Here is a 104792-nt window from a genome sequence, read left to right on the forward strand (position 1 = left end):
TCTCAATCAGGATGGTGAACGAGTTTTAAAAAAATATAATCTGTATAATAAAGTACAAGACGCAGGTCTGCTTTTAATGGAACGCATTGAATACTGGCAGCATGGACATGTAATAAAAACTGTTACACCGGCAGCTGAAGAAGAGCATGTCGGTATCCATGTCCCGCAGAGGAATCTGTTAAGTGTATTAATTCGCGAGTCAAAAACCTATCAGAATTACAAGCTTTTGATGGGGACAAAAGTGACTGAATTAAGCTTTAATAATAATGGGGATGTAACAGGTCTTAAAGCAACAAAGGGCGGCCAAGAAGTAACTATTAAAAGTAAAATCGTCGTTGGAGCTGATGGCCGTTTTTCAACAGTTAGAAGACTAGCGGAAATCCCCTTTTCGACCATTAGACATGGGTACGACTTACTTTGGGCAAAAATCCCAAGCCCAGAAGGATGGGAACCGACCATTAAAAATGCACTAATCGGCGGCAAGCAGCTAGCACTATTTACCCAGCAGGGCGGATTTATTCAGATTGGCTGGAATATTGAAGAGGATTCATACCCTGTATTGAAAAAGCAATCATTTGCACCATTTATTGAGCAAGTGATTGAGGCTTTTCCAGAGCTGACAGAAACTGTTCATCAGCACATTCAATCATGGAACGATTTTATCTTATTAAAAGTTCAAAGCAGTCAATCACCTGTATGGGCGAAGGACGGGGTAGTTATTATGGGGGATGCCGCTCATACGATGAGCCCTACAGGTGCCTTTGGGATTAATTGCGCTCTATTAGACGCTGATGCGCTAGCTGATATTATTGAGGAAGCACTGGACAAAAATGATCAGAGTGCTGCACAATTAAGAAAATTAGAAGACGCTAGGCGGGCTGATGCTGAGAAATTACAGATTCAGCAATTGATAAAAGAACAAACCTATCAAGATAATTTTAAAATTCCTGCACTGCCAACAGGCGTTTAGAAACCAATAAAAACATGGGATTGGGGAAATGATCATGGAACAAGTTCAATTAAAGGCGGATGTCCTTTCATTATTAGAGGATAAAATAAAATTGATTAAAAAAGGCGATGAGGCCATCTATCTGGTCGGTCCAATTAAGCTGCCAGTTAATTTATACGGGGAAACGATTGAATTTAAATGGTACAGCTGGTTGAAAACCGAGTATGTTACAGAAGATTTCCAACAAGTCATCCAGCACTTATCTTCTGCTAAATTAGCGGAATTTCAACAATCAAGTGTCCTTGTTTACGGAGATTTTGAATACGGAGATGATGCCTTGATACGGATGCACTCCATCTGCCACACTGGCGATATCTTTGGCAGCAAGCGCTGCGATTGCGGCTTCCAGCTTAGACAGTCGATGAAAATGATTATCGAGCATGGTACAGGGGCCTTATTCTACCTCGCTAATCACGAAGGCAGAGGAATTGGTTTATTTAGCAAGGCGATGGCCTACATTCTTCAAGAAAATGGATATGATACAGTTGAGGCGAATGAAGGGTTAGGTTTTGCTGATGATACTAGAAACTATGATGACGCAATTGAGGTATTAAAGGCACTACGCTCAAAGCCAGTTACACTGATAACCAACAATCCGAAAAAACTGAAAGCCTTGAAAAATGCCGGTGCCCCACTTTCAGGCAGAACTCCTTTATGGGGCGACGTTTCTGAGTACAACGAGAAATATTTAAAGACAAAAGTTAATAAATCTGGACATTTAGAGTAGCTGGATAAAGCTTGAGAAACAGGATGGTATGAATACCGTCCTAGTAGGAGGATATAGGTTTATGAATGATGAATTTTATATGCAATTGGCATTAAAAAATGCCCAAGCCATGAAAGGTCAGACTGACCCGAATCCGCTAGTTGGCGCAGTGATTGTGAATGGCAACCGTATTCTAGGGGTCGGGGCTCATATGAAAGCCGGCGAGCCGCATGCTGAAATCCATGCTCTTCGAATGGCAGGGGATCATGCCAAGGGAGCGACCATCTATGTAACACTTGAGCCTTGTTCCCACCATGGCAGAACAGGCCCTTGTGCGGTTGCACTTGTCGAGGCCGGAGTTAAAAAAGTGGTCATCGCGACGTTAGATCCAAATCCTGTTGTCGCAGGAAACGGTGTGAAAATCCTTAAAGATGCAGGAATTGAAGTCGTGATTGGGGTTCGTGAGGAAGAATCCCGCCAAATGAATGAAGTATTTAATAAATTCATCGTCGAGAAGAAACCATTTGTCACCTTAAAAGCAGCCACCACTCTCGATGGCAAAACCGCTACCTATACAGCTAACAGCAAGTGGATTACCGCTCCTGATGCACGCCGCGATGTACATCAGTTAAGAAGTGAAAATATGGCGATCCTTGTCGGGGTCAATACAGTGGTTGAAGACAATCCTGAACTAACCTCAAGAATTCCTAATGGACGGAACCCAATTCGGGTGATATTAGATTCAAAGCTCAGAATTCCTTTGTATGCTAAGGTGGTAACCGATCAGCAGGCAGATACTTGGGTTTTTACTAGTGAAAATTACGACAAAGAGAAACGAAACCAGTTAGAAGAACAAGGCATCTCCGTCTTTGTAACCAGCGGCTCAAGCCAAGTTGATCCGGAAGATGTGATGAAGACCCTCGGGGAAAAGCTTGTGTCTTCCGTGTTAATTGAAGCTGGTGGAACCATTAATGCTGCTCTTTTTGAAAAACAATTAATTGATAAAGTTGTCCTATACGTGGCTCCTAAGCTAGTCGGAGGACAGTCCGCCCCTACCTTCTTAGAAGGAATAGGTATTGCGGAGATGGGCAATGCTGTTGAGTTAGCCAATCTAAACGTTTCACCAATTGGGCGAGACTTTAAATTTACAGGATATCCGATATATTAAAAATGGACGGTGCTTGTCACCATCCATTTTTTTCTGAAAGAGGGGTTTACATGAGATTTGGTTTTGATATTGATGATACACTGATTAATCTAAGAGAACATGCTTTCCACATTTATAATAAAAAGTTAGGCCAGGAAATCGGACTCGAGGTTTTCAATGCGTTAAAAAAGGTCGAGATTCATGAACCATTTGGGATGACAGCAGAAGAAGGCTCACAGATGTGGAAAAGTTCATTAGAAGAAGTCTACTACACCAATTGTCCAGCCTTTCCAGGTGCTCTGGAACTGCTTCAGGAGCTTGATAGGCAAGGCCATGAAATTTTTTATATAACCGCGCGTTTTAAGGAGCATGGCGAGAGGACGAAAAAGTGGCTGCTAGAACATGGCTTCCCTGTTCATGATGAAAGGTTCTTCTGGGGAATGAAAGATCACGAAAAAGTGAACATTATTAAGCAATTACATTTGGATTTTTACTTTGATGATAAACCTGAAATTTTAAAGACTTTATCTGAAGAAGCTGTAAAAGTCTATCTGAAGGATCAATCTTATAACCAGGACGTAAATATGCCAAGGATTGTAAATTGGCCGGAGTATCAGGCATTTATAAAGCAGTTAGAGAAGTAAAACATGATGCCTGAACCGGTATCCACACCGGCAAAGAACCTTTAGCTCCATCACAAACCATTATGATATACTAGAAAAGGTTTGTTTTTCTGAAAGGAGTCTATTTAGTGGAGTTACAACATGAATCAACGGCACGCACGAAATCGACATATATTTTTTTATTAATTACTGGAATTGTACTTGTGGCGTTTAATCTGCGTCCTGCCATTACATCGGTAGGTCCTTTAGTGGGAATGATTCAAGAAGATGTAGGACTTGCCCATTGGAGCGCAGGTTTACTAATGAGCTTCCCATTACTTGTATTTGCGGTGATGTCCCCCATTGTTCCAAGGATAGCTAATCGCTTATCAAATGAGATGACGTTATTAGTTGGTCTGATTGCACTTGTTATTGGTATAGCAATTCGGTCCATCCCCATAACTTTCTTCCTTTTCACTGGGACTCTTTTAATTGGAGTGGGCATTGCCGTCGGAAATGTGCTGCTGCCCGCGGTAGTAAAAGATAAATTCCCCGATAAGTTCGGTCTCATGACAAGTGTTTATTCTACTTCAATGGGATTGGTTGCATCATTAGCATCGGGATTGAGTGTTCCTCTTGCCAAAGATATGAATCTTGGGTGGCAAGGAGCCCTTATCGTATGGGGAATACCGGCTGTAATAGCGATATTGTTGTGGATTTATCTGCTTAGGTTTAATCAGGGGGCGGAGCATGCAGGAATCAAAAAGGCTGCATCAAGCTCTAAGGAAATGTGGCTCTCACCTCTTGCATGGCAAATCGCTATATTTATGGGCTTTCAATCGTTTTTATTTTACGTGACGATTTCATGGTTACCTGAAATCTTACAGAGTCATGGGCTAAGTATAGGAACCGCTGGCTGGCTGCTGTCCATTACTCAACTATCAGGGATTCCCGCAAGTTTCTTCATCCCCGTCATTGCAGGACGGTACCGTTCTCAGTTATGGATCGCTTTCATTTTAGGGATATTGTCTATTATTGGTTATGTAGGATTATTGTTGGGTTCATCCTATCCCGTCTTAATCATAAGTATTATCTTTGTTGGGGTTGCATTGGGCGGTAATTTCCCGTTGGCGCTTAGCTATATTGGTCTTCGCTCGCGGAACGCTCAGCGCGCTGTAGAATTATCCGGTATGACTCAATCAACTGGGTATATTCTTGCCGCCATCGGCCCTTTGCTTATAGGCTACTTGTATGATCTGACCCATTTGTGGACGATTCCACTTATTGCTCTAACAGTCGTTTCTGTCGTTCTTACCGTATTTGGTATGTTGTCAGGACGGAATCGGTTTGTATAATAAGCCAACCGTCTTCCTATCGTAAAAATTTAGGTTTCATTAATATTTGGAATAAGAAACAATTGAAAAAGGCATCGCATTTTTGCGGTGCTTTTTGTATTGGTGAAAAAGGTCGCCTATTATCTGAGTTATTCAATATAATGACAGTATTTAATTTAGATAGAGAACCTGTTCAGTGAAATAGTCAGACTTATTGACGACTGTAATTCAAAAAAGTGAGGCCGCAGGGTCGACAATGGCCCTTATTGACGACCGTAATTCAAAAAAATGAGGCCGCAGGGTCGACAATAGCCCTTATTGACGACCGTAATTCAAAAAAATAAGGTAGCAAGGTCGACAATAGCCCTTATTGACGACCCTAATTCAAAAATATGAGATGGCACGGTAGACAATAAACAATAACTATTTCACATTTTTTTCGTCGACATATTTACCGGTGCCCCATACTCTTACTGCTGGCTCTTTTAAATTTAATTAAACGTTTGATTAATTTTTCTAACCCAAATGTACCATGGGATCCAAGGATTAAATGTTTGATTAGTTTGTTCAGTATAAAAAAACCTTGCCATATCAGCAAGGTTTCCCTATGTTTCTTAAATATGTGCCTTATCATCAATTTTAACGCTAGTACTATGCTCTATTTTTAAACCCAAAATGATGATCGCAAATTCAAACATAAAATCCTCCCAGCCACTTTAAACCGTTAGGGCTGCATCTTCACCTTTTTTGAATTCGGGAAGCCATTCCCCATGTGCCTCAATTAAATCATCGCATAGCGAAACAATATCATCGAGCGATAATTCTGCTGCCGTATGTGGGTCTAACATAGCGGCTTGATAAATATATTCGCGCTTCCGTGTAATCGCCGCCTCAATGGTTAACAGCTGCGTATTAATATTCGTACGATTTAAGGCAGCAAGCTGCTCCGGAAGATCCCCTACATAGGTTGGAGTGATGCCGCTTCGGTCGGCAATACACGGAACTTCCACACAGGCTTTTTCAGGAAGATTGCTAATTAATCTGCCCGTATTCAGAACATTGCCGCCGAATTTAAATGGAATGTTAGTCTCAATAGCTTCAATAATTCTGGAACCATATTCTTTAGAGCGGACATGATCTAATGCCTTGTTGTTAACTAAATCCTCTCTCATCGTTTCCCACCGTTGGATTTGTTCTTCACAGCGGCGCGGATATTCATCAAGCGGTATATTAAATCTTTCAATTAACTCCGGATATCTGGATTTAATAAAGTAAGGATGATACTCAGCATTATGTTCAGAGGATTCCGTTACATAGTAGCCAAACTTATCCATCAATTCAAACCGCACCATATCATGATGTTTCGTTTTTTGCTTTTCTCTTGCCCTTCTCTTAATCTCGGGATAAAGGTCTTCCCCATTTCTTTTCACTTCCAGCAGCCAAGCCATATGGTTGATGCCGGCAATCTTTTCTTGAATCCCTTCAGGATCCATTTCAAGCGACTTAAATAAATCTTTTGTACACACTTGAACACTATGACACAAGCCGACAGTTTTTATAGACGTAAAACGATTCATCACACCTGTTAAAACGGCCATCGGATTCGTGTAGTTTAAGAAAAGAGCATCGGGGCATACCTCTTCCATGTCCTTTGCAAAATCAAGCATCACTGGGATCGTTCTAAGATTACGGAAAATACCGCCAATACCGACCGTATCCGCTATCGTCTGGCGAAGCCCATATTTCTTAGGAATTTCAAAATCGATGACGGTACTTGGACGATAACCGCCGACTTGAATGGCATTAATGACGTATTTTGCCCCCCTTAAGGCATCCTTACGATTTAGATAAGCCTTAATCTCAATATTTTTATTTAAACTTTCCTTTAAATTTTGGAGCATATTCTCAGAATCTCTTAATCTTTGTTCGTCGATATCAAAAAGGGCAAACTCAAATCCTTCTAACGCAGGAACAAGCATGCAGTCCCCAAGAACATTTTTTGCAAATACCGTACTTCCCGCACCTAAAAATGTAATTTTTGACATGTTATTTCCTCCCTATCTTCTGTAATTTACTATTTTATTAGGATAAGCTTGTCAGTATGAAAATCTGCGAAGTATAGTCCCCCCATTGCAGGGACCCAGAAACAGCTTGATCCAGCTGAATACCAGCATTCATCAGTTCATCCCCATAAAAAGAGCCATGTAATCCTTCAATTTTATATTCCACATCATCACGAAGGCCTTTTAATAGGAGTCGTTCATAGCCTGAATTTGGTTTTCCGAGCACCTGATAACGCCCGGCGATGGCTTCCTTCTGATCCTCAGACACAACCATCCAGCTCGTCACATTGCCATCTTTTTCGGATGGACTAAGCAGGCGGTAAAAGGTGCCTGTCTGTAGCAGTTTACGGTTTTCCTTGTAAAAGTTGATTTGCTCTCTTACTTTCATTTGTTCTTCCTCTGACATTTTCGTTACATCCAGTTCATAGCCAAATGCACCAAAATAAGCAACATTCGCTCTTGTTTCAAGGCTTGTCACTCTGCCAACCTGGTGGTTTGGTACCGCAGATACATGGGCCCCCATCGAACTTAATGGATATACAAAGGAAGTACCGTACTGAATTTTCAAGCGCTCAACGGCATCGGTATCATCACTCGTCCAAGCCTGTGGAGCATAATAAAGAAGTCCCGGATCAAAGCGGCAGCCTCCGCTCGCACATGATTCAAAAAGGACATCAGGAAATTCAGTAGTCAGTCTTTCATATAAATCATAAACACCTAAAATATAACGGTGCGCCACTTCCCGCTGCCGATCAGCAGGAAGCACTGCTGATCCGATTTCCGTCATATACCGGTTCATATCCCATTTCACATAAGATATCGGAGCTTCACCCAAGACCTTTGCCATCATTCCATATATGTAATCCACGACATCCTTCCGGGAAAAGTCGAGAACATATTGGTTTCTTCCGTGCGACTGCCGTCTATTTGGCACGTGAAGAATCCAGTCTGGATGATTGCTGTACAACTCACTAATTTTCGACACCATTTCGGGTTCAAACCACAATCCAAACTGTAAGCCTAATTCATTGATTTTTTCCGCAAGGCCAGTGATTCCATTTGGAAGTTTTCGTTTATCAACAAACCAATCTCCAAGGGAGGTGGTGTCATCATCACGCTTACCAAACCAACCATCATCTAATACAAATAATTCAATCCCTAATTCTTTAGAGGCTTCCGCCATTTCTAGAATTTTCTGCTCATTGAAATCAAAATACGTACCTTCCCAGTTATTGATTAATACCGGTCTTTCCTGATCGCGCCATTTCCCCCTGGCAAGTCTGGACCTGTACAATGAATGATATGTTTGACTCATTCCATTTAATCCACTATCTGAGTAAACCATGACGACCTCCGGTGTTTGAAAACTTTCACCGCTTCGAAGCAGCCAATTGAAATCAAATGGATGGATTCCCATCGTGATTCGGGAAACATCGTAATAATCCACTTCAACCTGGGCAAGGAAATTACCGCTATAGACCAGACTAAAACCATACACTTCCCCTTGATGTTCATTGGTATCAGGGCGCTTTAACGCAAGGAATGGATTTTGCTGGCCGCTGCTGGTTCCTCTTAAACTGGAGATGCTTTGAATTCCAGACTCTAGCTTTCTCGTTTTTACATGGCGCTCTCTTGCCCATGCACCAGATAATTGGACCATCTCAAAATCAGCATCAAAGAAATCCACGCTCGCACTCATGGCTCTTGTGAGATTTAAATTTTCTTTTCCATGGTTCACAAATTTCACACTGCGGGTGATGGCACTGAACTGTTCAAAAATGCTATAGTACAAAATTAATTCAGCATCAATTAGATCATCATACAAGGAGATTTCCAATGTTGCTGCTTCATTTTCCTGCTCTACATAGGTAGCTGGAAGTCCTTGGAGCTTTGGTTTACCAGAGTATATTTTATGATCATTATAGACAAAATTGGTCACCCTGCTGCCATTCTCCTGCAAAACCTGAAAAGCAGGTTCACGAAAATCAGTCGTTCCATAAGCCGGATATTCCTGTTTTGAGGTATCTAACGAAAAGGACAAATCCCCTTCGAACACACAAGCAACATTCGCCTTTGCCTCACTTGTATAAAGGTGAGAAAAGGAGTCTCTATGCCGAAGCTTTTTCCCGAAATATAAATGTCCTAGTTGGTTGTTTTTTAAAATATTGAAGATATAACTCATTTTTTCAGACTGAAGGTGAAATTCCTTTGAGTCTTCATTGTAGTAAATGGGCATTTGTGTTATCCCTCCAAACTATTAACCTTTCACTGAACCGGCAGATAAACCTTGAATAAAGTGTTTTTGTAAGAATAAGAAGAGAACAGCCATTGGCAGTACAGCTAAAATTGCGGCTGCTGCTACCAGGTTCAGGTTGTTTGTATTCGATCCAAAGAATCCTGACAGTGCTACTGTTATGGTTTTCACTTCATCCGCCTGCAGGAAGAAAATCGCAAATTGATAGTCATTCCAAATATAAACGCAAGAAATAATTAAAATAGAGGCTGTTACCGGTTTTAACAATGGAAACACCACTTTAAAGAAGGTTCCGATTGTACTGGCCCCATCTATTTTAGCCGCTTCCTCCAATTCTTTTGGAATGGTAGAACGGATAAAACCTGCATATAAGAAAATCGTTAATGGCATAAAAGAAGCGACGTTATTCAAAATGGCGATAAGATGGGTATTCATCAGCCCCATGTCCACGACCAAATTATATAAAGGAACTAAAGCGGTTAATGGCGGGATGACCATCACAGAGATAAAAATCATATACATATATTTATTTAGTTTCGTTTGCCGTCTGGCAAGCGGGTAAGCAGCTAAAGATCCAAATACAATCAGCAAGAGCGCGGAAAAAAAAGTAATAATGACTGTATTGATAAACGCATTTCCTAAGTTCGCCATTTCCCATGCTTCGGAAAAGTTGGTAAATGACCATTGTTTAGGAAAAACCCACTTTGAGCTGAAATCCCCTCTTGCTTTAAACGCGGTTGTAATTAGTATATAAAAGGGTATTAAGTGAAATAAGGTAATGGCAAGAGCAATCAGTGTTAAAACAGTCTTATTTCGTTTATTCAGGTAATTCATTATGCCTCGACCTCCTTGCGTTTAAAGAAAATCAATGTGGCCAAGCTGATGATGAGGATGATGATTGCCATTAAAACACCCTCCGTTGCTGCATAGCCTGCATCCTGCCTATTAAAATATAAGTCATACATAAAGGTAGACATGGATTGCGAGGCATTCCCCGGTCCGCCTCCAGTTAGCGAAATAATCACATCAAATAATTTCAACCCGCCAATAATATTTAAAACCATATTGATTGTGATCGAAGGCATTAATAGTGGTAATGTAATATTTTTAAACTGCTGGAAGCTTGAAGCACCATCAATTTGAGCAGCTTCGTAATATTCCTTTGAAATACTCTGCAGACCTGCCAAATAAATAATCATTGCTACTCCGACAAATTGATAAGTATTAACAAAAACGATGATCCACTTATTCATATTCGGGTCGGCTAATGCATTTATTTTATCTAGGCCGATAAATTGCAATAGATCGTTTAGTGCGCCTCCTTGATAAGCAAAGAAGAAATACCAGATATAACCCATAATTAAAGGACTAATGATGACCGGCAGGTACACAATCGTCCGTGTGATTGCCCGCGCTTTAATACTCTGGTTCAGTAATAAAGCATAAAGCAGCCCTAAAATATTTTGAAAAATTGTACTGCCAATACCGAAAATTAATGTATTCCCGACAACAAGCCAGGTATCTGGGTCTTTTAGCAACCTCGTATACTGATTAAATCCAACATAATCATAGGTTTGAGAAAAACCATCCCAGTTGGTAAATGATATTTTTATCCCCATAAGGAATGGATAAACAATGAAAAAGCATATGACGGCAAGTGCCGGAAGATACATCCACCATAGGGAGGATTCTTTATGAACTTTTAGTTTAACTATCTTTTCCTTAGTCTTCGTGGGTGCAGATTTTTGAGTTTCCACTTCAATCATCAGTATTCAGCTCCTATAAAAGATCTTTTACAGTTGGAGGATAAAGAGGCAGCCTGCTTGTCTGCCCCTAAATCTCATACCAAGTTCTTCTACTTTTTCTGATCCTTTAGACGCATGAATTCCTCGCCCACTTTTTTCGATACTTCTTTCGGTGACATTTTACCGGATAATAATTCTTGTCCAGTCGCACCAAGAACATCCCACATACCGCTTGGTAAATAAATGCGGTCAAAATATGGCTGGACTTGAACATTTTTAAATGTTTCATAGTCGTCAGAGTAATAGTTTTTGGCATCTGTATTTGTCAAACCTGCTGGTAAGGATGTACCTTCTGCAATTTCTTTTACGATTTCCGGCTGTGAAATATACTCGAGAAACTTTTTAGCTTCTTTCTTGTGTTTTGAATCCTTCCATACTGCAAGTGTATGGCGTTCTCCGCCGATCCAAACCGGATCGTCGCCTTTATGAATGACAGGCATTGGGATAACCCCTAATTTCACTTCAGGATTTAACTCTTCTACAGATGGTCCTAACATCCCGCCGCCGATAATAAACCCAATTTTATTTTGAGCCATTAGTTCTGTCATTTGTTGATTTTGAGCGGTTAATACATCTTCGTTCAATAAGCCTTTATCCTTCATTTCCTTTAGTTTTTCAGGGAGGAAGGTGTAGTCGGACCAATTAATATTTCCTTCTAATAATTGTTTCTCGGAATCAGGATTCGATTTTGTAACGAATAATGGTGTCAAAAACTGGTCAAAGTATTGACCAAATGACGATTTATCCGAACCAGCGAACCACAATGGAGTGACTTCGCCTTTACTTTTCTTTTTAATCGTTTCTAGTGCAGTCATGAATTCATCAAAAGTGGTTGGTGGTTGAACTCCATACTTCTCTAGTAGTGATTTATTATATGTAATTCCGTCTTTCGCCTGATTTAATGGATAGGCATAGACTTTCCCTTTGTCATCTTTCAGGATGGGATCTAAGGCAGGATCAAGGTTCTTTACCCAATCCATATCGCTTAAATCTTCAACATAATTTCCGTAGCGCTTTTGGGCCCAGCCGTGGGTATCAAATAAATCCGGCATATCATTGGCCGCCATTTTTACACGCAACATACCTTCATAACCATCAGCAGGATAATTATATTTAATATCTATCTTAGGATTTTCCTTCTCAAATTTTTGGATGACATTTGTGAGTGTTTTCTGGTCAGCTTCATTTGTTACAGTTGAATATAGTGATAATGTTACTTTGCCGCCTTCACTTGATGAAGAACTTTTACTAGAGCAGCCTGCAATGATGGTGGTAAGAGAAGCAGCAATAGCTAAAACTTTTAATACTTTCCTCATATAAATACCCCCTGGATTTCCAAATGTGATGGATTTATTGCCGATTTGTTATCAAAAACTACTTTCAAAATAACAATAATTACTAGACAAGTTCACTTGAGCATAGGAAGGAGGCACTATATAATATAGATACTCCTTTTTCTGGAGGGAGTCTGGGGTTTATTCATCTGCGTAATATGTGATTGGCCGTCACAAATCAAAATCTATAAAACTCTAAAGTAGATTACGGATGAATAAGCCTCTTCCTATCTTTCTTTCATTTGTTTCATAGAACCATTTTTCAGGATATTTCGATTGTTTTTCTATCGCATCACCCCCTTTAAAAAGATATTTAAGCATGCAGACAGCCTATCTTACAGCACCGCAGCTTTGTCTAATTACCAATTCAGAAGGCAATATCACTTTTAATGGGAGTGTTCTTCCATTCAATCGATCCATTAATAGTTTTACTCCTGTTTGACCCATTTCTTTTGTATGGACTTTTATAGTAGTTAGCGGTGTACTTGTAAACTGAGCAATTTCGATATCATCAAAGCTTACAATGGCGACATCATTTGGAACGGACAGCTTAGCTTCCTGTAATGCTTTTAATGCACCAATCGCCATTGGATCACTCGCGATAAAGAATGCTTCCGGAAATTCTCCCAGTTTAAGCGCCTTCTTCATTAATTCGTAACCATGGGCCATTTGATACTCTCCGATAAATGTCCAACTTGGATTGTATAATCCTTCTCTCTTCATCAGCTTCTCGAAGGTTGTAAGACGTTCATCCTCAATCCTAACTTTCCCGCTATTCACGTGTTCCTTTTCTTCTCCGCCAATGTACCCAATCCGGTTGTAACCCACGTTCAATAAATGTTTCACTGCTATTTCTGTTGATTTAACAAAATCGATTACCACTGAGTCATAAAGGGTATCATCTGGAGAATGGTTAATATACACAACGTTTTGAATATGATCACTAACTTTTTTTAATGCTGTTTCACTAATTCTGCCAATTACAATCAACCCATCAAAATTATGGATTAGTTGATTAGAGCCTGTTTCATGCAGCCGAAACATACTGCTTGACGTAATTCCTTGCTTTAATAGTTCTTCTTCTACTCCTTGACGAATCGATAAGAAGTAAGGATCACTCATTTCTTCTTCTAATGTTTGGCATAGTAATATCCCAACATGGGGTGTTTTTTTAGCAGCTTCCAAATGTTTTTCGGCTTGTCGTTCGAGGATGGTTTTATAACCGAGTTCCTTTGCAGATTGTAATATGCGTTGTCGGGTCTCCTCTAAAACCGATATGGTCTGATCATTATTCAACACTCTTGAAACAGTTGTGGGAGATACATTTGTCATATTTGCTATATCTTTTATTGTCGCCATCTTAAACCTCTCCACTAATAATTTTACTTATCTTCCATAAAATATCACTAAATCATTTACCATGTTCTACCTTATGATAGCAACTTTTGAAAGGGTTTTCAATATTATTTTTAGAAAATTTAGTAAAACCATCACCACTATTACTAACGGGTCCTTGTTAAGTCAAACCCTGTTCTATGTAGTGCTTTTACTTCTCTACACTACCAGCAGGCATAGCTAAAAGTTTTCGCAGGATAGGGACAATTAGGATTTTTTAAGTAAAGACCACAAATAACTCACTAAAATATCAGTGATTTTTTTCCACTATTGCTTAAATCAATAATCAAAAAGGGGGTTGGTATAAAAAGAAAAAGGGGATGGCCCCTACTCGGCCAACCCCTAGATCTTCTTATCATCTGAAAAATTATATGTTTTTCCGCTCACACTAGAATAAACTTTATTTTTTGTCAAATAGTCAGGCAGTGGAATAGTGTGATAAAAACGCTTTAACAGTAATGCTAGTGCCAGAGTAGTTATAGACAAACCAATCCTTCCTGTAAGCATACTTAAAATCAACAAAACCACTGCCACAACAACAAAGGAGTACCATAACCATTTATTCATTTTCTCTGCCTCCTTTTTTCTTAATAAACAACATTAGAACAGTAGTAACGTAATTGCATTAAACTTGGTATTTAGGTATAATTAATATGGGCTCTGCCTCGCCAAAGTTAGAGCCCATTGGTTTTAAAATATATGATGATTTACCTTTGCTTGGGAGGATTGCCGTTTTGATTAGGCGATATTCCCAAGTTTTTCATTTTCTTGATCAATTTTTTTGTTTCGAACTTTCATCCCTTTATAGTACCAAACGAACAAACCGAGCCAGACAATCGCACCAGCAATACCGATGATTTCGCCGTTTGCTGCATGGGCAAACAGGTAACGGAAGTCAGGATACTCAATCGTGCTCCACGTAATCAATTGGCCACTAGGAACATCTACTGATTTTGTAGTTTTCGCTAAGTTCGTTACGATTGGTGCGAAACTTGTGGATAGATATAAGAAAACTGGTGTAGTGACAGCCCCTAAGATCACCATGCGGAGCAGGTTTCCACCGGTAACAATCATCGCTGGTACAGCCACAGAAAGATTGATAATGCCGGCGAATGGTAATACGTTGTTGCCTGGTAATAGAACTGCTAAACCTAACATAACTGGGATTAATAGAATCGTAGTTACCCAAATTTCATTACATCCAGCCATAATCGGCCAGTCAAGACCAATGTAGAACTCACGATCTTTGAAGCGTTTTTGCATAAATTCTGAGGTTGCATCAGAAATAGGTGACAACGCTTGCATGAATAGCTTCGATACCATTGGAAAAAGGGTTAGAGCCGCTGCCCCTTGCACACCTAGAGTTAAGGATTTTGCTACTCCCATCTGAGCAAAAACACCAATTAATACTGCAATAATGAAGCCCATGATATGGTTCTCAGCAAAAATGCCAAGCCTTTGTTTTAACCAGTTAGCATCAATTTGTTTATTCATTCCCGGAATGAAATCAAGTAACTTATTAAGTGGATATAAAAGAACACCAAATAAGTTCATACTGTGTGTAGTAGTTACACCTGGGATTTGGGTTAATTTTTGAATTTGCTTTTGGTTAACATCACTTATTTTAAGCTCCAGCACCATTTGTAGGGCTGCCACAACAAAGGCTAATACAACGCTGCCGGAAATGGCTGATACGATAACCGCCGTTAAAATTTTTCCCCATACATTCCATAAATCTACGTTTAACGTATTCGTCTGTTTAGTGGCTAACATGACTATATTGATGCCGATTTGCAAAGGAAACATTAAGAAGGCAAGGGGCCATGCCCATGCCAGCGCAGCTAATGCTGTCCAACCGCCGTCAATGGCATTTAACTCAATGCCTGTATTTTTAACAAATTGCTGGGCTGCAGGTCCAATAGAACCCATCATAAAGCCGATAATTAAGCTCATTCCTACGAAGGCAACGCCTAACGTAATACCTGATGAAAATGCATCTCTGAATTTCATTTTCACGATAAGGCCGACAATAATCATAATGATCGGAACAAAAACTGGCGCACCCATATCTAGTATATATTGGAAGATAGATTGAATAATATTCATTTATAACCCTCCTATTCTATTCTTAGTTTATCGAAGAGCATCAATTACTTTTTGTAATTCCTTATCCATACCAACACCCGTTAAGAAGGCAATACCATTACAGACTGGGATCGCGTATTCTTTTTCAGGCTTCGTAATCGCAATATATACAGAGGCATTTTTTACATACATGTCAAGAGATTTAATATCAACCGCATCGACTTGGGCTGGAACATTCTTTTCTTTTAACAATCTTTGCACCTTAGAAGCAACCGTTTGGGATGTAGCAACACCTGAACCACACGCAACAATAACTCGTTTCATTATAAATTCCTCCCCAATATTAAATAAGTTATAGTAATTTTTTCAGAAAACTCACAATACTAATTATAGATTCGACTTTTTTACTTGACCATAGCCTTTAAAACGATCGACCATCATTTCCATTTCCTCATCATCTAGAATCACTGGTTCCCCAATCGACTTTGCCTGCCAATATAACCGAGCACAGAATTCCAGCTGCTCTGTAATCGCAAAGGCTTCATCTAATGTTTTACCGACTACATTAATTCCATGATTTGCTAGAAGAACTGCTTTTCTGCCTTCCATTGCTTTTAATGCATTTTCAGCCAGTTCCGTCGTTCCGTAAGTAGCATACTCCGCACATTTAATATCTTTTCCCCCCGCATGGGCAACAAGATAATCGACTGCGGGTAAATTCCATCTCAAGCAGGAAATGGTTGTCGCATATAAGGCATGGGTATGAATCATCGCGGAAACATCATCACGGTTTCGATAGACAATCGCATGCATCTCATATTCACTAGAAGGCTTTAATGACCCGTCTATCACATTTCCGTCTAAATCCATAATAACGACATCCTCTGGAAGCATTTCTAAGTATTCAATGCCGCTCGGCTTGATCGCAAGTAACCCTCTTTCTTTATTAAAAATACTTAGATTCCCACCCGTTCCAGTTGTTAATCCACTGGTAATCAGTTTCTTTCCATATTGGACGATTGTCTCTCTTTCATCCTTCATTAGTAACAAAGTTTCAGCTGACAATAGTTTTGTCTCTCCCTTCATTAGATATTCCCATCCTATTCCTGCCTAGTATTTACCTCCCAAAGTTTTCAATCATTGTAAATATTAAACTTGTTCCGTATCTTAATCATAACTGATATTTTTGATTTTTTGAAAACGATTTCATCCCAAATTTTAAGCGAGTGATTGCGCAAACTTGTGATGAATTTAGAACAAAAACCCATTGAGCATTTCGGCAAATAATCCAGTCATTTAAGGATCTCTCTCGCTAATAAAAGAAAATTTAGCATCCGCCACAAATACTAACGAATGCTAATTACATTTTTCTAATCAAATAGAATCAGAGAAAAAGGTGCCGCCGATAGCAATACCCTCTTTTTCAATTACATCTTGCAGTGAAGCTAGTGCTCGCTCAGCATTTTTTCGAATTGCGAGGGCCAAAACACCTAAAATCGATTTTAAGTTTGCGGACCTATCATTATAGTGAATCTGGAAGGCAGACTTGAACTGGCTGGAAGTATGAACTAATACTGTTGCGGGGCGGGCATGGATCCCCGCCGCATCCGTTACTCTAAAGATACTTTCAGGCATTCAACATTTCTCCTATTCTTCCAAATTGTACGCAAATTCTTTTTCCACAGAATTAGGATTGTAAATGCCAAGTGCTTGAAATAGTTTGGCATGAATGTTGACATAAGCGTTATATTCAATACGCTCTAACATATCATAGGCTTTACGCAAAGTTGTATCGACCACTAAAATTCCGTGTTCACGTAACAAAGTAGCTACTGGCAGTGTATCCTTGCGTGTTTCCATATAGGATCTTACAGTCTCAGCTAGTTCCACACTTGTTGCTGGTGCAAATTTTAAAGTCTTAATTTCACCTAATTTACGAGTGGCTTCTGTCAAATGAGGGAGATCTAATCCCAGTGAGGCAAACACCATTGATTCCTTCGGGTGAGCATGAACAACGGCTCCCGCTTCAGGAATAGTATCAAATACAGCACAGTGCATGTTGAACTCGCGCGTCACTTTTCCGTTTCCTTCATAAACGTTTCCTTCCCTATCAATGACAAGAATATCTTCAGGAGTTAATCGACAAAACTTCGCCTGTGACATAAGAGTTGGGGTCATAATAAAATGCTTATCACTCACTTTAACACTAATATTTCCGCCAGCCGCATTCGTGTTAAAACGGTCAAACATCATTTTCGTTACTTCACATAGGTCCTTACGCTCTTCATAGTACAACATATTTATCACTCCCGATGATTTCAATTTTAACTTCTTTTTCTAGTTCTGCCGCCTGTTCTAAGGAAAAATCCGAACTACTTTGCTTAGTAGCCTTCGAAGCACCCAATGCAGTCGCAAATCTGAAGATTTCATCAAGCTTACTATTCTGGCTTAATTTAGCTGTCACGCCGCCAACAAACACATCACCACAGCCTGTATCATTAACCTCTTTCACCTCTGGCGGTGTAACTCGATAAATGGTTTTCTGATGGCCTACTAAACTACCTTTTTGGCCCAACGAAATAACAACATATTCAATACCGGAATTTAACAGTTTTTGAATTTCCAAAGCATAACTATCCAAAGTGGTTAATTTCTTTCCGACCAGCTCCTGAAATTCGAACTCATTCGGCTTAATCATCGTAGGCTTTAGTTCAACGGCTGCCTTTAAATAATCACCTGCCGCATCTACTATTATTTTTCCCTTTTGTGTTTGAACCGTTTCAAGAATAATCTTATACTTTTCAACATCAATACCCGCCGGCGGACTACCGGCAAAAACGACAATATCATTCTTTTTTACAGAGGTTTGCAATTTATAAATTAACTTTTCAAACGATTCATCCTTAATGGTAAAACCCTTGTCGGTAATCATGTAGCTCCCTTTGCCAGACTCATCAATTAATATAAGACTTTCCCTTGTAGAGCTGCCTTCCTGCTCAATAAACTCACAAGTGACGTCCTTTTTCTCCAATTGATTAATGAGGACACTTTTATTAGAAGCCCCGACGAACCCTGTCGCAATATTATTGATGGAAAGGCTTGATAGAACCACAGATACATGTGTGGCCTTCCCGCCAATATCATAAGAGATATCATTCATTTTATTATTATGCTTTCGAGTGAGTTCACCCTTAATATGCACGATTCGATCAATAGCCGTATTTAGCGTAACCGTATAAATCATCTAATATCCCGTCCCCGTTACAAGGATGTGAACACTTTCTTTAAAAACAGTTGTAAAAAAGTAAATCTTTTAATATGATAGAATTGAATTTTTATATTTTTTCTCTATTTTGGTAAGATTATTTCTTACCCTTTTTTATGCCACGCTAGTTTCCAGAATGGATAATATCTGCGTTTTCTCTGTTTCAATCAGCAGTTGATCCATGACGTCTTTGTTCATAAACATATCGATTAATTTTTGTAAAAGTGCTACCTGCGATCCCCCTTTCTTCAAACCTAAAACAAAAATTAATTGAGCTTGAACAGTTTGATCATCTGTCCCCATTTCAAAGAATTCAATTTTCTGCTCCGGCCGAATCATCGCAATAAAAGGTTTAATGATATTCTCCGGATCCGTATGTGGGATGGCAACATGATATGGTTCTGTTCTGAGCCCAGTAGGATATTTCTCCTCTCGGCTGATCAACGCTTCTTTAAAGTTAGCGGTCACATACCCTTTTTCATTAAGAAAAAGAGAAATGTCATCAAAAAACTCATACTTGGATGTACATTGTAAATTAGTCAAGATTAAATCTTGGTCAAATAGCTGCGAAAATAATTCCATAACTCTTCTCACCCCAAAATAATAAACTGAATTCAACTGACATGTAAGGTGCTGTAAATGTAGATGCTCTTACAAGCATCCCCCCTTTCAATTAAAACTATTTTCACTTTGAATACTCTTCAATAACGGAGAGTATATCACGTTTGCATTCAGCCTCTGTTATTTGTTGAATATTAGCTTCTTCTGCTAAGAGATCATTTAATTGCATGAGCGCTTTGAGATGGTTTTTTCGATCCACTGCGGCAATGATGATAAAGATCCGAACCGGGTATCCCTCTAAATCCACCTCTTCCTCCAACCTTAATAAACTCATCGAAATTCGGTTCACTCCATCTTCAGGTGCAGCATGAGGAATGGCCACCTTTGGTGCAATAACAATGTATGGCTCATTTTTTTGAATCATATTAATCATCGCATCCACGTATGCAGGTGTAATTGCCTTGGACTCTATCAATGGTGCTGAAGCCATGCGAACAGCCTCTTGCCAGCTGGTTGCCTTCTTCCCTAGTAAAATATGATTCTCCGGGATTACCTCACTTAACGAGGGCTTAAAATCTCCTTGCTCAGGAATCATCACATTGGATTGTTTTTCTAAAAAGAAGTCCTTGAGATGTCTTTTCAAAGTAGATTTATCCTGGATAATTGTATTTTGTTCAATTAAGTTGATAAGATCATCTATGTTGATATTAAGCGGGTTATAGCCATTTAGCTCTTGATAGACTCTAACTTTTAAACGATATTTTTCATCATTTGAAAGCAACGGCTTTACTAAAAATAATTTTTTATCAGTCTTTATAAAGGTAGTTGAGAAAACAAGGTCATAGTCTAGCTTATAGTCCTCAAAGTCACGAAGGGAAATATGATCCAGGAATAACATTTCCGGAAACAAACCTCTTAAGGATTCATATAACAGCTTTGATACTGAGATACCATTGGGGCATACAACAATGGCCATCTTTCTAGTCGAAATCTCGTCTCCCTGGCGGAGAAGCCATGATCCGAGCAACATGGTAATGTAGGCCGATTCGTTCTCAGGAATCCCAAATCCAAATACCTCTTCAAGCGGACTTAGCGTTTTCATTACGAGATGATGCAACTCCCCGTGCTCCTCTAAGACAGATTCAAGAAGTAGGTTTTCAACCGTTAATTGATATTTAATCCGGTAAAGAGCGGGTTTTAAATGTAAATATAATCGATTGACTAGGTCATCTCTATCATGGAAAATAACACAGGCTAATTTTTCAAAATTATTAACCATTTTCACTATCGCATCAATAAGCCCGTATCCTCCGGCTGATTCGTGATTTTCGACTGAAGATACACTCGATGTTAAAAGTTGCAGGGTTATAAATAATAACTCTTTTTCATCGAACTCATTATGATTAACTAGTAGTTCATCAACTGCCTTGTATTCCTCTGTATTCAGTAAATCCTGGTAGTAGGTTTCAACCATCTTTTGCTGCCTGATTCGGCGAATTATGAGGGCTAGAGTATATGGAAGTTCCTCCAGCTTCTCATCTGTAAAACGGATTTTTAGCCGCTGTTCAATTTTTTCAAGCCGCCCTCGCAACGTTTGGATTTCGTCCTCGGATAATCCTAATATCTCAACAAACCAAAGCTTGCCATTTGGTGTTTGGAGCATTTGATGTACAAGCTTGATTATGATTTGCCGCTTTTCTAATTCGTTACCTTCAATAAAATAGCCAGCTTTCCGGGTGTAAGTTACACTCAGCCTTGACTCCTCTACAATGGAAGCGACTCCTTTTAAATCGTTTAATACCGTGTTTCTGCTCACTTTTAAGGCAGAGGATAAATGAAACAAGGATAGTGGTTCCTCTCGGATTAAAAGCATTAAGACAATTAACTTTCTTCTTTCTATATCAGATATCACATAGTCATTTGGTTTAGATGTTTCCTTTACTAATTCAGGAAAGGTCTCTCGAACGGCCTCGTCAACGAAAATGCCAGCTTGACGTCCTTTTTGTAAGTTAGGCATTCGGTTACTTTTCAGCCAATCATCAATTTTTCCGAGACTGTAATTTACTTGGTATCGGGAGATGTTACATTTCTTTTGCAGGTCTGAAATCTTCACACCAGGCATGATCATGATTTCTTTTAGTAATATGAGTGATCTTTCATCGAGCTGCACCCTACTCACTTCCCTTCCTTACTATTGATTGTAAAACAAATAACGCTCTCATTGTACACGTTTTCATCCCGATTTTTCCTTATACTGTTGCACATCATTGTGACAAAGACCTGGTTACACCCAACTAACCGCATTGTTAAGAAAGATACTGCCTTATAATCGGGAGCTATAGTAATAATTCGGTGTTCAATCCATATATATAAAGGCCAACCAGAAATGCCTGGTTGGCCTTCAGATTTCATCTAATTTAGTTTTTAAGTACTCTATTTATAATTGATTCACCAGTTGATTCATTGAATTTAATTTAGAAGTAAGTTCAATGAACCACTCTTCATCCCCAGTTGATAAAGCCAAGTCGATTAAAAATTGAATTTGCGCCTTGTTTGACACGTTAGAAACAGGCAGTCTCTTCACTCGTTCACTTAACATTGAAACCTTTTTTCCAATGATTTCATTATTGTCACTTGTAATAACAGTTACCTTAACGATCCCTGAAGTATCAAATGATTCAATGTAACCCATGATTAATTCTCCATCCCGTAATGTTCCCTTAATCCAATCACCTGTTTGTAACAACATTCTTTTCACCTTCCTAAATATTTTAGTCTTTTTATGCCTGTTAGATTTAATCTGTAATTTTTTTTATTACAATTTATCTAAAAAGAAATCTGCGACCAAAAATCAGCTACAACGCTTATTCTTCTTGATTAACAAGGTCGATAATTTCTTTCAGTGTATAATCCTTTAAATATTCACCCAAATGTTCTTCAGCACCTAAGAAGATAGAAAATAAGACTCTTTGCATATTCGCACCTACAATACACCGTTCATTTGAATCTGGACACTTCGGCTGCAGAGCTCCTTCAGAGGTGATCTTATAAATATCCCAAAGATTAACTTCATTTAGATCTAGAGCAAACAAAAATCCGCCGCCAGGTCCCTCTTTTGATTTTATAAATCTATGTTTTTTTAACAAACTTAGCACTTTACGAATCCGCACAGGGTGTACACAGGCACTCGCTGAAATAGCATCACTTGTCGACATCCGGTCGGGCTGCAGCGCAAGAAAAGTTAAACTATGAATGGCTAGCGTAAAATCACTATTCATGGCCTGCCCTCCTAAGAAATAAAAACTGCAAATCACTTATTATTTCATTTATTTTTAGCTTTATAATACTATTTAGTAACGACTGTAATATTAAACGTTACAGATTAGCTTGTCAAATATTCGATATTTAAGCCAAACTATCTCCTTCAAGCAAGTATAAATTTAAACATTCCATTGTTTTTTAACTTGTTCTACTGCTATCATTTTAATTTTTTCCCATGGCAGTTCTTTTTTTACAAGAACATTTGTATGATAATTTCTTTCTTTATAATTAACTGTTACGAACACTTCAATCATTTCTTTTTTCTCCTTCATTATTTACTCTTTAATTGGCCATTCTTTGTAATTCGGTACTCAAGAATGTGCGAAGCTTACGGGGTAGAAAGCTGCGGATTTCCTCATCGTTATAGCCTACCTGTAATCTTTTTTCATCCATGATAATCGGCCGGCGTAACATTTTTGGGTTCTCCATGATTAATTGGTAAAAATCATTAAGCGGAAGAGATTCGATATTTACATTTAATTCCTGGAACGTCTTCGAATTAGTTGAAATAATTTCGCTAGTTCCCTCTTCAGTCAAGCGGAGAATCGATTTAATCTCATCGACTGTAAGGGGATTAGATAATATGTTTCTTTCGATATAGTCAATATGATGTTCCTCAAGCCACGCTTTTGCTTTTCGGCAAGAACCACAGCTTGGAGTCGAATAAAGAGTCACCATGCGCTAAACACTCCTTACATATAATTTGGTATACATTAAATATCAGTTAGGTAGTTACCCCAATGTGAGTTGGATTAAACATAGTGTTATTTTACAGAACCTATCTTTACACAACCTTAAATTGTAATAAAAAAAATTACAGTTTGGTTAAAAAAAACTACTTAACTCAATTGCTATTCCCTATACTGTAACTATAATATTTACAGTTAAAAATGTCAAATGGGAGGTGTTGGGGTTAATGTGAAATTTCACAACCCATTATGATGACCGGTAGGATTGAGGTCCTTGGGGCATTATTTAGTGGGCAAATTTATTTTTGCAGGAATTAAACTCAAATCTTAGGTTCATATATTCATTCACTAGTAGGCTTACTGTTCCGGGCAGTAAGCCTTTCTTATTGATTAGTATACGTACGGACCGTAAATCCTATTAATGAGGAGTGTCTTGACGCTGCCAGAATCGTCAACGCGTATTAGATGCTGCTCTTAGTCTCTTTCTACTCGATAGATTAGTAGCATGATGAATCAGATGTCCAAGGAAACTGGGATAAACCAACGATCCTCGTTTTACATTACATATTCATCATATCATGGCCAGCTGAAGAACCTGATACCAGGGAAGGATCAATCATTCCGAAGATCATTGCAATGTGCGCTACAATTAAGAAGATACTAACAAAAACTGCATGGATTTTCAGCTTTTCTTCTTCTGTTTTGTGTCTATAAATTAACCCTAAATCAAGTAATGCCATTCCTAAGAAAGGAACGATACCGAGCAGATAAAAAGTTACAGCAACAACGTCAATCCATCCTTTCCATTCACCGTTTACAGTGAGCGGAATATAGGCCGTTTTCATTAAGAAAATGAAAACACCTGTAAAATAGATCCCCGCAAAAATACCTGTTACTTTATTTAATTTTTTTAACGCACCGTCTAAATTTCTTGAGAATAAGATAGCAATTTCTGTAATCGCCAAAATCTCGGCACAAATAACCGGAACCGCCATAAAAATCAATAAATTCCAAGGCTGATTGTCTGCAAGTAAACCCATGTAATGCGTCATGTTCATGTCTAACTCTCCTCTATTTATCTGATACTCTTAATATAGGAAAAAAGTATGCAGAAATTTAGCAGAAACCTTGAAGAAAATGTGTAAATTGGCGAATAACATCTATAGATTTACAGTTTGGACAAAGCCTGTTTTATAAACTTTGAAATAAAAAAACTTTCGACTATCGGCTAACAAAAAAACCGTAACCTACAAGGATAACGGCTTTAACGATTACTTTAATTTTACTAATTAGAAAGTTCACTTTATGGTTAATGTCCTTTTACATTCATTTGCTCTTGATGAGAAGGATTAGAATCGGATCCGGCTATAGATACATTTATTCCCTAACCAACCATCACTATTAATAAATAAGCGATAGCTGGAAGTGCTCACTTTTCCACATAATGCTCACCTCTACAATTTTACTTTTTGTAAACGTAATGCATTGAGAACAACCGATACTGAACTGAATGCCATTGCTGCCCCTGCTAACCAAGGTGCCAGGAATCCAAGAGCAGCAACAGGAATACCAAGAGTATTATAGGCAAGGGCCCAGAACAAATTCTGCTTAATATTTCGAATGGTCTTTTTACTCATAAAAACCGCATCGGCAATACTATTTAAATCTCCACGAATGAGGGTGATATCAGCTGCTTCCATTGCAACATCGGTACCAGTACCAATAGCCATTCCGATATCTGCAACTGCAAGGGCTGGGGCATCATTGATTCCATCCCCAACCATCGCAACTTTCTTTCCTTCTGCCTGTAATTTCTTTATTTCATCGGCCTTTCCTTCAGGAAGAACTTCAGCAATAACCTTTTCTATACCTACTTGTGAGGCTATAGCTTTAGCTGTCTGTTTATTATCCCCAGTAATCATAATTACTTCTATTCCCATATCCTTTAAGCGACTGATAGCTGATTTGGATGTTTCTTTAATGGTATCCGCTACAGCTACCATCCCAGCATATTGGTTGTTAATCGCAACCAGCATGGCTGTTTTTCCAACCTTCTCCAATTCATTCATTTGACCATAAGCATTTTCTACAGCAACATTGTATTTACTCATTAATTTTCTAGTACCAACCAATAGTTCATTACCATCAACGGTTGCCTTTATACCAAAACCAGGAATCGCTTCGAATTCCGTAACATCCTTGAGAGGAATCCCTTTTTCTTTAGTACCTTGAACAATTGCTTGTGAAAGTGGATGTTCTGATGGTTTTTCAGCAGATCCAACTAATGATAAAAATTCATCTTCTACTTGAGATTGGGCTGTGAATACATCTGTTAAAGCTGGTGTTCCGTTTGTAACGGTACCTGTTTTATCTAATACAACGGATGAAATTTTATGGGTCATTTCCAAATGCTCGCCACCCTTAAACAGAATGCCATATTCCGCCGCACGGCCTGAACCGGCCATGATAGATGTTGGCGTTGCAAAACCCAATGCACAAGGACAAGCGATAACTAGAACTGCTATCAATTTTTCTAGTGCTTCCGCAAAATCCCCAGGAGACACCCAAACATACCAAACGATAAAAGCTACTACAGCTAGGGCAACAACAATCGGAACAAACACACCGGAAATTTTGTCCGCAAGACGTTGTATCGGTGCCTTAGAGCCCTGCGCTTCTTCTACTACTTTTATAATTTGGGCTAAAGCCGTATCTCTGCCTACTTTTGTTGCCTCAATTAATAAAAATCCGTTTTTATTTATAGTAGCTCCTATTACCTCATCATCAATGGTCTTATCAACCGGGACACTTTCACCCGTGAGCATTGATTCATCGATAGCGGAGCGACCTTCCAATATTTTTCCGTCGACCGGTATCTTATCACCAGGTTTAATATGAACAATATCGCCAACGATTACTTCTTCAATGGGGATTTCTTGTTCTGCACCATCTCTTTCAACAATGGCTGTCTTTGCTTGAAGACCCATCAGTTTTTTAATTGCTTCTGATGACCGTCCTTTCGCCTTTACTTCAAAAAGCTTTCCAAGAATAATCAGCGTAATGAGGATAGAACTGGTCTCATAGTATAGTTCTACTGAATGGACCATACTTCCGATTGACATCAATGACAAGTAGAAACTGTAAAAATAAGCCGCTGACGTACCTAAAGCTACGAGTACATCCATATTGGCACTTTTATTTTTTAATGCCTTAAAAGCTCCAGCATAAAACTGTTTACCAATAAAAAACTGAACCGGAGTAGCCAGGGCAAACTGCACCCATGGATTCATAAACATTTTCGGAACCCAGATAAAAGAGGTAAATGAAAAGTGCCCCATCATTGCCCACAACAGAGGAAATGAAAGGATTGCCGAAAAGATAAACTTCCCAGTTTGTTTTTCAATTTCCATTTGGCGATGGTCAATTGTTTCTTTAACATCTTCCTTTATATGGGCACCATACCCTAGGTTTTCCACCTTTTTAATGATTTCACCTGATGAGAGTACTGCACTGTTGTACTCTACCGTTGCTTTTTCAAGTGCCAAATTCACATTTGCTTTCACTATTCCATCTAACTTATTTAATCCTTTTTCGATTCGAGTCGCACAGGCTGCACAGGTCATACCGGTTATGTCAAACTCCGATTTCTCATTAACAACATCATAACCAAGATCTTTAATCTTTTTTTCAATTTCTTCCATATTTATTTTTTCTGGATTATATTTAACATTTGATCGCTCTAAAGCAAGATTAACATTTGCTTCTTCCACGCCTTCTAATTTATTAAGACCCTTTTCAATTCTTATCGCACAGGCTGCACAGGTCATACCTGAGATTTGTAAATTAGTTTCTTTTACATTTTGACTCATAAAAGCCAACTCCTTATACCCTATAGAGGTATATTTTTTTGCGAAAAGAACGTGCTATTACTAGCACGTTTCTTTCACTATTTATTTCACGTCGTATCCTTGATCATCGATGGTTTCTTTAATCTTATCTAATGAAACCTCTTGGGTATTAAACTCAACATCCACTTTTGCTGCTTTTAAGTCAACTTTTACGGAGCTAACACCGTTTAGTGCACCAACACTTCCTTCTACTGCTTTCACACAATGACCGCAAGACATTCCTTGAACATTTAATGTTACCTTTTCCATTTTAAAACTCCCTCTCATTTATTTTTTTATTAGTCTTTGTATAGTAGTTAGCAGTTCATCCACAACTTCATGGTCGCCCTCTTGAATTCTTTCGAGCACACAACTTTTCATATGGCCTTCCAAAAGAACTTTCGCAACACTATTTAAAGCTGCTTGGGTGGCTGCAATTTGCGTAATAACATCATCACAATAGGTGTCTTTTTCAATAAGACCTTTAATACCACGAATCTGTCCCTCAACTCTATTTAATCTTGAAACAAGATTTTGCTTCGTTTTATCTGAATGATGACTTTTTCGTTCTGACGTTAAAGGAGCACAGTGTTCATTAGAATGATTCAGGTTAACAGGATCGTGATTATTCATAACCATCCCTCCTACGATTTAAATTTACCATACCCCCCTACCCTATGTAAATAGGCGTTTTGAAATTTTTTTATTTTTGTATTCAACTTTCACAATTTGTTCATAAGTTCTTATGATTAGTCAAAATAGTTATTCTGTCTAGAAACAAACTTTTTACAATATTAACTTTAGCAGATATTATTAACCTATAATTTTTTTGGTGGAATTTGTTTAGAAATTTGGAAATCTATTAAATCTGCAAAGTTTCTTCAAAATCTTCTTCTATTATTAAGGTATAAACTTTGATAAGGTGGTGGCGATATGAAAACAATTTTACTTGTCGATGATGAAACTCGAATGCTTGACCTTTTAGGACTTTATATAGCTCCTCACGGTTATAAATGTGTTAAAGCTACCTCCGCAAAAGTCGCGCTGACTTATTTTGAAAAAGAAAAAATTGACCTGGTAATCTTGGATATTATGATGCCTGAAATGGATGGTTGGACAACCTGCCAAAAAATAAGAGAGTTTTCAGATGTCCCCATTATTATGCTGACGGCCAGGAGTGAAACCCCAGACATCATAAAGGGTCTAAAATTTGGGGCTGACGATTATGTGACAAAACCTTTTAATGAAGAGGAGTTATTAGCCAGAATCCAGGCATTGCTAAGAAGAACGAGAACTTCAACAGAAAATCAGCATTTTCTAGTTTTCAATGGCCTAGAATGGAATCAGGAATCTATGGAATTAAAATATAAAGGCCAAGTCATTTCGGTCACACCGAAAGAATTTGCTTTAATTGGTTTGTTTATAAAAAATCCTCAAAAAGTTTACTCTCGTGATCACTTATTGTCATCTATATGGGGGTTCCAGTCGCAAATAGATGATCGAACGATTGATTCCCATATTAGGAATTTACGTGAAAAGTTGAGGAATGCAGGATTCCCTATAGAAAACCATCTTTTTACAGTTTGGGGTATAGGATACAAATGGGTAAAGGAAGGTCGGAATGAAAATATCCATTAAATTAGGTTTATGGTTTTTTATTAGTATCGTTTTTATCGAATCCTTTTCTATGATTTTCTTACATGATAAATTAGTACACTCACAAGTTCATCAGGAGCTGCAAGCACTTCAAGCAAGAGGCAATAGTCACCGTGCTGTATTAGAAATCAATTCAGATTCTGCAACCCTGCATCACATTGGTTTAATGGAGTCACAGACAGATACAGAGGTGGTAATTACAAATACTAAAGGGGAAATTTTGGTTTCTTCTACTAAAATCAATAAAAACATGGAGAACTTATTAAATAAACGGATCAATAGCCTTCCTAGAAATGGTAGAATTCTTCAACCAGATTGGCAAAACGAAAAATATATTGCAACCGTTACTGCATTTAATAATAAGGATGGAAAAAAAGCTGGTTACGTGTATATGTTTAGAAAAACTGATGCGGTTCAAAAGTTAATCTCGCAGTTGAATAAACATTTTCTTTTGGCCTCATTATTAATCCTTATCTTTATGTTAATTACGGTTTTCTTTTTATCCAAAGCACTAACCAAGCCTCTTATTTCAATGAAAGAAGCAACCAAAAAGCTGAGTAAAGGGGATTTTTCCGTAACACTTCCGCCTCCTTCTAAAGATGAGCTTGGTGAATTGTCCCAATCGATACAGACGCTTGCAAATGACTTAAATTATTTAAAACAAGAGAGAAATGAATTTTTGGCCAGTATTTCTCATGAACTTCGAACTCCCTTAACTTATATTAATGGGTATGCTGAAATAGCTAAAAGGAAGGAACTTGATGAAGCTGATAGATTTAAGTACCTCGAAATTATTCGTGAGGAATCTCAACGTGTGAGCGAATTACTTAAAGAATTATTTGATCTGGCAAAATTGGACCAAAATACGTTTTCAATCTTTAAAGAAAAAGTCGATTTATGTGTTTTTTTAAAATCGATTTATCAAAAGGTTTTACCTGCCTTTAAAAATAAAGGAGTAGCACTAATGCTAGTCTGTCACCAAACCATTGATTTGAATATAGACCCTTCCCGCTTTGAACAAGTAATATTAAATTTGTTAGATAACAGTCTTAAATATTCAAAAGAAAATACAACCACGTATTTAACAGTAAATGAGGGGAATGAAACAATTGAAATTACAATAAAGGATCAGGGAATAGGCATTCCGCAAGAAGATCTTCCTTATATCTTTGATCGTTTATATAGAGTGGAAAAATCACGTTCAAGAGTTACCGGTGGGTTCGGATTGGGCCTTTCTATTGTTAAACAAATAGTTGAAGCTCACGGAGGAGAAATTTCTGTTGAAAGCCAAGTTGGATATGGAACAAGCTTTACAATTAATTTACAACAGTAAAAAAAGGCCTAATAGTTATCTCGATCAATTACACTTTCTTACTGGCTGTTTAAAAATAAATTATAAACTAATTAAAAAAGAAGGATATCCTCCTTCTTTTATTTTTTTATAGGTGATGATGATCCATCTCTTTTTTTCCTCTATAAGGACCAATAAGTTACCGTATCAAATATTCCTAAGAGCAGCATCAGGACACCAGCAATTCGTTGAACAACCATACCCAACTTTCTTCCCTTTTTCATAATCACTCCACTTCCACCAAGGTACCAAATAACGAAAATCACGACCAATAATGGAATGACTGTTCCCAGAGCAAAAGTAGGCGGCAGAATAAAACCGTATGGACTAGCAAGAACTACTGGCATTAAGGTCACAAAAAATAGGACAAACATAGTTGGACAGAATGCAAGTGAAAAACTAAGTCCTAACATAAAAGAAGCAAATGGACTTTCATGCTTGTATTCTTTCGAAAGCTTTAATAAATTAAATGATCCCTTTAATTTGATAACCCCCAACATAAAAAAACCAACAAAGATTAATAAAGGCCCCATTATTTTCCGGAGCCAAGGAAAATATAAAGGTAGATTTTGTTCAAATCCTCTTCCTAGCATCCAAACCAAAACACCTAATAATGAAAAAGCTACTACTTTTCCTAGTGTAAAATAAGTAACATCCTTCCATGCAATTTTCCTTTGTATAGAGCGGTTGCCATAAAGAGTTACTGCACTAATATTTCCGGTAAGCTGACAAGGTGCCAGTGCTCCTACTAATCCCAAAATTAATGCAAAGACAATGGGCCAGGATTCTAAGCTATTTGCCATATTAAAAAATGGTTTGCTTAATACTGCACTTATTTGGCTTAATAAATTGTACATAAAATCACCTTACATCACTATTTTAATAGAAATAGGTTAACATAAAAAAATGCAGAAATTGTGGAGAATGATAATTATTGATTGCAATTGTTCGCAAATAAAAAGGGATTGTAACTCAACCCCTTTAACCTCTAATTTATGTTATTAATATTTTAATACGTTTCTGATTATTTAACAGAAAGTTCACTTTCTGTTACCCATTGATGATTTGTCACCTTTTCTCCACCGGTAGCTGAAGTGTAATCAACCATATATACTGTTGTTTTTTCAGCTGAATCAATGGTTCCAGTTGCTCCTTTCATACCCTCCATGTGGTCTGCTTCTAAGGTAACCTTTGTTCCAGGTTCTAATGCTTGATCACTAGCATCTTTAATTTCTTCTTGAATCACCCATTTATGATTTTTTACCGGTTCTCCCCCTGTAGTCGGTGTATAGGTAACAGCGTAAGCAATTGTATCATATGCACCTACAATCGTCGCCTCAGCACCATTCATGCCTTCCATATGATCTGCTTTTATGATTGCTTGGCTTCCTACTTTATAGGTTGGATTTTCTGCTGCTTTTAGTCCTTCAGGAACTTCACCTGAACCAGAATGATTCATATCACCCATATCCATATTTTTATTATCGTCCATCTTCATATTTTCATGGTCCGTCTTTGAACTTTTGTCAGTACTGTTATCATTACTGTTGTTTGAACACGCTGTTAACATTAACATTAATACTAAGGAAAAAACACCAATCAACCATTTTTTACTTTTCATTTGAACCCTCCTAAACTTTGATACAAAACATATCCTACTATAAAATTGTGCAGAAAGTATGGATTTTGATAAAAGGGGAATTTTTATGTAATTAAATAGAAGGAAATGGCTCAGTTCGGAGAACTAAGCCATTCTTAAATTTACCGTCATTCATTTTCTGTTTCAGCCGTGATGCCAGATAAAAAAGGATGCTGATTTAATAAGAAACCAAACTTATTAAATCAGCATCCCTTTGTTTATTCTATTTTCTTTTCGGAGCAAGTTCCACACCCTGGCGGATTGCTTCCATTAGGCTTTTTTCTTCGACAATTCCCTTACCGGCAATGTCAAATGCGGTTCCGTGGTCAACACTTGTTCGAATAATCGGTAAGCCAACTGTAATGTTTACGCCGGCATCTAAGCCTAATACTTTGACTGGACCGTGTCCTTGATCATGATACATAGCGACAACGATGTCAAAATCGCCGCGAACGGTTCGGAAAAATAATGTATCTGCTGGTAAAGGACCAACAACGTTAATTCCTTCTTCTTTTGCCTTATTGACGCCAGGAATGACCTTCTCTTCTTCCTCACCGTAACCAAATAAGCCATTTTCACCTGCATGCGGGTTGATTCCACAAACGGCAATTCTTGGGTTTTTAGTTCCGGATTTAGTAAGTGTTTCATGAGCTAACTTGATCACACGGTAGACACGTTCTGGATTAATCATTTTAACAGCATCAATAATACCAACGTGTGTGGTCACATGAATAACCTTTAAGTTCGGTGCAGAAAGCATCATCGAAAACTCACTTGTATTGGTTAAATCAGCGAGAATTTCTGTGTGTCCAGGATATCGATGTCCCCCTTTGTGCAAAGCTTCTTTGTTTAAAGGAGCCGTACAAATGGCATCAATCTTCTGATTGTTAGCTAAATCAATCGCCTTTGCTAAGTATTCAAATGCTGCATGTCCTGCCTCAGCGGACACTTGTCCAACAGGTAAGTCTTCGCTAAGTAAATTTAGGTCTAAACAATAGACGATGCCCCGTTCAAACGTAAGACCATCAATTTGATCATCAGTGATCGTTTCAACCGTTAAATCACTATTAACAAACCCTTTTGCGCGATTCAGAATTTTGGTATCACCAATGACAATTGGATTACATATATCATATATTTCTTGATTTTCAAGGCTTTTTAAAATAATTTCAGGGCCTACACCTGCCCCATCTCCCATTGTAATTCCGATAATTGGTTTGGTTTCAACCATTTCAAACATCCTCTCTTGTCATATATTTCAAAGCATTTAATAATGAGTGTTCATTTCCAAAACCACCGGCCTTTGTAACCGTCCAGAACCTTCGAGCGTTTGTTGCATTACCTAATTTCCCTAAAGGTAGTCCCGCTTCTATTTCTGTATACAATTGCATTCGATTCATATTTAGTTGGTTACAGACTGCTTTTGCGGTGTCCCCGCCGGTTAGAATCAATCCATTAATCGTGGGCATTGATTGAACAATGACTTTAGCAATAAAGCCAAGTTCCATGGAAATAGCTTCACTTATTTGTGTATTACCGAGAGAAAGTTCAGTTCCAAGCTGTTTGGTTGCCTCTCTATTTTCAGCTGACGAATCCACAAATAACACAAAATGTTTCTTGTTGGATTCCTGCGTGAACTCATCAATAATGTCTGATAGTCTATAAGTTTTTTTGATTAATTTAACAGGATCTAGTTCTACAAAATGAGTATCCTCTGCCATTGTCTTTACCATCTCAAGCTGCTGTTTTGTAACCAATGATAGACTTGCTGATACCGTTAACGTTTTTGTGACACCTAGTTCCTCTTGCTGATTTAATTCCGCCTTCTTTAGTTTTAAGGCATCTGGCAAATATTCAATTAATCCCGCTGATCCAGCCCAAACAGTTTTTTTATTAAACTGCGCAAATGAATCTGCAATCATCTTTAAATCTTCATCTGTTGATGCGTCACAAATAAACCAAGTAGTGCCCTGCCCTGTATTCTCTACAATTTTATTTATTAAATTCTCGTTTGAGGAGTTTAATAAAGCTTGGTCGATTAGACAAATTCGATCGTCTACATATTTTTTTAATAAATTCGGAATAAAGCTATCTTTAACCGGTGTTTTCGGATCCCTGCCAAATTCAGTTTCCGAGACACGTTCAGCGTTCACATATTGATATCCATTTATCGTTTGGCGATTCATTTTAGGAAAGGCTGGAGCAACAACAATAATTTCAGGTCGATAAACAGAAACAAGAGCCGCCAATTCAGCGGCCACATTTCCTCGTAATGTTGAGTCCATTTTTTTATACACTTGTTCATACCCTTGTTTTCGAAAAATAGAACTTGCATTATAAATTGTTTCATAAGCAACTTCTTCACTCATCGCACGACTATCGGTATCAATAATTGCAACATCCTCTGTTGATTGTAAAGAGGAGTCTTTATAATCAAGGAACACGGTTGAGGATATCCCAATCTTCGATAACTGCACACCTGCATCATTTGCTCCTGTTAGATCATCCGCAATAATGTAAAAACGTTGCATAATTTATGACTCCTTTACTACTGCATTCTTTCTACATAAGTTAAACTGTTGCTTTTCGTTGCTCTACCCTTTTGGCATACCAAGTCGTAATCAGCGGAGTGAAAATGGCAGTAACAATGACTGCTGCTGTAACTTGAAGTGTTGCTGTAGCAGCAATCTCACTATAACCAGTATAAACAGCCGCAACGGCCATTGGTACAGCTGCAGCATTTCCAGCAGTTGACGAAGCGGCAATACCAGCTACACCGTTTCCTCCTGTAATGCGATCAATAATAAATAACACTAACCCTGTAACCACGACTACCGCTACACCTAAGATGACACCAGAAAATCCAGCTTTGACGACATTGGTTAAATTAATTCCAGCACCGATGGCTAAAGAAAACAATGGAATAATAACGTCTTGTCCCTTACTTAAGAACTCCCGCATTTTTTCATCAAGGTTTCCAAGAATCATTCCAAGTAATAAAGGAAGTATGGCGAATACAAAAGCTAAGAGTGGGAAACTTGCTAATCCAGCAACCCCAAGAATTAACATTGTAAAGAATGGACCAGATTCAAGAGACATAATGGAATAGGCAGCAACATCTTCTGCTTTCTTACCTAATTGCCCCATAAGTGCCATATAAAGTCCACCGTTTGTATCAGAAAATGCTGCAATGATTGCTAAAGCAGATAACCCTAAGAATAAGTGATTCTGATCTGGAAAAATTGCTTTTATCAGTAAAGCGATGAGAAATGTTGTTCCAATTTTACCAGCCCATAAGCTTACCCCTTTTTTCAAGATGTAACCGGTTGCTTGGAATCGTATAGTTGAACCTAAACAAATATAAAATGCTGCTAGTAGAGCTGAAGTTCCTGTTAATAGTCCCCCTGTAAAAGAACTTTTAAATTCAGGTAATTCAAAAATCCCTGGTAAAAATGTACGAATTAACGCTCCAATTAGTAAAGGTATTAACATCATACCGCCTGGAACTTTATCAATTGCTGCTTTAATTCTCATATCAATCTCATCCCCTATGTTGTATTTTTAAACAGTTAAAACATTTGAAATCGATTACATTTATTATTCTAAATCCAACGGACAAAAAATGCAACAACTTTATTTTAATAAAAATTACATTAAAGAAAATCGTTGCATTTTTAAACAGTTATTAAATTATCCTTTTAACTTACGCCAAAGTGTTGAGCGATTAATATTTAAGCGTTTTGCTGCTTTGGTTTGGTTATATTCCTCTTCTTCTAACACTTTTTCAATAATTTTCTTCTCAATGTCTTCTAAAGTCCCCATCAAAAAATCTGAAGAAATCCCTACATCTACTGATCCTTTCTGATTCAACAGACTTTCAATTAATTCTTTTTCAATTACATAACCCTTTTCCGTGAGCACCGCATCTTTTAATAATGCTTTTAATTCCCCCACATTCCCTGGCCAATCATACTCCGCCAATAAAGCTAACCCATCTTCTTTCATTTTAATGGCAGATGTCCCTAACGTTTGGTTAAAATGAAGAATAAACGACGTCACAAGTTCCCTTAAATCCTCTTTCCGTTCAGCCAAAGAAGGGATATATATCCGAATCATATCATCACTAAACATTTCCCAAGAGTGCTGTAGTTCAATCATACCGAGAATAATTGTTATTCCTCTACCTTTTATAGACCCAATTTTTCTCCAAAGTTCATTTCTTAATCCATCATCTAAAAGATCAATGGAATGAATATAGATGGTTTTAATATCCTTATCTACCTTTTCAAGACTCATATCTAATAAATCCAATGCTTTTATCGAAGCAAATAAGCCGTTCCCATGTGTTTTATGGTAATGAATATACTGAGCAATCAATTCCTTTTCGGTACCCCTTTTACCATGTAAGATAAAACGAGTGTGAAAAAGACAGCGATCGATCATAGTTAGACATGCATTCATTGCTTCACTTTGATGAATAATTAGTGGAGGAGCCAGCACATTGACCTTCACATTTTCTTCTGATGCAGGATTAATCTTTAAATGAGAAAATTGACAAAAAAGATAGGGGGATTCCGTAGTCGTTATTTTCGTTTTGATTAGTTTTAATGTTTCTCCATTATTATCCTTTAAATAGGTGATTTCCTTCCCGCTAGCATCATCCTGATTTGTATCCAAAATCAATGGAATTTCTTTTATAGGTCTTGAGTGGAAAGTAGTCCATTGTTCATAGACAATATCGCCATTGTGGGAAAGAAGCATAAAGTCTTTTGCTGTCACATTTAATAAAGCCTTTAATCGTTCGATTTCCAGCTTATTATTCAACATCCATCGAGCCACCATTTTCGCTTCCTTAAATGAATCAAAAATGGCTTCCCTTCCCGATTGAAGCAATATTCCTAGCAACCCCAATCTTGAAGCTGTTTCAAACGTTACGACATCCCCTATGATGAGTTGATACCCCTCTTGTTTTAACCTTGATAGTAATGGCTCTGTTTCACTTTCATCATCAATCGTGAAAATATCTATCGGTATATCTAAAAGGTCTATAATCGCCTTTGCTCCGAGAGTAATAGTTGGGAAACCAACAATCGCCTTCTTCCTTGGAAGATCATTTGCAAGCGTGAGGACTCGAAGCATATCGTAACCAGAAATATGGACATCGATAACCGGAATGCCGACCGCTTCACCAATCAACTTGGCAGTTCCACCACGACTTATGATGACGTCAAATCCTTGTGCTTCCGCCTTTTTTGCTAAAGCAACGCCTTCCTGAAGATTCCCAATCTTAATGTGTAGATCAATTTCATTCTCTTCATACCGACACTCTTCTATTAAATTCTCCATAGCGGCATACGGGGCCACAAACAACGCTTTTATCTTCATTCGTACCACACCTATATCCTTTAAATTCTAGTCTAGTCATAGCATAAGTCGAAGGGGAATGCAATGAAGGATTGCCACCATGTGACACTAAGACCATAGCGGCCCGAGCTATTTCCGAATCCTTCCATGTATTTGGTCACTTCTCTCTAACAATAATTGAACCGCTTTAATTGTTGATCCTTCGCAGCCTAATTCGATTAAAACCTAGCATAGAAATTGAACAAAGTTTTTTTCATTCGGTAAATAATGATATTATTAACATTAGCATAAATCCTAAGGAGGATAATTTTGAAAAAGCTCATAAAAGTAGTTGCAGCCATAATTGAAAACGACCAACAAGAAATTTTATGTGCTCTAAGATCACCAGAAATGACATTGCCTAATATATGGGAGTTCCCAGGAGGAAAAGTAGAAGCAACTGAGGACATATATACAGCCATCGAAAGAGAAATTGATGAAGAGTTAGGCTGTAAAATCAGGTCGTTTAAAGAGGTTTTTAATGACAATACTCATGAATACGAATCATTTATCATTAATTTACTATCAATTAAATGTAGTGTGGTTGAAGGCGTACCCAAACCTAGTGAACATTCAAAATTAGTATGGTTAAAAAGAGAGAATTTGGGCTCCCTAAAATGGGCACCAGCCGATATTCCAGCCGTTAAACAATTAATAGAGGAAAAATGAGTATTTTCTTCAATGGTAAAAAGAACCTTGCTGAATTCAACAAGATTCATGGTTTATAAAATATTCTTGTTTGCTCTTGGAACTAAATAAGAAGGCATCTCCTCTTTCAAGCCCCAGATAAAACTCATTGGCTTATTACCGGAATGGCTAACATGATCCGCTGTGCCAAGGAACACAAATGGTGAAGTATAACCATTTTCCTTCTTATACTCCCGGACAAAAAGGGCAATTTGATGATTTCGCTTTTTATGGTGAATATAGCGCTCCGCGATTTTACTTCCTTCAGCCACACGACTTTGAGTTTGCCAATGAAAGAGCCGTTCATTGATCGCATAATCATCATATAACGTTGAAGGCGAGAAATCCTTTTCTGACTTATTTAAAGTTATAAAGAATATATCAAGATTCTTATCCTCGAAATGCTTTACCCCTTCACGGAAAGCTGGGCTGCTTGATTCATTGTAATATCCAAAAGCAGAAAGTATTTGTGAAGTATTATAGCGGCAATGAACACCTAATGGACAAGGAAAATCAAAGCCATTTTCAATCTCCAACGTTTCTAAAGATTGATATAGAAAGTGAAGAATCTCTTTGATTTCTTCTTTAAATTCAGGCTGCTCCAATACCTTTGCCACTCCCTCTTCAAGCGATGAATATCCTACACTTGACGGGTGTGCATTATAAAAGGAATAGTAGAAAATCGCTACCATTAACTGCTCTTCCTCATTATGAGCAGCCCGCTCGTCTAAATAATCCATAAAGAATTGGAGGAGCTCTCTGGAGTTCAGATGGAATAAGTTAGGTAATCGTTTGGTTATTACTTTTTCATCATCAAGTTCAAAATCTAATGCTACACCTGCTTCCACCATCATTCGACTAAAGCTCCGGTCACCATTTTTTCCATAAAAGTCATAAATAGTTAGGTGATAATAGTTTAGAAAGTTCTCCAAGGTTAACTTTAAACCGGTATCTTGTTCAAAGTATTTCATTTTAGCAACAAGATTTCCACGAGTGTTGGCACTGGATTTAATATTTCGTAGAATGTAATCCTTTGCTTGTTTTTCTAATTGAACAAAGCAACCTTTAGGGAGATGGAAGAAACCATTCTCTATGTAGTGCTGTACAGAATGCTTGGTCTTTCCAATTAAAGCACGGAATTTTTCTTCAAAATTATAGTTTTTATGGGCTTGTCCAACGAAATCAAGAACGGTTAAGCACTCTTTTCCTTCAGCTAAACGTAATCCCCGGCCTAATTGTTGCAAGAAGACTGTTAAACTTTCTGTAGGTCTTAAAAATAAAATTGTATTTGCTTCAGGTATATCGATGCCCTCATTATAGAGATCTACAACAAAGATAAACTTGATTTCACCTCGAACAAGTTGGTATTGTGCATCTCTCCGTGTCTTACTGTCAACATTTCCATAAAGAGCAACGGAAGGTATTCCCACTTTATTAAAGAAATCAGCCATGTACCTCGCATGTTCGATGGATACGCAGAACCCTAGCCCTTTAACCTGATCGATATCCGTCACGTATTTATTGATGGCTTTGACAATCTGGCTGCTACGCTGATCGTTCGATGTATATACACTTTCTAACTCTCTGATTTCGTACCCTCTACGACTCCACTTAAGTTTGGATAAATCAATCGTATCGCTTACACAGAAATACTGAAACGGACTCAGAAGCTTTCGATTAATTGCCTCCGTTAAACGCATTTCGGCAGAAATCTTACCATCAAAATAAGAAAGAATATCTTTTCCGTCCATCCTTTCGGGTGTTGCAGTAAGACCAAGAAGAATTTTCGGTTGATAATAGCTCAATAGCTTTTGATAAGAATCGGCAGCTGCATGATGGAATTCGTCCACGATGATGAAATCATAATAATCACTCGTTGTACCTTCATAAAGCTTTTTACTGTTAAAGCTCTGAATACTAACGAATAAATGATCAATGGAACCTGGCTGATAAGTCCCTGCTAACATATCTCCAAAGTTTGGATCTTTTAAAATGGCACGGAAAGTTTCAAGACTTTGCTTAAGGAGTTCCTCACGATGTGCGACAAATAATAACTTAGCAGATTTATTTTTATTTTTAAACCGTTTATAGTCAAATGCGGAAATAACCGTCTTACCAACACCCGTCGCCGCAACTAGGAGATTTTTCATGCGGCCAAAAACTTCTCTCTCTACCTGAAGCTTTTCGAGAATTTCTTTCTGATAAAAATAAGGCTGGATATCAAAAAGAAACGGCCGCTCATTTTCATCATGGGTTTTACTTTTAGATAACGAATGCCTTAAAACCAATTGGTCTTTTTCACTTTCGGGGTGAAACGTTTTAAACTCATTATCGTTCCAATAGCTTTCAAATGTTGCCTCAAATTTCTTAACGATATCAAACGAATCCTTTTCAGTAACCTTGATGTTCCATTCCAAACCAGATGTTAATGCGGGATTCGATAGATTGGAGGAACCAATATAGGCTGTACTGAAACCGGTCTCCCTTTTAAATAGATAGGCCTTAGCATGAAGTCTGGTTCTATCTACATCATAAGAAATCTTTATCTCCGTATTCGGTAGCTTGCTAAGCTCCTGGATCGCCTTATAATCCGTTGCCTCCATATAAGAAGTCGTAATTACTCTCAGTTTATTATTCGGATTATCAGTAAAAGTCTTCAGATCCTCAATAATACATCGCAGACCACTCCATTTAATAAACGAAACAAGCATGTCTATCGAATCAGCAGTTACGATTTCCTTTTTCAGCTCTCCCAGCATATTGGGTTCATAATTAGAACCGGTAAAGAGTGAGCTCTGTGATAGAGGAGTAACAGGTCGGATCACTTCGCCCTTTTGGATACTACGGATCGAATTGATCCGCGAATAAATAGACGTAAGGACCTCGCCTTCCTCTTCAATTCGTAATTGGCGGAACTCCTCTTCATCTAGCCGCTCACTTAAAATAGAGATAATATCGTTGCATGTACGGATCTGATTGATTAGAGCTTGCTTATCATCACTTTCATTGTCACGGACAAACTTTAGGGCTTTTCTGGTGACGACGGATATATAAGATGATAATAGTTTTCTTGCCTCTTCCACGTCTATGCGTTCTTTGCCGATGTCATATGCATTAATGTCTATACCAGTAAGTTCATCTTTTAGATTTTGGTTGATGATTTCTTCGTAGATTCCTTGTTTGAGCATTTAAGTACTCCTTGTATTTTCCTCTTTAAATATATTATGATCTTATATTTTCTTCTTTATCTATTAGATACCCTTTATTTGTAATGAATTAATGCATAATAAAAACTAAAGTAAACTGGAGACATTAACCAAAGATAAAGCTTCTCTTTAAATTTCTCTCTTTGTTGTTTTGCGTACTTGTCTTCGGTTTGATTAGATGTTGAATTCGATTGACGCTCTTAATATGTTTAAAACATTATCGGTTCTGATAGTTTAAGAAAGGTTATATTCAGGTTACTTCTTTCTGTTACGACAAATCTAATAATATTACAGCTGCGACTATCAATATTGACACACACCAATAGAGAACTTTACAACATTAACGAGGACATGAATCAATTTTGTGGATTAAAACACAGCGAATAAAAATAAAATTAAAAATTTAAGCATGCACAAAATCCGACAAGGTTCGGGCAAGACATTATGTAAAATAGTAGTATAATTTACCACAATTTCAAAATATTGGTACATTTTATACGAAATTTTAGCTTAAGGCCGTAGGATGTTAATTGCTGAATTATCAGGTATGGGGGGAGCATTATGGAAAGCACGGTAAATATTCAAGAGATTGAGAAACAACACCTAAAATCAACTAAATGGTATGCAAATTGGAGGTTTATTACAGCAAGCGCCCTCATTATTATCGTACTCATTATTGGAGCAGGCAGCTACTATCAGGCAAACCACTTCAATCGAGAAATCAACATTAATAACATTAAAGTCGGTGGAATGAGGGCTGATCAGGCACTTAATAAACTAAATACAACCGTGTTTAATAATGTTGTCTATGTCGGAGATCAACAGATTTTAAATGGAAAAGATACAACGATGGGAATTACTGATAAAGACCTGCCCGCTATCAAAAAATTATTAAAGAACCAATGGACTTTTTTTCCTTCTTCAAAAGCTAAGGAATATTCATTAATGCCCAGCAATCAGAATCTGCATCGAAATCAGACGTTGAAAAAACAGGTGGAAGAAAAGCTGCTAGCCATGAATCAGAGTTTAAAAGCCCCACAAGATGCGGCGGTCCATTTGGAACAAGGCAAAATTGTTGTCACTCCCAGCATTAACGGAGAGCGGTATGATGTCGCCAGTCTTCTGAAGGAATACGACAAGCACGAATATATTAGTGAAATTCGACTTAATCCAGTATACATACAGCCAATTAAAGAAGATAGCGAGTTTATAAAAAATCAACAGAAAAAGCTGGAGGAATTCCTTGCTCAGACCGTAGATTATAAAGTGCAGGATAAAGTTTTTACGTTAAACGCAAGCGAAGTAATTAAGAATGCATCTATTTCAAAAGATTTGCAGATTAAGATTGTTGATGCAGGTGATATTAAGAATAAAATCGCTGAAATTAACAATTCCCAATCCACATTAAATAAGGATTTCAAATTTAAGACCCATTCAGGTTCGATGATATCGGTTAAAGGTAAAGGCTATGGCTGGGCCATAGATGTTGATAAAGAAGTACCGCGTATGAAGGAAGCTTTTGAAAATGGAGAGAAATCGGTTTCCGCCTCTAATATTTACGGAAATGGCTGGAAGGGTGAAGGCTACGGATATGAAGCGATTACGAATAATGGTATTGGCGATACGTATGCTGAGGTCTCCATTGCAGAGCAGCGGATTTGGATTTACAAAAATGGCAAATTAGTCGTCACAACGAATGTCGTTACCGGCACACATAGTACCCAACATGATACATCACCAGGAGTATGGTATATTCTCTATAAACAGACACCTTCCGTATTAACGGGCAGGGAAAACGGAAAAATCACTTATCAAGTCAATGTTGATTATTGGGCTCCTTTTACGAATGACGGCCAAGGGTTCCACGATGCCAGCTGGCGTGGCAATTGGGGAAGTAAAGCTTATCTTACGGCTGGATCACACGGCTGTGTCAACACACCGCCCAGCATTATGAAAACCGTGTATAACAATCTCAGCACCTATGAGCCGGTTGTTGTTTATTGAGTCGTGGGAGGCCAGTCCCAAAAGTATAAATAGAATTGCCTGACACTAATCCAATTCTGTGTATTGTTTTTAACTTAAAAGGCGAAAAGTGCTAGTCACTTTTCGCCTTTTATCTGCTGATCAGTATTTAAATCGGTTGACAGGCCATTATGTTTATTGGAAATCAAAATGTTTTTAATGCTCTATTTCCTTTTTTACAAAGTCCTGTTTTAGTCGTTTTCTTGCCGATATGGCTGTGTCTTGACGGTTGCCGATTTAAACCGAGCAGGCGTGCCAGGGCGAGTATCAATTTAACCAAAAAGGACCACTGCCTTATAATCATCGCGACCATTAAGACAAGAATAAAAATCAGGCTGGCTAGTGACACGCTTAACGTGGTTGGTATGTCAACACTAAATCAAACATTTTTTTTAAGGGCTAAGTTTCGATAAGTCACCGGACTTAAGTAGTCAAGTGTGCTGTGCGAACGGATATTATTGTACCAATTAACATAATCAAAAAGTTCAAGAGAGAGTTGTTCAAGGGTAAGAAAGTGCGTACCGTTGATTAATTCTGTTTTTAGTATCTTAAATGTAGCTTCTGCCACCGCATTATCATAAGGGTTCCCTTTTTGGCTTAGAGAGCGTGTAATCTGAAATTCATTTAATAATTCATCAATATCAACATTCTTAAATTCAGATCCACGATCTGTATGAAATATTTTCACATTTTCTAATGGACGTTTGACCGATGCGAAGGCACGCTGAACTAAAGCCGCATCTTTGCGCTCTCCAGCGCTGTAACCAACTATTTCTCTATTATATAAATCTATTAAAAAACAGACGTAGTTCCAATACTGTCCTACTCTGACATAGGTCAAGTCACTGACCAATACAGACATCTCTTTGTCTACTTGAAATTCTCGATGTAACACATTTTGAATGGATTCTTCATTTGGTGGTGAAGTCATTGGTTTGTAGGACGCCTGTGCATATTTCGATTGGATTCCAAGTTCCGCCATTAATCGACCTATGCGCCGTCTGGAGACCGTGTGACCTGTTTTAAAAAGGGCATTTTTAATTTTACGAGTTCCATATACTTGACGGTTTTTGTTGAAAATCATTTGGATTTCTTCTTTTAATTTTTGTTCTAGTTCAGCTTTTTCTTGTTCTTTTTGGGCTGCTATTTCTGTTTCGTAGTAAAAAGTACTACGAGCAATTTGTAGGACTTTGCACATTGCTGATACCGAATATTTGTGACGATTTTTTTCAATCACTTCTATTTTCGTCCCATGATCAGCGCGGCTTGCTTTAAAATATCGACTTCCATTTCTAGCTGCTTATTTCTTTTTCTTAACTCCACTAATTCTTGTTCTTCAGGACTTCGATTGTCTTTCTCTTTAAAAGATCCGGACTGTTGGAATTGCGTAATCCACCTGTCTAAAGCAGATGCAGTTAATTCATATTCACTGACAATATCTTGGCGACTTTTCCCATTTTCATATAAAGCCACCACCTGCTTTTTGAAATCTGTTGTAAACGTTCTTCTTTTTTGGGTCATAGTAGACTCTCCTCACTTGTTATGTATTATTCTACTTGCCCTTATTTTTATTGTCCAACTAAGTGTAACCTATCCAGGTTAAAACGGTCTATTGTTTGTATTCAGATTCCTTAACGTTGTAAATTCGCGTTTTGTTGGTGAGACCCCTATATTCAATCGGGGCAATCCCTTCGCTACCTTTAAAGGTTTTATTAAAATAACTCTGATTCTCATAACCTAACATATCGCTAATTTCAAGAATAGTATAGTTTGTTTGCTCTAATAAGTCCTTCGCGCGATTCATTTTTAGTTTAACAACATATTTAACAAAATTTTCACCCACTTCTTTTTTAAACAACCGGCTAAAATAACTGGAATTAAGATGCAGATAATTTGCTACTTCATCTAACGTTATTCTCCGATGTAAATTATCAAAAATATATTTACACGCATTTTCGATTTCAGCATTAGAACTGACTTTTGAAACATTTTGCTCAATCAGTTTCATCATTTGGATTTTTATATCTAATGGGTTTGCAGCTGGACTGCCTAACACGAATGAAAGCGAAATACCAAATATGTCTTGAAATATATTTTTTATCTTTTCCATCAGCCTCTTTGTTTTTAAAGTGTACCTTTCCGGGTCTTGACTTAGTTGAACAAATAGAAAGGACTTCTCTCTTTCAAATTGTCCATGAATTGCATTTTCCGCCTCTTTTTCGATTAGCTCTGTCATAACATGATGAACAAAATAATTCATCAAAGAGACTGATTGAAAATAATGTAGGACAGTTTGGTAATTCTTTATTACACATTGGATAATCATATACATCTGATTGGGTTCCCACCCTAGCAATTGAGCTTCTACTTGCCATACTTCCATGCTATGGATGGGTTGATGAACTGTTTTATTGATAAATCTTTCTATCATTAATCGTTTGTTTTGCTCAATGGTCCTTGTCATTTGTATCTGCTTCTTTTTATTCTCATTTTCTATATCTAGAATCTGGACACATTTGCGCAGCAAAAGAATAATTTCTTCTATATCCAATGTATCTTTCAGAATATATTCCTGGACATTTAACTTAAGTGCCTGCTGAGCAAATTTAAATTCATTATGGCATGAAAGAATCGTTACTATTAATGAAGGATTTTTTTCCTTTAAAATTTTTGTAAGTTCAATACCGTTTAATTTTGGCATACCAATATCTGTTATAAGGATATCCGGCATATTTTCTTCCGCTTCATGTAAAGCATTCAATCCATTTACATGAATACTTTGCAATATCAGCCCAAGTTCTTCCCAATTAATCATTTCTGAAAGGAATTCAAGCACAGGATAATCATCATCTACTAACATCACCTTATACATGCTCATACTCCTCTCTAATTGGGATATACATGGTTACTTTGGTTCCCTTGTCCAGTTCACTATCTACATGCATGTTAAAGCCTTCACCAAATGTTAATTTCATTCTTTCATTTACATTTGATAAACCAATACTTGAAAAGCCCTTTCCGGAATCACTAAACTTAGATGTGTCAGGAACTGCTTTATTGAGAATTTCTTTAATGGTGAAAAGTTGTTCAATCTTCATACCTGCACCATTATCTTTAACCTCAACCATCAATGCACCATTTAGATAATTCCCTTTTATTAAAATAAACCCCTCACGCTCACTTAATCCATGAATAATGGCATTTTCAATAATAGGCTGGAGGATTAATCGGGGTAATTTGATGGGATAGGTTTCAACCGAAACAGCTATTCTTAATTCGATTTTGTTTCTTTGGCGCATATTCATTATACGAATATAATCTTGATTAATCTCCAGTTCCTCTTGAAAAGTAATCATATCCTTATGTTTATCAAACGTCATTCTTAAAAGTTTTGATAAGGAACTAATCATTTCCGCACTTTCAGAATCACGTTTTAATAAAACTTTCATTCTAATAGAATTTAAAACATTAAATAAGAAATGTGGATTGATTTGTGCCTGTAACATGGCTAATTCTGCTTCCCGCTTTCTTGATTGTGTGAGCGTATTCTCCACAATTACTTCATTTACTTTATCCAGCATATGATTAAATGAGGAAGAGAGCGTTGCTATTTCATCATGCCCTTTTACAATTGAACGTATGGACAAATCACCTTTCTGCACTTTTTTTGCTACATTTCGTAATTCAACCAGACGATTCAATATTCTCCTTAAAAGGTAAATAAGTAACAATAGAAATACAATAAAAAAAAGCGATTGAAAGAGAAATACTTTTTTGAAGATTGAATTAATTTTTGAGATAGCATGATCATAAGGGATAAGCGAGATTAATTTCCAGCCTGTAATCGATAGTTCACGAGTGTTGATTAAATAATCTTTTCCTTTAATCGTCATTATATCTTTTGAATGGTTACCAGCTATTTCATTTACTTGTTTCGATAGATCCAAATGGAATGGCTGATTTTCAGCAATAAGCTGATTTTGTTCATTTAGCAGCAGCATATTATGATTTGAATTTTCACTGCTTAATATATCGTTAATTCTATTTCCCATTATGGTTACCATGGCATATCCATAGACACCTGAATTACTGTCCCTTAATGGTCTTGCGACAGATAATTGAAAGGAATTATTTTTCCTCTCCGATGCAATCATAGTCGGCTGGGGCGCAATCCAAATGAAACGATAACTTTTCAGTCTATCTAAAATAGTAAACCATGGTTCTTTTTTTATGTTGAGCGGATTAAATTCGTGGAAGGAGTAGTTTGTATAAAATTTTCCGTTCTTAAGCAAGATGGTTATATATACTTTTTGATCTTTTAATGTAATCGTATCCAATGTCTGTTGGACTTTTTGATCATTAATGAACTCTTCATAATCTGTTGCCACATCATGATTCATCTTATTATTTATTGGGTCTTTTAAGATCGCATTCAGCTCTGTATCAAGCTGAATAAAGTTAAGTGTATACAGCATATCTTCGAATACTTTTTTGAAGTATTCATCTATTAATTTTAACTCATTTTGAGCACTGATATTAGCCTGTTCTTTAACAGCGTCTTTTGTTAAATAGTTGTAGATTGCAAAAGTAATAATCGCAGGAAGGATTAAGCATGTAATTGCAATAATCAGCACTTTATCACGAAAAGACAGGAACGATGCCATTCGTTTCACTTGCGTTTTCATCCACCAACCTCCTCGTAAGGAAATGATTGGGGCTGAAAAAGCGGCATCGCCCCTGTCCCTATTATATACTCAACTTTCAAAGTAAGAGAATACTAATATTTACAATTTGAGAAAGTTGAAATCTATTTATTTATTTTTATCAATAATCTCTTGGACGACCTTCTTAGAGCTTGCGACTGTTTCATTCAGGCTTTGTTTACCTAAGAATAATTTTTCAAACTCTGTGGAAAGTGCCAAATCAATCTCCTTCTGATATGGTACTGGTTTTCCACCTTTTGCTGTAATCGTTGTTTGAACTGTGTGGATTAAAGATTCTTTGTCTACCTTGTCAGGACTTTGTGCTCCTGCAATTGTATCATTGATTAATTTGATTGTTTGATCATCTGTTGTCTTTTTCCATGATGAAATATTAATTCCTTGAGCAACTTGTCCTTCTGTTGTATACCATCTAATAAATTTATATGCTTCTTCTTTATGTTTTGAGTTAGCAGAAATTCCTAAGATATCCCCATCAGCTGGAGAGTATGCCTCTTTTTCACTGACTTTATTTTGCGGGAATGGTGCAACGGCAACATTGAACTCAGCAGGGAATCGCTCTGATCCTCCTAGTTCTGCAATCATATAGGTACCCGTTACAATCATGCTTACCTGCTGTGTAAAGAATTGATCACGGTAATTCATTTTTTGAGAAATCATTGAGGAATATGGAACTGCCGATTTATCTTCCTTCTCCATTTTTAGACGCATCGCTAATGATTCCTTATAGAGCGGGCTATCCATATTTGAAGTGCCATCTGTTTTTAAGAAAGCAGCATCTTTTTCCTCGGATTGCATTCTCAAATTGATATAGTTAGCCCATGCACCCTGCCATGGACCATGAAAATATGTTCCGTATTTTCCGTCTTTTGTTAGCTTTTTAGCATATTCCATATATTCATCCCATGTCCAGCTCTTTGGTACTTCAAGTCCTGCTGCATCCAACTTATCTTTATTTAATAAGACAAACCATGAAACATACTTTCCAGGAAGGCCATAGTATTTACCATTGACTATTGGGTTAATCTTATATTCATCTGCTACTTTATAGCCGCCGTCTTTTTTTATAAAATCATCAAGCGGCTCAAGCATGCCTAAATTCACACGTTGTGCATATTCAGGGGTATTGGTGAACATGACGACATCCATTTCTTCGCCAGAAGCGGCGGCCAAATCAATCTTTTTCAACGCTTCCTGCCCATCCTGCTTTTCACTTAATTGAACAACATCTACTTTAATATTTGGATATTTTTCTTCGAAAGCACTGATTGTCTTCTTCCAAGCATAGCCATCTTCAGTACCATGCGTATAGAATCTAATCGTGACTGGTTCCTTCGATTTTTGATCCTGTTCACCTTTTTCACCTGAACTTGAGGTTTGTTTCTGACTGTTGCAGGCCGCTAGGATGCCTAGAACCAAACTAATGCTTAAAAACAATAATAAAATCTTTTTCACTTTTTTACCCCCTACTATTTATTATTTATTTTGTGATACTGTGAAACCGAATTAACCTTTAACACCGCCCAGTGCAATTCCTTCAATAACCTGCTTCTGACCGATAATATAGACAATAATGAGAGGAAGGATTGATGATACTGCAGCTGCCATGATTAATGAATAAAATTCTCCATTTAATGAAGTGAACTTTTGCATGGCTAACTGTATTGTGTATAATCCATCAGTGCGTAAGAAAATTAATGGATTCTGATAATCATTCCATGTCCAAATAAAACGTAAGATTCCATATGTGGCGATTGCTGGGCGGACAATTGGCAAGGCGATTGACCAAAAAATCCGAAAATGGCCAGCCCCGTCAATTTTTGCTGCATCAATATAATCCGAATGGATCCCCATAAAAAATTGTCTTAACATAAAGGTTCCTAAAACACTAAAGCTTCCCAAAAGGATTAATCCAAGATGACTATCGAAAAGTCCCAAATAACGATATAAAATGAATTGAGGCACTAGGATTGACTGTTGCGGTACCATGAAGGTTGCCAATACAATGATGAAAAGAAATTTTCCTGCTGGAAAGTTCACTTTTGAAAATCCATATGCAGCCATTGCAGAAACAGTTACGGAAATAAGTGTTGTAATCACCGTAATTTTAATTGAATTCCAATAATATAAGGCAAAAGGATATTTTCCTAACCAAACCTCTTGATAGTTTTCTAAACCATGCCACCTTTTTGGAATCCACTCGATTGGAAATTTAAATACATCCGCTTCTATCTTAAATGAAGTCGATAGCATCCAAAAAAAAGGAAGCAAAAAGGCTATACTCACGATAAATGAAATCATTGTAATGATGAGCTTCTGGGTTTTTATATTTTTCTTCATGGATATCCCTCCTCGTTCAGTTGGCATTATTTAATAATTCACCCATTTTTTCTGTCCGACCCACTGCACTAAGGTAATGATGAGCACGAAGAAGAATAGGACAACCGCAATCGCGGAGGCATACCCAATCTTTAAGTTAACAAACGCACTCTCGTATAAATGCCACACAAGCATAGTAGTAGAATTAATCGGACCGCCCTTTGTTAACACGGCAATTAAATCAAATACTTTAAAAGTACCAATAATTCCGGTAATTAATAGAAAAAACGTTGTAGGTGATAAAACTGGAAGCATAATATGTTTAAATTTATCCCATGCCCTTGCGCCATCCATATCGGCTGCTTCATATAACTCTTTGGGAATCGATTGTAATCCCGCTAAATAAATGATCATGCTAAACCCAATGGATGCCCAAATTTGAATGATCATCACAGAGAAAAGTGCGAAATCAGGATCCGCGATCCATGTTGGTGGATTATGAATACCAAGTGATAGTAAAACTTGATTGATAGGACCCTCTGTTGGATTAAAGAGAACCTGCCAAACCACAGCAATGGCCACGATACTGGAAATATAAGGCATGAAAAAGGCTACTTTAAAATAACTTTTTGCATATACATGTTTATCAATGACGATGGCAATGATCAATGCGAATATCATAGTTAGTGGCACGGTCAGAAGAAAAAGTAAATTGTTCAACACTGATTTAAGAAACACATCATTCTCAAAAAGTGCTTTAAAATTGTCCAATCCAACCCATTTAATCGATTTAAAGCCAACAATAAAATTCCAATCTGCAAAACTTAACATAAATGTGGCCAGAATTGGCAGCAACGTTAGAATACTGACCCCAATTAACATCGGGGAAACAAATAAAACCCCTGTCCAACTCTCTCGCTTTTGAATAGCACTTTTACCTTTTTTCTTCGCTTTCACTTGATACTCAACATTTTCTAGTACAGTTTTTGCTTCGACACTCAAATCTCTCACCCCTCTTAATTGTTTAGTTGTTTATTACCCAGCTAGACTTTCTATGCTTTTGTATGTCTCTTGCTTGAGCCTCTACTTTTTGAAAAACCCTTAAAGAAAAAAATGTTACAATAGATGCTAAACCACTTGCTAAAAAGAGATAAGCTGCCATTGGAAGGAAAACAAATAAGAATAATAGAGAAGCTATCGAAATAATCATCATAAAGGTATTTAACGGATAATTGATTCCGATAAGGAAAGCCATTTTCATCGAAGTAAACACCTTTCTGTTCAACAGGTATACTGGAAACACGTATAGTAACGTAATCCCATATAAGCAAGAACTGCCAAGGAGAATTCCTTTGGCCACCATCTCCATGGTTCCAGATAAATAGCTGGTAAATAGCCAATCAGTATAAAATATAACCGGTATGATTATAAGCACAATCCCCAATTGATTTGCCCTGCAAAATTCCTCCTTATATACTTTTTTAAATAAACTGAAAGCACTTACATTTTCGCCCGCCTGATAACCTTTTAAAACTGTGTACATGGCTGCTGTTGCCGGAAAGATCCCCGCTACAATCATCCCTGCCATAGTAAAAATAATCCAAAGGAGATTAAGAAATAATAATTTAACAACCCAGTCACAAGCAACGTTTATATTATTAATTAGTCTAGTAGATTCCATCGTTCCTCCCCCATCGGTTTTTATTTTGTTCAATAACTATATTAATAATTGTAAGAAAATTATAAAAATATTTATATAGATTTTTTTGACCCATTCGAAAATATTTTGACATTTTATAATATTTGAAATGATAAAAACTTAAGAAATGTTTCCTATTACAAAATAACCATTTTTAACTTCCTTAATAGCGAGATAAAATTATTACAAAAAATCCTAAAAATACCACAAGTGTAATCTTTAGATTTTTCATTATAATGAGGTTGACATCAGTGTGGTAACGTTTACAAAAAGGATGTACGGAGGTGAAATAGGAAGTAAAGAGCAGAATTTAAATTCAATTTAGGGGAGGTTGGAAAGGTGTTTAAAGTAGGAAAAAAATTTAAAAAACTTGTGTGGACTACACTTGTATCCAGTGTGGCTGTCGCAGCGATAGCGGGCGGAGCTATTGCTTCACAGCCTACACAGGCTAAGGCTGAACGGGGAGCTGTTTCATCCCAGCTGCCTTGGATGGATACGTCGCTTTCGCCTGAAAAACGTACCGAACTGCTTATCGATGCAATGACGCTAGACCAGAAAATCCAACAGCTAGCCGGGATGCGCGGAGAAATACCCGAGCTAAAGGAATGCGGATCCCCTATGAGGCACATTCCTGGAATCCCTGAATTTGGGATCCCAACGTTCAGAATTACCAATGGTCCTGTAGGTCTAGGCGGCGGTGACTGCAGCCCGCAGGATAAGGCGACTGCATTACCTGTTGCAATCGGACTGGCAGCCAGTTTTGACCCCAATCTTGCATACGCTTTCGGTGACCTAATGGGTGGTGAGGCCCGCACGCTTGGGCTTCATGAACTCGAAGCACCAGGCATGAATCTTGCACGCTTGGGCGAGAACGGCCGGAATTTCGAATACATGGGCGAAGACCCTTATCTCGCTGGTGTTTTAGCCTCTAAAGAAATTAAGGGTATCCAAGATAATGATATTATTGCCATGTCAAAGCATTATGTACTTAATGATCAAGAGCAAAACCGTATGTCAGTGAATGTTAACATCGACGAAAATGTACTTCATGAGCTTTACCTGCTCCCATTTGAAATGTCAGTAAAGGATGGCAATGTTGGGTCAATTATGTGCTCCTACAACCGGGTAAGCGGAACCTATGCCTGTGAGAATGAGTATCTGTTGAATACCGTTTTGCGCGATCAGTGGGGATTCAAAGGGTACGTTCAGTCTGACTTTGGTGCCACCCATTCGACTGCTCCGGCGCTTCATGCCGGATTGGATTTAGAAATGCAGAATGCCAGATTCTTCACAAATACCAACATTAAGGCGACACTTGCGGACGGCACCTTAACGATGGATACCGTTGACCAAGCTCTCAGTCGCCGGTATGTCCAAATGTTCAAATATGGAATTTTCGACCGTCCGATTGTACGAGGGACTATCGATGCTGAAGTGAACGGTTCGAAAGCGCGTGATATTGCAGAACAGACAGCTGTATTGCTGAAGAATGAGGGTAACCTGCTTCCGCTCGACCCATCTGTTGATTCAATTGCCTTAATCGGTAAGCCGACCTATGTCGACGCAGCCGTTGCAGGAGGAGGAGGCAGTTCGCGGGTAAGTCCGCTATATACCGTTTCACCTCAGCAGGGACTTCAGAATACTTTAGAAAAAATAGGTTCTGACGCAGCTATTACCAAGGTAACAGTTGCTGCTGACAATAGTAATCTCAACGAAGCTGTAGCTGCAGCGAAGGATGCAGACGTTGTCATCCTGATGGCTGGAGTTGTAACCAGCGAGGGACGTGACCGCCCAAGCTTGTCCTTGCCTGACAGCCAGGATGATATGATTTCAGCTGTTACTGCCGCAAACAAGAAAACGGCACTTGTCCTTAAAGACGGAGACCCTGTACTTATGCCATGGGTAAATGAAGTCCCATCTATCTTAGAAGCATGGAATCCAGGTCAGGAGGACGGCAATGTTGTCGCTAACTTGTTATTTGGACTCGCCAACCCATCCGGAAAGCTTCCAGTGACCTATCCAGTTTCCAAAGCGGACACACCGACCAGCACTGAAGAGCGCTACCCTGGCGTTAATCAAGGTGTACTCGATAGCACCGGAAAAGAAATCCCGCAAGTGTACTATTCTGAAGGACTTGAGATGGGATACCGATGGTACGATGCAAAAAACATCAAACCTCTTTTCGCATTTGGTTATGGTTTGTCCTATACCAACTTTGACATCTCTAAACTAGTTGTTACACCGAAGACAACGGACGGGACTAAGAAAATTCAGGTTTCCCTTTTTGTAGAAAATACCGGAAAAGTAGCAGGTGCGGAGGTACCGCAAGTATACTTAGGTCTGCCTGAAGTTGCGAACGAACCGCCTAAACGGCTTGTTGGATTTGAGAAGGTCTGGCTGAAGCCAGGTGAAAAGAAACATGTGACGATTACGATTGACCCAGCAGCAAGCAATCACCCGCTGTCCATCTGGGATTCCAATGCTGATACTTGGAAAACTTTAGATGGTGAGTACAAAGTGTACGTTGGCAACTCTTCTGACAACATTACTTTGACAGATTCAATCAACGTGCGGACCCCAGCGGGCCATAGTAAATAAGGTAGTCCTTTTATAACGAAAGTGAAAAAAGGATTGTAAAATAAGGGTTATCTAAACAGTAAAGGACTGGCGAAAAACATCTTGTTTTTCGCCAGCTTCTTTTTTTTTCACAATCTAATATCTACAACTTATCCATGAAACCTTAAATTGATTACAAGTTTTTCCTTGTCTTCTAATTAAAGAAGAACTACCATTTTAACTCATTTTTCCCACTTTTTTCTTTCTAGGTGTAAATCCAATTTTCCAGTCGGTTAAATATTATAGATCGATAAATCCGAAAATATTATAATAAAACTCGTCTGGTATTGGCTTAAATTTAAATTGAGGAGTATACATATATGGGAAAGAAGAAGAAAAAATCTAAACAGAAGAAAAAAGAAGATTTCGGAAGTGCAGAATTTTACTGTGCCAAATGTAAGTACAAGTTTGAAGTTGAGTGGGAAACCATATGGGCCATTCAGGAATGCACCCATGGATATGTTGGCTTTCATCTAAATGATACTTTTATCAGCTGTGATAAATGTGGTGAAATCTGTAGTGACGAAGATCATTTAGAAGTATCGAAGCCAGCACCCTTTATTACAGATAATGAACTACCTTTTTAAAGGATTAATACTTTAATAAAGGATTTTTAAATTTTGGAAAGAATATTTTATCAGCCGATCTTCACAAACGTGTGGGCGGTTACCCATCAAAAAATCATAAAATGGCTACATGCTGTACTATTATGTATTCTCTAATGGGTCCCTCTGATAAGATTATTCCTGCTCCTCCAAAAGGTAATGGTGCTTCATTAAAGATCCGGTATTATTTAGTAAATTAACACTCTCTATAAAACTAAGCAGGGCTACCTTCCTTTTGTTCATCCTTTACATAAAATACAATAGCATCATTGATTTTTTCCCTATAAAAATCAGATAATTTTTAAAAGGATAGTCAACAAATTTTTTAGAGTGCTAAAGTTGCTTGGGGGAGGAGTAAAGGAAGAGAACCAGCACGATTCTCTAACATGGGGGTATAAATTTGGAGTATTTATACTACTTTTTGGGTTGATCAAGTGCTTGGTAAGCTAACTGGTACTTTCCTCCATCAGCCACCTCTGAATGGTATAAAGCCTTGAGGGCATTGTTTTTTTCAAGACCGTGCTCTGCCTTCAACTCTTTTAAACGTGTATGCAATTCTTTATTATCCTTAATTAGCTGCTGCATTTGCGATTTCATATACTTCAAAATAATTACCTCCTATCAGGACGTCAATCCGTTCCCCAAGTATAGCATGGATTATCTTTATTTAAATAAATCTATATATTGCAAATCCTATCGATAAGAAACTACACGATTGATATAAAACTCTCACCATTAAAATTTCATATTTCACAATTATTTCATAAATTATACATTTTTCTCTTCCTTGAGGCTGTATACTTACGAGTAGTTAAAGCATATTCCCTCTCTCAACCTCATTTGTTATTTCCAACACCCTCAAAAAAATGAAAGCAGGTTGATTTATGAAAAAAAGAAGTCAGACCAAACCTCGTCCTACAGAAACCCAGCCTGAGATTCGAATGCGGGTACATCATTTCGAAAGTTCCAATGAGCGTCAGGAATTTTTGAAGAATTTGGCGATTAGTTCTGAATTTGAGATGAGATACCGTGGTTTACTAGATTACTATGGAAAAGAGTTTATCGACTATAAAAAGCAAAAACCCACAGACAAAAAACGTAATGAATTTCTTCGTATTATTTCAAAGTTTATGACAGAATGTTTAGAAGACAATTGTCCATCCTCTTGGCAACAATGTCAGCCCTCTTTTTGGGAAGAACTCATCTTTACCTTTTATCCTCATTGCATGCATATCTCAACAGAAGAAAAAGAAGTAGAAACCTTTTTGTCACAGTTAAAATACTTTGTAAAGTGGCTTGATAAACGAGTTGGCACCTCCTGGTATCCGAGAGTTGAAGAATATACCTTTATTGCCAGTTCAGAACTTAAAGCTTGTGAACACCTGCTTAATGGCCTCTTTTTGAACGACTTTCCACGCATATACCAATCTGATTGGGATCCCGAGCAAGACATTGAAAAGATAAATCACAAATTTGAACAATGCACGGATCGACTTAATAGTATATTTGAAGTTACGAGTATCATTGAGGACACGGTTTTATTGAGTGAATTTGAAACCAACCATTCTTATTATATAAGGGGCCTTCCTTATAAATTAATTGAAATAGGAATGATCATGAGCGGCATTATTGGTAAAAAAAGCGCAGATCTAACTTGGAATTGGTTTCAAACGGATGGAATCTATCCGAAAGAGGGAAAACCTACATTACAATCAAGAGGTAAGGTAAGGCCATATCATTGTTTTGCTTTCGAAAAAATGGCTTATTCCATATCCCCCATTTAAAATTATTTTCTTCATTAAATGGTGAAATATTCCTTACTGATATAGGTTTATTCATTCTTAGGGGCTATTTAATGCGATTTTGTGGAATAAGAATCAATGTGGAATACGAGGATAATTAAATGAGAATCTTATTAATGATAGTTCAAAGTAACAGACAAAAACCTAAATGAGAATTATAATGAATAATAGAGAATATCACTGATAAAGTAACTTTCATCACATTGAGATTTACTTGATGATTCTAATATAATCAACTTCACAAATGTTCCTGTATTGCTATAACTAACAAAGTAAAGAAGTTGAGGCATTCTACTTGACAATACAATAAGTTGTATATGATAATACTTATTGAATTAGAATTATTATAGTTTACCAAAAACTATCAAATCATATCTAGGAGGAATTTTGATTATGTCATTAATCGGAAAAGAAGTACAAGCATTCACAGCACAAGCTTACAATAACGGTGACTTCATCACTGTATCAGAACAAAACTTCAAAGGTAAATGGAGTGTTGTTTGCTTCTACCCAGCAGATTTCACATTCGTATGCCCTACTGAACTAGAAGATCTTCAAAACCAATACGCTACATTGAAAGATCTTGGTGTAGAAGTTTACTCTGTGTCAACAGATACTCACTTCACTCACAAAGCATGGCATGATCACTCACCAGCAATCAGCAAAATAGAATATATTATGGTTGGTGACCCTAATCAAAAGATTTCCCGCATCTTTGATGTATTAGATGAAGAAGAAGGTCTTGCACAACGTGGTACTTTCATCATCGATCCAGACGGTAAAGTTCAAGCTATGGAAATCAATGCAGATGGCATCGGCCGTGACGCAAGCACGATTGTGAACAAGATTAAAGCTGCACAATACGTTCGTAACAATCCAGGTGAAGTTTGCCCAGCTAAATGGCAAGAAGGTGGAGAAACACTTAAACCAAGCCTTGACCTTGTAGGTAAAATCTAAGCAGTACGTTTAACATTCTAAGGGAATTGGAAGCTTCCAATTCCCTTTTTCAGTACATATGAAAACGACTATTTTGAATCTTACAGCATCACTCTTCTTTTTAAGCCGAAAGTTATAGGTATTTTTCACTTGACTGATAATGGATTTTATATGATAATAATTATTGAATTAGAATTATTATTATTAACAGAATTATCAACTGACTCGCAGAAAGAATTTAAGGAGTGAGAGATCAATGATATTAGATAAAGAGATAAAAGAACAGTTAGCCCAATATCTTCAATTGATGGAGGGGGATGTGCTGCTTAAAGTCAGCGCAGGTTCCGATGACGTTTCTCGTGATACACTAGCTTTAGTAGACGAATTAGCCAACATGTCTTCCCACATTAAAGTAGAGAAGACTGAATTAGAAAGAACTCCAAGCTTTAGTGTGAACCGCATTGGCGAAGACACTGGGATCACTTTCGCAGGTGTTCCTCTTGGACACGAATTCACTTCATTGGTTTTAGCTCTGTTGCAGGTGAGCGGAAGAGCTCCTAAGGTGGATCAAAAGCTGATTGATCAAATCAAAAACATCAAAGGCCAGTATCATTTCGAGTCTTACATCAGCTTAACCTGCCACAACTGTCCAGATGTGGTACAAGCTTTAAACGTAATGAGCACTCTTAACCCTAACATCACACATACAATGATTGATGGTGGTGCGTTTAAGGATGAGGTTGAAAGCAAAGGCATCATGGCTGTACCAACTGTATTCCTAAATGGTGAATCCTTCGGCAGCGGCCGGATGACGCTTGAAGAAATCCTCGCCAAGATGGGCAGTGGTTCCGATGCATCAGAGCTATCTGATAAGGAACCATTTGATGTACTTGTTATTGGGGGCGGCCCTGCTGGTGCAAGTGCAGCCATCTATGCGGCGCGAAAAGGAATTCGTACTGGAATTGTGGCCGAACGTTTTGGCGGCCAAATCATGGACACCCTGGGCATCGAGAATTTTATCGGGACGAAATATACAGAAGGTCCTAAACTTGCTGCAAGTCTTGAAGAACATGTAAAAGAGTACAATGTCGATGTCATGAATTTACAGCGTGCGAAACGTTTAGAGAAAAAGGACCTTATTGCTGTCGAACTCGAAAACGGGGCGATTTTAAAAAGTAAAACGGTCATCCTTTCAACTGGTGCCCGCTGGCGTAATGTTGGTGTCCCTGGCGAAGCAGAGTTCAAGAATAAAGGTGTAGCCTACTGCCCTCATTGTGATGGTCCATTATTTGCTGGAAAAGACGTTGCTGTTATTGGCGGCGGTAATTCCGGTATTGAAGCAGCGATTGACCTTGCAGGTATAGTAAAGCACGTAACTGTTCTTGAGTTTGCGCCAGAATTGAAAGCCGATTCTGTCCTTCAAGACCGTCTGAACAGCCTTCCTAACGTGACAGTTATTAAGAATGCTCAAACAAAAGAAATTACCGGAACTGACAAAGTAAACGGCATTTCTTATATTGACCGTGGGACAGGTGCTGAGCATCACATAGAATTACAAGGAATATTTGTTCAAATCGGTCTTGTACCAAATACAGATTGGTTAGAGGGAACACTTGAACGTACTCGCATGGGTGAGATTGTTGTAGATAATCATGCTGCAACAAGCATCCCTGGAGTGTTTGCTGCAGGAGACTGTACGAATAGTCCGTATAAGCAAATCATTATTTCGATGGGCTCTGGTGCTACCGCAGCATTAGGTGCGTTTGATTATCTGATTCGAAATTAATTCTACAAATATTATTAGTTACCATAAAAAGGGAATTGGATTCGTCCAATTCCCTTTTTTAAATCATATGTGCCCTAGAGTTCCGTTACCAGTATTATATTAAAACTTTGACCTAATTGCGGGCAGGAGTTCAATGATGATGCCACCTGACGTCACAATTGCTGGGATAATGAGAAAGGCGAAAATCATGTAAGTGTACTTCAATCTGCGAGTTGATTGGTTTACCCAATTTGAAATCAAATCGACTAACAGGGCGAGAAGTAAACCTCCGACTAAAAACAGAATGGAAAATAAGGTTTTTCCCCCGAAACCATCATCCTGACAAAACGCTCTTTTTTTGTAATAGCTAATTTCTTGGTGTCTACAAGGAATTTAAATATAGTCAATAATAGGACTCTACTAATAATTATTAATTTAATACTTTTGCCGGTTGTACAAATTCCACAGTTACACCTGCAAACCCCTCCGGTTTAGCAAAGGCAACTATGGAGTTATGGGCACCCGGTCGGGGACTCCGATCTTTCATGTCTATTGATAAGTCCTCCATATTTTGAAGAGTTTTGCGAATGTCCTCTACCTCCACAGCGATGTGATGTAATCCCCCTCCTGTTTTTTGTAGAAATTCCACAAGTTCACCTTCATCTCCTAAAGGCTGTATCAACTCTATCTGAGTATCTCCGATAGGAAGGAAGACAAGATGTACATTGAAAGATTCAACAAATTCAACCTTAGTTTCTTTTAACCCTAGTCCTTCCCGATAAGGAATAAGGGCTGTTTCAATATCCTTTACAATGATGGCGATATGATTAATCTTCTTGACCATGAATATTCAACTCCTACCTTTTGTATTATTCTAACACTTGATATAATCTGAATTTTCAAACTTTTATAGAGACTAGGATTCCAGTAACAATAAGTGTAATGACACAATATCCTATAATACCCTTTACTTTGAGACCAACAATAGCTACTTATTTATCCTAAATTGGTAAATAAGCAACTCCTATAATCCAAAAAAATCCCAATAACAATTAATATCGGTAGGCAATATCCAAGAAAATCTTTTACCGTCAGTTTCAATCCAGCACCCATAATTGGCATAAATAATAGAGCCCAGAATGGTTGAATGAGAGAAGTCCATGTTTCACCATAATTAATAGCCATTATTGTACGCGGAATACCCACTCCTAATTCCTGCGCTGCAGGTATAAATGCTGGTCCGGTTGCAGTAAATAACGATCCAGCTGAAGGAATAAATAAGTGAATAAACCCTTCCATTAAAAATGTTAATATTGGAAAAGTAGCTTCAGTTGAAATAGTTAATACAGTTTTTGAAAATACTTCTGCTAAACCTGTCCCTACTAAAATAGATGCAATTCCTCCATAAAGTGGAAATTGAATAGCGATTGAAGTACTAGCAGCCATATGTTTTGAGAAACTTTTTGCATAGTGATTTACATTCCTACTTACCATAAATCCAATAAACATGATTAAAAATGCGATTGAATTTAAGTTTAAACCATTTAATCCATTTATAGCTAAATGGTAGAACATATACGCTACACCTAAAAGACCAATTACCCATAGGATTGGACGCCAGTTATTAATACGGTCGGCAAAAGTTTCATTTGCAACATTCCCCTCTATTGCAACAGCTATTTCTTCTCTTGTGTTTTCTGCTTCAATTAATAGTGATTTATAGGAAACAATTTCCTTTTTATTTTTTCCAATGAAATAGAAGATGGTCGTAATAGTAAATACAGTTGAAATCATTAAGATTAAATTCATTGGAGAGAAAATGGTTGCTTCAAGAGGGATAACCCCTCCAAGCATATCTGTCAGTGGTCCTTCCGTAGCCACAAACAGTGGGATTGTAGCTGAGATTCCTCCCGCCCAAACAACCCAGGAAGAATAGGTAATGGCTGTTAACAATCGATAATCTACCTTATCATTTGTTTTGCCGATTGCACGTGCATAGGTCCCGGCAACAACAGGCCCAATGTACCATCCTAGTAAAGAGGCAAAACCACTAATTAAAGCTGTTGATACATACGCTGTAGTTGGTTTTTTCACCCTTTTAGCTACGTTTGTTATTTGTTTCCCTATCCAAGGAGTTTCAACTATAACGAGAGCTGCAGCATAAGTAAGAATTAACTGGAAGGCAAAAGTAAACATCCAAGGAAATCCATCAAACCATAAATTCACTACCTTAATGGGTTCAATATCTGTTAATATAACTGCTAAAAACATAGAGATAACAGTAATAGCAAGAACAAAAATCATGGAATCAGGGAAATATTTACTATAAGCTTCTGCTACTTTTTCTGAAAGACTAAGATTTGCTTTACTTTGTTTTGTAATACCTCTCCGTTGATTATCATTTTCAGGATTATAAATACCCATTTTCAACACCTCTATCATTAATTCGAGCAATTGTCAGATTTCCGATATCTAGTAATTTTTTATGCGAGTCAATAAATTGCCCCATCCATTTCCAATAGTTTCTTGAGAGTTCTAAAATATCATTACCTTGTTCCTTCATACCAGATCCTGTACAGAATGCTTTATCCCCTGGACATGTTAAAACAACTCCAACTTCATCATTCCAAGGAGCAATACAAACACGCATATTGTTTGTTACAATGCTTTGAATTTAAGCAGTTATATACCTCAAGTCGATTATAGAATCGTAGCGATTCCATTCTTTTTTTTAGGTGTCCAATTCATTGGTGTTTATAGCCTATAGGTAAAGCTATATACCGCGATCACAAAGAAACATGCTAAGGCTTTATCACGGTAATGGCAAAATATAAGATAGGCTTTTTTATGGGTTAATCCTGTTACGGCAAGAAGGGTAATAATCCCTCCGTTATGGGGCAAAGTATCCATTTCTTCTGAAGCAGAACCCTTAATTCTTGATAAAGCATTCGTTGTAATTGCTCCGTTTACCAAGGGATTGGTAAACGGAGCAATTACCTCACGAGTACCGTTTCTCCTTAGCATTATTTTTGCAGACTGACCTCAACTTCCTCCGTTTTTGAAGGTGAGTATGTTTCCTCATCATCAAGATAATTGTAGACACGAGTCGCTGTTGAAACCGTAAGGTCGGTTAAGATATGGGATGCATGTAACACCTCAAGTACAGGAAGATCAGCCATAGGAGCTAAGGCGTGTTCAAATAGTTGTAAGCGAGCCGGGCCTGTCCATGCTTCTTTGATGGTTATATCAGTAATTTGTGTTCGAAGGAGTTCACATATTCTTAGCTTTCCATCAAAATCTGGCATGATTTTAAGCATAAATGTCGGTGCCGTAATTTCTTCTCTAGCTTTATCAAAATCAAGAGGTTGATGCTTGTAGCCCATAGTTGCATTGGCTATGCGCAAGCTTCCATAATCAACCGTTCCAACAAGTGTGTCTGAATCAATAAATAAGCGGGGAGCTCCGAGCTTTTTCGGATAGGCACTCGCTTCCCGACCGACAGCAATGGCAGGGTGATTATCTACATACATACAATGTGAATACTCTCCCTTTATACCGTTATATGTAACGGGTATCACCTGGCCTGATTCTGTATAACGACCTAGTCCAGTCGCATCTGGCATATACATGATTTCAAACTTTACAAAGGGTTCTTCTACTTCTAATGGTTCGGGAACGATCCTTTTTAAGGCATCGAGATCGGTGCGATAGGTAATATTTAAGTACTCACGGTTATTAAATTTAAATGGTCCTTTCGGAAAGGCAGGCCCGCCTAGTGGGGTAGTTATTTGTTTTAGAACATCTTTTTTCAACATAATACTTTTCATCCTTTCGTTTTTTACTGATTTTCACTACGCCCATACTCAGGATGATTTGCCTTTTCTATGACTTCTTCTTCTGAAGCGAACCGTATCAGTGGTGCTACGGGGCCGAAAGTTTCTTTGAAACATATTTTCATATTCTATGTTACGTCAATCAGTTGAGTAGGGGCGTAATAACTGCCTTTTGCATGGTCACCGTTTGTTAATGGATGGCCGCCGTACAGGATTTTAGCTCCCTTTCCTATTAGGTCTAGTGTCTAAATAAGAAACCACCAATATGTCTTAAATTCAAAATTATATTACATTCCCACTTTTTAGGTTTTCAATTTGTGCTCTGGAGTAACCAAGTTCCTCTAAGATTTCGTCTGTGTGTTCTCCAAGCAAAGGTGGGTGGCGTCGAACATTAGACGGAGTATCCGATAACTTAACTGGAAATCCCGGCACTTTCAAATTCTTTACATTAGGATGTTCAATATCAATCATCATTTCCCTTGCACGAACCTGAGGGTGATTGAGAACTTGATCAATCGTGTGTATTGGACCACATGGGACCCCGGCATTATCCATCCTTTCAAAAATATCTTTGCTCTCCATCGTAATCAGTCTCTCAGAGATAATATTTATAAGTTCTTGACGATGGGCTACTCGCTTTGTATTTGTTTCAAAACGAGCATCTTCCAATAAGTCAATCCACTCGAAAGCCTGGCAGCACTTTGTCCATAATCGATCATTGGCTACAGCCAAAATGATATCCATGTCTTTTGCTCTAAACGATTGGTAGGGAACAATCGAAGGATGTGCTGATCCCATTCTTCCGGCAGGCTTACCCGTTGCAAGATATCCAGTTGCCAGATGATTTAACAATACAACTTGTCCATCAAGCAAACTTACATCAACAAATTGTCCTTTTCCTGTTCTTTGTGCAGAGAATAAAGCACTTAAAATTCCATAAGCAGCAAACATCCCCGTTGTTAAATCTACAATGGACATACCTGCTTTTGCCGGCCCTGAATTGGCATCACCTGTGATACTCATTAAACCTCCAAACCCTTGTAAAAGAAGGTCGTAGCCGGCTCTATTCCTTTCGGGACCTGTTCTGCCAAATCCTGATATCGAACAATACACCAAACGGGGATTTATTTTTTTCATAGTTTCATAACCATAACCCAGCTTGTCCAGTGTTCCTGTTCGAAAATTTTCTACTAAAACATCAGCGTCTTTCGCTAATTTATAAATAATTTCTTTTCCCTCTTCACTTTTTAGATCGACCGTAATACTTCGCTTATTTCGGTTTGAACTAAGATAATAGCAACTTTCATCATTCCACGTAGGAGGAGTGAAGCGCCTTGACTCATCTCCTTGCCCAGGCTGCTCAACTTTTATCACATCAGCTCCCATATCTCCAAGCAACATGGTAGAAAACGGGCCTGCTAATGTTCTTGATAAATCGAGTATTTTAATTCCTTCTAATGCATGCATCGATGTCTACTCCCAACTTTTACTGATTTTCACTGCGTATTGCTACAGAAACTAATTTTGTTTCAAGATAGTCTTCTAAACCATATTTACCGCCTTCTCTTCCTAATCCGCTTTGTTTCACTCCTCCAAATGGTGCTTGAACAGCAAATGGGGCGGGATCGTTTACTCCTACCATTCCATATTCAAGCTTTTCTGAAACGCGATGCACTCTTGAAAGGTCATTCGTATAAAAATAAGAGGCCAGCCCATACTCTGTATTATTTGCTTTTTCGACAACCTCATCTTCATTACTAAAACGGATTAATGGTGCTACCGGACCAAATGTTTCTTCATAGGTAATCTTCATCTCTTCGTTTACCTCTGCCAATACAGTTGGGGAATAAAAATAGCCATCCTTATATTCATTTTCAGTTAATGCTTTCCCGCCGCAAAGAATAGCTGCACCTTTAGCTACAGCATCCATTACATGATCATGTGATTTATCAACACCCTCCTGATTCACCAATGGACCTAACTGGGTGCTTTCATCTAATCCATCACCAATTCTCATCGATGAAACTTTATCCGCAAAGCGGCGTGCAAATGTATCATAAATAGAATCATGTACGTAAATACGATTCGTACAAACGCATTGTTGACCAGTTGATGAAAACTTACTACTAATAGCACCTTCAATGGCAAGGTCGATATCTGCATCTTCAAATACGATAAATGGAGCGTGTCCACCAAGTTCCATCGAAACCCGTTTTACAGTGTCAGCAGATTGACGAATTAATTTTTGGCCAACTTCTGTGGAGCCTGTAAATGAAATTTTTTGAACCGTGTCACTAGCCATTAGTTCTCCAACAATGTCAGAAGAATTCCCAATGACAAGGTTCACAACACCTTCTGGAAGACCGGCCTCATCAAACACTTTAAAAAGTTCTAGAGATGATAAAGGTGCCTCACGGGATGGTCGCAATACAACCGTACAACCAACAGCTAATGCAGGCCCTAATTTCCTTGCTCCCATCGATAACGGAAAATTCCATGGCGTAATAGCCCCAACAACCCCAATTGGCTGCTTGATAACAGAAATTCTTTTATTTGGTGCAGATGCAGGGATGATATCCCCATAGACACGGCGTGCCTCTTCCGCATACCACTTAAAGAAAGCAATTGTATTCCCTACTTCATAGCGAGCATTATGGATTGATTTACCCATCTCTTTCGTAATGGTCTGGGCAAAGTGCTCCTTTTTTTCCTCCAATAGTTCAACTACTTTATGCAAATAAGCCCCTCTCTGTTCACCAGTCAATCCAGACCATAATGGGAACGCATTTTTTGCTGCTTCTATTGCATGTTTCGTTTCTTCTTTTCCTACCAAAAATACTTTATCAACAACTAGGCCGTTTGCAGGATTTTTGACTTCTAATACTTGATCCGTTTCTATCCATTTTCCATTAATATACATTATTTTGCTGATTCCCCTTCTTGAGATAATGGTAAAACCTTATTGTAGATTTTAATAACATCTTCTTTATAAACTTTTCGCGGATTATTTGGAATGGTCCCTTTATCTTCCATTGCATCATGCGCTAAACGATCGACCATTTCCTTTGTAAATTCAATTCCTAAATAACTAAAATCTTTTGGTATATTTAGTGATTGAGTAAAATCATTTAGTAAGACTACTAGTTGTTCCGCTGCTACTTTATCATTTTCAAAGGTTAAAGAAGGATCAAAGATTCTAGCAATATTTGCATATTTTTTATAGTTTGAGATTAGATTGTGTTTAATAACATAAGGTAATAGAATCGCATTTGCCAGACCATGCGGAACATGGTAAATAGCCGACATCGGATGGGAACAAGAATGAACAAGACCAAGGCCACCAAGACCAAAGGCCATACCCGCAATGGTACTTGCTAAATGCACTTGTGATCTTGCTTCAAGGTTATCAGGATGTGCATAACTTGGTGGCAAATGATCTTTGAGCATTTTAATGGCTTGCAGGGCTAAGCCTTCAGTTATTGGAGTTGAACTAACAGAAGTAAAGGCTTCTAGTGCATGAACTAAAGCATCCATTCCTGTAGTGGCAACTACATGGCGTGGAAGTGAAGTGGTTAACACTGGATCCACAAATGCAATCTTAGGAGCCAATACTGGTGAAGCAACAACATATTTCCTGCCTGCCTCATGATCAGTGACCACTGCAACAGTCGTTATTTCAGAGCCAGTACCGACTGTTGTAGGAATAGCAAACAACGTTGGGATTTCGTTCACAACTGGTTTTTCACCACGGCGATAATCAAGGATATGGCCGGGATGACTGACAATTACTCCAACGGCTTTTGAGAAGTCCATCGCACTTCCTCCGCCAACTGCGAGTATCATGTCACATGATTCGGACTTATAAACTTGAGCCCCCTTCATGACCGTTACGGCATGAGGATTTGGCTCGATTTCTGAAAATACGATTGAATCAATCCCATTTTTTTTTAAAAGAGATTGTATTTTATCTGGAATTCCAGCTTGAACAAGCCCCGGATCAGTGGCTATGAAAACCTTTGATTTATTAAATTCCTTTATTTTTACTGCTAAGATGTCCTCGACACTGTTTACTCCAAAAATCACATTTGTAGGTAAAGCAGAATTAAAAGTTTGCTGACTTAAATACATAATATTCTCCTATTCCACTCGTTTATTGTTTGATAGTTAAGTAGGGATCGGGAATCAGGGGATAAATTTTTATTTCCATGATTCTTACACCCTTTAGGCTTAATCCAGTCATAACTACCATGCAGGTTTGGGTATAATAGTTAATAAAAGAAATTCATTGGGTGATACAACAGTTCATTCAAAGCAATCAGCTGTGTAATATAGGGTTCAGTGTTTTAGAGCCGGGCCGGACTGTCCCCGGCTCCGTTAGTAGTACTAATTTATTCCACGTTAGCCATGGTGCGGTCGAAAATAAAGCCCTTATAACCCGCCTCTTCCAAGGCCTTTCTGTAGTTCCCCAAGCCTCCAAGATAGAACATGACCGTGTTCTTCTTGCCTGGGATGTTCGCTCCGAAAATCCACGATTCCCCCTTCGAAAACAGCGTTTGGTCCGAGATTATGCGGCATGTCGTGATCCACTCGTCCTCCGCCTCCTGTGTTGGTTCGATGGTGGCAATGTCGTTTTCAACCATGTACTTCACGGTGTCCGCTATCCATTCGACCTGAGTTTCGATACTTGGCGGCAGGTTTGTGAAAGGGCCGTTTGGACCGAGAATCATGAACAGATTTGGGAAATCTGTATTTGTCATGCCGAGATACCCAGTCGGTCCATCCGCCCACTTATCGCGCACCGTGACACCACCGCGTCCGCGCATGTCGATCTTGGTATAGTTGCCATCCACCGCATCAAATCCGGTGGCATATATCAACACATCCAATTCGTACTCGCCATCCGTGGTACGCACTCCTTTTGGTGTAAGTTCCACAATCGGGTTCTCCTTTACATCGACGAGTGAGACATTGTCCCGGTTGAATGTATTGTAGTATCCATTGTCACAAAGCGGACGTTTGGCATATAAACCGGTTGGCATCAACTTGCGTGCCGTTTCAGGATCCTTAACGATCTCTTGGATTTTCTTGCGGATGAAATTGGCCGCAGCCTCATTAGCTTCGGGATTGGTGGCAATATCGTTGAAGGTACCGAACATAAAGCGGAATCCGCCTCCTGTATTCCATGCCTCCTCAAATATACGCTCTTGTTCCTCTTTCGAAACCTCAACCGCTGATACCGTGCTTTCCTCAAAACCGAAGGCCACGGCTGAGGATTTCGCCTGTTTCCATATTTCTTCGTAATTTGCTTTTATTTCCGCTTTCTCAGCATCGGATTGTACCCTTAATCCAATCGGTACACTGTATTGCGGAGTCCGCTGGAAAACCGTCAGATGCTCGACCTCAGGGGCAATGGCAATAATTACCTGAACTCCGGTTGAACCAGTACCAATTACGCCTACTCGTTTACCCTTTAGGTCAACGCCTGAGCCTGGCCATCTAGCAGTGTGATATTGTTCACCCTTGAATGTCTCCCTGCCCTTAAAATTCGGCACATTCGTTGCTGAAAGAAGCCCAAGCCCGGTAACAAGAAACTTCGCAGTGACAGTTTCACCCTTATCAGTGGTGACCTCCCAATAGTTAGTCTCTTCATTAAAATAGGCTGCTGTAACCTTGGTGTTGAACTGATAGCTGCGTCGCAGATCGAAACGGTCAGCAACGGTGTTCAAATAGGCAAGGATTTCCGGCTGCGTCAGGTAATTGTGCTTCCAATCCCCCTCCTCAAGCAGTTCCTTGTCAAAAGAGAGGCGGTAGAGAAAGCTCTCGGTATCCGAAAGTGCTCCCGGATAGCGGTTCCAGTACCAAGTGCCGCCGACATCAGAGCCATTATCATAGGCGCGTACGTTTAGGCCAAGTTCATTGCGGAGTTTATGAACAGCGTAAAGGCCGCCAAACCCGGCCCCAACAACAACCGCATCGAAATCTAACCCTTTTGTCTTATGATTATTACGTTGATTCATAACGTTTTTCCCCCCATTTCTTATTTTCAATTTGGTTTTCATTTGATTCACAATCATCATGACATTGAAAGGTTATTCCTTATTTTTGCAGTGCCCGATACCAAGCTGCAATCCTGCTGACTTCCTCATCCGCTTCAGGAGCGCGTCCGGCTAGGAATGGGAAAACATGTTGCATTCCATCGACAACGGATAGTGTAGCTTGTACACCAGCCTCAGCAGCGCGTGCATGCAGGCGGCGTGCGTCGTCAAGCAGCATTTCGGCTCCACCCGCGTTGATGTAGAGCGGCGGATAGCCGTTGAAATCAGCGTGCAGCGGATTAGCTAATGGATCACGAACCTTCGTACTGTCATCCCCAATGAACATTGCAATCATCCCTTCAAGCAATGGGACAGAGATTAGCGCATCGGTAGCGGCATTACTCTCCAGCGTGCTGCCGGTTAGTTCCATATCGAGCCATGGCGAGAAAGCAATGACGAAACCTGGAAGTTCAAGACCCAATTCACGGAATTTCAACACTGATGATACGGCAAGATTTCCTCCTGCAGAGTCGCCGATGGTGCCGATATCCTTTGCCTTAATGCCGGACGCAAGCAAGGCTTTGTAAACAGCAGCAGCATCCTCCAATTGTGCCGGGAAAGGATTCTCCGGGCTGCGACGGTAATCCAAAACCACAGAGGACACGCCAAGTGCCTTGGCCATATGACCAGCCAGCTTGCGGTGGCTTGATGAGGATCCTACGGCAAACCCGCCGCCGTGAGTGTAGATTAATACTTTTGATTTGTCGCACCCGATTGGATAGGCCCAGATCACATCAACGCCGCCGACAGTGTCGGTCTTATACGTCACATCTTCAGGCTCTAATGTAGGTTTTTCCCATTCATCAAAGAGACTACGGAAGTCAGCTATCGTCATGTTCGGATTGGCCTCCATACGGTCGCTCCAATCCTGGTACAGTGCTCTCAAGTAATCTGCTTCCTTTGATACAGTTTTAGTTTTTTGCTCCATTGATTTCATAATTGGTTTCCTCCTTAATATTTCAGCTAATTTTCACATTTCTATTGAATACGGTTTCATCTTTTTAGGCTTCTTAGATGAATCACTTAATTAATATGCAATTATCGTGCCAAACTAAATTTTGAGGAATTTTCCGTTTTTTTTTGTGTGTGTTTTTTTAGTGTAGTAAATTTGAAACAGTTAATTTTAAAAAATAGAGTAAACAACCCCTATATATCCAGCTATTCTTAATTTTGCGACAAATTTTCTCATTATTGCTACACTCACGAAGCTGCTAAAAATTAAGGTTATGTTGTTGTATGCATGGTTTGGGAAGAGAAAGAGTTTCTAACAATAACAAAAAGGAGGCTTTAGGTAAAAAGCCTCCTTTTTGTTATTGAAAGATTAAAATGATTTGCTTATTCTGCTACTTTAAACTTTTGATATCATAACCCAATTTTTTTAATTTTCGATAAAGGGTGCTTCGGCTCATGTTTAATTCTTTCGCTGCATCCGTGACGTTCATCTGTGAACGTTTTAACGCTTGTTTAATCCAGTCTAATTCAGCCTGATTAACGGGATTTATTTTCAAAGTATTAATAGGTAAGGTCTGTTGGTTATGGATATGTTTTGGTAGACTTTCAGGGGTGATGATACCGTTGGCTGAAAAATTAACTGCATATTCCATCACATTTTCCAACTCACGAATATTTCCAGGCCAACAATAATTTCTTAATATGTCCATTGCTTCATCCGTTATGTGGTACGGACCGTGCTGTTTTTTAATGGTAAGCTTTTGCACAAAATTTTCAGCTAGTAATGGAACATCTTCTGAACGATGTCGTAATGCTGGTAATTCAATGTGAAAGACATTAAGCCTGTAATAAAGATCCTTACGAAATTTCCCCGCTGCTATATCTTCAGGAAGATTTTTATTGGTCGCTGCAATGACACGAACATCTATTGGGATACGAGTCTTATCCCCGATTCGGATAATTTCTTGCTCTTGAATCACCCGAAGCAGTTGTACTTGTGAATCCAGAGGCATATCCCCTAATTCATCCAGGAAAAGTGTTCCTTTATTCGCCAATTCAAACTTTCCTATGCTTCCTTTCGGATTAGCACCTGTAAAGGCACCAGCCACATATCCAAAAAGCTCACTAGGAAGCAAATCCTTGGGTATAGCAGCACAATTCAAAGCAATAAAAGGATAATCAGATCTGTTGCTTGCCTGATGGATGGCGCTGGCAACTAACTCTTTCCCCGTGCCGCTGTCTCCGGTAATCAAAACATTAGAATCACTTGAGGCCGCAACTCGAGCTAGTTGAATGGTACTTTTAAATGCTTCTGATTTGCCAACTAAGCTTTGTAAAGAGTACTTTGCATAGTGATTATGGTGGGCAGTTGAATGACTTATTCGATTCTTTTTCTCTAATATACAAATCAAACCTATGAATCTATCGTACCAAAGAATTCTTTTGAAGATTGCCTGATAGGGACCGCCCTGAATCGTTACTTCATCCTCCCATTCCTTTTTCATGGTTAATTCATTGTTTTCTACTGTACGTGACATGAATATGGATAACTCATCGACCTGAGAATCACTGTTGATCCTTACTATTTCCCCTTTTGAGTTACATAAGATAACAATCTGGTTTTTCCATTTACTAATCGCTTCAATATAAATATTTTGCATCATTTCACGTGCTTGGTAGTAATTGTGAAATAGAAGCCTTTCTATTTGATTCACGATTCCGACGGTTTTCATCATACTAAGAGTATGGTAACTATCACTAGTTGTAGAGATGTTGATTATTCCTAATAACTCACTTGTAAGCGGATCCAAAATAGGGGCTGCTGAGCATACCCATTCATGGCAGCTATGAGAAAAATGTTCGGAAGAAAAAATTTGAACAGGCTGTTTCAAAATAATTGAGGTACCAATTGCATTAGTACCGGCCCACCGCTCTGACCACAGAGCCCCATTATTTGCATTCACTGAGTTCCCTATATGACGAGCTACAGGCCGATCCCCATAATGATCTAAAATTATGCCATCACTGTCACAAATCATGAGTACATGTTTATCATTAGAAAGTTCTTGCCCCGCCTGTTTAAGTACTGGCTGCGCTAGATCAAAAACTTCATTTTTTCCTCTTATTTCTTTGAGCTCTTCATCGGAGATATTTTTTACTGACCCCTGAATCATTGGATTCAGATCCTTATATTGCTTACTCCGGCTCCAAGATTGTAAAATTACATCTCTTACTTCCGTTAATTCCGCAGGCTGCTGCCCGATTTGAAATGGATTGAAGAAGAAGTCTTTCCATTTCTCATGAAATTTTTTTCTGAGTAGAACAATATCATTTTTTGATACCGGGTCTGAAAAAGGAACAAGGGACATATTTCTCACCTCTTAATTATTCTGAATATTATTAATTTATATATTAATAGAGGAAAAATCAACTATCACAATTTACGAAAAATTACACAGTAATCTTCAGTTTTGTTCACAATTTGTTCACACTTAGTATACAGCGTCTATTTATATGAGTAAAATGAATTATAAGAATATAACATATGTATATATTTCATAGATTGGAGATTACATTCATGGACATACGTCATCTCACCTACTTTATTGAAGTAGCCAAATACAAAAGTTTTACTAAAGCTTCGAAATCCCTCCATTTGTCACAGTCTACACTAAGTAAAGTAGTCAAAAGTTTGGAAGAAGAATTAAATGTAGAACTGATTGACCGTTCCGCAAAGAACATTGAATTAACGGAAGCAGGCGAAATCGTTTTGGCGGAAGGGGAAATGATCATGGAATCGCTTAATGATTTATCTATCCACCTTTATGATTTAATGAATTTAAAAAAAGGCAAAATAAAAATCGGCATACCGCCAATAATTGGTTTTTTATTTTTCCCAAAAATCATTAAAGGGTTCAATAACCTTTACCCCGATATCAAAATAAAACTCTTTGAAGATGATTCAAGAAAGGTTAAACAGGAAGTCAGTGATGGAAAATTAGATCTTGGTGTGGTTATGCTGCCGGTGGATGAAAAGGAGTTTAATGTTGTTCCCTTTGTTCACGAAGAACTGTCGCTCTTCGTCCATCATTCCCATCCATTAGCACAGAGGGAAAAAGTAGAAATGAAAGAGTTACAAAATGAAACCTTTATTCTATTTAAGAAAGAATTTGCTATTCATGACATCATTATTCAAGAATGCGAACGAGCTGGCTTTCGTCCGGAAATTGCTTATGAAAGTTCTGAGTGGGATTTTATTAGTGGAATGATTGGCGAAAACTTAGGGATTTCGATTTTCCCAAGACCCATTGCAGGTAAAGTCGATCAAGATTTAATCAAGGCGATTCCGATTGTCAATCCAAGCTTCCCTTGGGAGTTAGGATTTATTTCCAAAAAAAAGAAGTACGTTTCACCTGCAGTTCGTGAATTTATCCAGTATATTTCAGCTGAATTACCTCCTGAATCACTAAAATGATAAAAGTATTACTAGTTTTTCAGTGGCGCAGTCTATCCGTCAGTAAAGTTTTTATTAAAATCTATTCAACAATAGATCAAAAGAAGCACTCGTTTAATAATGATTAATCAAAACGAGAGCTTCCAATGTGAAAGTAAATCACGGCTAGGGATCTATTTTTAATCAAACTTTGTTTCAAATTAACATTTTGAAATTAATTAGGCGCTATCTCTTTTAAACGAATTTCATTCTTATTTACTACTAAATGGTCCTTCCGACCATGTAAGAATAGATAAAAAACAATGAGGACAAACATAAAAATACCTAACCATACATACAAATTGCTGTAGCCAAGGGATGGTACTAAATACCCTAAGAAATAAGGGCCGAAGCCAAGACCTATATCTAAACCAATAAAGTATGTGGAAGTAGCTAATCCCACTTTTTCTGGCGTCGTTACTTTAATCGAAAGAGCTTGAAAGGCAGAAGAAATATTACCAAAACCAATACCAATGATAGCGCCTGAAAGTAATAGAAGGAATGCACTATGCGAGATACTTAAAAGAATTAAACCTGCTCCAAATAAAATGGCACATGGATATACAATATAGTTAGCACCTTTTGTATCCATAAGACGACCTGTAAATGGACGTGTGAGAAGAACTGCTATAGCGTATGCTAAGAAGAAAAAGCTTGATGCACTAAGTAAATCACGTTCTTCTGCAAAGAAATTAAGGAAAGCAATAAGGCTTGCATAGCCTAATGCAAATAATAACGTCAAAATGGAAATAGGAAGTGCTTTACCATCAATAAATTGAGAAATATGAAAGCCTTTTTCTTCTTGAACCGTATGTGCTTGGATTTTCGATATTTTTGCAAAAAGGGCACAGACTAGCGCTAAAATGGCAAAAACCATACACAACATGAAAATAACAAAATAAGTAGTGTGTTGGCTCAACAACAAACCGAAGAATGGTCCGATGGCTGTTCCAAGAGTTGAACTCATACTGAAGTAACCAATTCCTTCACCTTTACGAGAAGTTGGTAAAATTTGCGCTACGACTGTACTTGTAGCGGTAGAAGCAATCCCAACTGCGAAACCATTTACCAGGCGGCTAATGATCAATACGATAATCCCCGCTTGAATAAAATAGAATGACATTGTTATAGGGAATAGAATTAAACCAATCATTAATATTTTTTTCGTGCCGACTTTGTTAATAATTCGACCTGTAACGATTCGGCCTAATAATGTACCGACAATATAAATACCGGCTACAAGACCAGCTTGTGACACAGAGGCATGATACTCTTTTACAGCATAGGATGCCATTGTAACCATTAATAAATAAAAAATAATCATATTGATGAAGTTGATGATGGACATAATAACAAAATCTTTTGTCCATAGTTTTTCACTTGCATTCCTCACTTAATATCCTCCTGCTCTCTTAATTATATTCTGCTTCATTTTTAAAACCTTTGTGTATTTATTCACAATGTCAGATAAATAAATCCACCACCTGTGTTAGCAGGTGGCGTTTTAGCTGTTTTATTGCTGTGGCTGCATTTCTTTATCGTTCATTTTTACATTTCTTTGAGCAAAGACTTTTTTAACAATTCTTAGAGCATTCAAGACCTTAGGGAAGCCTGTATAGGGAATCAAGTGCACGATCGTTCCAACAATTTCTTTTGGAGTTAATCCAATTGTAATTCCTACGTTGATATGCAATTCCAATTGCGGCTCCGTACCTAGAGCTACAAGAGAAGCGATTGTGGCAATCGTTTTTTGTTGTGGAGTTGTGCCCTCTCTTGAATAAATATCTCCAAAGGCGAATTCAACAATATAACTTTCTAAATCAGGTGCAATATCTTTAAATGCGGCTACTATATCCATATGTGTTCCAATTTCCTTGTTATCTGTTACAGTAATCTCATTTATAATATCTAATCCTCTTTGGTAACGATCTTTTTCCATGTTATTTTCCTCCTAAAACGGTATTTGCATGTCACAAAAATCACTATAACGCAGTTTTTGTTATTCGTAAAATACATATAACTCATGTAATGTATTCCTTTTTTTCATGATTTTGTAGAAGGAATATGTTTCCTTTATGACAACAAATGGAGGGATTTTGAAACTTCGTAAACTTTTGTATTTGGATACAATAAAGGAAGTGAGGTGATCAATTTCCATGAACATTATATCCAACCTATGAAATATATACATATATTTTATTCGTATTATTCATTTTACTCATATAAATAAGCGATGTATACTAAGTGTGAACAAAATGTGAACAAAAATATAAAAATTACAAAAAACAAGGTAGGATAGGAGGAATTAATCATGAGTAAAAAAATTGGATTTGTAGGATTAGGAACAATGGGCTTCCCGATGGCCGTTAATTTAAACAAAGCTGGTTTTGAAGTAATCGGTTATGATGCCTTTAAAGGTGTTTATGAGAAAGCAAGTGCTGCTGGAATAACAATGGTAGAAACTTTAAAAGAAGTGGCGGAACAAGCTGACGAAGCGATTATCTCAATGGTTCGTGACTATGCCCAAAATGTTGACGTCATTTTTGGTGAAAACGGTCTATTATCTGCTCAACCTAAAGATAAAACTATCATTGTCATGAGTACACTTGACCCTGATACTATGAATCAATTAGGCAAAAAAGTCGAAGAGGAAAGTGATTTGAAATTAATTAGCGCTGCGGTAAGTGGTGGTGCTTCAGGTGCTCAAGCTGGAACATTATCGATTATGACATCCGGTTCAGAAGACATTGTGAAATCCTTCCAACCATACTTTGATGCGATTGGGTCCAATATATTCTACTATGGCGGGAATCCAGGCAACAGCCAAGTAGCAAAATTAGTTAATAACATGATTCTAGGTATTAACATGAATGCTCTAGCTGAAGGACTTAAATTAGGAAAACACTATAACTTACCTCAACAAGAGTTATTAAACTTGTTACATGTTAGTACAGGTGATAGCTGGGTAGTTAGAAATTGGAAGGATGTGTCTGAATGGACAGCAGACACTGCCTTGGCTGTTTTACTTAAAGACTTAAAGGCGGCTTATAACGAAGGGCTTAAACACAATGTAACTTTACCATTCAATGCCTTATCATCTACACAATTATTTGATTCTATGGGAAAAGAGAAACCAGAAGCCAAATAATTGAGAATAAAGCTACCACTTCATTGAATTAAATAAGGTTGCTGTTCCAGTACTAAACAACCATATCGACCTTAAAGAAAAGGAAACGGCAAGCAGCCCCAACCACAAGATGAAAATTGTGTTTTCGGAGCTGCTTTTTTTCTTTCCTTCCTTTATGTTTTTGTTTGCAATTATCCTCTTACATTCCTTTAAAGAGAGCCTGCCTTTTATCTAGAAATGCTTGTGTCCCCTCTTGTTTATCCTGAGACCCAAACAATACGGACTGTGCCAGTTTTTCAATCACAAGCGCCGTGTCCATATTAGCATCAAATCCATGATTAATAACGAGTTTGACCATTCTGACAGCAAACGGTCCCTTTGCTAAAATCTTTTCAGCTTTCGCTTTTACCGCCTGCCACAATTCTTCCATCGGAACGGCCCTAGAAACTAACCCAATATCCTCTGCCTGCTTGGCTGTTAACATTTCGCCAGTCAAAATCATATCTACTGCTCTTCCCTTTCCTATGATTCGGGCTAAGCGCTGCGTTCCTCCCGCTCCGGGAATGATGGATAAATTAAGTTCCGGGAGCCCGAATTTTGCATGATCAGCAGCGATACGAATATCACAGGCCATTGCCAGTTCACAGCCCCCACCCAATGCGAATCCGTTAATAGCGGCAATCGTTACTTTGTTACAATTTTCGATTCTGCGGTAAACACCGGACATCCCAGGAATGAGAGCATCTAATGGCTGCTTTTCTCTTAGCTGCCTGATATCAGCTCCAGCCGCAAATGATTTTTCCCCAGCTCCCGTAATAACGATTACGCCTACTCCTTCATCATTTTCCAGAGTTTCCAAAGCACAGCTTATTTCCGTCAAGGTTTGAGCATCCAATGCATTCCTGACTTCCGGTCGGTTGAGCTTAATAATCCCAATTTGTTCTTCTAGTTCTACTAAAATATTTTGATATTCCATTTTAAGATTCACTCCTTGATTGAAAAGGGTCTTTAGTACAATGCAACAAGATCACTTTTCCTGTTGTATTGATAGAAATAGCTGCTCATTTTATATGAGCACTCCTTGCAAACTACTATCCCGCCAATGAACGTTCAACAATCTCCGCTATATCCATTGTTCTAACTTGTTCTTCTGCTTCTTTTGCTTTCGTCCCATCGGTTAACATGGTCAAGCAGTACGGACAATTACTCCCGATCATCGTTGGACTAAGCCCGAGCGCTTGTTCGACACGTTCTACGTTAATCCGTTTCCCCTGGGTTTCCTCTATCCACATTCTGCCGCCGCCGGCTCCACAGCACATGGCGTTTTCTTTATTCCGTTCCATCTCTAAGATTTTTACGCCGGGAACAGATTTAAGTATGTTTCGTGGGATATCATAGATATTGTTATAGCGGCCAAGATAACAGGAATCATGATAGGCAATTGCTTCCTTGACCTCCTTCACCGGCTTAATCCGGCCTTCCTGGATCCACGTCCAAATCAACTCAGTATGGTGATAAACCTCCGCTTCCAAACCAAACTCGGGATATTCATGTTTAAAGGTGTTAAAAGCGTGAGGATCGATGGTTACGATTTTCTTCACACCATAGGCCTGAAAGTTAGCAATATTCTCCTGGCATAATTGCTGAAATAAGAATTCATTCCCCATTCTACGTGCTGTATCTCCAGAATTTCGCTCTTCGTTACCAAGAATGGCAAAGTTAATACCTGCCTTGTTCATAATTTTCGCAAATGACTGCACAATCTTTTGACTTCTTTTATCAAAAGATCCCATCGATCCAACCCAAAACAGATATTCAAATTCTTCTATCTCATTGACCGTTGGAACATGGATATCTTCACGCTCCTCGCGCCACTTGATACGCTCCTTCCGATTAATTCCCCATGGATTGCTTTGCCGCTCAATATTTTGAAAATAACGTGCAGCCTCATGAGGCATACTGCCTTCGGTCATCACCAAGAAACGCCTCAAATCAATGATTTTATCCACATGTTCGTTAGCCACCGGACATTGGTCCTCACAATTCCGGCATGTCGTACAAGCCCATAATTCTTCCTCGGTAATTACATCTCCGATCAAATTAGGCATTTCAACTGTTGATGCCGTTTCCTGTGCAGCGGGTCCAGCTGTTAATGAAGGGGCTAATGCAGAAGTGCCGGAAACAAAACTAGGCAGCCATAGACTACGGGAAGTAATGGAGGCTCCTGTCTCTGTTAAATGATCCCTCATCTTAACGATCAGGTGCATGGGAGATAATGTCTTCCCGGTTACTGAAGCCGGGCACATATTTGTACAGCGCCCGCATTCTGCACATGCATACAAATCGATTAGCTGCTGTTGGGTAAAATTCTCAATTTTACCGACCCCGTATTCCTCTACTGCTTCGTCTTCAAAATCGATCTTTCTCAATTTTCCAACAGGACCGACCTCCTTGAAAAAGATATTAAACATCGCGAACAATTCATGCGCTTGCTTCGACTGCGGTACAAACACCATGAAAGATAACACGGTTAACAGATGCAGCCACCAAAATACGTAGAACAGTACGGTACCTGCCGTCTCTCCAATGCCGGAGAACGCTGCCGTAATCACTCCGGAGAATGGAGCATGGGAGAAATCGGGACTTTGCCCCAGCATAATCTTTTCAAATCCCAACGTAAGCAGGATCTCTAGTGTCAGCGTAATGAGAGCAATAATAACAAACGCAGCTTTGGCATCCCGCTTCAATTGCAACCGCTTCAGCTTCTCAATATAACGGCGATAAAAAGCATATATCATCGCACACAACATGAGGAATACAGTCCACTCCTGCAAGAGACTGAAATATTTATAGGCGCCGCCGAAAGGGAATTCATAACCTCTGATAAATCCCTTTATAATGATTTCAACGAGTCCTACCTGGATGATAAAAAAACCATAAAACAATATTAAGTGCATAAGACCGCTTTTCTTGTCCTTAAACAATTTTCGCTGGCCAAACACATTCACTAACACCGCATTGATTCGTTCTTTGAGGTTGGGCTCAAAATCAACTTTTTTACCAAGCTTCACAAACAAATATCGGCTGTAAATGAGTTGGGCAAACAGATAAACCGCATATCCTGTCACGGCTAGGAAAGCAAGAAAATTCAGCAGTAATAACATCCTGTTACCTCCATTGTTCATTCTTAGTCAGTTTCGATTACGTTCCAGATTAAATAATAATAGAAAAAAAGATTAGAACTTTTATATTGGCGGGAAATTATTCTATTACCCATATCATATTGTAAGGAGATACTAGGTTTGAGGATAAGTCCCCACTTATTCTTTAAGAGGGGACTTAAATAACCGTCATTTTTCAACATACATATCCTGTAGCTTGATAGTTAACAAGGAACCACTACTTTTTTAAATTCTTCCGTTAAAAGAGGCACCACTTCGAACAAATCGCCAACTATTCCGTAGTCCGCTACTTGGAAAATCGGAGCTTCCGGATCCTTGTTGATGGCCACAATAACTTTAGAATTGGACATTCCAGCCAAATGCTGAATGGCACCGGAAATCCCGCAAGCTATATATAAATCGGGAGTTACCACTTTTCCTGTTTGTCCAATTTGTAAAGCATAATCACAAAACTCAGCATCACATGCTCCTCGTGAAGCTCCGACTGCGCCGCCTAAAACTTCAGCTAATTCCTGAAGAGGTTTGAATCCATCCTTGCTTTTCACGCCGCGGCCGCCGGATATGATTACTTTTGCTTCACTCAAATCCACTCCACTAGACGTTTTGCGAACGATTTCTTTAACAATTGTTCGTAAATCTTTAATAACCGGCTGGAATGGAACAACCTCAGCAACGACAGGGTTTTCTTGTATCTCAAAGTTATTCGGCCTTAGTGTGGCAAACACCTTACCCTGGTTAAATGCCTTCTTTTGAAAAGCCTTCCCTGCATAAATAGGACGAGTAAAGATGATGTCGCCATTCTCCAAATCTGCCCCTGTGCAGTCTGAAGCGAGTCCAGCACCTAATCTTGCAGCCACTCTTGGAGCCACGTCTTTTCCAATGGCTGTATGTCCCATGAGAATGACTTCGGCCTGCACTTCCTCAATGACCTGACATAATGCCTGGGTGTATGCATCGGTTGTATAGGTTTCCAGGGCTGCGTCTTCCAGAACATATACTTTATCGGATCCGTATTGACTTACTTCCTTTATAAATTCAGTTGCTCCTGTACCAAATAACACGGCAGTGACTTTACCTCCATTCGCCAGCTGCCTGGCTGATGTCAAGGCTTCAAAAGAGACATTGCGAAGCTTTCCATCTTTGCTTTCTACAAAAACAAGTACATTTTTACTCATGTGATTTTCCCTCCATAATAACCTAATCAGACTACTTTTGCTTCACTGCGAAGCAGATTAACAAGGTCATGAACTTGTTGGCCAATTTCGCCTTCTAAAACTTTTCCTGCTTGTTTTTTTGGCGGCAAATATTGATCTTGAATAGTTGTTCGATTAGTTAAGTCATCTTCAGATAACTCCAGATCCTCTAATGTGAAAAGTTCAAGAGGCTTTTTCTTTGCTTTCATAATCCCTGGCAGGGAAGGATAACGCGGCTCGTTTAATCCTTGTTGAGCTGTTGCCAGGAATGGGAGATTTACTTCAATCACTTCTACATCTCCCTCAATATCACGTTGGACGATTGCCTTACTGCCATCAAGAGAGAGTTTGGTAATCGCTGCGACTTGAGGGATACCTAATTCTTCAGCCACCCGAATGGCGACTTGGCCTGATCCGGAATCTACCGCCATATTTCCTCCGAACACTAAATCGTATTCCTGCCCTTTAATTGCCGCTTTGATGATTTTGGCGATGGCATACTCGTCTGCCTCTTCCTCCAATTCAACGAAGATCCCTTTGTCTGCTCCCATAGCAAGTGCTGTTCTCAAAACGCTCTCAGATCGAGCCGCCCCAACCGTCAATACAGTTATTTCTGCCCCTGAATCTTCCTTGATTTTAACGGCTTCTTCAACTGCATACTCATCGTACGGATTAAGGATAAACTCTACATTTTCCTCACTAATTTTTCCATTTTGGATCACAATTTTCTCTTCCGTATCAAAGGTCTGTTTCACTAAAACTAAAATATTCATATTCTGAAATCCTCCTATTCTACAAATTTAGAGATATTCCCGTTTTAACTGCGCTGCAATAATATTTTTCTGGATTTCGGATGTACCTTCGTAAATCTTGGTTATTCTTGCATCCCGATAGAAACGTTCCACAGGGAATTCAGCAATATAACCAATTCCCCCATGAATCTGCACGGCTTTATCTGCGACACGATTATAAACCTCTGAACCGAGCAGTTTTACCATGGCCGCTTCCTTAATGACCTTCATCTCTTGGTCTACCATCCAGGCCACTCGGTAGGTCATGCTTCTTAAGGCTTCTATCTCAAGAGCCATGTCAGCTAAATAATGTTGAATAATTTGTTGTTCAAAAATCGGTTTGCCAAACTGAATTCTTGAATTTGCATGTTGAATAGACATTTCTAACAGTTTATCGCAAGAGCCTAGGTTTCTTGCTGCAAGCCCTGCCCGGCCATTGGCAAGTATTTTTAAAGCATTAACATACCCTTGTCCCTCTTGACCAAGCACATTTTCTACAGGGACTTCACAATCCTCAAAGAAAATTTCAGCGGAATGGGATCCGTGAAGACCCATTTTCTTTTCTTTTTTTCCGACTGTGAACCCAGGAAAGTCTTTCTCTACGATAAAGGAGGTAATTCCTTTTGCTCCTTTTGATGGATCTGTTACGGCCATAACCGTAAAGACATCCGCGATAGGCGCGTTGGTAATGTAATGTTTGCTCCCATTTAAGATATATTTATCTCCTTTTCTTACCGCGGTTGTTTTCAGGTTCGTTGCATGTGATCCAGCACTAGGTTCTGTCAAAGCAAAGGCACCGATCATTTCCCCTCTTGCCATTCTTGGCAAATATTTCCTCTTTTGTTCTTCATTTCCCATCTCTACGATCCCAACAGAACCGATCCCTGTATGGGCACCGATGACGGTGGTATATCCATTATGTGTTCTGCCTAATTCCTCGTAAATCGCACACTTGCCAACCATTCCGATTCCCGTTCCGCCGTATTCTTCCGGGATGCTTAATCCAAACAAGCCCATTTCCTTAGACATGTTCATAATTTTTTCAGGAATTTCATCCTTTTCTTCAATTTTCATTGCAAGCGGATCTACTTCGTTATCAACAAAATCGCGAATACTTTGTTTTAAAAATTTAATATCCTCAGATAATTGGAAGTTCATAATTTCCACTTTCCTTCCTACTCTATTATTTTTTATTAGTGTAATCAAAAAATCCCCGGCCAGATTTCCTTCCTAATCGCCCTGCTTTAACATATTTCACAAGCAAAGGGGATGGACGATACTTTTCTCCTAATTGATGATACAGATATTCCATATTTCGTAAGCGGCTGTCCAATCCTACAAGATCTGCCAATTCCAGTGGACCCATCGGATGATTTAAACCATACTTAAGGGCTTTATCAATGTCTTCGGCTGATGCCACTCCTTCCATCAGCATGTTCATGGCTTCATTTCCAATTAGACAATTCATTCGGCTTGTTACAAAACCAGGAAACTCATTGACTTCAACTGTTACTTTCCCCATCTTTTCCGCTACTTGTTTGACCACTTCTACTGTCGCATCAGATGTATCCAATCCTCGAATAACCTCGATTAATTTCATGCGATGAACAGGGTTAAAGAAGTGCATTGCGATACATTGATCAGGCCTTCCCGTTGCGGCTGCAATTTCGGTCGGACTCATTGTGGATGTATTTGTAGCCAGGATCACATGTGCTGGTGCCAACTCATCTAGTTGCTTAAAGATATTGATTTTCAACTCCATAATTTCTAAGGCCGCTTCGATGACCAAGTCGGTTTGACTTACAGCTTCCTGCAGCTCAGTGGTATAAGAAAGATTTTTCTTTGCGTCAGCCCCCTGTTCCAATTGGACGAATCCTTTTTCCACACTTTTTTTTATCAACGTTTCGATATATTCTCTGGCGTTTTCAATCGCTTCGTTAGAGATGTCTTGTAAAGTTACTTCAAATCCAGCTAATGCAGCGGAATAGGCGATTCCTCGTCCCATAGTGCCACCGCCAATCACTGTGATATGATTAATCATTTTAAACCCTCCCAGCATTTTATAATATTCATTATCTCATATACGGAATGTATATATCATATACGGAACAATATTTCCAAAAAAAATTATATTAACCTCTCATATAATCCGGTCTTGCATTTTTTCTACTAATCTTTCCACTTCTATATAATTGACACTAAACTTGCATATTTTCTACGATCGTTGTAATCCCCTGACCTCCTCCAATGCAGAGTGTGACTAATCCATACTTTTCTTCTCTTCGTTCCATTTCGTGCAATAGTTTTGTCAATAGAATGGCACCTGTAGCTCCAAGAGGATGACCTAATGCAATGGCCCCGCCATTAACATTTACTCTTTCCAAATCTAAATGAAGTTCCTTTATCACAGCAAGAGCTTGAGCAGCAAAGGCTTCATTCAATTCAATTAAACCGATATCATCTCTAGTGAGTCCAGCTATAGATAGCGCTTTCTTTGTGGCCTGCACTGGGCCAATCCCCATAATTTCCGGAGAAACCCCTGAAACAGCCTGAGCAATAATTTTTGCTTTTGGTTTAAAACCATACTCTTGTGCGGCGTCCTCCGACATCATTAAAACAGCAGAAGCCCCATCGTTTCGTCCACTGCTATTTCCCGCAGTTACTGTACCGTTTTCTTTAAACACCGGTTTTAAATTTCCCATCTTTTCCAGACTGGTTAATCGCGGGTGCTCATCGATCTCAAAAGTCTTTACCTCTTTTCGTTGCTTGACTACATAAGGAACAATTTCCTTCCGAAACCGCTCATTCTGGATTGCTTTTTGTGCAAGTTCCTGACTGCGAAAGGCAAATTCATCCTGTTCTTTTCTCGATATTTTATACTGCTCGGCTAGATTTTCCGCCGTATATCCCATTGTGAGATTCCCATAGATCTCAATTGGCTGTGAACGCGGTTGGCTTTCCGTATTAGGATCGACAATCTCTCCATTTCCTGAACCGTATCCATAGCGAGCCTTTCTTATATAATAAGGTGCTGTGCTCATCGATTCGGCACCGCCGGCTATGATGACATCTGATAACCCACCCATAATTTGCAAGGCTGCATTATTAATGGCCTGAAGTCCTGAACCGCATTGTCTGTGAACGGTATAACCTGGGACCTCAACTGGTAGCCCTGCACGTAAAAGAGCCAATCGGGCAAGATTAGGGGAATCCGCGCTTTGTTTGGTCTGTCCTAAAATCACCTCTTCCACTTGATTTTTGTCAATTCCCGTTCGTGATACAATTTCTTCGATAACTTTTGCAGCAAGGAAGTCCACTTCTACATCTTTCAAGCTGCCTCCAATTCGTCCCACCGCAGTACGTACTGAATCAATAATGACAACATTTCTCAATTTTCATCCTCCTCATACTTTTGGCCATTTAGGAATAAGTCTTACTGTTGGTTTGTTCCGCACCAGGAACAACATTCCCATCTTGGAACAATAATACTATTTATCTACCCTATAGGTCAATAGAATTTTTAGAAAATTATCAATATTGACAAACAGTAAGGTGAAAAATTATAATATAACCCAACTAAAACCTGTAAGGTGTACAGGAATTTTGAATAGGAGCTTGTTCATGCAAAAACAAAATGAAAAGGAAAAATCAGAGGTTCCTGCTTTAGAGGCATCCATTAAAATTCTGGAATATTTAAGTCGTTATACAAGTAAGGAACGTTCCCTTTCACAAATCTCTAAGAATTTATCAATAAATAAAAGTACTTGTCATAGAATTCTAAAATTATTAAATCATTATCGCTATGTCTCATACGATGAGACTTCTAAACAGTATAATCTTGGACCCTATCTGATCATCTTAGGCTCTAGAGCTTCAGAGTTTATCGATTACCTCAAGCTTGCAAAACCATACCTCAAGTGGGCATGCGAACAAACAAGACTAACGAGTGTTTTGCTTGAACCTTTATCCAATGATCGATTAATGTATGTTGCCAAGGAGGAACCCGACCTGCCGGATAACCCTGTTCAAGTGACAGTAAAATTAGGACAGCATTTCCCGGTAACTAGTGCTTCTTTTGGTAAGTGTTACTTAGCGTTTCTGGAGGAAGAAAAAAGAAAAGAAATTATTCAAAAAGTTAATTTTAAACAATTTACCGATAAGACCATTACAGATTTTGAAACATTTCAGGAGAGTTTAAATGAGGTTAGACGAAAGGGCTATGCAGTCAGCTATGAAGAGCATACACAGGATGTTTTCGGTGTTGCAGTACCTATCTTTGACCTTTATGGCGACATAAAAATGGTGATTGCCTGTATCGGTTTTGCTTCACAAATTAGTGAGGAACATATTTCATTCTGTGGAGATATACTCAAAGAAGCATCGAAAAGGATAATGGAAGTCATTGGCGGAAAGGAACCCGTATATAATAAAATTTAAAATCTTGATATACTGTACACAATCTGAATAAAAAAAGGAATTCATACGAAAATACCCCATAACACCTCTTGGATATTTCTATTTTCTGAATTTATCGTTTATGAATATAAATAATTTTATACAATGTTAATGAATCTAAGTTTTTTATGCAATGTCTTATTCAATTAAACTAGCAATAGGTAAGTGTTTGATGTAATCTCCGGCTTTTCTACTGCTCCACATAACATAGGGACGGTTCTCATGCTTATTTTTAAGCATGAGAACCGTCCCCATGTTTCATTCATAATGCAGGATAACTTGTTTAAAAAGCCTTCTAAATTGCTCCCGATCTTCTTCCGTTAAAGGCTTGGGCCCCTTTGTTCGCTTGCCGCTTTTGCGAGCCATTGCACTTAAATACCGTGTTTGTAATAATTGGTCAATGTTTTCATTTGTATAGCTGAACCCTTTATGATGAAGGACTATACATCTTTTTGCTAATCCTAGCGATGCAAGACCATAATCTTGCGTCACAATAATATCTCCCGTTTCTGCTAATTTCATAATTCGGTAATCGGCAGCATCTGCACCAGAATCCACATAAATAGTTTCTACTCCTGATGGTTGTTCCACATTGGAAAAATGGGAAAAGCTTGTAACTAGGATCACAGGGATGTTTGCATTCCTTCCTTCAGCAATAATAATATCCTTTACCGGACAGGCATCTGCATCTACATAAACTTTCATCTGAATCTCTCCTGTAATGAAGTTCGAATTAATAGTGATACTATTGATTAATTGAGCTTTTGTCAAATGGTGTAAGCTTGGAAACCTCAATAATTCAACTTTTGTTTCCACAAAAAAAAAAGCAAGAGGACCGTCCCCTTGCTTACCCTTCAAGTATCATAACCCCATAACCTTCAATAGCTATGCCTCCATTAAGAGTTTGCCCTGTTAATTTTTCTTTTATAGGTTTGCTCAAAGTGATTTCTTTTGGGTCTTTGTTATAGTTTAGCAAATAAATTAGGGCCTTTTCAGTATCAATATGCTTACGTATAGAGAGTTCAACGTCTTCTGGAAGCTTTAGTATATCTGAAACAGGTGAATTCAACTGCGTTCTATCTACCAAAAGATTTACGATCTCCTGGTTAAAAACAGCTCCGTAATAGTAGACATCACCATTCCCAAAAGTATTTTTTACAAGTGCAGGCTGTCCATCATAATACGCATTCTTATAAGTCCCCAGCACCTCGGCCTGATCTGATTCAACATGTAATATATCGTTGAAAGATTCTGCTATAATTTCCTGATGTTCCTCTACACCTTGAATAGAGATTTTCGGTGGTGCCTCGTTAGGACCAATCATCGTAAAGTCATCGACTGTCACTCCACAAAGCTCCGCAACCGGACCTGGCATTGGTGTTAAATAACAATGACCAGAATTATCCTTATAACCTGTCCTGCAGCCAAATACAATCTTACCGCCTCTATTAACATAATCTTTTAGTAATTTCGCCTTCTCTTCCGGCATAACAGCTGAATGAGGGTAAACTAGCAGCTTATATTTTAAAAGGTCCTCTACTGTGGAGCTTTTAGTTAGGAATAATGCATCAACAGGAATATGTCGTCGTTGTAGGACTTTAAACCAGGCCATCTCACTCTGTGAATTGAAAGGACCATACCACCGATCTAACTCCCCATCCCATTCATTGTCATAATCTTTAACAATCGCTACATCCGCTTGATATTTTGAGCCAACGATCTCCTCCCCGATCATTTCCAATTCTTTCCCCACTTGTTCAGCTTCTAAAACACGGCGATTTTTACGATTGTCGTAATTATGAATCCCATGCCAATAGATTTCGGTCCCGAAAGCTGCCGTACGCCATCTAAAATAGAGCAGCATGTCAACACCGTGTGCGATAGATTGATAGGTCCACAACCTGAGCTGACCTGGTTTTGGAGCCGGCATATCCATCCGATTCACCCAGCCTCCAGGACCTGATTGCTGTTCCATAATGCAAAAATTGGAAGAGATGCTTCGTGCTACACTTAAATTCCAGCTCCATTTTCGGTCTAACAATGGATTTGGTCCTTTGTCTGGATAGATTGAGCTAAACTGTGGATAAGAGTCATAAGAAATAAAATCAAGGCATTCATCAGCCAGCTTATGACTATCCAAATGGCCAAAAAGTCCATTGGTCGTAATCCACTGATTTGGTGCAAGCTTTCGAATAATATCCACCTGATTTTTAGCAAACGCGATCGCACTATCTGAGAAAAATCGTTTCTCATCCAGTGCTTGGTGAGGATTAGGAGAATCACTCACCGTTGGCCGCGTCAAGTGAACTTGACTCCATTCTGTATAACTTTGATTCCAAAAAACCGTTCCCCAGCGTTGATTTAACTCAGTCAACGATCCGTATTTATTTTTCAGCCAACGTCGAAATGCCTGATGGTCTGCCTCAGAATAAAACACATTCATTTCGCAGTTAAGTTCATTATCAATTTGCCATCCTATTACAGCTGGATGATCTTTATAATGTTCAGCCATTTTCGTTGCAATTCTGGCACAGAGTTCTAGATATATAGGCGAGTTATAATTGTAATGACGGCGCTGACCGTGTTGATATGGAACTCCCTCCTGAGAGACATTCAGTACTTCAGGGTACTTACTTGTTAACCATGCTGGGGGTGTGGCCGTAGGAGTTCCAAGAATCACTTTTAACCCGAAACTGTGCGCTAAATCTATCACTCTATCGAAGAAATCAAATGAAAATTCTCCTTCTTTTGGTTCAAAAATGGACCAGGCAAATTCAGCTAACCTAACTACTGAGAACCCCATTTCTTTCATTCTCTGAAAATCCTTCTCCCATAAGCTTTCTGGCCAATGTTCGGGATAATAGCAAGCTCCTAGAGCAAATGTATTTGATTTAAGTGATTTATCCATTGGTTCTAACCTCTCAATTCATATTTACAATGTAAAGTTTTAACCTTTCAAATGAAACTTAAATCGCGCTTATAAAAATTAGGATTTAACCCCTCCCATAGCGATCCCTGAAACAATATGTTTCCTGAGGATTGGAAACATGATCAACATTGGCAGAATGGAGAGGAAGGAACCAATTAAAATTAACGGATATAATGGTTGCCCTGTCCCTGCCGCATTTAAGTTTGCCGTCCAGATTTGTAAACCTACCGTTAAAGGGTAAAGGCTTGTTTTATTTAATAGAACTAATGGTAAGAAAAAGTTATTCCAAGACCCTATGAAAGTGATTAAAAAGAGTGTTACTAGACCTGGGCGAATAATTGGAAGGGCAATTCGAAAAAAGATCCCGTAGTCGCTTGCCCCATCGACTCTCCCAGAGTCAATCAGTTCATTCGGCATGGATTCCTTGATAAAGACCATCATGAAATAGACACCGAATGGATTTACAATCATTGGTAATAGGACGCCGGCGTAAGTATTGATTAGACCTAGCGATTTAATCATCAAAAAGACAGGTATAGCAAGTGCAGCTCCTGGAATCATTAATGAACCTAATACCGCAACAGTTAAGAAATTTTTCCCCTTAAACACATATTTTGCTAGAGAGTAACCTGCCATCGAACTTACTAAAGTTCCCAATAGGCCCGCGCCTACAGCATAGATAACTGAGTTTAAAACCCAGCGCCAAAACATCCCATCTTGATAAGAATTTAACCATTTTAGATTAGCCATAAGGCTTAAATGCTCAGGAAAGGCGAGCATCGATGTAGTAAATAATTGATTCGTACTTTTGGTCATCGCGACTAGCAGCCAATAAAGAGGAAATAAAAAGTAAGCAGCCATTACAATCATCAGAATCATAGAGAGTGAAGTGGATATTCTTTCTTTTTTCGATTTGCTATGATTCTCCCGTTGAAGATTAGTTGTTGTAAATGAATTCGATTTTAGGCTCATATAGTCTTCTCTCCTTCTCCTGTATAGGATAGTGTCGATGAACTCACCGTTGTATGACTAATGATTTTATTTCTAACTTTCTTCTTCTTAGCTGTTGTTCGTTCAGAAGTGGCATACATAAACAATAAGGAGGCAATAAAAGTAATCAGAACCAAGGTAATGGATAGGGTTGCAGAGTAGGTGAAATTCCCATAGGCAAACGCCATATTATAGATATCCATATTTGGTGTAAAAGTAGCCGGAATACTTGTTAGAGAAGAAAACACATATGGTTCATTAAATAATTGGAGTGAACCAATTATCGATAAAACGGTAGTCATGACGATGACCTGCTTTAGGAGCGGAAGTTTTATATGCCATGCTGTTTGAAACTCATTACAGCCATCAATCTTTGCAGCATCGTACAGTTCGATCGGGATAGAAGTGAGACTTGCAAAATAGATGGTCATATTATATCCAGTCCATACCCATGTAGCCATGTTCATAATCCCATACAAAACAGTTCCTGAATCCAATAAATTAAGCGGCTTTCCGCCTGTAAAGATACCAAAAATACTTAAAATAGGATTCAGGTCTGGGGAATACAGAAACCCCCACATAATTGCGGCTATGACACCTGGTACGGCATATGGCAAGAAATAAATAACTCGAAATAAAGCTTTGTTTTTAACATAGCGACTATCTAAAAAGAGAGCCAAAACTAAAGCCAAAACTAGCATAATCGTAACTTGAACCACCCCATAGTAGGCAACACGGTAAACGGCATACCAAAAGCTTTTGTCCTCCCACGCCGTAAGATAGTTTGTCAGTCCAACAAACTTATACTCCCCTTGGATATTAACGAACAAGCTCAATATGAGCGAATAAACAAAAGGAAAAACAAAGAATAGAGCAAATAAGATGAGAAAAGGTGTAAGAAATATATAGGGAACACGTCGAATCTTTAACATTACCATCCCTCGCGTTTCTGCATTTTTTTAATAGATTCCTCTTACCATTACCTGTTATGATTACTTTCTTAAAGTTCTATTTCTAAGGATGATTGTCTTCTCTTTAAGAACCAAATAATAAGGGCAATAACGACTAAGATAATGACAACCGGTAAGGCAGGCGTATTAAGAGCGGCTAGAGGTTGTTTAGTTGAGCTTTCTGCACCCTTCGAAACGACTTTATACCCCGCTGATTTTGCAAAAACAGTCACTTCATTTTGCAAATTATCAAGCGCTTGATCCCATGTTTGTTCTCCACCAGCTGCTTTAGTAAATTCGATTGTCATTTGGTTGTACACGTAATCCGTCCATGGGCTCCATTGGTAGGAGGTATCAACAGATGCGGCTGCTTTCGCATAGATTGGACCAGAAATTTGATTTTTAAGAGCTGGATTAGGCGCATTCATCTCAGATTGCTGGATACCATATTTATTTCCTGGCACCTGGCCCCGGCCGCCCTTAGTCGTGTCAGTAACATCGAGCTTTTCAGCTGCAGCACTCGTATTAATCCAAGCCGCAAAAAGCGCTGCCGCTTCAGGATATTTCGATTGTGTGGTTACGGCATTGGTTGACCCGCCCCAGTTACCGTCAATAAATTCCCCATTTGCCTCCCATTGAGGAATATCAGCTGCATTCCAGTTATCGGTTCCCTTCTTCACATACGGTTGGATCATGTAGGTTGGCGACCAAGCGGCACCCGATACTGAAGCATACAATCCCTTACCGATGTTGCTTTGCCATTGTGGATTCCAATCATTTGTTGCATGGACAACCCCTTTTTTGATTAAATCCCCCCAAAAATTTATCACTTTCTTTGCTTCAGGACTATTTAAATTAATCTCCCAGCCCTTAGATGTTTTCGTGAATGGTCTGGCGCCGGCCTGCCACAATAATCCCGTAATAAATCCACCGTCGTTTACTGGGAAGTAAGACATATACATATCCGGATTCTGCTTGTGTAACTTTTCGGCTTCTGTTGCAAATTCATCCCAAGTTTTTGGAACTGCTAAATTATATTTTTCAAATATGTCTGGCCGATAAAGTAAAGCCAATGGCCCGATATCTTCTGGAATGGCGTAAATTTTGCTGCCTTGTTTTACCTGGTTCCATGTCCAAGGTTGAAAGTAGGATTCGTATTGTTTTACATATTTTGAAATGTCCAAAATTCCACCTGTATCCACAAACTTAGGGATGTACTGGTACTCAATCTGTACAACATCCGGGGCCCCTGCGCCTGCTTTAATAGCAGTGGTTAATTTGTTATACTCCGCGTTTCCACTTCCAATTAGCGGGTGATCCACTTTAATGTTCGGATACTCTTTGTTAAAAGCTGCAATAACTTTGTCGGGATTTGCTGTCCACGTCCACCAAGTAATGGTTGCGTTTTTCGTGTACTTTGGGTAAGTTGGTTGTTGTACGCCTTTCGCAAAACTGGTTGTTGTTGTGAGAAAGAAACTACAAAGAACAAGCAATGTTACTATAACTCTTCTTTTTTTCATGACCATCCACCTCACTTTTAGTATTAAAATACTGAAAATTTTTAATAATTTAAATATAATTTTGTATGTAAACGCTGTCAATAATAGTTTGTACCCATAGAAACGCGCTGTTTTCCTTACTTTCCATTGAAACTTTCTAGCTGATACACGACCCTTGTCCTAATAATACATGCTTTTATAGGGTAAGATACTATTCCTGATACTTAGCTCTTATATGTATTTTTTCATGGAAAATAATTCTATTTTTATTGTTTTATTATAAAAACAGGCACTGTTTTGGTAGGAGTTGAATTAGTAATGAAGAAAAGCTTGCTTGCCGTTCTTGTTTGTCTGTCTATTACAGCAGCTCCCTATTCCGGTTTGGCACAGTCACTTCAAAACACAGAAATTAAATATAGACAAATGACCTTACGTCCAATAACCACGGATGTAATGGTTATTGCTCATCGCGGGGCGTCTGCCTACGGACCGGAAAATACACTGGCAGCCTATAAGCAAGCAATAATGCTGAAGGCGGATTATGTAGAGATTGATTTGCAAATGACCAAGGACGGCCAGTTAATTGCCATGCATGATGAGACACTGTTGCGAACAACCAATGCCAAAGAACTTTATCCTAATCGCGCCCCATGGCGGGTTAAGGATTTTACACTTGAAGAGATCAGTCGTCTAGATGCTGGTTCCTGGTTTAATAGAGCTAATCCAGAACAAGCAAAAACGGAATACAACAGACAACATGTCCCAACCCTTGTGGAAGTAATTGATTGTGTGAAAAAGTATGGGAACGGAAAGATCGGTCTTTATATCGAAACGAAAGTACCGGGTGCTTATCCAGGAATGGAAGAGAAAGTAATTGAAATCTTAAACAAAGCCAATGTCCTCAATGACCGGAAGCTTTTCCTCGAATCCTTCAGTGAACAGAGCCTGCGTAAATTGAAAAACTTTGCCCCACATGTAAAACTGATTCAACTTTATAAAAGGGGTATGCTTGCCGGCAAAAATGTGTACCAAGAATTCAAGCGCATCTCGGAATATGCAGCGGGTATAGGTCCTTCTAAGGAACTTGTTGGCCGGAAGTTAATCAAGGCCGCTCATCAGAACTATCTCCTGGTCCATCCGTGGACCGTCAATTCTCAGAGGGATATGGCAGCCCTTCTTTCCCTTGGAGTGGACGGTCAATTCACCAATAACACTGACCAGCTTGTAGATTTACTGGAGAATCCCTTTATTTCGCATGGAGTTACCAACGGGGAGATAACGAACACATCAGCTATTTTATGGGCCCGAACCAATGGAAACGCACGAGTTCAATTTGAAATTTCAGCTGATATCCATTTTAGGAACCAAACCATTGTCAAAATAGGCCAAGCGGATAATGAGCATGATTTTATCGTAAGTGTAGAATTTATCGGATTAAAACCTGATACAAAATACTATTACCGAGCCCATACCGTCTCCAGCAAATATACAGTGACCGGTTCATTTCAAACAGCCCCCGAGGAAAACCGCAATTAAACAAAGGGACGGTTCTATTGCTTTTATAGCAGGAGAACCGTCCGAGACTTTGAAGTGTTGGGCTTACATTTCATGAATGTATTAATATAAAAAGCCACTAAAACTATTTATGATTAAATCAATACGCTGATCCTTCTTGAAACGCCAGTTTTCACTGCCGTGGAAGCAACCGCGTCTGCAACATGTACTGCTACTCTCAGGTCAAAAGGATTTGGGATGACATAATCAGCATTCAGTTCTTCCTCTAAAATTAAACCGGCAATCGCATGGACAGCGGCAATCTTCATTTCCTCATTGATTTCTTTTGCCCGAACATCTAATGCTCCGCGAAAAATCCCCGGGAACGCTAAAACATTATTGATCTGATTTGGATAGTCCGACCGTCCTGTACCTACTACCAATGCTCCTGCTTGTTTTGCTTCTTCCGGCATAATCTCTGGTACCGGGTTGGCCATGGCAAAAATAATCGGATCACGCTTCATCGTACGAACCATTTCTTTTGTTACGGCACCTGCTGCTGAAACTCCTACAAACACGTCAGCACCAACAAGAGCATCTGCCAACATTCCTTGTTTTTGTTCCTTGTTTGTAACTTCCGCCATTTCCTTTTTGAATTCATTCATTCCAAATGGCCGCCCCTTATAGATGACTCCTTGTGTATCACATAGAATTACATCTTTTACTCCCATACGAAGCAAAAGCTTTACAATCGCCACTCCTGCTGCCCCAGAACCATTTACCACGACACGAATATCTTCTAGTTTCTTGTACGCTAGTTTAAGAGCATTGATTAATCCAGCAGCTGTTACAATAGCCGTACCATGCTGGTCATCATGGAAAACAGGGATATCACAAATTTTTTGCAGTTGAGCCTCGATTTCAAAGCATTGAGGTGCAGCAATATCTTCTAAGTTTATACCTCCAAAGGTAGGCTCCAATAATTTGACCGCTTCCACAATTTCTTTTGTATCAGTAGTATCTAAACAAATAGGAAACGCATCTACATTCGCAAATGATTTAAATAACACGGCTTTCCCTTCCATTACCGGCATCGCCGCCTTAGGACCGATATTTCCAAGACCAAGTACCGCTGTTCCGTTCGATACAACCGCAACTAGATTCCCCTTCATTGTGTAATCATATACCTTACTCTCATCCTCATAAATATCTAGACAAGGTTCTGCAACACCAGGCGAGTAAGCTAAGCTTAAATCTTTTGCATTTTGTAGTGGAACCTTAGAAGTTACCGCAAGCTTTCCTTGATGTTCTCTATGCATCTGTAATGCTTCATCTCGTAAAACTGACATATTCCAAATCTCCCTCTGTTTTAGGAAAAGCGCAAGCGCCTTGATCAGCCCCGATATAGGGCGACTTGTCGACTGGCCGGCGTAAGCAGGGGAAAAGACTAGTCGCCCTTAATGCGTACAGAAAGCGATAGCTTTCAGTAGCCAAGCATAAGACGAGCCGGCCGAAAGGTTGCTTTTTAACCTTTTGGACGGATTGTCCTAAATGTGGAGGCGACTGTCCTGGGACTCTAGGCTAAGACGTACCCTGCAAGAAGGCGCTTTTTGCCTTCTTCAGGGGATGGCTTAGACTTCGAGTCCCAAGGAGCCGCAACTGGATAAGCTGTAGACCATCGGGGGGCTAGGCGCTGGAGCTAGACAATTCTCAAAGTTATAAACTTTTATACTTTCTAATCTAATTAAAAAGGGGCACCTTTCCTAATCCGATAATGCCCCTTCTTATCCTCCATTGTGATAGCAATCAAATCTTAGCAGGGATTTTTTTATACCCATATAACCAGTCAATCATTTCAAATTCCTTAGCTTCCTTATTCTCTAAAAGAGTATTACGTAGCAAAATGGAAACTGGATTTTCAGCGTGGATTATTTCTCCCCAAGTACGTGCCGATTTTTGTACCTTTGCTGAACGCGGAATTCTTTCTTCCTGATAGGCTGTGAATGCTTTTTCAAAGTTATCCCCATAAACCTTAAGCATATCAGCTAAATAAGAAGCATCTTCTAACGCTTGGCACCCACCCTGTGCCAAGTATTGAAGCATTGGATGTGCAGCATCACCAAGCAGAGTGAAATTCCCTTTCGTCCAATTCTCAATTGGCTCACGGTCATACATTGGCCAGCGGATTTGGCGTTGTATGAACGATAAAGCATTTTCAACAAGAGGGTGACACCCTTCAAATACTCGATCCATTTCTTCAGGAGTTCCCCAGTCATCAGATCCTTCCTGATAATTAGAGCTTTTAAAAACAACAACTTGGTTATATAATTCTCCCCTGCGTACAGGATATTGAACGACATGAAGGTTCGGACCAATCCACATAATAACATCATCCATATTGGCATTAGAACTAATTTCAGAAATCGGAATCGTGCCACGATATGCTACATAATGGGAACAAATTGGCTGATCTTCGGAAAAATACTTACGGGTTTTTGACCAGAGACCATCAGCCCCAATAACCGCTTTTCCTGTAAATTGTTCTCCCCTTTGATTTGTAACCGTTACACCGGCTGGGGTTTCTTCAACTGTTTCAATAACCTGATCATTAATAAGACTGATAAGCGGATTCTTTTCACATGCTTCAAATAACACTCGATGTAAATCTGAACGATGCAATACAATGTAAGGAAAGCCATATTTCGCCCTAAATTCTTCCCCTAAATCTAAGGCTGATAATTCCTTAGCTGTAAAAACATCTTTTAAAACAAGTCGTTGTGGAAAAACAGCATACTTTGCGATTTCATCAGCAAGCCCAAATCGGTCAAGGACTGCCATAGCATTAGGTCCCATCTGAATCCCTGCCCCAATCTCTCCAAACTGAGGTGCTTGTTCGAACACCACCGTTTTCTGACCTGCTTCTGCTGCTGCAAGTGCTGCCCCTAATCCACCAATTCCGCCGCCAATCACAAATACTGCTTTTTCTAAATTAGTCATTATTCCATCTCCCATTTTTAAATTTAAATTCTATTCTTTTAAAAAATACCGTTAAACCGCATTCCATTCTTTCACTTTGTAAACGGATTCATTTTCATGATTCATTGGGTCATTTTTTACAACCATTCTTGCTTCCTCTAAAGAATTCGCTTGCAACACATATGCTCCTCCGGTTTGGTCTTCAAATCCACCCGCAGTAATTAGTGTTTGAACTTCCCTCAAATTTTGTAAAAATTCACGATGGCCTTGAATGAAATCGCCTGTAAAAGAGGGTTTTCTTTCAATCAATACCAAATATTTCTTCATTTCATCACCCCAGATAAATATTCTTCTTAAAAATTATCGAAATAGATAACTCTTTTCTCTATTTATATAATAAAATAAATTTTATAATGTTGTCAATATTATCAAAAAAAAATGTATTCAGAAATCTAGATATTAATTTTGATAGTGGGATATCGGTAAACCGCTATGCTAAGATAAGAATAAGAGAGGGTTTCTATAGGAGGGTCACGATGGAAGGCTTAAAAAAAGGAACAACCATTCAATCATTGCAAGTAGGAATGGGGATTGTAGATTTAATTGCCAAACAAGGAAGGCCGTTAAAATTTACAGATATTCACGATTTAACAAAGGTTACAAAAAGTAATTTGTATAAATATTTAAATACCTTTACACAATTAGGGATCCTTTATCGTTACAAAGATTCCGGAGAATATGTTCTAGGAAGCAGGTTGATTGAATACGGAATGTCTGCAGTAGATCAAGAAAATGTTATTGAACGAATTACACCATATCTACAAGAAATTAACGTGAAATGTTCGAGTACCGTTCTTTTTTCCAGCTGGACTCATAATGGTCCTATGGTCGTTAAAGAAATTAACACAAACCGAGGGTTTAATATTGGAGCTCAGAAAGGAACACTTCTTCCCATTCATTCTTCAACAGGGAAATTGTTTAGGGCCTTTATGGATGAGCAGTTGATTCGTGAATGGAAGGAGAAAGAATTCAAGCAGCTCCCTCCAGAAAGGGTTAGTGAGCTTGAAGAAGAACGCAGATTCATTCAGGAGAGAAAAATTGCCTTTGCAAGGGAACCCCTAGTTTCATCTGTATCCTCCGTTTCTTTCCCTGTATTTAACTTCAAAGAAAAACTCCTTGGAGCAGTCACGATTGTAGGCTTTTCCGAGTTAATACCTCAAAATGAAGAAGATGAAGTAAGTCATTATTTGATCCAAATTAGTAAAGAAATATCCATAGGGTTTGGATATCGAGCTATTGCAGATTAGGGCGATTATGAATAGGCAATAAACAAAAAAGCGGGGAAATCCTCGCTTTTTTAATTTATAAATTAAATTAATAGAACCAAAACTCCATTCACTCCACTTACGTTAGTTTACAGAAAACTATTAATATTTAATTTTTTATATTGAAATTTAATGATACTCTGTTTATAATCTCTAAATAGATAACATTATTCACTATTTTTATAGTATAGGTGGTGTTTAATAAGCAAAGTGACAAAAGTAAATGCACTTTAGTAAGCGTTATCATTAATTTCTAGGTAAAAATAAGGGGGAGATTATTTGGCAGCCATTAATACAGCAGAGGTTCTTGCTAAAAGTAAATTTAGCCGTTTTCATCTAGGCTTACTTCTATGGAGTTTCTTTATTATTTCATTTGATGGATATGATTTGGTGGTATACGGGACCGTAGTACCAACCCTAATTGAAAAATGGCACCTTTCTCCTGTCGAAGCAGGTGCTATTGGAACGTATGGATTATTTGGGATGATGTTCGGTGCCATACTCTTCGGAACACTAGCAGATCGTATTGGAAGGAAAAGCGTTATTAATATTACGTTGATTCTGTTTAGTTTATTTACATTCTTATGCGGCTTTGCAAATACACCTACTGTTTTCTCAACCTTACGCTTCTTTGCAGGATTAGGACTGGGAGGAATCATGCCGAATGTCATCGCATTGTTGACCGATTATGCACCAAAAACAATGAGAAGTACGGTCGTCTCCATAGTGCTGTGCGGCTATTCGGTCGGAGGAATCCTTGCTCCTTTATTAGGAATTCTTTTAATGCCTAATTTCGGCTGGCAATCCATCTTTTGGTTTGCAGGTCTGCCTCTATTACTATTGCCGTTTATCCATAAGCAATTACCGGAAACGGCTAGTTACTTGATCCGAAAAGGGAAAAAGGAAAAGTTACTTTCCACTCTCGTAAGGCTAAATCCAGAATTAAGTTTTAATCAAAATGACGAATTTGTAGAAATCAAATCAAAAGAGTCTGACTTTCCAGTTATTGGTCTATTTAAAAATAAGAGGGTATTAAGTACCCTTATGTTTTGGGCTGCCTTTTTCAGCTGCTTGTTGATGGTTTACGGTTTAAATACTTGGCTTCCAAAGTTGATGATTGAAGCAGGATATGGACTAAATTCAAGTTTAGCCTTCTTAATTGCCCTTCAAGGCGGTGCCATTATAGGAACGCTGATAATCGGACGACTTTGTGATAAATACGGTTCCAAAAGGATGCTTGTCCCAATGTATGCTTCAGGTGCAGTTGCGTTGACTATCCTGGGATTTGGAGGAAATTCCTTTTTGATTTACCTCTTAGTAGCAATCGCAGGTGCTGCGACAATTGGTGCACAAAATATTGTACAGGCCTATGTATCCCAGTACTATCCCCCATACGTCAGATCCACTGCCTTAGGGATGGCATCTGGCATCGGCAGAATTGGCGGTATGCTTGGACCACTATTAGGAGGATTCCTCTTATCGATTTCTTTACCTATACACATGAATTTCATTGCATTTGCCATTCCAGGATTAATAGCGGCATTAGCCCTTGCCTTAGTGCCAGCGAAGAATGCCTACATTCATGAAAGCGATGCACCTCAGAATCTGTTATGAAAGTCACCAATCTATAATGAATAAAGCACAGGGACGGTTCTAATGCTTCATTGAGCAGGAGAACCGTCCCTGTGCTTCTTTTATTTTGAATGATTAGATAACACGTGATGTAACGATTCCTTCGATTTGGTTAATTTTCTCTACCAATCCAGGAATGATATCGCCGTTTACTTCATTTTCAATGTCAATCATCGTATAGGCATATCCGTTGCGGCTTCTATTCACCATATCAGCGATGTTCAGGTTATAGCTAGAAATAGCTGATGTGATCTGCCCAACCATATTTGGAATGTTTTTGTGGAAAGCTGCGACACGACGTTTTCCTGTGTAAGGAAGCTCAGCGTTTGGAAAATTGACTGAGTTTTTAATGTTTCCTGTTTCCAAAAATTCCTTCACCTGACGAGCTGCCATAATTGCACAGTTTTCCTCTGATTCCGCCGTTGAAGCGCCAAGATGAGGAATGGAAATCGTATTTTTCATTTTTAATACAGTTTCATTCGGGAAGTCTGTAATATACCTGCCAACGGTCCCTTCTTCAAGTGCTACCGCCATATCCACTTCATTTACTAACTCACCACGGGAGAAGTTCAAAATATGAACACCAGGCTTCATAATGCTAAATGTATTTTGGTTAAACATCCCTTTTGTATCATTAGTTAAAGGCACATGAACAGTAATATAATCTGACTCAGCGAACAACTGTTCAATTGTCATAGCCCGCTGTACATTACGAGACAAGTTCCATGCTGTATCAACAGAAATGAACGGGTCAAACCCGATTACATCCATATCTAAATCAAGGGCATCATTTGCTACAAGCGCACCGATCGCACCTAAACCGATAATCCCGAGCGTCTTTCCTTTAATTTCTTTCCCTACGAATTGTTTTTTACCTGCTTCGACAAGCTTTGGTACCTGATCTCCTTCGCCTTCTAAGGTCTTTGTCCAAGCCACACCTGCAAAAAGGTTTCGAGAGGAAGAAATCAAAGAGGTTAATACCATCTCTTTTACGGCATTCGCATTCGCACCAGGTGTATTAAAAACAACAATTCCTTTGTCCGTACATTTGTCGACGGGAATATTATTGACACCAGCTCCAGCACGTGCAATTGCTTTTAAGTTATCGCTAAAATCGAGTGAATGCATATTAAAACTGCGAACAACAATAGCATCAGGATTTTCACTATCATTATCAATTGAAAAATTCCCTTTATTGAATACCTTTAACCCGCTTTCTGCGATATTATTTAATGTTTTAATTGTTTTCACGTTGTCTATAACTAGTGTGCTCATTTTGTATACCTCTCTTTAGATATGATAGTTTTTAATTTCCCTCAACAATCCTACATCAAGCAAAAACCACTAAAGTTTTTTTCTGCAAAATTATGGAAGATCGCCTCCTAATATATAGAAAGAGGTAAGGGAACCTTCTTCTTCCCTTACCTCTGCCCAGGCGAACGGCTTCGACACTATGTGCTCCCTCACGGTTATCCGTGTTTCGCCAGTTACACATAGCCTTTTAAATTTATTTGTATTTTAACAAATATTCGAATACTTTTCAATTGAAAAATAATGTCTATTTTGTTTACCTATATGCACAATGGTTCTACTCCCATAAAGTGGATAACTTTCACTTAATAGTTATTTTTAATTATGCGTCGTTTCTTGGTATAATAAATCAGTTAATAATTTTGATGATTATTATTACTGTTTTTCAGATAACTCTTGAGGTGAAGATGAAATAGATATATTACTAAATAAAGAAAAATTGGATGTTAACCAAGGATTAACGACCTATATATATACGTACGCCTTTTCTGAAGATGAGCGCTCATTGTGTGCGCTAGAAATGCGATCTTTTTTCGGTGATGTATCTCAATCAAACGTTTTGGAAACCTTCGTAAAAATTGATCCGACGCGAAGTCCGTTTATGAAAGAACGAATTAGTGTGATATATGAAGCGCAAAGCCTTGAGGAGCTGTACAAGCAGGTAGAAACTTTACAAATGAACGGGGTAACTTTTAAAGTTATATATGTAAAAAATAGGGATCTGCCAAAAAATAAACAAGACGGATTCGAGAAGCGACGTGAAATTGAACGAAAGATTGGGTTACACATTAAGGGTAAAGCAGATCTTCGTCAACCAGATCGATTGTTTGGCGTCATGCATGTAAACGAAAAATGGGTATTCGGTGAATATGTAAAAAGTGAATCGGTTTGGTTTAGACACCAGCAGAAGCCAAATGGTTATTCCACCGCACTCAACACACGTGTTGCTAGAGCGGTAGTCAATATCGCCATCCCAAATCCAAACGGAATTAAGGCAATCGATCCATGCTGTGGAATTGGAACCGTCCTCGTCGAAGCCCGATCAATGGGAATTGATATGGTCGGAAGCGACCGAAATCAGCTGATTATCCCAGGAGCACGAGAAAATATGATACACTTTGGTCTTACTGGAGAAATAAACCTAGCAGATATGCGTGATATCACCAACCATTATGATGTAGCCATTATTGATTTGCCTTATAATTTGTGTTCGGTGATAACCCCTGAAGAGCAGCTGGAAATGCTTCAGAGTGCACGAAGGTTTGCAAATAAAGTAGTCGTGGTCACCGTTGAACCCGTCGATGGACTCCTAATAAAAGCAGGTTTATCGATTATTGACCGAGCTGTTGCTAAAAAAGGGTTATTTATTCGAGAAGTGATTATATGTAATTGATTGAGCTCCAATTAAAGCCTATTCCATTACATGATAAAGCAATTTAAATGTTAAAAGGTATGTTTAATGAAAAGAGGGGAACGTATTGAATAAAGAATCCATATATGGATTAACTATAGATCAATTGACAGCATGGCTGATCGAGAACGGTCATAAAAAGTCGAGGGCACAACAAATTTGGGAATATCTTTATCAAAGGCGTGTTACATCTTTCTCTGAAATGACGGATGTTAATCAGGCGTGTGTTCAACTCCTATCAGACAACTTCGTGATCCAAACCTTACAGGAGCATATTAAGCAAGAATCAGCCGATGGAACGATTAAGTTCTTGTTCAAATTGCAGGATGGCAACTTAATTGAAACGGTTTTAATGCGCCAAAAATATGGCCTTTCGGTTTGTGTAACCACGCAAGTAGGATGTAATATAGGATGCAGTTTTTGCGCGAGCGGTTTATTAGCGAAAAGCCGGGATTTATCCAGCGGTGAAATTGTCGAGCAGATTATGAACGTCCAACTGCATCTTGACAAAAAAGGCCAAGGAGAAAAGGTAAGTCATGTGGTCGTGATGGGGATCGGTGAACCATTTGATAATTTTGAAAATCTATTAGACTTTATTAAGGTGATCAAGGATGATAAAGGGCTTGCAATTGCTTCTAGACGTATCACCGTATCAACCAGTGGTCTGGCGGACAAGATTGTTGAATTCGCCGACAAACAATTGCAGGTAAACTTGGCCGTCTCCTTACATGCGCCAAATAATGAGCTTCGTACTCGTATTATGAAAATAAACCGTGCCATTCCCATTGAAAAACTGATGAAGGCGATGGAGTATTATATAGAAAAAACAAATCGTCGAATTACGATTGAATATATTCTATTGAGGGATGTAAATGATCATAAGCAAGAAGCAGAACAACTTGCCTCACTCCTTCGTCCTCTAGGACAACAGGTCTATGTGAACTTAATTCCCTATAATCCAGTGGATGAACATAGTCAATATCAAAGAAGTGAACAGGAGTCGGTTCTCTCGTTTTATGATACGTTGAAAAAAGGCGGGGTTAATTGCAAAATCCGCCAAGAACATGGAACAGACATTGATGCCGCGTGCGGACAGTTACGAAGTAAACAAATTAGAAAAGTATAAGCTCAGTAATCTTAAAAGAAGAGGCTGGGACATAACTAGCTTCAAATAGTAAGAAAGGTGAATTTGAACGTCCTCAAATTCACCTTTCTCTATTTTTGGGCTTTAATTCTTTTATTATCTTAGTTGTTGGCAGTGAATTTTCTTA

General features: G+C 38.6%; 89 protein-coding genes, 1 pseudogene and 1 riboswitch (1 of these 91 cut by a window edge). Of the genes and pseudogenes, 22 read left to right on the forward strand and 68 right to left on the reverse strand.

Annotated features, from left to right (window positions below):
* The 5 genes from M3226_RS12820 to M3226_RS12840 form a co-directional block, all read left to right on the forward strand.
* Positions 1 to 970, forward strand: the 3' portion of a protein-coding gene (locus tag M3226_RS12820) for an FAD-dependent monooxygenase (RefSeq protein WP_251565909.1). Its footprint begins 140 nt before the window's first position; 970 of the gene's 1110 nt are visible here — the last part of the coding sequence; its start codon lies off the left edge, out of view; its stop codon occupies positions 968 to 970.
* A gap of 34 nt (positions 971 to 1004) precedes the next feature.
* Complete coding sequence (locus M3226_RS12825) at positions 1005 to 1736, forward strand: GTP cyclohydrolase II (RefSeq protein ID WP_251565911.1); 732 nt, start codon at positions 1005 to 1007, stop codon at positions 1734 to 1736.
* A gap of 61 nt (positions 1737 to 1797) precedes the next feature.
* Positions 1798 to 2883, forward strand: a complete 1086-nt coding sequence (gene ribD, locus M3226_RS12830) for a bifunctional diaminohydroxyphosphoribosylaminopyrimidine deaminase/5-amino-6-(5-phosphoribosylamino)uracil reductase RibD (protein WP_251565913.1) — start codon at positions 1798 to 1800, stop codon at positions 2881 to 2883.
* Between the two features lie 50 nt (positions 2884 to 2933).
* Entirely contained in the window at positions 2934 to 3506 is a 573-nt protein-coding gene (locus M3226_RS12835) for a 5' nucleotidase, NT5C type (RefSeq protein ID WP_251565914.1), read from the forward strand.
* A gap of 107 nt (positions 3507 to 3613) precedes the next feature.
* The gene (locus M3226_RS12840; RefSeq protein WP_251565916.1) at positions 3614 to 4819 is read left to right on the forward strand and encodes a CynX/NimT family MFS transporter; all 1206 of its coding nucleotides are present in this window, start codon (positions 3614 to 3616) and stop codon (positions 4817 to 4819) included.
* A gap of 695 nt (positions 4820 to 5514) precedes the next feature.
* Here the strand turns inward: M3226_RS12840 and M3226_RS12845 are convergent.
* From M3226_RS12845 to M3226_RS12955, 23 genes are all read right to left on the reverse strand, one after another.
* Positions 5515 to 6843 (reverse strand): alpha-glucosidase/alpha-galactosidase, encoded by a 1329-nt coding sequence (locus M3226_RS12845; RefSeq protein ID WP_251565918.1) that lies wholly within the window; start codon positions 6841 to 6843, stop codon positions 5515 to 5517.
* Between the two features lie 37 nt (positions 6844 to 6880).
* Positions 6881 to 9097: an alpha-galactosidase gene (locus M3226_RS12850; protein WP_251565920.1), complete on the reverse strand. Its 2217-nt coding sequence runs from the start codon at positions 9095 to 9097 to the stop codon at positions 6881 to 6883.
* A 21-nt stretch (positions 9098 to 9118) separates the two neighbouring features.
* Positions 9119 to 9949, reverse strand: a complete 831-nt coding sequence (locus M3226_RS12855) for a carbohydrate ABC transporter permease (protein ID WP_251565922.1) — start codon at positions 9947 to 9949, stop codon at positions 9119 to 9121.
* Positions 9949 to 10881: a carbohydrate ABC transporter permease gene (locus M3226_RS12860; RefSeq protein ID WP_251565924.1), complete on the reverse strand. Its 933-nt coding sequence runs from the start codon at positions 10879 to 10881 to the stop codon at positions 9949 to 9951. Before M3226_RS12860 ends, M3226_RS12855 begins: the two co-directional genes overlap by 1 nt.
* An 89-nt stretch (positions 10882 to 10970) precedes the next feature.
* The gene (locus M3226_RS12865) at positions 10971 to 12236 is read right to left on the reverse strand and encodes an ABC transporter substrate-binding protein (protein ID WP_251565926.1); all 1266 of its coding nucleotides are present in this window, start codon (positions 12234 to 12236) and stop codon (positions 10971 to 10973) included.
* A gap of 348 nt (positions 12237 to 12584) precedes the next feature.
* On the reverse strand, positions 12585 to 13613 hold the full coding sequence (locus M3226_RS12870) for a LacI family DNA-binding transcriptional regulator (RefSeq protein ID WP_251565929.1): 1029 nt from the start codon (positions 13611 to 13613) through the stop codon (positions 12585 to 12587).
* 378 nt (positions 13614 to 13991) lie between these two features.
* Positions 13992 to 14216, reverse strand: coding sequence for a hypothetical protein (locus tag M3226_RS12875; protein ID WP_251565931.1), 225 nt, complete (start codon positions 14214 to 14216; stop codon positions 13992 to 13994).
* Between the two features lie 171 nt (positions 14217 to 14387).
* Complete coding sequence (locus tag M3226_RS12880; RefSeq protein WP_251565933.1) at positions 14388 to 15755, reverse strand: PTS galactitol transporter subunit IIC; 1368 nt, start codon at positions 15753 to 15755, stop codon at positions 14388 to 14390.
* Between the two features lie 27 nt (positions 15756 to 15782).
* On the reverse strand, positions 15783 to 16058 hold the full coding sequence (locus M3226_RS12885; RefSeq protein WP_251565934.1) for a PTS sugar transporter subunit IIB: 276 nt from the start codon (positions 16056 to 16058) through the stop codon (positions 15783 to 15785).
* Between the two features lie 63 nt (positions 16059 to 16121).
* Positions 16122 to 16820 carry an L-fuculose-phosphate aldolase gene (locus M3226_RS12890; protein ID WP_251565935.1) on the reverse strand — a complete coding sequence of 233 codons (699 nt, stop codon included), beginning with the start codon at positions 16818 to 16820 and terminating at the stop codon, positions 16122 to 16124.
* A 288-nt stretch (positions 16821 to 17108) separates the two neighbouring features.
* Entirely contained in the window at positions 17109 to 17369 is a 261-nt protein-coding gene (locus M3226_RS12895) for an HPr family phosphocarrier protein (RefSeq protein WP_251565937.1), read from the reverse strand.
* Positions 17370 to 17381: 12 nt separating this feature from the next.
* Positions 17382 to 18032 (reverse strand): class II aldolase/adducin family protein, encoded by a 651-nt coding sequence (locus M3226_RS12900; RefSeq protein WP_251565939.1) that lies wholly within the window; start codon positions 18030 to 18032, stop codon positions 17382 to 17384.
* On the reverse strand, positions 18019 to 18978 hold the full coding sequence (locus M3226_RS12905; protein ID WP_251565941.1) for a 1-phosphofructokinase family hexose kinase: 960 nt from the start codon (positions 18976 to 18978) through the stop codon (positions 18019 to 18021). The genes M3226_RS12900 and M3226_RS12905 overlap by 14 nt, the downstream gene beginning before the upstream one ends.
* A 135-nt stretch (positions 18979 to 19113) precedes the next feature.
* Positions 19114 to 19581 carry a PTS sugar transporter subunit IIA gene (locus M3226_RS12910; RefSeq protein WP_251565942.1) on the reverse strand — a complete coding sequence of 156 codons (468 nt, stop codon included), beginning with the start codon at positions 19579 to 19581 and terminating at the stop codon, positions 19114 to 19116.
* A gap of 103 nt (positions 19582 to 19684) precedes the next feature.
* The gene (locus M3226_RS12915) at positions 19685 to 21730 is read right to left on the reverse strand and encodes a BglG family transcription antiterminator (RefSeq protein ID WP_251565944.1); all 2046 of its coding nucleotides are present in this window, start codon (positions 21728 to 21730) and stop codon (positions 19685 to 19687) included.
* 267 nt (positions 21731 to 21997) lie between these two features.
* Positions 21998 to 22309 (reverse strand): IDEAL domain-containing protein, encoded by a 312-nt coding sequence (locus tag M3226_RS12920; protein WP_251565946.1) that lies wholly within the window; start codon positions 22307 to 22309, stop codon positions 21998 to 22000.
* Positions 22310 to 22424: 115 nt separating this feature from the next.
* Positions 22425 to 22838, reverse strand: a complete 414-nt coding sequence (locus M3226_RS12925; protein WP_251565948.1) for an RrF2 family transcriptional regulator — start codon at positions 22836 to 22838, stop codon at positions 22425 to 22427.
* A gap of 162 nt (positions 22839 to 23000) precedes the next feature.
* Complete coding sequence (locus tag M3226_RS12930; protein ID WP_251566092.1) at positions 23001 to 23135, reverse strand: BA3454 family stress response protein; 135 nt, start codon at positions 23133 to 23135, stop codon at positions 23001 to 23003.
* A 28-nt stretch (positions 23136 to 23163) separates the two neighbouring features.
* Positions 23164 to 23559: a transcriptional regulator SpxA gene (gene spxA / locus M3226_RS12935; protein ID WP_251565950.1), complete on the reverse strand. Its 396-nt coding sequence runs from the start codon at positions 23557 to 23559 to the stop codon at positions 23164 to 23166.
* A gap of 571 nt (positions 23560 to 24130) precedes the next feature.
* A complete protein-coding gene (locus M3226_RS12940) occupies positions 24131 to 24628 on the reverse strand; it encodes a DUF6803 family protein (RefSeq protein WP_251565952.1) in 498 nt (165 codons plus the stop codon).
* A gap of 396 nt (positions 24629 to 25024) precedes the next feature.
* Positions 25025 to 27439, reverse strand: coding sequence for a heavy metal translocating P-type ATPase (locus M3226_RS12945; protein WP_251565954.1), 2415 nt, complete (start codon positions 27437 to 27439; stop codon positions 25025 to 25027).
* 81 nt (positions 27440 to 27520) lie between these two features.
* On the reverse strand, positions 27521 to 27727 hold the full coding sequence (copZ, locus tag M3226_RS12950; protein ID WP_098527091.1) for a copper chaperone CopZ: 207 nt from the start codon (positions 27725 to 27727) through the stop codon (positions 27521 to 27523).
* An 18-nt stretch (positions 27728 to 27745) separates the two neighbouring features.
* Positions 27746 to 28090: a metal-sensitive transcriptional regulator gene (locus M3226_RS12955; RefSeq protein ID WP_251565956.1), complete on the reverse strand. Its 345-nt coding sequence runs from the start codon at positions 28088 to 28090 to the stop codon at positions 27746 to 27748.
* Positions 28091 to 28390: 300 nt separating this feature from the next.
* On the opposite strand from M3226_RS12955, the gene M3226_RS12960 reads away from it, so the two are divergent.
* Both M3226_RS12960 and M3226_RS12965 read left to right on the forward strand, forming a co-directional pair.
* Positions 28391 to 29095, forward strand: coding sequence for a response regulator transcription factor (locus M3226_RS12960; RefSeq protein WP_251565958.1), 705 nt, complete (start codon positions 28391 to 28393; stop codon positions 29093 to 29095).
* Positions 29079 to 30446 (forward strand): sensor histidine kinase, encoded by a 1368-nt coding sequence (locus M3226_RS12965; RefSeq protein ID WP_251565960.1) that lies wholly within the window; start codon positions 29079 to 29081, stop codon positions 30444 to 30446. The genes M3226_RS12960 and M3226_RS12965 overlap by 17 nt, the downstream gene beginning before the upstream one ends.
* A gap of 140 nt (positions 30447 to 30586) precedes the next feature.
* Here the strand turns inward: M3226_RS12965 and M3226_RS12970 are convergent, their stop codons facing one another.
* From M3226_RS12970 to M3226_RS12995, 6 genes are all read right to left on the reverse strand, one after another.
* Entirely contained in the window at positions 30587 to 31321 is a 735-nt protein-coding gene (locus M3226_RS12970) for an urease accessory protein UreH domain-containing protein (RefSeq protein ID WP_251565962.1), read from the reverse strand.
* Positions 31322 to 31488: 167 nt separating this feature from the next.
* Complete coding sequence (locus M3226_RS12975; RefSeq protein ID WP_251565964.1) at positions 31489 to 32085, reverse strand: YdhK family protein; 597 nt, start codon at positions 32083 to 32085, stop codon at positions 31489 to 31491.
* A gap of 241 nt (positions 32086 to 32326) precedes the next feature.
* On the reverse strand, positions 32327 to 33334 hold the full coding sequence (gene pdxA, locus M3226_RS12980; protein ID WP_251565966.1) for a 4-hydroxythreonine-4-phosphate dehydrogenase PdxA: 1008 nt from the start codon (positions 33332 to 33334) through the stop codon (positions 32327 to 32329).
* 1 nt (position 33335) lies between these two features.
* The gene (locus tag M3226_RS12985) at positions 33336 to 34634 is read right to left on the reverse strand and encodes a four-carbon acid sugar kinase family protein (RefSeq protein WP_251565968.1); all 1299 of its coding nucleotides are present in this window, start codon (positions 34632 to 34634) and stop codon (positions 33336 to 33338) included.
* 40 nt (positions 34635 to 34674) lie between these two features.
* Positions 34675 to 35637: a 2-keto-3-deoxygluconate permease gene (locus M3226_RS12990; RefSeq protein WP_251565970.1), complete on the reverse strand. Its 963-nt coding sequence runs from the start codon at positions 35635 to 35637 to the stop codon at positions 34675 to 34677.
* 156 nt (positions 35638 to 35793) lie between these two features.
* The gene (locus M3226_RS12995; RefSeq protein WP_251565972.1) at positions 35794 to 37488 is read right to left on the reverse strand and encodes a sigma-54-dependent Fis family transcriptional regulator; all 1695 of its coding nucleotides are present in this window, start codon (positions 37486 to 37488) and stop codon (positions 35794 to 35796) included.
* A 288-nt stretch (positions 37489 to 37776) separates the two neighbouring features.
* On the opposite strand from M3226_RS12995, the gene M3226_RS13000 reads away from it, so the two are divergent.
* Positions 37777 to 38175 (forward strand): (deoxy)nucleoside triphosphate pyrophosphohydrolase, encoded by a 399-nt coding sequence (locus M3226_RS13000; protein ID WP_251565974.1) that lies wholly within the window; start codon positions 37777 to 37779, stop codon positions 38173 to 38175.
* Positions 38176 to 38228: 53 nt separating this feature from the next.
* Here M3226_RS13000 and M3226_RS13005 read toward each other — a convergent pair whose 3' ends face one another.
* Positions 38229 to 41381: a DEAD/DEAH box helicase gene (locus M3226_RS13005; protein WP_251565975.1), complete on the reverse strand. Its 3153-nt coding sequence runs from the start codon at positions 41379 to 41381 to the stop codon at positions 38229 to 38231.
* A 576-nt stretch (positions 41382 to 41957) separates the two neighbouring features.
* Here M3226_RS13005 and M3226_RS13010 point away from each other — a divergent pair.
* Entirely contained in the window at positions 41958 to 43403 is a 1446-nt protein-coding gene (locus M3226_RS13010) for a L,D-transpeptidase family protein (protein ID WP_251566094.1), read from the forward strand.
* Between the two features lie 397 nt (positions 43404 to 43800).
* Here the strand turns inward: M3226_RS13010 and M3226_RS13015 are convergent.
* The 7 genes from M3226_RS13015 to M3226_RS13045 all read right to left on the reverse strand — a co-directional run bounded on the left by M3226_RS13015 (position 43801) and on the right by M3226_RS13045 (position 52142).
* Positions 43801 to 44942, reverse strand: a protein-coding gene (locus M3226_RS13015; RefSeq protein WP_251565977.1) for an IS3 family transposase whose coding sequence is annotated in 2 segments (ribosomal slippage) — positions 43801 to 44696 and positions 44696 to 44942 — 1143 coding nt in all. Because the reading frame shifts where the segments join, the coding sequence is not laid out codon by codon here.
* 88 nt (positions 44943 to 45030) lie between these two features.
* Entirely contained in the window at positions 45031 to 46293 is a 1263-nt protein-coding gene (locus tag M3226_RS13020; protein ID WP_251565979.1) for a response regulator, read from the reverse strand.
* Positions 46286 to 48106 (reverse strand): sensor histidine kinase, encoded by a 1821-nt coding sequence (locus M3226_RS13025; protein ID WP_251565981.1) that lies wholly within the window; start codon positions 48104 to 48106, stop codon positions 46286 to 46288. Before M3226_RS13025 ends, M3226_RS13020 begins: the two co-directional genes overlap by 8 nt.
* Positions 48107 to 48232: 126 nt before the next feature.
* A complete protein-coding gene (locus tag M3226_RS13030; protein WP_251565983.1) occupies positions 48233 to 49597 on the reverse strand; it encodes an ABC transporter substrate-binding protein in 1365 nt (454 codons plus the stop codon).
* Positions 49598 to 49648: 51 nt separating this feature from the next.
* Positions 49649 to 50482: a carbohydrate ABC transporter permease gene (locus M3226_RS13035; RefSeq protein WP_251565985.1), complete on the reverse strand. Its 834-nt coding sequence runs from the start codon at positions 50480 to 50482 to the stop codon at positions 49649 to 49651.
* Positions 50483 to 50512: 30 nt separating this feature from the next.
* The gene (locus M3226_RS13040) at positions 50513 to 51418 is read right to left on the reverse strand and encodes a carbohydrate ABC transporter permease (RefSeq protein ID WP_374110594.1); all 906 of its coding nucleotides are present in this window, start codon (positions 51416 to 51418) and stop codon (positions 50513 to 50515) included.
* A gap of 67 nt (positions 51419 to 51485) precedes the next feature.
* Positions 51486 to 52142, reverse strand: coding sequence for a YesL family protein (locus M3226_RS13045; RefSeq protein WP_251565988.1), 657 nt, complete (start codon positions 52140 to 52142; stop codon positions 51486 to 51488).
* 357 nt (positions 52143 to 52499) lie between these two features.
* Here M3226_RS13045 and M3226_RS13050 point away from each other — a divergent pair, with 357 nt between their 5' ends.
* Both M3226_RS13050 and M3226_RS13055 read left to right on the forward strand, forming a co-directional pair.
* Complete coding sequence (locus M3226_RS13050) at positions 52500 to 54758, forward strand: beta-glucosidase family protein (RefSeq protein ID WP_251565990.1); 2259 nt, start codon at positions 52500 to 52502, stop codon at positions 54756 to 54758.
* A gap of 338 nt (positions 54759 to 55096) precedes the next feature.
* A complete protein-coding gene (locus M3226_RS13055) occupies positions 55097 to 55363 on the forward strand; it encodes a hypothetical protein (RefSeq protein ID WP_251565992.1) in 267 nt (88 codons plus the stop codon).
* Between the two features lie 432 nt (positions 55364 to 55795).
* Here M3226_RS13055 and M3226_RS13060 read toward each other — a convergent pair whose 3' ends face one another.
* Positions 55796 to 55987 (reverse strand): hypothetical protein, encoded by a 192-nt coding sequence (locus M3226_RS13060; protein ID WP_144563757.1) that lies wholly within the window; start codon positions 55985 to 55987, stop codon positions 55796 to 55798.
* A gap of 278 nt (positions 55988 to 56265) precedes the next feature.
* Here M3226_RS13060 and M3226_RS13065 point away from each other — a divergent pair, with 278 nt between their 5' ends.
* From M3226_RS13065 to ahpF, 3 genes are all read left to right on the forward strand, one after another.
* Positions 56266 to 57165, forward strand: coding sequence for a hypothetical protein (locus M3226_RS13065; protein ID WP_251565994.1), 900 nt, complete (start codon positions 56266 to 56268; stop codon positions 57163 to 57165).
* Between the two features lie 411 nt (positions 57166 to 57576).
* A complete protein-coding gene (gene ahpC / locus M3226_RS13070) occupies positions 57577 to 58140 on the forward strand; it encodes an alkyl hydroperoxide reductase subunit C (protein WP_251565996.1) in 564 nt (187 codons plus the stop codon).
* Positions 58141 to 58375: 235 nt separating this feature from the next.
* Positions 58376 to 59905, forward strand: a complete 1530-nt coding sequence (gene ahpF / locus M3226_RS13075) for an alkyl hydroperoxide reductase subunit F (protein ID WP_251565998.1) — start codon at positions 58376 to 58378, stop codon at positions 59903 to 59905.
* 409 nt (positions 59906 to 60314) lie between these two features.
* Here ahpF and M3226_RS13080 read toward each other — a convergent pair whose 3' ends face one another.
* The 12 genes and pseudogenes from M3226_RS13080 to M3226_RS13135 form a co-directional block, all read right to left on the reverse strand.
* Positions 60315 to 60728: a VOC family protein gene (locus tag M3226_RS13080; protein WP_251566000.1), complete on the reverse strand. Its 414-nt coding sequence runs from the start codon at positions 60726 to 60728 to the stop codon at positions 60315 to 60317.
* Between the two features lie 152 nt (positions 60729 to 60880).
* Positions 60881 to 62308, reverse strand: coding sequence for a TIGR00366 family protein (locus M3226_RS13085; RefSeq protein ID WP_251566002.1), 1428 nt, complete (start codon positions 62306 to 62308; stop codon positions 60881 to 60883).
* Positions 62295 to 62534: a hypothetical protein gene (locus tag M3226_RS13090; RefSeq protein WP_251566004.1), complete on the reverse strand. Its 240-nt coding sequence runs from the start codon at positions 62532 to 62534 to the stop codon at positions 62295 to 62297. The genes M3226_RS13085 and M3226_RS13090 overlap by 14 nt, the downstream gene beginning before the upstream one ends.
* A 104-nt stretch (positions 62535 to 62638) precedes the next feature.
* A pseudogene (locus M3226_RS13095) lies at positions 62639 to 62869 on the reverse strand (GntP family permease); the annotation flags it as partial.
* Positions 62870 to 62907: 38 nt separating this feature from the next.
* Complete coding sequence (locus M3226_RS13100; protein WP_251566006.1) at positions 62908 to 63699, reverse strand: acetoacetate decarboxylase; 792 nt, start codon at positions 63697 to 63699, stop codon at positions 62908 to 62910.
* Positions 63700 to 63722: 23 nt separating this feature from the next.
* Positions 63723 to 63842, reverse strand: a complete 120-nt coding sequence (locus M3226_RS32725; RefSeq protein ID WP_374110591.1) for an aldehyde dehydrogenase family protein — start codon at positions 63840 to 63842, stop codon at positions 63723 to 63725.
* A gap of 157 nt (positions 63843 to 63999) precedes the next feature.
* A complete protein-coding gene (locus M3226_RS13110; protein ID WP_251566008.1) occupies positions 64000 to 65184 on the reverse strand; it encodes a CaiB/BaiF CoA transferase family protein in 1185 nt (394 codons plus the stop codon).
* A 19-nt stretch (positions 65185 to 65203) separates the two neighbouring features.
* Positions 65204 to 66637, reverse strand: a complete 1434-nt coding sequence (locus M3226_RS13115) for an NAD-dependent succinate-semialdehyde dehydrogenase (RefSeq protein WP_251566010.1) — start codon at positions 66635 to 66637, stop codon at positions 65204 to 65206.
* Positions 66637 to 67845: an iron-containing alcohol dehydrogenase family protein gene (locus M3226_RS13120; protein WP_251566012.1), complete on the reverse strand. Its 1209-nt coding sequence runs from the start codon at positions 67843 to 67845 to the stop codon at positions 66637 to 66639. The genes M3226_RS13115 and M3226_RS13120 overlap by 1 nt, the downstream gene beginning before the upstream one ends.
* 260 nt (positions 67846 to 68105) lie before the next feature.
* A complete protein-coding gene (locus M3226_RS13125; RefSeq protein ID WP_251566014.1) occupies positions 68106 to 69734 on the reverse strand; it encodes a flavin-containing monooxygenase in 1629 nt (542 codons plus the stop codon).
* A gap of 79 nt (positions 69735 to 69813) precedes the next feature.
* Positions 69814 to 70749, reverse strand: coding sequence for an alpha/beta hydrolase (locus M3226_RS13130; RefSeq protein ID WP_251566016.1), 936 nt, complete (start codon positions 70747 to 70749; stop codon positions 69814 to 69816).
* 406 nt (positions 70750 to 71155) lie between these two features.
* Positions 71156 to 73132 carry a sigma-54-dependent Fis family transcriptional regulator gene (locus tag M3226_RS13135; RefSeq protein WP_251566018.1) on the reverse strand — a complete coding sequence of 659 codons (1977 nt, stop codon included), beginning with the start codon at positions 73130 to 73132 and terminating at the stop codon, positions 71156 to 71158.
* Positions 73133 to 73341: 209 nt separating this feature from the next.
* On the opposite strand from M3226_RS13135, the gene M3226_RS13140 reads away from it, so the two are divergent.
* Complete coding sequence (locus M3226_RS13140) at positions 73342 to 74238, forward strand: LysR family transcriptional regulator (protein ID WP_251566021.1); 897 nt, start codon at positions 73342 to 73344, stop codon at positions 74236 to 74238.
* A gap of 193 nt (positions 74239 to 74431) precedes the next feature.
* Here M3226_RS13140 and M3226_RS13145 read toward each other — a convergent pair whose 3' ends face one another.
* Positions 74432 to 75649, reverse strand: coding sequence for an MFS transporter (locus tag M3226_RS13145; protein ID WP_251566023.1), 1218 nt, complete (start codon positions 75647 to 75649; stop codon positions 74432 to 74434).
* A gap of 120 nt (positions 75650 to 75769) precedes the next feature.
* Positions 75770 to 76195, reverse strand: a complete 426-nt coding sequence (locus tag M3226_RS13150) for a carboxymuconolactone decarboxylase family protein (RefSeq protein WP_251566025.1) — start codon at positions 76193 to 76195, stop codon at positions 75770 to 75772.
* A gap of 372 nt (positions 76196 to 76567) precedes the next feature.
* Here M3226_RS13150 and M3226_RS13155 point away from each other — a divergent pair, with 372 nt between their 5' ends.
* The gene (locus tag M3226_RS13155; protein WP_251566035.1) at positions 76568 to 77404 is read left to right on the forward strand and encodes an NAD(P)-dependent oxidoreductase; all 837 of its coding nucleotides are present in this window, start codon (positions 76568 to 76570) and stop codon (positions 77402 to 77404) included.
* A gap of 178 nt (positions 77405 to 77582) precedes the next feature.
* Here M3226_RS13155 and M3226_RS13160 read toward each other — a convergent pair whose 3' ends face one another.
* The 7 genes from M3226_RS13160 to M3226_RS13190 form a co-directional block, all read right to left on the reverse strand.
* A complete protein-coding gene (locus tag M3226_RS13160) occupies positions 77583 to 78359 on the reverse strand; it encodes an enoyl-CoA hydratase/isomerase family protein (RefSeq protein WP_251566037.1) in 777 nt (258 codons plus the stop codon).
* 115 nt (positions 78360 to 78474) lie between these two features.
* Positions 78475 to 80547 (reverse strand): (Fe-S)-binding protein, encoded by a 2073-nt coding sequence (locus M3226_RS13165; RefSeq protein ID WP_251566039.1) that lies wholly within the window; start codon positions 80545 to 80547, stop codon positions 78475 to 78477.
* A 221-nt stretch (positions 80548 to 80768) separates the two neighbouring features.
* Positions 80769 to 81740, reverse strand: coding sequence for an electron transfer flavoprotein subunit alpha/FixB family protein (locus M3226_RS13170; RefSeq protein WP_251566041.1), 972 nt, complete (start codon positions 81738 to 81740; stop codon positions 80769 to 80771).
* A 26-nt stretch (positions 81741 to 81766) separates the two neighbouring features.
* Entirely contained in the window at positions 81767 to 82531 is a 765-nt protein-coding gene (locus M3226_RS13175) for an electron transfer flavoprotein subunit beta/FixA family protein (protein ID WP_251566042.1), read from the reverse strand.
* Positions 82532 to 82558: 27 nt separating this feature from the next.
* On the reverse strand, positions 82559 to 83707 hold the full coding sequence (locus M3226_RS13180) for an acyl-CoA dehydrogenase family protein (RefSeq protein WP_251566096.1): 1149 nt from the start codon (positions 83705 to 83707) through the stop codon (positions 82559 to 82561).
* A 25-nt stretch (positions 83708 to 83732) separates the two neighbouring features.
* Positions 83733 to 84587: a 3-hydroxyacyl-CoA dehydrogenase gene (locus M3226_RS13185; RefSeq protein ID WP_251566098.1), complete on the reverse strand. Its 855-nt coding sequence runs from the start codon at positions 84585 to 84587 to the stop codon at positions 83733 to 83735.
* A gap of 160 nt (positions 84588 to 84747) precedes the next feature.
* Positions 84748 to 85941, reverse strand: coding sequence for a thiolase family protein (locus M3226_RS13190; protein ID WP_251566044.1), 1194 nt, complete (start codon positions 85939 to 85941; stop codon positions 84748 to 84750).
* A 229-nt stretch (positions 85942 to 86170) separates the two neighbouring features.
* Here M3226_RS13190 and M3226_RS13195 point away from each other — a divergent pair, with 229 nt between their 5' ends.
* Complete coding sequence (locus M3226_RS13195) at positions 86171 to 86986, forward strand: IclR family transcriptional regulator (RefSeq protein ID WP_251566046.1); 816 nt, start codon at positions 86171 to 86173, stop codon at positions 86984 to 86986.
* 276 nt (positions 86987 to 87262) lie between these two features.
* Here M3226_RS13195 and M3226_RS13200 read toward each other — a convergent pair whose 3' ends face one another.
* From M3226_RS13200 to M3226_RS13220, 5 genes are all read right to left on the reverse strand, one after another.
* Complete coding sequence (locus M3226_RS13200) at positions 87263 to 87709, reverse strand: YaiI/YqxD family protein (protein ID WP_251566048.1); 447 nt, start codon at positions 87707 to 87709, stop codon at positions 87263 to 87265.
* A 142-nt stretch (positions 87710 to 87851) separates the two neighbouring features.
* Positions 87852 to 89912: a beta-galactosidase gene (locus tag M3226_RS13205; RefSeq protein ID WP_251566050.1), complete on the reverse strand. Its 2061-nt coding sequence runs from the start codon at positions 89910 to 89912 to the stop codon at positions 87852 to 87854.
* 78 nt (positions 89913 to 89990) lie between these two features.
* Positions 89991 to 90905, reverse strand: coding sequence for a carbohydrate ABC transporter permease (locus tag M3226_RS13210; protein WP_144563774.1), 915 nt, complete (start codon positions 90903 to 90905; stop codon positions 89991 to 89993).
* Complete coding sequence (locus M3226_RS13215) at positions 90902 to 91855, reverse strand: carbohydrate ABC transporter permease (RefSeq protein WP_251566052.1); 954 nt, start codon at positions 91853 to 91855, stop codon at positions 90902 to 90904. Before M3226_RS13215 ends, M3226_RS13210 begins: the two co-directional genes overlap by 4 nt.
* Before the next feature lie 68 nt (positions 91856 to 91923).
* On the reverse strand, positions 91924 to 93393 hold the full coding sequence (locus tag M3226_RS13220; RefSeq protein WP_251566055.1) for an ABC transporter substrate-binding protein: 1470 nt from the start codon (positions 93391 to 93393) through the stop codon (positions 91924 to 91926).
* Between the two features lie 297 nt (positions 93394 to 93690).
* On the opposite strand from M3226_RS13220, the gene M3226_RS13225 reads away from it, so the two are divergent.
* Positions 93691 to 94908, forward strand: a complete 1218-nt coding sequence (locus tag M3226_RS13225; RefSeq protein ID WP_251566056.1) for a glycerophosphodiester phosphodiesterase family protein — start codon at positions 93691 to 93693, stop codon at positions 94906 to 94908.
* Positions 94909 to 95021: 113 nt separating this feature from the next.
* On the opposite strand, the gene M3226_RS13230 is transcribed toward M3226_RS13225, so the two are convergent.
* The 3 genes from M3226_RS13230 to M3226_RS13240 all read right to left on the reverse strand — a co-directional run bounded on the left by M3226_RS13230 (position 95022) and on the right by M3226_RS13240 (position 98169).
* Entirely contained in the window at positions 95022 to 96215 is a 1194-nt protein-coding gene (locus M3226_RS13230; protein WP_251566058.1) for an NAD(P)-dependent malic enzyme, read from the reverse strand.
* Between the two features lie 457 nt (positions 96216 to 96672).
* Positions 96673 to 97863, reverse strand: a complete 1191-nt coding sequence (locus M3226_RS13235) for an FAD-dependent monooxygenase (RefSeq protein ID WP_251566060.1) — start codon at positions 97861 to 97863, stop codon at positions 96673 to 96675.
* Positions 97864 to 97914: 51 nt separating this feature from the next.
* The gene (locus M3226_RS13240) at positions 97915 to 98169 is read right to left on the reverse strand and encodes a YciI family protein (RefSeq protein WP_251566062.1); all 255 of its coding nucleotides are present in this window, start codon (positions 98167 to 98169) and stop codon (positions 97915 to 97917) included.
* 209 nt (positions 98170 to 98378) lie between these two features.
* On the opposite strand from M3226_RS13240, the gene M3226_RS13245 reads away from it, so the two are divergent.
* Together M3226_RS13245 and M3226_RS13250 are read left to right on the forward strand one after the other, a co-directional pair.
* Positions 98379 to 99149 carry an IclR family transcriptional regulator gene (locus M3226_RS13245; protein ID WP_251566064.1) on the forward strand — a complete coding sequence of 257 codons (771 nt, stop codon included), beginning with the start codon at positions 98379 to 98381 and terminating at the stop codon, positions 99147 to 99149.
* Between the two features lie 297 nt (positions 99150 to 99446).
* Positions 99447 to 100781 (forward strand): MFS transporter, encoded by a 1335-nt coding sequence (locus tag M3226_RS13250; RefSeq protein ID WP_251566066.1) that lies wholly within the window; start codon positions 99447 to 99449, stop codon positions 100779 to 100781.
* 93 nt (positions 100782 to 100874) lie between these two features.
* On the opposite strand, the gene M3226_RS13255 is transcribed toward M3226_RS13250, so the two are convergent.
* Positions 100875 to 102074 (reverse strand): phosphoglycerate dehydrogenase, encoded by a 1200-nt coding sequence (locus M3226_RS13255; protein ID WP_251566068.1) that lies wholly within the window; start codon positions 102072 to 102074, stop codon positions 100875 to 100877.
* A 147-nt stretch (positions 102075 to 102221) separates the two neighbouring features.
* Positions 102222 to 102300, reverse strand: a riboswitch (ZMP/ZTP riboswitch).
* Positions 102301 to 102630: 330 nt separating this feature from the next.
* Between M3226_RS13255 and M3226_RS13260 the strand changes: the two genes are divergently transcribed.
* Both M3226_RS13260 and rlmN read left to right on the forward strand, forming a co-directional pair.
* A complete protein-coding gene (locus M3226_RS13260) occupies positions 102631 to 103503 on the forward strand; it encodes a TRM11 family SAM-dependent methyltransferase (protein ID WP_251566070.1) in 873 nt (290 codons plus the stop codon).
* 85 nt (positions 103504 to 103588) lie between these two features.
* Positions 103589 to 104647: a 23S rRNA (adenine(2503)-C(2))-methyltransferase RlmN gene (rlmN, locus tag M3226_RS13265; RefSeq protein WP_251566072.1), complete on the forward strand. Its 1059-nt coding sequence runs from the start codon at positions 103589 to 103591 to the stop codon at positions 104645 to 104647.
* Positions 104648 to 104792: the final 145 nt, after the last annotated feature.

Source organism: Neobacillus cucumis, assembly GCF_023715505.1.

What these genes read in the sequence shown, in the direction of transcription:
- M3226_RS12960 (WP_251565958.1), top strand. Translation starts at nt 28,391, where the DNA reads ATGAAAACAATTTTACTTGTCGATGATGAAACTCGAATGCTTGACCTT.
- M3226_RS12875 (WP_251565931.1), bottom strand. Translation starts at nt 14,216, where the DNA reads ATGAATAAATGGTTATGGTACTCCTTTGTTGTTGTGGCAGTGGTTTTG.
- M3226_RS13090 (WP_251566004.1), bottom strand. Translation starts at nt 62,534, where the DNA reads ATGCGTGTTTGTATTGCTCCTTGGAATGATGAAGTTGGAGTTGTTTTA.
- M3226_RS12835 (WP_251565914.1), top strand. Translation starts at nt 2,934, where the DNA reads ATGAGATTTGGTTTTGATATTGATGATACACTGATTAATCTAAGAGAA.
- M3226_RS12925 (WP_251565948.1), bottom strand. Translation starts at nt 22,838, where the DNA reads ATGAATAGTGATTTTACGCTAGCCATTCATAGTTTAACTTTTCTTGCG.
- M3226_RS13020 (WP_251565979.1), bottom strand. Translation starts at nt 46,293, where the DNA reads ATGTATAAGGTGATGTTAGTAGATGATGATTATCCTGTGCTTGAATTC.
- ribD (WP_251565913.1), top strand. Translation starts at nt 1,798, where the DNA reads ATGAATGATGAATTTTATATGCAATTGGCATTAAAAAATGCCCAAGCC.
- M3226_RS13085 (WP_251566002.1), bottom strand. Translation starts at nt 62,308, where the DNA reads ATGGGTATTTATAATCCTGAAAATGATAATCAACGGAGAGGTATTACA.
- M3226_RS13080 (WP_251566000.1), bottom strand. Translation starts at nt 60,728, where the DNA reads ATGGTCAAGAAGATTAATCATATCGCCATCATTGTAAAGGATATTGAA.
- M3226_RS13150 (WP_251566025.1), bottom strand. Translation starts at nt 76,195, where the DNA reads ATGGAAAAAGATCGTTACCAAAGAGGATTAGATATTATAAATGAGATT.
- M3226_RS13160 (WP_251566037.1), bottom strand. Translation starts at nt 78,359, where the DNA reads ATGGAATATCAAAATATTTTAGTAGAACTAGAAGAACAAATTGGGATT.
- M3226_RS12995 (WP_251565972.1), bottom strand. Translation starts at nt 37,488, where the DNA reads ATGAAGATAAAAGCGTTGTTTGTGGCCCCGTATGCCGCTATGGAGAAT.
- M3226_RS12975 (WP_251565964.1), bottom strand. Translation starts at nt 32,085, where the DNA reads ATGAAAAGTAAAAAATGGTTGATTGGTGTTTTTTCCTTAGTATTAATG.
- M3226_RS12940 (WP_251565952.1), bottom strand. Translation starts at nt 24,628, where the DNA reads ATGAACATGACGCATTACATGGGTTTACTTGCAGACAATCAGCCTTGG.
- M3226_RS13035 (WP_251565985.1), bottom strand. Translation starts at nt 50,482, where the DNA reads ATGAAGAAAAATATAAAAACCCAGAAGCTCATCATTACAATGATTTCA.
- M3226_RS12845 (WP_251565918.1), bottom strand. Translation starts at nt 6,843, where the DNA reads ATGTCAAAAATTACATTTTTAGGTGCGGGAAGTACGGTATTTGCAAAA.
- M3226_RS13100 (WP_251566006.1), bottom strand. Translation starts at nt 63,699, where the DNA reads ATGTTGAAAAAAGATGTTCTAAAACAAATAACTACCCCACTAGGCGGG.
- M3226_RS13055 (WP_251565992.1), top strand. Translation starts at nt 55,097, where the DNA reads ATGGGAAAGAAGAAGAAAAAATCTAAACAGAAGAAAAAAGAAGATTTC.
- M3226_RS32725 (WP_374110591.1), bottom strand. Translation starts at nt 63,842, where the DNA reads ATGAAAATATGTTTCAAAGAAACTTTCGGCCCCGTAGCACCACTGATA.
- ahpF (WP_251565998.1), top strand. Translation starts at nt 58,376, where the DNA reads ATGATATTAGATAAAGAGATAAAAGAACAGTTAGCCCAATATCTTCAA.
- M3226_RS12870 (WP_251565929.1), bottom strand. Translation starts at nt 13,613, where the DNA reads ATGGCGACAATAAAAGATATAGCAAATATGACAAATGTATCTCCCACA.
- M3226_RS12865 (WP_251565926.1), bottom strand. Translation starts at nt 12,236, where the DNA reads ATGAGGAAAGTATTAAAAGTTTTAGCTATTGCTGCTTCTCTTACCACC.
- M3226_RS13180 (WP_251566096.1), bottom strand. Translation starts at nt 83,707, where the DNA reads ATGAACTTCCAATTATCTGAGGATATTAAATTTTTAAAACAAAGTATT.
- M3226_RS12970 (WP_251565962.1), bottom strand. Translation starts at nt 31,321, where the DNA reads ATGTACAATTTATTAAGCCAAATAAGTGCAGTATTAAGCAAACCATTT.
- M3226_RS12985 (WP_251565968.1), bottom strand. Translation starts at nt 34,634, where the DNA reads ATGCAACGTTTTTACATTATTGCGGATGATCTAACAGGAGCAAATGAT.
- M3226_RS13045 (WP_251565988.1), bottom strand. Translation starts at nt 52,142, where the DNA reads ATGGAATCTACTAGACTAATTAATAATATAAACGTTGCTTGTGACTGG.
- ahpC (WP_251565996.1), top strand. Translation starts at nt 57,577, where the DNA reads ATGTCATTAATCGGAAAAGAAGTACAAGCATTCACAGCACAAGCTTAC.
- M3226_RS13170 (WP_251566041.1), bottom strand. Translation starts at nt 81,740, where the DNA reads ATGAGTAAAAATGTACTTGTTTTTGTAGAAAGCAAAGATGGAAAGCTT.
- M3226_RS12945 (WP_251565954.1), bottom strand. Translation starts at nt 27,439, where the DNA reads ATGAGTCAAAATGTAAAAGAAACTAATTTACAAATCTCAGGTATGACC.
- M3226_RS13025 (WP_251565981.1), bottom strand. Translation starts at nt 48,106, where the DNA reads ATGAAAACGCAAGTGAAACGAATGGCATCGTTCCTGTCTTTTCGTGAT.
- M3226_RS13260 (WP_251566070.1), top strand. Translation starts at nt 102,631, where the DNA reads ATGCGATCTTTTTTCGGTGATGTATCTCAATCAAACGTTTTGGAAACC.
- M3226_RS13195 (WP_251566046.1), top strand. Translation starts at nt 86,171, where the DNA reads ATGCAAAAACAAAATGAAAAGGAAAAATCAGAGGTTCCTGCTTTAGAG.
- M3226_RS12930 (WP_251566092.1), bottom strand. Translation starts at nt 23,135, where the DNA reads ATGATTGAAGTGTTCGTAACAGTTAATTATAAAGAAAGAAATTATCAT.
- M3226_RS12890 (WP_251565935.1), bottom strand. Translation starts at nt 16,820, where the DNA reads ATGAAGGGAGAGACAAAACTATTGTCAGCTGAAACTTTGTTACTAATG.
- pdxA (WP_251565966.1), bottom strand. Translation starts at nt 33,334, where the DNA reads ATGGTTGAAACCAAACCAATTATCGGAATTACAATGGGAGATGGGGCA.
- M3226_RS13215 (WP_251566052.1), bottom strand. Translation starts at nt 91,855, where the DNA reads ATGTTAAAGATTCGACGTGTTCCCTATATATTTCTTACACCTTTTCTC.
- M3226_RS12850 (WP_251565920.1), bottom strand. Translation starts at nt 9,097, where the DNA reads ATGCCCATTTACTACAATGAAGACTCAAAGGAATTTCACCTTCAGTCT.
- M3226_RS13245 (WP_251566064.1), top strand. Translation starts at nt 98,379, where the DNA reads ATGGAAGGCTTAAAAAAAGGAACAACCATTCAATCATTGCAAGTAGGA.
- M3226_RS12955 (WP_251565956.1), bottom strand. Translation starts at nt 28,090, where the DNA reads ATGAATAATCACGATCCTGTTAACCTGAATCATTCTAATGAACACTGT.
- M3226_RS13205 (WP_251566050.1), bottom strand. Translation starts at nt 89,912, where the DNA reads ATGGATAAATCACTTAAATCAAATACATTTGCTCTAGGAGCTTGCTAT.
- M3226_RS13255 (WP_251566068.1), bottom strand. Translation starts at nt 102,074, where the DNA reads ATGAGCACACTAGTTATAGACAACGTGAAAACAATTAAAACATTAAAT.
- M3226_RS13175 (WP_251566042.1), bottom strand. Translation starts at nt 82,531, where the DNA reads ATGAATATTTTAGTTTTAGTGAAACAGACCTTTGATACGGAAGAGAAA.
- M3226_RS13225 (WP_251566056.1), top strand. Translation starts at nt 93,691, where the DNA reads ATGAAGAAAAGCTTGCTTGCCGTTCTTGTTTGTCTGTCTATTACAGCA.
- M3226_RS12855 (WP_251565922.1), bottom strand. Translation starts at nt 9,949, where the DNA reads ATGAATTACCTGAATAAACGAAATAAGACTGTTTTAACACTGATTGCT.
- M3226_RS13220 (WP_251566055.1), bottom strand. Translation starts at nt 93,393, where the DNA reads ATGAAAAAAAGAAGAGTTATAGTAACATTGCTTGTTCTTTGTAGTTTC.
- M3226_RS13230 (WP_251566058.1), bottom strand. Translation starts at nt 96,215, where the DNA reads ATGTCAGTTTTACGAGATGAAGCATTACAGATGCATAGAGAACATCAA.
- M3226_RS13135 (WP_251566018.1), bottom strand. Translation starts at nt 73,132, where the DNA reads ATGTCCCTTGTTCCTTTTTCAGACCCGGTATCAAAAAATGATATTGTT.
- copZ (WP_098527091.1), bottom strand. Translation starts at nt 27,727, where the DNA reads ATGGAAAAGGTAACATTAAATGTTCAAGGAATGTCTTGCGGTCATTGT.
- M3226_RS12895 (WP_251565937.1), bottom strand. Translation starts at nt 17,369, where the DNA reads ATGCCTGAAAGTATCTTTAGAGTAACGGATGCGGCGGGGATCCATGCC.
- M3226_RS13005 (WP_251565975.1), bottom strand. Translation starts at nt 41,381, where the DNA reads ATGCTCAAACAAGGAATCTACGAAGAAATCATCAACCAAAATCTAAAA.
- M3226_RS13140 (WP_251566021.1), top strand. Translation starts at nt 73,342, where the DNA reads ATGGACATACGTCATCTCACCTACTTTATTGAAGTAGCCAAATACAAA.
- M3226_RS13120 (WP_251566012.1), bottom strand. Translation starts at nt 67,845, where the DNA reads ATGTATTTAAGTCAGCAAACTTTTAATTCTGCTTTACCTACAAATGTG.
- M3226_RS13065 (WP_251565994.1), top strand. Translation starts at nt 56,266, where the DNA reads ATGAAAAAAAGAAGTCAGACCAAACCTCGTCCTACAGAAACCCAGCCT.
- M3226_RS13240 (WP_251566062.1), bottom strand. Translation starts at nt 98,169, where the DNA reads ATGAAGAAATATTTGGTATTGATTGAAAGAAAACCCTCTTTTACAGGC.
- M3226_RS12825 (WP_251565911.1), top strand. Translation starts at nt 1,005, where the DNA reads ATGGAACAAGTTCAATTAAAGGCGGATGTCCTTTCATTATTAGAGGAT.
- M3226_RS12905 (WP_251565941.1), bottom strand. Translation starts at nt 18,978, where the DNA reads ATGATTTATACGGTTACGCTAAATACGGCTATTGATCGAATCGTGCAT.
- M3226_RS12910 (WP_251565942.1), bottom strand. Translation starts at nt 19,581, where the DNA reads ATGGAATTATTTTCGCAGCTATTTGACCAAGATTTAATCTTGACTAAT.
- M3226_RS13155 (WP_251566035.1), top strand. Translation starts at nt 76,568, where the DNA reads ATGAGTAAAAAAATTGGATTTGTAGGATTAGGAACAATGGGCTTCCCG.
- M3226_RS12885 (WP_251565934.1), bottom strand. Translation starts at nt 16,058, where the DNA reads ATGAAACGAGTTATTGTTGCGTGTGGTTCAGGTGTTGCTACATCCCAA.
- spxA (WP_251565950.1), bottom strand. Translation starts at nt 23,559, where the DNA reads ATGGTGACTCTTTATTCGACTCCAAGCTGTGGTTCTTGCCGAAAAGCA.
- M3226_RS12990 (WP_251565970.1), bottom strand. Translation starts at nt 35,637, where the DNA reads ATGAGAATTAAAGCAGCAATTGATAAAGTTCCAGGCGGTATGATGTTA.
- M3226_RS12860 (WP_251565924.1), bottom strand. Translation starts at nt 10,881, where the DNA reads ATGATTGAAGTGGAAACTCAAAAATCTGCACCCACGAAGACTAAGGAA.
- M3226_RS13115 (WP_251566010.1), bottom strand. Translation starts at nt 66,637, where the DNA reads ATGTATATTAATGGAAAATGGATAGAAACGGATCAAGTATTAGAAGTC.
- M3226_RS13210 (WP_144563774.1), bottom strand. Translation starts at nt 90,905, where the DNA reads ATGAGCCTAAAATCGAATTCATTTACAACAACTAATCTTCAACGGGAG.
- M3226_RS12880 (WP_251565933.1), bottom strand. Translation starts at nt 15,755, where the DNA reads ATGAATATTATTCAATCTATCTTCCAATATATACTAGATATGGGTGCG.
- M3226_RS13130 (WP_251566016.1), bottom strand. Translation starts at nt 70,749, where the DNA reads ATGAAATCAATGGAGCAAAAAACTAAAACTGTATCAAAGGAAGCAGAT.
- M3226_RS13200 (WP_251566048.1), bottom strand. Translation starts at nt 87,709, where the DNA reads ATGAAAGTTTATGTAGATGCAGATGCCTGTCCGGTAAAGGATATTATT.
- M3226_RS13235 (WP_251566060.1), bottom strand. Translation starts at nt 97,863, where the DNA reads ATGACTAATTTAGAAAAAGCAGTATTTGTGATTGGCGGCGGAATTGGT.
- M3226_RS12920 (WP_251565946.1), bottom strand. Translation starts at nt 22,309, where the DNA reads ATGTTGTTACAAACAGGTGATTGGATTAAGGGAACATTACGGGATGGA.
- M3226_RS12965 (WP_251565960.1), top strand. Translation starts at nt 29,079, where the DNA reads ATGAAAATATCCATTAAATTAGGTTTATGGTTTTTTATTAGTATCGTT.
- M3226_RS13125 (WP_251566014.1), bottom strand. Translation starts at nt 69,734, where the DNA reads ATGAATCAACGTAATAATCATAAGACAAAAGGGTTAGATTTCGATGCG.
- M3226_RS13165 (WP_251566039.1), bottom strand. Translation starts at nt 80,547, where the DNA reads ATGTTATTACTGCTGAATTTTCTTGCTTTCCTAGCCGTGACAGGATAT.
- M3226_RS13110 (WP_251566008.1), bottom strand. Translation starts at nt 65,184, where the DNA reads ATGCATGCATTAGAAGGAATTAAAATACTCGATTTATCAAGAACATTA.
- M3226_RS12900 (WP_251565939.1), bottom strand. Translation starts at nt 18,032, where the DNA reads ATGTTGTACTATGAAGAGCGTAAGGACCTATGTGAAGTAACGAAAATG.